96 protein-coding genes, 1 pseudogene and 2 CRISPR repeat arrays (1 of these 99 only partly in view) are annotated in these 108,301 nt (G+C 73.1%); of the genes and pseudogenes, 37 read left to right on the top strand and 60 right to left on the bottom strand.

The genetic code is table 11. The features are described 5' to 3' along the window. Positions 1 to 138: 138 nt before the first annotated feature. The 8 genes from rocD to ACH4OA_RS26580 form a co-directional block, all read right to left on the bottom strand. Entirely contained in the window at positions 139 to 1,356 is a 1,218-nt protein-coding gene (gene rocD / locus ACH4OA_RS26615; RefSeq protein WP_365875036.1) for an ornithine--oxo-acid transaminase, read from the bottom strand. Then, positions 1,356 to 2,165, bottom strand: coding sequence for a dimethylargininase (gene ddaH, locus ACH4OA_RS26610; protein ID WP_365875034.1), 810 nt, complete (start codon positions 2,163 to 2,165; stop codon positions 1,356 to 1,358). Before ddaH ends, rocD begins: the two co-directional genes overlap by 1 nt. Positions 2,166 to 2,317: 152 nt before the next feature. After that, a complete protein-coding gene (locus ACH4OA_RS26605) occupies positions 2,318 to 2,803 on the bottom strand; it encodes an Lrp/AsnC family transcriptional regulator (protein ID WP_397941476.1) in 486 nt (161 codons plus the stop codon). 26 nt (positions 2,804 to 2,829) lie between these two features. Beyond that, positions 2,830 to 3,009: a hypothetical protein gene (locus ACH4OA_RS26600; protein ID WP_365875030.1), complete on the bottom strand. Its 180-nt coding sequence runs from the start codon at positions 3,007 to 3,009 to the stop codon at positions 2,830 to 2,832. 112 nt (positions 3,010 to 3,121) lie between these two features. After that, complete coding sequence (locus ACH4OA_RS26595) at positions 3,122 to 4,072, bottom strand: cytochrome c oxidase assembly protein (RefSeq protein ID WP_397947150.1); 951 nt, start codon at positions 4,070 to 4,072, stop codon at positions 3,122 to 3,124. A 126-nt stretch (positions 4,073 to 4,198) separates the two neighbouring features. After that, a complete protein-coding gene (locus ACH4OA_RS26590) occupies positions 4,199 to 5,224 on the bottom strand; it encodes a 6-phosphofructokinase (RefSeq protein ID WP_397941479.1) in 1,026 nt (341 codons plus the stop codon). A gap of 249 nt (positions 5,225 to 5,473) precedes the next feature. Beyond that, the gene (locus ACH4OA_RS26585; protein ID WP_397941481.1) at positions 5,474 to 6,202 is read right to left on the bottom strand and encodes a type 1 glutamine amidotransferase; all 729 of its coding nucleotides are present in this window, start codon (positions 6,200 to 6,202) and stop codon (positions 5,474 to 5,476) included. A 21-nt stretch (positions 6,203 to 6,223) separates the two neighbouring features. Beyond that, positions 6,224 to 7,462 (bottom strand): MurT ligase domain-containing protein, encoded by a 1,239-nt coding sequence (locus tag ACH4OA_RS26580; RefSeq protein WP_365871589.1) that lies wholly within the window; start codon positions 7,460 to 7,462, stop codon positions 6,224 to 6,226. 154 nt (positions 7,463 to 7,616) lie between these two features. Between ACH4OA_RS26580 and def the strand changes: the two genes are divergently transcribed. Further along, the gene (gene def, locus ACH4OA_RS26575) at positions 7,617 to 8,156 is read left to right on the top strand and encodes a peptide deformylase (protein WP_397971427.1); all 540 of its coding nucleotides are present in this window, start codon (positions 7,617 to 7,619) and stop codon (positions 8,154 to 8,156) included. A gap of 52 nt (positions 8,157 to 8,208) precedes the next feature. Here the strand turns inward: def and ACH4OA_RS26570 are convergent, their stop codons facing one another. After that, positions 8,209 to 8,853, bottom strand: coding sequence for a TetR family transcriptional regulator (locus ACH4OA_RS26570; protein WP_397941485.1), 645 nt, complete (start codon positions 8,851 to 8,853; stop codon positions 8,209 to 8,211). A 170-nt stretch (positions 8,854 to 9,023) separates the two neighbouring features. On the opposite strand from ACH4OA_RS26570, the gene ACH4OA_RS26565 reads away from it, so the two are divergent. Next, positions 9,024 to 10,253 carry an acyl-CoA dehydrogenase family protein gene (locus ACH4OA_RS26565; protein WP_397971425.1) on the top strand — a complete coding sequence of 410 codons (1,230 nt, stop codon included), beginning with the start codon at positions 9,024 to 9,026 and terminating at the stop codon, positions 10,251 to 10,253. A gap of 78 nt (positions 10,254 to 10,331) precedes the next feature. Here ACH4OA_RS26565 and ACH4OA_RS26560 read toward each other — a convergent pair whose 3' ends face one another. The 7 genes from ACH4OA_RS26560 to ACH4OA_RS26530 form a co-directional block, all read right to left on the bottom strand. Next, positions 10,332 to 10,853, bottom strand: a complete 522-nt coding sequence (locus ACH4OA_RS26560; RefSeq protein WP_365871581.1) for a cupin domain-containing protein — start codon at positions 10,851 to 10,853, stop codon at positions 10,332 to 10,334. 8 nt (positions 10,854 to 10,861) lie between these two features. Continuing rightward, positions 10,862 to 12,082: a cytochrome P450 gene (locus tag ACH4OA_RS26555; protein ID WP_397971422.1), complete on the bottom strand. Its 1,221-nt coding sequence runs from the start codon at positions 12,080 to 12,082 to the stop codon at positions 10,862 to 10,864. Continuing rightward, a complete protein-coding gene (locus ACH4OA_RS26550) occupies positions 12,079 to 13,143 on the bottom strand; it encodes a type III polyketide synthase (protein ID WP_365871577.1) in 1,065 nt (354 codons plus the stop codon). The genes ACH4OA_RS26555 and ACH4OA_RS26550 overlap by 4 nt, the downstream gene beginning before the upstream one ends. A gap of 409 nt (positions 13,144 to 13,552) precedes the next feature. Further along, entirely contained in the window at positions 13,553 to 13,786 is a 234-nt protein-coding gene (locus ACH4OA_RS26545; protein ID WP_184962473.1) for a DUF6213 family protein, read from the bottom strand. 26 nt (positions 13,787 to 13,812) lie between these two features. Next, positions 13,813 to 15,198 carry an NADP-dependent succinic semialdehyde dehydrogenase gene (locus ACH4OA_RS26540; protein WP_397971419.1) on the bottom strand — a complete coding sequence of 462 codons (1,386 nt, stop codon included), beginning with the start codon at positions 15,196 to 15,198 and terminating at the stop codon, positions 13,813 to 13,815. A gap of 75 nt (positions 15,199 to 15,273) precedes the next feature. Beyond that, entirely contained in the window at positions 15,274 to 15,747 is a 474-nt protein-coding gene (locus tag ACH4OA_RS26535; protein ID WP_397971417.1) for an NUDIX domain-containing protein, read from the bottom strand. Next, complete coding sequence (locus ACH4OA_RS26530) at positions 15,744 to 17,282, bottom strand: ATP-dependent DNA ligase (RefSeq protein WP_397971415.1); 1,539 nt, start codon at positions 17,280 to 17,282, stop codon at positions 15,744 to 15,746. Before ACH4OA_RS26530 ends, ACH4OA_RS26535 begins: the two co-directional genes overlap by 4 nt. Positions 17,283 to 17,483: 201 nt before the next feature. Between ACH4OA_RS26530 and ACH4OA_RS26525 the strand changes: the two genes are divergently transcribed. The 5 genes from ACH4OA_RS26525 (at position 17,484) to ACH4OA_RS26505 (ending at position 21,876) form a co-directional block, all read left to right on the top strand. Beyond that, positions 17,484 to 18,074 (top strand): helix-turn-helix domain-containing protein, encoded by a 591-nt coding sequence (locus ACH4OA_RS26525; RefSeq protein WP_397971412.1) that lies wholly within the window; start codon positions 17,484 to 17,486, stop codon positions 18,072 to 18,074. A gap of 202 nt (positions 18,075 to 18,276) precedes the next feature. Then, on the top strand, positions 18,277 to 19,248 hold the full coding sequence (locus ACH4OA_RS26520; RefSeq protein ID WP_365871567.1) for an NADPH:quinone oxidoreductase family protein: 972 nt from the start codon (positions 18,277 to 18,279) through the stop codon (positions 19,246 to 19,248). Beyond that, complete coding sequence (locus tag ACH4OA_RS26515) at positions 19,245 to 20,426, top strand: acyl-CoA dehydrogenase family protein (protein WP_365871565.1); 1,182 nt, start codon at positions 19,245 to 19,247, stop codon at positions 20,424 to 20,426. Before ACH4OA_RS26520 ends, ACH4OA_RS26515 begins: the two co-directional genes overlap by 4 nt. Continuing rightward, positions 20,423 to 21,496 carry an acyl-CoA dehydrogenase family protein gene (locus ACH4OA_RS26510; RefSeq protein WP_397971410.1) on the top strand — a complete coding sequence of 358 codons (1,074 nt, stop codon included), beginning with the start codon at positions 20,423 to 20,425 and terminating at the stop codon, positions 21,494 to 21,496. Before ACH4OA_RS26515 ends, ACH4OA_RS26510 begins: the two co-directional genes overlap by 4 nt. 185 nt (positions 21,497 to 21,681) lie before the next feature. Beyond that, positions 21,682 to 21,876, top strand: coding sequence for a hypothetical protein (locus ACH4OA_RS26505; RefSeq protein ID WP_365871561.1), 195 nt, complete (start codon positions 21,682 to 21,684; stop codon positions 21,874 to 21,876). 11 nt (positions 21,877 to 21,887) lie between these two features. Here the strand turns inward: ACH4OA_RS26505 and ACH4OA_RS26500 are convergent, their stop codons facing one another. From ACH4OA_RS26500 to ACH4OA_RS26490, 3 genes are all read right to left on the bottom strand, one after another. Next, positions 21,888 to 23,060: a phosphodiester glycosidase family protein gene (locus ACH4OA_RS26500; RefSeq protein WP_397971440.1), complete on the bottom strand. Its 1,173-nt coding sequence runs from the start codon at positions 23,058 to 23,060 to the stop codon at positions 21,888 to 21,890. A gap of 135 nt (positions 23,061 to 23,195) precedes the next feature. Then, positions 23,196 to 23,564 (bottom strand): DUF779 domain-containing protein, encoded by a 369-nt coding sequence (locus ACH4OA_RS26495; protein ID WP_365941727.1) that lies wholly within the window; start codon positions 23,562 to 23,564, stop codon positions 23,196 to 23,198. 143 nt (positions 23,565 to 23,707) lie between these two features. After that, positions 23,708 to 25,159: a purine-cytosine permease family protein gene (locus ACH4OA_RS26490; RefSeq protein ID WP_397971407.1), complete on the bottom strand. Its 1,452-nt coding sequence runs from the start codon at positions 25,157 to 25,159 to the stop codon at positions 23,708 to 23,710. A gap of 91 nt (positions 25,160 to 25,250) precedes the next feature. Between ACH4OA_RS26490 and ACH4OA_RS26485 the strand changes: the two genes are divergently transcribed. Together ACH4OA_RS26485 and ACH4OA_RS26480 are read left to right on the top strand one after the other, a co-directional pair. After that, positions 25,251 to 25,886: a TetR family transcriptional regulator C-terminal domain-containing protein gene (locus ACH4OA_RS26485; protein ID WP_365882409.1), complete on the top strand. Its 636-nt coding sequence runs from the start codon at positions 25,251 to 25,253 to the stop codon at positions 25,884 to 25,886. Between the two features lie 221 nt (positions 25,887 to 26,107). Further along, on the top strand, positions 26,108 to 27,745 hold the full coding sequence (locus ACH4OA_RS26480; protein WP_397971404.1) for an amidohydrolase: 1,638 nt from the start codon (positions 26,108 to 26,110) through the stop codon (positions 27,743 to 27,745). Positions 27,746 to 27,818: 73 nt separating this feature from the next. On the opposite strand, the gene ACH4OA_RS26475 is transcribed toward ACH4OA_RS26480, so the two are convergent. After that, on the bottom strand, positions 27,819 to 28,502 hold the full coding sequence (locus ACH4OA_RS26475; protein ID WP_397971437.1) for a DedA family protein: 684 nt from the start codon (positions 28,500 to 28,502) through the stop codon (positions 27,819 to 27,821). A 161-nt stretch (positions 28,503 to 28,663) separates the two neighbouring features. Next, positions 28,664 to 29,608, bottom strand: coding sequence for a LysR family transcriptional regulator (locus ACH4OA_RS26470; RefSeq protein WP_397941523.1), 945 nt, complete (start codon positions 29,606 to 29,608; stop codon positions 28,664 to 28,666). 203 nt (positions 29,609 to 29,811) lie between these two features. On the opposite strand from ACH4OA_RS26470, the gene ACH4OA_RS26465 reads away from it, so the two are divergent. The 5 genes from ACH4OA_RS26465 to ACH4OA_RS26445 all read left to right on the top strand — a co-directional run bounded on the left by ACH4OA_RS26465 (position 29,812) and on the right by ACH4OA_RS26445 (position 37,880). Beyond that, positions 29,812 to 30,960 (top strand): MFS transporter, encoded by a 1,149-nt coding sequence (locus tag ACH4OA_RS26465; protein ID WP_397941503.1) that lies wholly within the window; start codon positions 29,812 to 29,814, stop codon positions 30,958 to 30,960. A 420-nt stretch (positions 30,961 to 31,380) separates the two neighbouring features. Then, entirely contained in the window at positions 31,381 to 33,087 is a 1,707-nt protein-coding gene (paaN, locus tag ACH4OA_RS26460) for a phenylacetic acid degradation protein PaaN (RefSeq protein ID WP_397971434.1), read from the top strand. 290 nt (positions 33,088 to 33,377) lie between these two features. Next, complete coding sequence (locus tag ACH4OA_RS26455) at positions 33,378 to 35,450, top strand: LuxR C-terminal-related transcriptional regulator (RefSeq protein ID WP_397971401.1); 2,073 nt, start codon at positions 33,378 to 33,380, stop codon at positions 35,448 to 35,450. Positions 35,451 to 35,478: 28 nt separating this feature from the next. Further along, positions 35,479 to 36,918, top strand: a complete 1,440-nt coding sequence (locus ACH4OA_RS26450) for an NAD(P)/FAD-dependent oxidoreductase (protein WP_397947140.1) — start codon at positions 35,479 to 35,481, stop codon at positions 36,916 to 36,918. Positions 36,919 to 37,040: 122 nt separating this feature from the next. Then, positions 37,041 to 37,880 (top strand): alpha/beta fold hydrolase, encoded by an 840-nt coding sequence (locus ACH4OA_RS26445; protein ID WP_397941507.1) that lies wholly within the window; start codon positions 37,041 to 37,043, stop codon positions 37,878 to 37,880. A gap of 164 nt (positions 37,881 to 38,044) precedes the next feature. On the opposite strand, the gene ACH4OA_RS26440 is transcribed toward ACH4OA_RS26445, so the two are convergent. The 12 genes from ACH4OA_RS26440 to ACH4OA_RS26385 form a co-directional block, all read right to left on the bottom strand. Continuing rightward, the gene (locus ACH4OA_RS26440) at positions 38,045 to 38,971 is read right to left on the bottom strand and encodes an SDR family NAD(P)-dependent oxidoreductase (RefSeq protein WP_397941509.1); all 927 of its coding nucleotides are present in this window, start codon (positions 38,969 to 38,971) and stop codon (positions 38,045 to 38,047) included. Continuing rightward, positions 38,968 to 40,167 carry an FAD-dependent monooxygenase gene (locus ACH4OA_RS26435; RefSeq protein ID WP_397947138.1) on the bottom strand — a complete coding sequence of 400 codons (1,200 nt, stop codon included), beginning with the start codon at positions 40,165 to 40,167 and terminating at the stop codon, positions 38,968 to 38,970. Before ACH4OA_RS26435 ends, ACH4OA_RS26440 begins: the two co-directional genes overlap by 4 nt. A gap of 28 nt (positions 40,168 to 40,195) precedes the next feature. Next, a complete protein-coding gene (locus ACH4OA_RS26430; RefSeq protein ID WP_397971431.1) occupies positions 40,196 to 47,422 on the bottom strand; it encodes an amino acid adenylation domain-containing protein in 7,227 nt (2,408 codons plus the stop codon). A 365-nt stretch (positions 47,423 to 47,787) separates the two neighbouring features. Continuing rightward, complete coding sequence (locus ACH4OA_RS26425) at positions 47,788 to 47,991, bottom strand: hypothetical protein (protein WP_397971398.1); 204 nt, start codon at positions 47,989 to 47,991, stop codon at positions 47,788 to 47,790. A 163-nt stretch (positions 47,992 to 48,154) separates the two neighbouring features. Further along, entirely contained in the window at positions 48,155 to 48,583 is a 429-nt protein-coding gene (locus ACH4OA_RS26420) for a VOC family protein (RefSeq protein ID WP_397939596.1), read from the bottom strand. Between the two features lie 115 nt (positions 48,584 to 48,698). Beyond that, entirely contained in the window at positions 48,699 to 49,733 is a 1,035-nt protein-coding gene (locus ACH4OA_RS26415; protein WP_397971395.1) for a hypothetical protein, read from the bottom strand. A gap of 36 nt (positions 49,734 to 49,769) precedes the next feature. Further along, positions 49,770 to 50,741 (bottom strand): ankyrin repeat domain-containing protein, encoded by a 972-nt coding sequence (locus ACH4OA_RS26410; RefSeq protein ID WP_397971392.1) that lies wholly within the window; start codon positions 50,739 to 50,741, stop codon positions 49,770 to 49,772. A gap of 188 nt (positions 50,742 to 50,929) precedes the next feature. Beyond that, entirely contained in the window at positions 50,930 to 52,108 is a 1,179-nt protein-coding gene (locus tag ACH4OA_RS26405) for a hemopexin repeat-containing protein (RefSeq protein WP_397971390.1), read from the bottom strand. A 96-nt stretch (positions 52,109 to 52,204) separates the two neighbouring features. Beyond that, complete coding sequence (locus ACH4OA_RS26400; protein ID WP_397947126.1) at positions 52,205 to 53,293, bottom strand: hypothetical protein; 1,089 nt, start codon at positions 53,291 to 53,293, stop codon at positions 52,205 to 52,207. Between the two features lie 84 nt (positions 53,294 to 53,377). Then, a complete protein-coding gene (locus ACH4OA_RS26395) occupies positions 53,378 to 54,565 on the bottom strand; it encodes a methyltransferase domain-containing protein (RefSeq protein WP_397971387.1) in 1,188 nt (395 codons plus the stop codon). Next, entirely contained in the window at positions 54,562 to 54,699 is a 138-nt protein-coding gene (locus ACH4OA_RS26390; protein WP_365876853.1) for a hypothetical protein, read from the bottom strand. The genes ACH4OA_RS26395 and ACH4OA_RS26390 overlap by 4 nt, the downstream gene beginning before the upstream one ends. Before the next feature lie 227 nt (positions 54,700 to 54,926). Beyond that, positions 54,927 to 55,784 carry an SDR family NAD(P)-dependent oxidoreductase gene (locus ACH4OA_RS26385; RefSeq protein WP_397971384.1) on the bottom strand — a complete coding sequence of 286 codons (858 nt, stop codon included), beginning with the start codon at positions 55,782 to 55,784 and terminating at the stop codon, positions 54,927 to 54,929. Between the two features lie 321 nt (positions 55,785 to 56,105). Here ACH4OA_RS26385 and ACH4OA_RS26380 point away from each other — a divergent pair. Then, positions 56,106 to 56,357, top strand: a pseudogene (locus ACH4OA_RS26380) (trypsin-like serine protease); the annotation flags it as partial. 139 nt (positions 56,358 to 56,496) lie between these two features. Here ACH4OA_RS26380 and ACH4OA_RS26375 read toward each other — a convergent pair. From ACH4OA_RS26375 to ACH4OA_RS26355, 5 genes are all read right to left on the bottom strand, one after another. Then, positions 56,497 to 56,688: a hypothetical protein gene (locus ACH4OA_RS26375; RefSeq protein WP_397939589.1), complete on the bottom strand. Its 192-nt coding sequence runs from the start codon at positions 56,686 to 56,688 to the stop codon at positions 56,497 to 56,499. 250 nt (positions 56,689 to 56,938) lie between these two features. Continuing rightward, positions 56,939 to 57,778 (bottom strand): inositol monophosphatase family protein, encoded by an 840-nt coding sequence (locus ACH4OA_RS26370; protein ID WP_397971381.1) that lies wholly within the window; start codon positions 57,776 to 57,778, stop codon positions 56,939 to 56,941. After that, positions 57,775 to 59,112 (bottom strand): hypothetical protein, encoded by a 1,338-nt coding sequence (locus ACH4OA_RS26365; RefSeq protein ID WP_397971378.1) that lies wholly within the window; start codon positions 59,110 to 59,112, stop codon positions 57,775 to 57,777. The genes ACH4OA_RS26370 and ACH4OA_RS26365 overlap by 4 nt, the downstream gene beginning before the upstream one ends. Further along, positions 59,109 to 59,858, bottom strand: a complete 750-nt coding sequence (locus ACH4OA_RS26360) for an HAD family hydrolase (RefSeq protein WP_397971375.1) — start codon at positions 59,856 to 59,858, stop codon at positions 59,109 to 59,111. Before ACH4OA_RS26360 ends, ACH4OA_RS26365 begins: the two co-directional genes overlap by 4 nt. After that, positions 59,815 to 61,320 carry a mannitol dehydrogenase family protein gene (locus ACH4OA_RS26355; RefSeq protein WP_397971372.1) on the bottom strand — a complete coding sequence of 502 codons (1,506 nt, stop codon included), beginning with the start codon at positions 61,318 to 61,320 and terminating at the stop codon, positions 59,815 to 59,817. Before ACH4OA_RS26355 ends, ACH4OA_RS26360 begins: the two co-directional genes overlap by 44 nt. Positions 61,321 to 61,676: 356 nt before the next feature. On the opposite strand from ACH4OA_RS26355, the gene ACH4OA_RS26350 reads away from it, so the two are divergent. The 6 genes from ACH4OA_RS26350 to ACH4OA_RS26325 all read left to right on the top strand — a co-directional run bounded on the left by ACH4OA_RS26350 (position 61,677) and on the right by ACH4OA_RS26325 (position 66,156). Then, positions 61,677 to 62,906, top strand: a complete 1,230-nt coding sequence (locus ACH4OA_RS26350) for a PP2C family protein-serine/threonine phosphatase (RefSeq protein ID WP_397939585.1) — start codon at positions 61,677 to 61,679, stop codon at positions 62,904 to 62,906. Positions 62,907 to 62,964: 58 nt separating this feature from the next. Further along, the gene (locus tag ACH4OA_RS26345) at positions 62,965 to 63,234 is read left to right on the top strand and encodes a hypothetical protein (protein WP_397939584.1); all 270 of its coding nucleotides are present in this window, start codon (positions 62,965 to 62,967) and stop codon (positions 63,232 to 63,234) included. A 76-nt stretch (positions 63,235 to 63,310) separates the two neighbouring features. Further along, positions 63,311 to 63,853 carry a hypothetical protein gene (locus ACH4OA_RS26340; protein ID WP_397971369.1) on the top strand — a complete coding sequence of 181 codons (543 nt, stop codon included), beginning with the start codon at positions 63,311 to 63,313 and terminating at the stop codon, positions 63,851 to 63,853. 122 nt (positions 63,854 to 63,975) lie between these two features. Continuing rightward, positions 63,976 to 64,887 carry a Rieske 2Fe-2S domain-containing protein gene (locus tag ACH4OA_RS26335; RefSeq protein ID WP_397939580.1) on the top strand — a complete coding sequence of 304 codons (912 nt, stop codon included), beginning with the start codon at positions 63,976 to 63,978 and terminating at the stop codon, positions 64,885 to 64,887. Positions 64,888 to 64,924: 37 nt separating this feature from the next. Continuing rightward, positions 64,925 to 65,467: a DUF1360 domain-containing protein gene (locus ACH4OA_RS26330; RefSeq protein ID WP_397947113.1), complete on the top strand. Its 543-nt coding sequence runs from the start codon at positions 64,925 to 64,927 to the stop codon at positions 65,465 to 65,467. 143 nt (positions 65,468 to 65,610) lie between these two features. Next, positions 65,611 to 66,156 (top strand): hypothetical protein, encoded by a 546-nt coding sequence (locus ACH4OA_RS26325; protein ID WP_397947111.1) that lies wholly within the window; start codon positions 65,611 to 65,613, stop codon positions 66,154 to 66,156. A gap of 57 nt (positions 66,157 to 66,213) precedes the next feature. Here the strand turns inward: ACH4OA_RS26325 and ACH4OA_RS26320 are convergent, their stop codons facing one another. Both ACH4OA_RS26320 and ACH4OA_RS26315 read right to left on the bottom strand, forming a co-directional pair. Further along, positions 66,214 to 67,308, bottom strand: a complete 1,095-nt coding sequence (locus tag ACH4OA_RS26320) for a glutamate--cysteine ligase (protein ID WP_397971366.1) — start codon at positions 67,306 to 67,308, stop codon at positions 66,214 to 66,216. A gap of 1,133 nt (positions 67,309 to 68,441) precedes the next feature. Beyond that, positions 68,442 to 69,005: a rhodanese-like domain-containing protein gene (locus ACH4OA_RS26315; RefSeq protein WP_397971363.1), complete on the bottom strand. Its 564-nt coding sequence runs from the start codon at positions 69,003 to 69,005 to the stop codon at positions 68,442 to 68,444. A gap of 76 nt (positions 69,006 to 69,081) precedes the next feature. Between ACH4OA_RS26315 and ACH4OA_RS26310 the strand changes: the two genes are divergently transcribed. Beyond that, complete coding sequence (locus tag ACH4OA_RS26310; protein ID WP_007492737.1) at positions 69,082 to 69,363, top strand: metal-sensitive transcriptional regulator; 282 nt, start codon at positions 69,082 to 69,084, stop codon at positions 69,361 to 69,363. Between the two features lie 32 nt (positions 69,364 to 69,395). On the opposite strand, the gene ACH4OA_RS26305 is transcribed toward ACH4OA_RS26310, so the two are convergent. From ACH4OA_RS26305 to ACH4OA_RS26280, 6 genes are all read right to left on the bottom strand, one after another. Continuing rightward, entirely contained in the window at positions 69,396 to 70,148 is a 753-nt protein-coding gene (locus ACH4OA_RS26305) for a sulfite exporter TauE/SafE family protein (protein WP_397939564.1), read from the bottom strand. Then, on the bottom strand, positions 70,145 to 70,507 hold the full coding sequence (locus ACH4OA_RS26300; RefSeq protein WP_397971360.1) for a rhodanese-like domain-containing protein: 363 nt from the start codon (positions 70,505 to 70,507) through the stop codon (positions 70,145 to 70,147). The genes ACH4OA_RS26305 and ACH4OA_RS26300 overlap by 4 nt, the downstream gene beginning before the upstream one ends. A gap of 39 nt (positions 70,508 to 70,546) precedes the next feature. Continuing rightward, entirely contained in the window at positions 70,547 to 71,923 is a 1,377-nt protein-coding gene (locus ACH4OA_RS26295; RefSeq protein ID WP_397971357.1) for a rhodanese-like domain-containing protein, read from the bottom strand. Between the two features lie 198 nt (positions 71,924 to 72,121). After that, entirely contained in the window at positions 72,122 to 72,889 is a 768-nt protein-coding gene (locus tag ACH4OA_RS26290) for an FAD:protein FMN transferase (RefSeq protein WP_397971354.1), read from the bottom strand. After that, complete coding sequence (locus tag ACH4OA_RS26285; protein WP_397971351.1) at positions 72,882 to 73,313, bottom strand: FMN-binding protein; 432 nt, start codon at positions 73,311 to 73,313, stop codon at positions 72,882 to 72,884. Before ACH4OA_RS26285 ends, ACH4OA_RS26290 begins: the two co-directional genes overlap by 8 nt. 11 nt (positions 73,314 to 73,324) lie before the next feature. Then, entirely contained in the window at positions 73,325 to 74,689 is a 1,365-nt protein-coding gene (locus tag ACH4OA_RS26280; RefSeq protein ID WP_397971348.1) for a ferric reductase-like transmembrane domain-containing protein, read from the bottom strand. A 172-nt stretch (positions 74,690 to 74,861) separates the two neighbouring features. Between ACH4OA_RS26280 and ACH4OA_RS26275 the strand changes: the two genes are divergently transcribed. Continuing rightward, complete coding sequence (locus ACH4OA_RS26275; RefSeq protein ID WP_397971345.1) at positions 74,862 to 75,596, top strand: response regulator transcription factor; 735 nt, start codon at positions 74,862 to 74,864, stop codon at positions 75,594 to 75,596. After that, positions 75,593 to 77,017 (top strand): ATP-binding protein, encoded by a 1,425-nt coding sequence (locus tag ACH4OA_RS26270; RefSeq protein WP_397971342.1) that lies wholly within the window; start codon positions 75,593 to 75,595, stop codon positions 77,015 to 77,017. The genes ACH4OA_RS26275 and ACH4OA_RS26270 overlap by 4 nt, the downstream gene beginning before the upstream one ends. Positions 77,018 to 77,086: 69 nt before the next feature. Here ACH4OA_RS26270 and ACH4OA_RS26265 read toward each other — a convergent pair whose 3' ends face one another. Then, the gene (locus ACH4OA_RS26265; protein ID WP_397971339.1) at positions 77,087 to 77,575 is read right to left on the bottom strand and encodes a hypothetical protein; all 489 of its coding nucleotides are present in this window, start codon (positions 77,573 to 77,575) and stop codon (positions 77,087 to 77,089) included. A 546-nt stretch (positions 77,576 to 78,121) separates the two neighbouring features. Further along, positions 78,122 to 78,322, bottom strand: a complete 201-nt coding sequence (locus ACH4OA_RS26260) for a hypothetical protein (protein WP_397971336.1) — start codon at positions 78,320 to 78,322, stop codon at positions 78,122 to 78,124. Positions 78,323 to 78,361: 39 nt separating this feature from the next. Between ACH4OA_RS26260 and ACH4OA_RS26255 the strand changes: the two genes are divergently transcribed. From ACH4OA_RS26255 to cas2e, 10 genes are all read left to right on the top strand, one after another. Then, entirely contained in the window at positions 78,362 to 78,757 is a 396-nt protein-coding gene (locus ACH4OA_RS26255) for a hypothetical protein (protein WP_397971334.1), read from the top strand. Between the two features lie 36 nt (positions 78,758 to 78,793). Beyond that, positions 78,794 to 79,861, top strand: coding sequence for a hypothetical protein (locus ACH4OA_RS26250; RefSeq protein WP_397971332.1), 1,068 nt, complete (start codon positions 78,794 to 78,796; stop codon positions 79,859 to 79,861). A 459-nt stretch (positions 79,862 to 80,320) separates the two neighbouring features. Then, positions 80,321 to 81,629: direct repeats of the CRISPR family, unit length 29 nt; unit sequence GGGACCATCCCCGCGGGTGCGGGGAGCAG. A gap of 220 nt (positions 81,630 to 81,849) precedes the next feature. Beyond that, positions 81,850 to 84,768 carry a CRISPR-associated helicase Cas3' gene (gene cas3 / locus ACH4OA_RS26245; RefSeq protein ID WP_397971330.1) on the top strand — a complete coding sequence of 973 codons (2,919 nt, stop codon included), beginning with the start codon at positions 81,850 to 81,852 and terminating at the stop codon, positions 84,766 to 84,768. Further along, a complete protein-coding gene (gene casA, locus ACH4OA_RS26240; protein WP_397971327.1) occupies positions 84,755 to 86,533 on the top strand; it encodes a type I-E CRISPR-associated protein Cse1/CasA in 1,779 nt (592 codons plus the stop codon). The genes cas3 and casA overlap by 14 nt, the downstream gene beginning before the upstream one ends. Next, positions 86,530 to 87,207, top strand: a complete 678-nt coding sequence (gene casB / locus ACH4OA_RS26235; RefSeq protein ID WP_397971324.1) for a type I-E CRISPR-associated protein Cse2/CasB — start codon at positions 86,530 to 86,532, stop codon at positions 87,205 to 87,207. The genes casA and casB overlap by 4 nt, the downstream gene beginning before the upstream one ends. 9 nt (positions 87,208 to 87,216) lie before the next feature. Further along, positions 87,217 to 88,413 (top strand): type I-E CRISPR-associated protein Cas7/Cse4/CasC, encoded by a 1,197-nt coding sequence (gene cas7e / locus ACH4OA_RS26230; protein WP_397971321.1) that lies wholly within the window; start codon positions 87,217 to 87,219, stop codon positions 88,411 to 88,413. After that, positions 88,410 to 89,150, top strand: coding sequence for a type I-E CRISPR-associated protein Cas5/CasD (cas5e, locus tag ACH4OA_RS26225; protein ID WP_397971318.1), 741 nt, complete (start codon positions 88,410 to 88,412; stop codon positions 89,148 to 89,150). The genes cas7e and cas5e overlap by 4 nt, the downstream gene beginning before the upstream one ends. Continuing rightward, positions 89,150 to 89,938, top strand: coding sequence for a type I-E CRISPR-associated protein Cas6/Cse3/CasE (cas6e, locus tag ACH4OA_RS26220; RefSeq protein ID WP_397971315.1), 789 nt, complete (start codon positions 89,150 to 89,152; stop codon positions 89,936 to 89,938). The genes cas5e and cas6e overlap by 1 nt, the downstream gene beginning before the upstream one ends. Further along, complete coding sequence (cas1e, locus tag ACH4OA_RS26215) at positions 89,935 to 90,900, top strand: type I-E CRISPR-associated endonuclease Cas1e (RefSeq protein WP_397971312.1); 966 nt, start codon at positions 89,935 to 89,937, stop codon at positions 90,898 to 90,900. The genes cas6e and cas1e overlap by 4 nt, the downstream gene beginning before the upstream one ends. Beyond that, positions 90,897 to 91,259 carry a type I-E CRISPR-associated endoribonuclease Cas2e gene (gene cas2e, locus ACH4OA_RS26210; RefSeq protein ID WP_397971309.1) on the top strand — a complete coding sequence of 121 codons (363 nt, stop codon included), beginning with the start codon at positions 90,897 to 90,899 and terminating at the stop codon, positions 91,257 to 91,259. The genes cas1e and cas2e overlap by 4 nt, the downstream gene beginning before the upstream one ends. A gap of 92 nt (positions 91,260 to 91,351) precedes the next feature. Next, a CRISPR array of direct repeats spans positions 91,352 to 92,478; the repeat unit is 29 nt; unit sequence CTGCTCCCCGCACCCGCGGGGATGGCCCC. Between the two features lie 84 nt (positions 92,479 to 92,562). On the opposite strand, the gene ACH4OA_RS26205 is transcribed toward cas2e, so the two are convergent. The 6 genes from ACH4OA_RS26205 to xylB all read right to left on the bottom strand — a co-directional run bounded on the left by ACH4OA_RS26205 (position 92,563) and on the right by xylB (position 100,089). Further along, complete coding sequence (locus ACH4OA_RS26205; protein WP_397971306.1) at positions 92,563 to 93,570, bottom strand: GAF domain-containing protein; 1,008 nt, start codon at positions 93,568 to 93,570, stop codon at positions 92,563 to 92,565. Between the two features lie 59 nt (positions 93,571 to 93,629). Further along, entirely contained in the window at positions 93,630 to 94,232 is a 603-nt protein-coding gene (locus ACH4OA_RS26200) for an N-acetylmuramoyl-L-alanine amidase (protein WP_365882299.1), read from the bottom strand. A gap of 160 nt (positions 94,233 to 94,392) precedes the next feature. Further along, positions 94,393 to 95,406, bottom strand: coding sequence for an acetamidase/formamidase family protein (locus ACH4OA_RS26195; RefSeq protein WP_397971304.1), 1,014 nt, complete (start codon positions 95,404 to 95,406; stop codon positions 94,393 to 94,395). Between the two features lie 166 nt (positions 95,407 to 95,572). Beyond that, on the bottom strand, positions 95,573 to 97,057 hold the full coding sequence (locus tag ACH4OA_RS26190) for an APC family permease (RefSeq protein WP_397947080.1): 1,485 nt from the start codon (positions 97,055 to 97,057) through the stop codon (positions 95,573 to 95,575). A 330-nt stretch (positions 97,058 to 97,387) separates the two neighbouring features. Beyond that, the gene (locus ACH4OA_RS26185) at positions 97,388 to 98,596 is read right to left on the bottom strand and encodes an ROK family protein (protein ID WP_397947079.1); all 1,209 of its coding nucleotides are present in this window, start codon (positions 98,594 to 98,596) and stop codon (positions 97,388 to 97,390) included. A gap of 47 nt (positions 98,597 to 98,643) precedes the next feature. After that, positions 98,644 to 100,089 carry a xylulokinase gene (xylB, locus tag ACH4OA_RS26180; RefSeq protein ID WP_397971301.1) on the bottom strand — a complete coding sequence of 482 codons (1,446 nt, stop codon included), beginning with the start codon at positions 100,087 to 100,089 and terminating at the stop codon, positions 98,644 to 98,646. Between the two features lie 155 nt (positions 100,090 to 100,244). Here xylB and xylA point away from each other — a divergent pair, with 155 nt between their 5' ends. Continuing rightward, on the top strand, positions 100,245 to 101,411 hold the full coding sequence (gene xylA / locus ACH4OA_RS26175) for a xylose isomerase (RefSeq protein WP_397971298.1): 1,167 nt from the start codon (positions 100,245 to 100,247) through the stop codon (positions 101,409 to 101,411). A gap of 177 nt (positions 101,412 to 101,588) precedes the next feature. Here xylA and ACH4OA_RS26170 read toward each other — a convergent pair whose 3' ends face one another. Next, positions 101,589 to 102,929 carry an esterase-like activity of phytase family protein gene (locus tag ACH4OA_RS26170; protein WP_397971295.1) on the bottom strand — a complete coding sequence of 447 codons (1,341 nt, stop codon included), beginning with the start codon at positions 102,927 to 102,929 and terminating at the stop codon, positions 101,589 to 101,591. Between the two features lie 352 nt (positions 102,930 to 103,281). Between ACH4OA_RS26170 and ACH4OA_RS26165 the strand changes: the two genes are divergently transcribed. Continuing rightward, complete coding sequence (locus ACH4OA_RS26165) at positions 103,282 to 104,376, top strand: DUF5954 family protein (RefSeq protein ID WP_397971292.1); 1,095 nt, start codon at positions 103,282 to 103,284, stop codon at positions 104,374 to 104,376. Positions 104,377 to 104,551: 175 nt separating this feature from the next. On the opposite strand, the gene ACH4OA_RS26160 is transcribed toward ACH4OA_RS26165, so the two are convergent. From ACH4OA_RS26160 to ACH4OA_RS26150, 3 genes are all read right to left on the bottom strand, one after another. Continuing rightward, positions 104,552 to 105,457: a hypothetical protein gene (locus ACH4OA_RS26160; protein WP_397947073.1), complete on the bottom strand. Its 906-nt coding sequence runs from the start codon at positions 105,455 to 105,457 to the stop codon at positions 104,552 to 104,554. A 143-nt stretch (positions 105,458 to 105,600) separates the two neighbouring features. Then, positions 105,601 to 105,888, bottom strand: a complete 288-nt coding sequence (locus ACH4OA_RS26155) for a hypothetical protein (RefSeq protein WP_397971429.1) — start codon at positions 105,886 to 105,888, stop codon at positions 105,601 to 105,603. A gap of 216 nt (positions 105,889 to 106,104) precedes the next feature. Beyond that, on the bottom strand, positions 106,105 to 106,638 hold the full coding sequence (locus ACH4OA_RS26150) for a PadR family transcriptional regulator (RefSeq protein WP_397939526.1): 534 nt from the start codon (positions 106,636 to 106,638) through the stop codon (positions 106,105 to 106,107). 99 nt (positions 106,639 to 106,737) lie between these two features. On the opposite strand from ACH4OA_RS26150, the gene ACH4OA_RS26145 reads away from it, so the two are divergent. Next, on the top strand, positions 106,738 to 107,493 hold the full coding sequence (locus ACH4OA_RS26145) for an alpha/beta fold hydrolase (protein ID WP_397939525.1): 756 nt from the start codon (positions 106,738 to 106,740) through the stop codon (positions 107,491 to 107,493). A gap of 13 nt (positions 107,494 to 107,506) precedes the next feature. Here the strand turns inward: ACH4OA_RS26145 and ACH4OA_RS26140 are convergent, their stop codons facing one another. After that, entirely contained in the window at positions 107,507 to 108,106 is a 600-nt protein-coding gene (locus tag ACH4OA_RS26140) for a class I SAM-dependent methyltransferase (protein ID WP_397939523.1), read from the bottom strand. A gap of 75 nt (positions 108,107 to 108,181) precedes the next feature. Next, positions 108,182 to 108,301, bottom strand: the 3' portion of a protein-coding gene (locus ACH4OA_RS26135; RefSeq protein WP_365881946.1) for a PPOX class F420-dependent oxidoreductase. 309 nt of this gene lie beyond the right edge of the window; the window shows 120 of its 429 coding nt (coding positions 310-429); its start codon lies beyond the right edge, outside the window — the gene reads right to left on this strand; it ends in the stop codon at positions 108,182 to 108,184.

Genomic DNA, 108,301 nt, shown 5'->3' with positions numbered 1-108,301 from the left:
CTCTTGTTTTTTGTTTTGTTGGGGGCCCCCTTGCGCCCGGGCCCCCCTCGGTTTTTTTTTGTTGTGGGGGGGGTGGGGGGGGGGGGCGCCCCCCGGGGGGGGGGGGGGGGGGCCCCCCCCGGGCCCCCCCCCGCCGCTTCAGCCCACCACCTTCTCCAGCGCCGCCAGCGCCGACCGCAGCTCCCCGGCCGTGATGGTCAGCGGCGGAGCCAGCCGGATCGTGGAGCCGTGGGTGTCCTTCACCAGGACGCCCTCGCCCATCAGCCGCTCGCTGATCGCGCGGCCCGTGCCGAGCGCCGGGTCGACGTCCACGCCGGCCCACAGCCCGCGCGCGCGGAAACCGGTCACGCCCTTGCCGACCAGCTCGGTCAGCCCGTCCCGCAGGACCGCGCCCAGCTCGGCCGCCCGGCGCTGGAACTCACCGGTCTCCAGCAGTTCGACCACGGCCGTGCCGACCGCCGCCGCCAGCGGATTGCCGCCGAACGTCGAACCGTGCTCGCCCGGCCGCAGCACGCCCAGTACCTCGCGCCGGCCCACCACCGCCGACACCGGCACGATGCCGCCGCCCAGCGCCTTGCCCAGCAGCACCAGGTCCGGGACGACGCCCTCGTGCTCGACGGCGAGGGTGCGGCCCGTGCGGCCGAGGCCCGACTGGATCTCGTCCGCGATGAACAGGCAGCCCGCGCGGCGGGTCAGGTCGCGCACCCCGGTGAGATAGCCGTCGTCCGGGACGATCACGCCGGCCTCGCCCTGGACGGGCTCGATCAGCACCGCCGCCGTGGTGTCGTCCACCGCGGCCTCCAGCGCGGCCAGATCGTTGTACGGCACGACACGGAAGCCGGGGGCGAAGGGGCCGAAGCCGGCGCGGGCCGTCTCGTCCGTGGAGAAGCCGACGATGGTCGTCGTACGGCCGTGGAAGTTCTCCGCCGCGACCACGATCGTCGCCCGGCCGTCCGGGACGCCCTTCACGTCGTACGCCCACTTGCGGGCCACCTTGATGCCGCTCTCCACCGCCTCCGCGCCGGTGTTCATCGGCAGCACCATGTCCATGCCGGTCAGCTCCGCGAGCCGTTCGGCGAAGAGGGCCAGCCGGTCGTTGTGGAAGGCGCGGGAGGTGAGGGTGAGCCGGTCGAGCTGGCGGTGCGCGGCCTCGACCAGCGCCGGGTGCCGGTGGCCGAAGTTGAGGGCCGAGTAGCCGGCGAGCAGGTCCAGGTAACGGTTGCCCTCGACGTCCTCCACCCAGGTGCCCTCGGCCCGGGCCACGACCACGGGCAGCGGGTGGTAGTTGTGCGCGAGGACCGGCTCCTCGGCGCGGATCAGCTCGGCGGACGTACGGGTGCGCGCGGGTGCGGTCATCAGCGGATCTCCTGGGTGCAGCACTTGATGCCGCCGCCGGCCTTGTGCAGCTCGGACAGGTCGACGGGGACGGGGACATAGCCGTGGCCGGCGAGGCGGGCGGCCAGCGCCTCGGCCCTGGGCGCGATGAAGACGTGCCGGCCGTCGCAGACGGAGTTCAGGCCGAACGCCAGCGCGTCCTCGCGGGTGGCGAGCACCGCGTCCGGGAACAGCCGCCGCAGCACCTCCCGGCTGCCCGGCGAGAACGCCTCGGGGTAGTAGCAGACGGTGTCGTCGCCGAGGACGAACAGCGCCGTGTCCAGGTGGTAGAAGCGCGGGTCCACCAGGGTCAGGCCGATCACCGGGTGGCCGAGGAACTCCTGTGCCTCCCGGTGCGCCTCGCGGGTGGTGCGGAACCCGGTGCCGGCGAGCACGTACCGGCCCGTCCACACCAGGTCGCCCTCGCCCTCGGTCACCGACCGGGGGCGGTACACGTCGTAGCCGGCCGTCTTGAACCAGGTCTCGTAGCGCTCCGCCTCCGGACGGCGCTGCGGGGCGTGGAAGCGGGAGCCGAAGACCCGGCCGCCGAGCACGAAGGCCGCGTTGGCGGCGAAGACCATGTCCGGCAGACCGGGGACCGGTTCGACGCTGTCGACGGTGTGACCGTGGGCGCGGTAGGCGCGGACCAGCGTGCGCCACTGTTCCCGGGCGAGGTCCACGTCGACGGGCCGGCCGGGGTGCATCCAGGGGTTGATCGCGTACTGGACGGCGAAGTGTCTGGGTTCGCAGACGAGGAATCGCCGGGGACGCGGCACACGACGCTCGGGCACAGAGGGTTACCTCCGCTCTCCTGTGTGTCACTGGGTGAGACCACGGTAGGAAAGGAGGCGTACGGACGACAAGCGCGAAAGGCTGCGCATCAGCGCAGTTTCGCTGCGTTGTCTCCCTGGTCGGCGCACGGGTGCTGCGTGTGCGCGGGCGTTCACTCGGGTGCCGCGTGGGCGGCGCCCGCCTCCGGGCTCTCCGGGAGCAGATGGGACAGCACCATCACACTGATCGTCTTGCGGATGAACGGCTCGGCGCGGATCCGCTCCAGCACCTCTTCGAAGTGCTCCACGTCCCGGGCCCGCACATGCAGCAGCGCGTCGGCGCCCCCGGTCACCGTCATGGCCGCGGCGATCTCCGGATGGTTGCGGACGACCTCCGCCAGCCGCCGGGGCGGGGCCGCACCCTCGCAGTACACCTCGACGTACGCCTCGGTGCGCCAGCCCAGCGCCGAGGGCCTGACCGTCGCCGTGAACCCGGTGATCACGCCGGTCTCCCGCAGCCGGTCCACGCGCCGCTTCACCGCCGTGGCGGACAGCCCGATCACCGCGCCGATCTCCGCGAAGCTGGTCCGGGCGTTCGCCATGAGCGCGGTGACGATCCGGCGGTCCAGCTCGTCGAACGGGGGTGTCCTGCTGTTCATGCGGGCACTGTAGCCAGCGCCGCCGCTCAGGAGCCGAGGACGACCAGGGCCAGGGTGAGCAGTCCCAGCACGACCCAGCCGAACCACAGCCAGCCGTTGCCGCCGAGCGCGACCGTGTAGGCGGTGACGAGGACCAGCCCGCCGACCGTCAGCGCCCCCATCGTCCTGGTGGATCCGTTCGTGGAACCGTTCGTGGAACCGGGCATCGCGCCACCCTCCTCATGGTCCGCCTCGGACCATGGTGCCCCGATTCCCGCCCGGACGGGATACGGCGGCGGGCCGGAACCCGACGGCTCCGGCCCGCGCGCTACCGGCCGCTCAGCCCTGGCGGGCGTCGAGCGAGGCCAGGTAGGCGTTGTACGCGGCCAGCTCCTTGTCACCGTCCCGGTCGGCCGCCCGGTCCGTGCGCCGGGCCTGCCGCTGCTCGGAGCGGTACCACTGGAACAGCAGCGCGATCAGCACCAGCACGGACGGGACCTCGCTGAACGCCCAGGCGATGCCGCCGGCCGCGTTCTGGTCGGTCAGCGCGTCGATGCCGAGCGAGGCCGGCGGATTGCGGAACGTGTCCACCATCGGCGTGGACCCCATCATCAGCGCGATGCCGAAGAACGCGTGGAACGGCATGCCCGCGAACAGCTCCAGCATCCGCATCAGGTACCCCGGCCGGTGCGGGCCCGGGTCGACACCGATGATCGGCCAGAAGAACACCACCCCGACCGCGAGGAAGTGCACCATCATCGCGATGTGTCCGGCCCGGGAGCCCATCAGGAAGTCGAAGAGCGGGGTGAAGTACAGCGCGTACAGGCTCGCGATGAACAGCGGGATCGTGAACACCGGGTGCGTGATGACCCGCATGTACCGGCTGTGCAGCAGCGACAGCAGCAGCTCGCGCGGGCCCGTGCGGCCCCTGCCCGCGGTGGGCAGCGCCCGCAGCGCCAGCGTGACCGGGGCGCCGAGCAGGACGAGGATCGGCGACAGCATGCTGATCACCATGTGCTGCACCATGTGCACGCTGAACATGACCATGCCGTAGTCGTTCAGTCTGGTGCACATCACCAGCGCCACGGTGAGCACGCCGACGACGTACGACACCGTACGGCTCACCGGCCAGGCGTCCCCGCGCCGCCGCAGCCGCAGCACGCCCCAGCCGTACAGGGCCAGGCCCGCCAGGCAGGCCACGAGGAAGAACGGATCCGCCGACCACTGGAGCCCCCGCCCCAGCGTGAACGGCGGCAGATCCGTCATCATGCCGTGCCCGCTGTGATCCATCCGCCGGCTCCTGTTTCGTGGGGGTTGTGCGGTTTCTGTCCGCACTCAGGGTACGGCCGGCACCGGACGCCCCCGTGACCGGGGTCGGCACACCATGAAACGGCGCCCCACCGGGCGGCGCGGCTCCTACAGCACGCACTCCGCCTCGTCGTACCGCTCCCCGGGCACCGTCTTCAGCGTCGACACCGCCTCCGCGAGCGACACCATCTCGATGTCGGTCCCGCGCAGCGCCGTCATCATGCCGAACTCGCCCCGGTGCACGGCCTCCACCGCGTGCCAGCCGAACCGCGTGGCCAGCACCCGGTCGTACGCCGTGGGCGTCCCGCCCCGCTGCACATGCCCGAGGATCACCGGCCGGGCCTCCTTGCCGAGCCGCTGCTCCAGCTCGATCGACAGCTGCCGGGCGATGCCCGCGAAGCGCTCGTGGCCGTAGACGTCCTTGCCGCCCTCGTCGAAGTCCATGCTGCCCGGGCGCGGCTTGGCGCCCTCGGCGGCGACCACGATGGCGAACCGCTTGCCCGCCTCGAACCGCGCGCCGACCTTCTTCGCCAGCTCCTCGATGTCGAAGGGCCGCTCGGGCACGACCACGGCGTGGGCGCCGGCCGCCATGCCGGAGTGCAGCGCGATCCAGCCGGTGTGCCGGCCCATGACCTCCACGATGAGCACCCGCTGATGGGACTCGGCGGTGGTCTTCAGCCGGTCCAGCGCCTCGGTCGCCACGGTCACCGCCGTGTCGAAACCGAAGGTGACGTCGGTGACGGCGATGTCGTTGTCGATGGTCTTGGGCACGCCCACGATGGGCAGCCCGCTGTCCGACAGCAGCCGGGCCGCCTTCAGCGTGCCCTCACCGCCGATCGGGATGATCGCGTCGAGCCCCAGCTCCGCGACATGGCCCCGGGCCCGCTCCACCCCGTCCCGCAGATGCTCCGGACGGACCCGGGAGGAGCCGAGGATGGTGCCGCCCCGGGCCAGGATGCCGGACACGGCGTCGAGGTCCAGCTTCAGATAGTCGCACTCCAGAAGGCCTTTCCAGCCGTCCCGGAAACCGATGACCTCGTCGCCGTGGTCGACGACGGCACGGTGCACGACGGACCGGATGACGGCGTTCAGGCCGGGGCAGTCGCCGCCGGACGTGAGGACACCAATGCGCATAGCCCGAATACCTTCTCGACGTGGGCCGGGTGACCGGACCACGTTGTCCGGCGGATTCCGGGTCACCCTACCGGCGGCAGGGGGTCGCGCCGTAGCGGGCGTCCGCCTGCTGGACGCGCCCGCACATGTGAGCGGGCAGGCCGTCAGGCGGGCCCGCCGGGAGCCGGCCGGACCACGCGCAGAACCGGCCGCGGGGACGCTCCCGCGCACTGCCGTGGGATGCGTCCCCGCAACGGGTCTGCCGGTCGGTCAGGCGGGCTGCTGCGCCGCCGTGATGCGCTCCTCGCGCAGCGCCTCGTACCACCGGTCGTCGATCGGCGGCAGCGCGTTGACGTCGAGCGCCAGCTTCAGCAGCAGGTCGGCGATCAGCGGGTTGCGGGCGAGGACCGGCCCGTGCATGTACGTACCGAAGACGGTCCCGTTGTACGCGCCCTCCGTGCCGTCCCCGGTGCCGTTGCCCCGGCCGATCTGGACCCGGGCCAGCGGGCGGGCGGTCGGGCCGAGGTGGGTGACGCCCTGGTGGTTCTCGAAGCCGGTCAGCTGGGGGAGGCCGAGCTGCGGGTCGATGTCCCCGAGGACGTCGCCGACGCACCGCTCGCCCTCGCCGCGTACCGACACCACGTCGAGCAGGCCGAGGCCGGGCTCGCGCTGGCCGAGGTCGTTGATGAACTCGTGGCCGAGGATCTGGTAGCCGGCGCACACCGAGAAGACGATCGCGCCGTTCTCCACGGCGCGGTGCAGATGCCCGTCGCGGCGCAGCCGCTCGGCCGCGAGCCGCTGCGGACGGTCCTCGCCGCCGCCGATCAGGTAGATGTCGCCGGAGGTCGGGATCGGCTGGTCGCTGCGCACGTCGAGCCGGGCCACGTCCAGGCCGCGCTGCCGGGCCCGCCGCTCCACGACGAGGGCGTTGCCCTGGTCGCCGTAGGTGCTCAGCAGGTCCGGGTAGATCCACACCAGCCGCAGTTGGTTGTCGCTCATGAGGTGATCGCCCTTCGAAGATCAGTTGCCGACGCGGCGGCGCAGGTCCTGGAACGCGGTGTAGTTCGCGATGACCTCGATCCGGCCCGGCGGGCACATCTGCACGGCCTGGTCGAGGTTCTCGCAGACCTGGAAGTGCTGGTTGGCGACCTCCAGGCGGACGGCGAGGTCCAGCTTCCGGTCGCCGACGACGAAGATCGGGTGGCCGGTCAGCCGGGTGTAGTCGACGTCCCACAGCCAGGAGGTGTCGGTGCCGTCGGCCCCGCGCGCGTTCACGGACAGGATCACCGGCGCGGGCGGCGGGTCGATCAGGGAGAACGTCTCCAGCCAGCCGGCCGGGTTCTTGGCCAGCAGCAGCCTGAGGTCGCGGTTCTGGAACTGGACCACGTCGTACCGGCCGGCCACCGCCTGCACCTGGTACATGCGCTCCAGGGCGACCTGCGGCGGCACCCCGAAGACGGCGGCGACGGCCGCGGAGGAGGCCGCGTTCGCCTTGTTGGCGCGGCCCGGGAGCTGGAGGTGGATCGGCCACGCGGACCCGTGCGGGTCGAGCACGTGGTCGCCGGAGAGCGCCCAGGTCGGCGTGGGCCGGCGGAAGCCGCACTCGCCGCAGAACCAGTCGTCGCCGGGGCGCTGCATCACACCGCCGCAGGACGGGCAGGACCAGGCGTCGTCCTTCCACATCTGCCCGGCCGCGACCCAGATCACGTTCGGGGAGGAGGACGCGGCCCACACCACCAGCGGGTCGTCGCAGTTGGCGACGACGACCGCCTTGGAACCGGCCAGGCCCTCGCGCCAGTTCTCGGCGAGCATCCGGGTCTCGGCGGCGCGGTCGAGCTGGTCGCGGGAGAGGTTCAGCAGGGCGATGCACTTGGGATCGGTGTCCCGGGCCACCCCGGCCAGGTACTTCTCGTCGACCTCGATGACGCCGAACTTCGCGTCCGAGCCGCCCGCGAGCGCGGAGGTGATGCCGGCCGGCATGTTCGCGCCGAGCGCGTTCGACACGACCGGACCCGCGGCGCGCAGCGCCTCGGCGATGAGCCGGGTGGTCGTGGTCTTGCCGTTGGTCGCGGAGACCAGGACGACGTCCAGGTTCTGGGCGAGCCGGGCGAGCAGGTCGGGGTCGAGTTTCAGCGCGACCCGGCCGCCGATCACCGACCCGCTGCCGCGTCCCGCGGCGCGCGATGCCGCAGCGACCGCCTTGCCCGCGGTCACGGCCAGCTTGGCCCGCGGCGTGAGCGGGTCCGAGTTGCCTGCCATCAGTTCTCGATCCTCCTTGCGTACGCGCCGCGCCTGGGGGCCATCCGGCAGCGTGGTGTGGACCTCAGCCTATCGAGATCCGTGCACACACCCGAATCCCGGCCCGGGACCGTGCGCGGCGGGCATGAGCTGAACGAACCGTACCCTTGCCGCCATGCGACACGGTTCCATTCCGGGCGCCCGCGGGCGCGTCCGGCCCCTCACCCTGTTCGGCGACGCGGCGCTGCGCGAGCCCTGCCGGGACGTCACCGGCTTCGGTCCCGATCTGGCCGCGCTCGTGGAGGACTTGTTCGCCACGATGTACGCGGCGGGCGGGGTCGGGCTGGCGGCCAATCAGATCGGGGTGCCTTTGCGGGTGTTCGTCTACGACTGTCCCGACGACGAGGACGTGCGGCACCTGGGCCATGTGGTGAACCCCCGGCTGGCCGAGGCCGACGGCGTGGTGGTCCGGGGTCCGGAGGGCTGCCTGTCCCTGCCGGGTCTGGAGGCCGGGATCGAGCGCTACGACCACGCGGTGGTCGAGGGCCGCACGGTGACCGGGGAGCCGGTGACGGTCCACGGCACGGGCTTCTTCGCCCGGTGCCTCCAGCACGAGTGCGACCACCTGGCGGGCCGGGTGTACGCCGACCGCCTCACGGGCTGGCGCGGGCGCAGGCTGGCCCGGCAGCTCGACCGGGCTCCCTGGCGCCGGTGAGGTGACCTGTCCGGGGCGGGGTGCGGAAGGGCCGCACGCCGGAGCCCGGCCGTCAGAACCCGGGACCTCCCGCTCGGTCCCCCGCGGCCGCGAGCCGGCCCCACAGCAGGTCCGCGAGGGACCGCACCAGCTCGCCGCGCGAGCAGGGCCGCTCGCCCAGCCACCAGTCGCCCGCCGCGTGCATCATCCCGACGATCCCGTGCCCCCAGACCCGGGCCAGCCGCTGGCTCTCCGGGCCGAGGTCCACCCGCTCCTCGATGACCTGGGCCAGCTCCTCGCCCATCCTGCGCAGCAGCGGCACGGAGTGCTTGCCGACGTCGAAGCCGTGGTCCCCGCCGGCGCTGCCCTCCGCCGGGTGCATGAGGAAGCGGTACACCTGGGGCCGGGCCTCGATCGCGGCGAGGTAGGTGTCCAGCGTGGACTCGACCCGCTCGCGCCGGCCGGCGGGAGCGTCCAGAGCCGCCCGCAGCGAGGCCAGCAGGGCGTCGGTGTGCCGTTTGGCCAAGGCCGCGTAAAGACCGCCCTTGTCGCCGAAGTGCCGGTACAGGATCGGTTTCGTGATGCCCGCTTCCGCCGCGATCGCGTTCATCGACGCCTGTGGGCCGTCGCGCAGCACCACCCGGTCGGCGGCCTCCAGCAGCTCACGCCGTCGGCGGTCGGCGGACCGCTGCTGATCGGTCCGCTGTGTGGTGTCCATGTGGTCTCCCCACCCGTGCTGATTCGGTGACGCCTGCGCAAACTAACACTGACGGCGCCCCCGGCATCGAACGGGATGCCGAGCCGTCATCAACGGTTGACTTTTCCTACCGGTCGGTAACAGACTCTCGTTACCGCTAGTAACATCGCACCACCGCCGCTGGAGGGGACATGGCCGAGTTCACCATGGAGCTGAACGACGAACAGAGGGAAGTCCGGGACTGGCTCCATGGCTTCGCCGCGGACGTGATCCGCCCGGCGGCGGCCGAGTGGGACGAGCGCGAGGAGACGCCCTGGCCGGTCATCCAGGAGGCCGCCAAGGTCGGCATCTACTCCCTCGACTTCTACGCCCAGCAGTACTTCGACCCCACCGGCCTCGGCATCCCCATGACCATGGAGGAGCTGTTCTGGGGCGACGCGGGCATCGCCCTGTCCATCGTGGGCACCGGCCTCGCCGCCGTGGGCGTCCTCGCCAACGGGACCGACGAGCAGATCGGCACCTGGATCCCGCAGATGTACGGCGACCCGAACGACGTCAAGGTCGCCGCCTTCTGCTCCTCCGAGCCCGACGCCGGCTCCGACGTGGCCTCCCTGCGCACCCGCGCCGTCTACGACGAGGCCAAGGACGAGTGGGTGCTCAACGGCACCAAGACCTGGGCGACCAACGGCGGCATCGCCAACGTCCACGTGGTCGTCGCCGTCGTCGACCCGGAGCTGGGCTCCAAGGGCCACGCCTCCTTCATCGTCCCGCCGGGCACGGCCGGCCTGTCCCAGGGGCAGAAGTTCAAGAAGCACGGCATCCGCGCCTCGCACACCGCCGAGGTCGTCCTGGACGGCGTCCGGGTGCCCGGCTCCTGCCTGCTCGGCGGCAAGGAGAAGCTGGACGAGCGGCTCGCGCGGGCCCGGGAGAAGGCGCGGGCCGCGGGCGGCGAGCGGGTGAAGAACGCGGCGATGGCCACCTTCGAGGCCTCCCGGCCGGCCGTCGGCGCCATGGCGGTGGGCACGGCCCGGGCCGCCTACGAAGTCGCCCTCGACTACGCCCGGACCCGGGAGCAGTTCGGGCGGCCGATCATCGACAACCAGGGGATCGCCTTCCAGCTCGCGGACATGCGCACCCAGATCGACGCCGCCCGGCTGCTGGTCTGGCGGGCCTCGTGGATGGCGGTCAACGGCAAGCCGTTCACCGCGGCCGAGGGGTCGATGTCCAAGCTGTTCGCCAGCGAGACCGCGAAGAAGGTGACCGCGCAGGCCATCCAGATCCTGGGCGGCAACGGCTACACCCGGGAGTACCCGGTGGAGCGGATGCACCGGGACGCGGCCATCTACACCATCTTCGAGGGGACGAGCGAGATCCAGCGGCTCGTCATCGCGCGGACGCTGTCCGGCATGCCCATCCGCTAGCGCCGTGGGGGCGCGGGCGGGCCGCGGGCTGCCGGCCCGCCCCGGCCGGCCACGGCGCCCCGCGCCCCGGCGCGCGGATCACTTGTGCCGCAGCGGCGTGAGCTGCTCGATGTCGTACTTCGCGCGCAGCGCCTCGATCGCCTCCTGGTCCGGCGGGCCGCCGTCGGCCAGGATCTCCAGCAGTTCCTCGAAGTACCGCTCGTGGTCCGGCGGAGGAGAGGCCTGGAAGAACATCCTCGCGGTCGTCTGCGTCGGATTGGCGAACGCGTGGGGACAGCCCGGGGGGACGACGATGACCGTGCCCGGTGTCGCGCGCACCACCCGGCTGCCCGAACGTGACTCCCACTTCCGCCAGTTGTCGGGCGTGCGGACGCGCGGCTCGAAGGCGAGGACGTCCAGTTCGCCTTCCAGGACGTAGAACAACTCCTCGCTGCGGGTGTGCACATGGGCGCCCACGTCGAACCCGGGCGGCACCTCCACCTCGAAGGTGGAGGCCATGCGCGAGTGGGTGCCGGTGACCTTGAAGGTCACCCGCTGGGCCGGGGTCGCGACGACCCGGCCGTGCCCCGGCGGCACGTACAGTCCCTCGGTCTCGGTCATGGGGCGGCTCACCACGTCACCGGAAGGGCCTCGGGACCACGGATCAGCGCGCCCTTCCGGAACGGCACCTGATCCGGCGGCACGGCGAGCCTCAGGCCCGGTACCCGGTCCAGCAGGACGTCCGTCAGCAGTTCCTCCTCCAGCCGGGCGAGTATGCCGCCGGGACAGTAGTGCGGGCCGAAGCCGAACGCCACGTGCGGGTTCGGGCTGCGCGCGAAGTCGATGCCCTCCGGGTCCGGGAAGACCTCCGGGTCCCGGTTGGCGGCCAGATAGGAGACGTACACCGCGTCGCCCGCGCGGATGCGGACCCCGCCGATCTCCACGTCCGCCAGGGCGACACGGGACAGACCGACCGCGTTGCGGTGCGGGATGTAGCGCAGCAGTTCGTCGATGGCCCGGGACCGCAGCCCCGGCTCCGCGCGCAGCCGCGCCAGCAGACCGGGCCGGGTCAGCAGCAGGTAGAACATCTGCCCGCTGTTGCCGGTGACCGCCTCGCCGCCGATCTGCAGCAGGACGGCGAGGCCCACGGCCTGCGCCGGCGTGATCTCGCCGCGGCCCACCGCGGCTCCCAGCAGCGAGGCGACGTCCTCGCCCGCACTGCCCTCCCGCAGCCTGATCAGTTCGCCGAAGTACGCCGCCATCCCCCGCTTGGCCCGCTCGCTGACGTCCTTGCCGTGCGCGGCCGACAGGATCAGGTCCGTCCAGGTGTGCAGGGCGTGCCGGTCGGCGGCCGGGACCCCCATCAGCTCGCAGATCACCGCGATCGGGAACGGTCCGAGCACCGCGCTGGTGAGGTCCGCGGGCGGGCCGCCGAGCAGCAGTTCGCCGACCAGCTCGTCCAGCACGGCCCGCGCCCGGTCCCGCACCCGCTCCACGCCCTTGGCGGTGAACGCGGCGGCCACCGAGCGGCGCAGCCGGGTGTGCTCCGGCGGATCGAGGAAGCCGACCGCGCCCGGCTCCGGGATGAAGTGCGGAGCCAGCCGGGTGACCTGCTGGTCCACGACGGCCTCACGGCTGAAGCGGGGATCGTTGGCCACCTTGCGCACGTCGTCGTACCGGGTGACCAGCCACGCCCAGCCCTCGCCGTGCGGGAGCTGGACCCGGGTCACCGGGCCCTCCGCCATCAGATCGGCCAGCACCGGGTCGAACTGCGTCCCGGGCAGGTCGAGCGCCGGCCAGTGCCGCACCGGGGGCAGGGTCCGGGCGAGCGCCGGCTGCGCCGTCGTCATCGCCCGGCCCCGTCCCCGTTCACCCAGCGGCCGACCGACATCTCCGCGGTGATGCCGGGACCGAACCCGGCGAGCAGTCCGCGGGCCCGGTCCTCGGTGCCGCCCTCCTCGAACAGCCGGCGCAGCGCGTCCAGGACGACGGCGCTGGCGATGTTGCCGTACTCGGTGAGCGTGGCCCGGCTGAACCGGAACGCGTGCGGCTCGACCTCCAGGAAGGTGCTGAGGTCGTCGAGGATGCGCGGGCCGCCCGCGTGGATGATGTAGAAGTCCAGGTCGGAGGCGTCCCAGCCGTGCGTACAGGCCAGGTCCTTCAGCGCCGGGGCGAGCGGCTCCATGGTCGCGGGCACCCGCTTGTCCAGCAGGAAGTGAAAGCCGGTGGCCCGGACGTCGTAGGCGATCCAGTCCTCGGTCTTCGGGATCAGGTAGGAGCCGTTGCGCTCCAGGCTCACGCCGGTGCCGCCGCGGCCGCGCACCACGGCGGCGGCTATGCCGTCGCCGAACAGCCCGTTGGACAGCAGCGAGCCGATGCCGAGGTCGGTGGGCTGGTAGCACAGCGAGCAGAACTCGCAGGCCACGATCAGGGCGTTGGCGTGCGGGTAGGCCGAGCAGAAGTCGTGCGCCCGGTTGATCGCCGCGCCGCCGGCCGCGCAGCCCAGCTGGGCGATCGGGAGCTGACGGGTGGTGCTGTCGAAGTCCATCTCGTTGATCAGCCACGCCGTGAGCGAGGGCATCATGAAGCCCGTGCACGACACGTAGATGATCACGTCGATGTCCCGGGTGAGCAGTTCCGCGTCGTCCAGCGCGCGCTGGATCACCGCGGGGACCCGGGCCTTGGCCTCGGCCTCGTAGAGCTTGTTGCGCTCCTCGAAGCCCGGGTGCTTCAGGGTCTCCTCGATGGGCTGGACGATGTGTCTGGTCTTGACGCCGGTGTTCTCGATCAGCCGGAGGGCCAGTGGCAGCTGTGGGTGGTCCGCGTGGTGGGAGCGCGCCAGCTCCAGCGTCTCCTCCATGGTGATCACATACTCCGGGACCGACACCGAGGGCTTGCACAAAGTCGCCATGAACCGTCCCTGCTTTCCGCGTTCCGCGTTCCGGAAGGCCGTCGCCCACCGGTCAGAAGGTGAGTCCGCTCCTGTGGGTGCTGCACCCACCGTCACCCGGGAGGGCGATGATCTCGCGTTGGATTACTCCGAACCGGGGACGCGGCGGTCCGGCCCGGAGGGCGATTCCTGCCCCCGGACGAGCGAAAACACCGGTCCGCCCGTTAGTCCCGAGCTGCCGGAGGGGACGACGGGCGTCCGGCGAGCCAGCTCCGATGGCTGGGTGCGGGTGCGGGTGCGGGTGCGGTGGCGGTGCGCCCCGGGCCTGGCTATGGCGGTGGTGCGGCCCCGGGCCCGGCTTCGGCGGTCCCGGGGCCCGGTGGCGGCGGGGACCCGGTGGCAGGCCGGTGGTGGTTTGCGGGCCGGAACGCTACGGCGCCCCGCTGCTGTGGGCGATACACGCCACGTCGATGCGGTCCGCCAGCTTGGCCAGCTCGATGGTCAGCGCGGCCACGGTGTCCTCGTCGAGCCCCTGCTCGCCCGCCTCGACCAGGTGCAGCCACCGCGCGCCCACGGTCCGCAACAACTTACTCACGTCGGCCGCGGCCACCTGCAAGGCACCGCGGTCGTCGACGATCAGAGGCAGGGTCACTTCGCGGTTCACAGAACGGGATGGTAGCCGCGCGGCCCTCACGCACCCTGCCAAACCGTGGTGATGTTGCAGAACTCCCGGATTCCGTGCCCGGACAGCTCACGCCCGTACCCCGAGCGCTTCACGCCGCCGAACGGGAACGCCGGATGGGAGGCGGTCATCCCGTTGACGTACACGGCACCGGCCTGGAGGTCCCGCGCGAACCGCTCCACCTCCGCCTCGTCGCGCGTCCACACGTTGGAACTCAGCCCGAACGGCGTGTCGTTGGCGATGAGCACGGCCTCGTCCAGGTCGGCCGCCCGGTACAGCGTGGCGACCGGTCCGAACGTCTCCTCGCGGTGGACGCGCATCTCGCGGGTGAGGCCGGCGAGCACGGTCGGCGGGTAGAACCAGCCGGGCCCGTCCGGCCGCTGCCCGCCGCACAGCACCTCGGCCCCGCCACGCCGGGCGTCCTCGACCAGCTCCTCCAGGTCGGTGCGCCCCCGTTCGCTGGCGAGCGGCCCGACCTCGGTGTCCTCCGCGAGCGGGTCGCCGACCTTCAGGGCCCGCATGCCCGCGACGAACCGCTCGGCGAAGGCGTCGTACACGTCGGTGTGCACGATGAACCGCTTCGCGGCGATGCAGGACTGCCCGTTGTTCTGCACGCGCGCGGTCACCGCGACCTCGGCCGCCCGGTCCAGGTCGGCGGAGGGCATGACGACGTAGGGATCGCTGCCGCCCAGCTCCAGCACCGTCTTCTTGATCATCTCGCCGGCGGTGGCGGCGACCGCCCGGCCCGCGGGCTCGCTGCCGGTCAGGGTGGCCGCCTTCACCCGCTCGTCGCGCAGGATGTCGTCCACCGCGGCGGAGCCGACCAGCAGCGTCTGGAAGCAGCCTTCCGGGAAGCCCGCGCGGTGGAACAGGTCCTCCAGGTACAGGGCGGTCTGGGGCACGTTGGAGGCGTGCTTGAGCAGGCCCACGTTCCCGGCCATCAGCGCGGGCGCGGCGAACCGGATGACCTGCCACAGCGGGAAGTTCCAGGGCATCACCGCGAGCACGGGACCGAGCGGCCGGTACCGCACCCGCACCCGGGAGGCACCGGAGTCGCGCACGTCCGCCTCGGCGGGTTCCTCGTCGGCGAGCAGGTCCGCGGCGTGCCCTGCGTACCAGCGCATGGCGTTGGCGCACTTGGCGGCCTCCGCGCGGGCCTGCGCGACCGGCTTGCCCATCTCCGTGGTCATGATCCGGCCGATCTCCTGCCGGTCCTCGTCCAGCAGGTCGGCGGCCCGGTTCAGCAGCCGGGCGCGGTCCGCGAACGAGGTCGTCCGGTAGGTGCGGAACGTGGCTTCGGCGAGCTGGAGCCGGCGCTCCAGCTCCTCCTCGCCCATGGGCTCGTACGTCTTGAGCGTCTCACCGGTCGCCGGGTTCACCGTCGCGATGGGCATGGCCGACCTCCCTGGGAGCGGGCTTGTCTCGACCTTCGCGCGCGCTCCGGTACGGCGCAACGCGACAGGCCCTGGTCAGCCCGAGTGCTCCGCCAGCCGGTCGAGAAACGCGGCCTGCGCCGGGATGATCAGCGCACGCGCCCGGTCCGGGGCGAGCCAGGCCACCCGGTCCAGCTCCGGGAACTCCTGGATCCGGCCGGAGCGCGGCGGCCACTCCAGGGTGAAGGTGCCGGGGCTGATCGCCTCCGGGTCGAGGTCGGCCTCCACCGCCCACGCCGTGACGATCTTGCCGTTGGACTGCACGACCTCGCCCAGTGGCACGGCCTCGCCGTCCGGCGGCGGCAGCCCCAGCTCCTCCTGGAACTCGCGCCGGGCCGCCTCCCAGGCCGGCTCCCCTGCGTCGTACTCGCCCTTCGGCACGGTCCAGGCTCCCGCGTCCTTCTTCGCGAAGAACGGGCCGCCCATATGGCCGAGCAATACCTCCGGGCCCCCACCGGTGTGCCGGAACAACAGCAGTCCCGCGCTGCGCTTCGTCGTCCGCACCGTCACGGCCTGACCTCCGGGTGGGCTGCCAGCAGGGTTTCCACGGTATCGGCCTCCTCGGGGCGCTTGTCCTCGCGGTAACGGACCACGCGGGCGAAGCGGAGGGTGACGCCGGCAGGGTAGCGGGAGGAGCGCTGGAGGCCGTCGTAGGCGATCTCCACGACGAGTTCGGGGCGCACCCGCACCACCCACCCGTCGTCCTCGACGGCCAGCTCCAGCAGCCGTTCGGTCTGCCAGGCGAGCATCGCGTCCGTCATGCCCTTGAAGGTCTTGCCGAGCATCTTGAAACCGCCGTCCGGATCGCGGGCGGCGAGATGGAGGTTGGACAGCTTGCCGGTGCGGCGGCCGTGGCCCCACTCGGCGGCCAGCACCACCAGGTCGAGGGTGTGCACCGGCTTGACCTTGAGCCAGGACGCGCCGCGCCGGCCCGCGCTGTAGGGCGCGTCGAGCGCCTTGACCACCACGCCCTCGTGGCCGCGGGCCAGGGTGGCGGCGAGGAACCGCTCCGCCTCCGGGACGTCCTCGGGCCTCGCGGCCACCGATCGCCGCACCCGCATCGGCCCGGGCACCAGCCGGGCCAGCTCCGCGTGCCGCTCGGCGAACGGCAGGTCGAGCAGATCACGGCCGTCGACCGAGAGCGCGTCGAAGAAGACGGGGGAGACCGGGGTCTCCTCGGCGGCCCGCGCCACATCCGTGCGGGAGCCGACCCGGCCCGCCGTCTCCTGGAACGAGCGGGGCCGGCCCGCGGCGTCGAAGGAGATCACCTCGCCGTCCAGGATGAACCGCTCGCCCCGCAACTCCAGCGCGGCGGCGGTCACTTCGGGCAGCCGGCCGGTGATGTCGTCCAGCGTGCGCGTGTACACCCGTACCGTGTCGCCGTCCCGGTGCACCTGCACCCGGATGCCGTCGAGTTTCTCCTCCACCGCGCAGGCGCCCAGCTTCTGCACCGCCTCGGCGACCGAGGACGCGCTGTGCGCCAGCATCGGCAGCACCGGACGGCCGACCGTGAGCCGGAACCGCTCCAGCGCCGCCGGTCCCTCGCCGAGCAGCGCCCGGGCCACCGTCTGGAGCGACCCGGCGAGCATCACGGCCCGCCGCACGTCGGCCGGGGCCGCGCCGGTCGCCTGGGCCAGTCCCTCCGCCGCGACCGCGTCCAGGGCGCCCTGGCGGACCTCGCCGGTGAGCAGGCCGCGCAGGAAGCGCTGCTCCTCCTCGGTGGCGGCGCCCATCAGCTCGCCGACGAGCCGGGCCCGCTCCGCCTGGGAACCGGGCCCGGACACCTTGCCCAGCTCCGTGAGACGGGCGTCGACGTCCCGCACGGTCAGGGAGGGCTCGGCGGCCGGCGGCACGGGGCGTCCCAGCACCTTCCAGCCGACGCCGATCCGGCCCTGCGGCAGCCGTCCGGCCAGATAGGGAATGACGATCGGCACGTCGTCCGCCTCCGCGTCCCGGAACAGCTCCGCGAGCAGCGCGGTCTTGCGGGACCGGGCCGCCGTCGCGGCGACCTCCTGGGACACCTGGGCCAGCCGGGTCAGCAGCATGCAGTCATGGTGCACCGCGACGGCCCGGTCCACACCCCCGCGGACGCGTCCAGACCGGCCGTCGGCCGTTCCGCGTGGGAGCGCGGCACCGGCCCGGCAGCCGCGGCCGGCCGCGTTCCTCCCTGCTTGGACCGCCTCCGCCCCGGCCGTCACCCGCCCTGCCGTATTGACAAACGTGTTTGCCGAACCTGCAATGCGGATATGAGTACCGACGACGTCCTCGCCGAGGTGGGGCCGCGGCTGCGGCGCCTGCGCAAGGACCGGCAGGTGACCCTGGCGGCGCTGTCCGAGGCCACCGGCATCTCCGTGAGCACCCTGTCCCGGCTGGAGTCCGGCCTGCGCAAGCCCAGCCTGGAGCTGCTGCTGCCCATCGCCCAGGCCCACCAGGTGCCGCTGGACGAGCTGGTCGGCGCCCCGCCGGTCGGCGACCCCAGGGTGCGGGCCAAACCGATCAAGCGGCACGGGCGGACGCTGTTCCCGCTGACCCGGCAGCCCGGCGGCCTCCAGGCGTACAAGGTGGTCGAGCCGCCGCGCACCGCCGAGCCCGACCCGCGCACCCACGAGGGCTACGAATGGCTGTACGTGCTGTCCGGGCGGCTCCGGCTCGTGCTCGGCCGGCACGACGTGGTGCTGTCACCGGGGGAGGCCGCCGAGTTCGACACGCGCGTGCCGCACTGGTTCGGGCCGGCGGGGGAGGGGCCGGTGGAGTTCCTGAGCCTGTTCGGGCCGCAGGGGGAGCGGATGCACGTGCGGGCCCGGCCGGCCCGCGAGGACACGGCCGACGGCACCTGAGCCGGCCGGCGCGGCGGCTGTTCCCGACCGGTGTGCCGCCGGTGTTCCCGGCCGGTGGGCGACCGCTGTTCCCAGCCGGTGTGCCCGGCCTGTGACCCACCGCTGTTCCCGATCGGCGGGCGGTCGCTGTTCCCTCACCGGCAAGCGACCGCTTAGTATGCCGTCGGACCCGGTCAGACGAAGCAGTCCCGTGGAGGCCCGCATGCAGGCATGGCAAGTGCAGGAGAACGGCGAGCCGAGCGAGGTGATGCGCCTGGTCGAGGTGGAGCGCCCCGCACCCGGTGACGGCCAGGTGCTGCTGCGGGTGCGCGCCGCCAACGTCAACTTCCCGGACGCGCTGCTGTGCCGGGGCCAGTACCAGGTGCGCCCGCCGCTGCCCTTCACGCCCGGCGTGGAGGTCTGCGGCGAGACCGAGGACGGCCGCCGGGTGATCGCCAACCCGGTGCTGCCGCACGGCGGGTTCGCCGAGTACGTCCTCGCCGACGCCCGCGCCCTGCTGCCCGCGCCCGCCTCGCTGGACGACGCGGAGGCCGCCGCCCTGCACATCGGCTACCAGACCGGCTGGTTCGGGCTGCACCGCCGCGCTCACCTCCAGGCGGGCGAGACCCTGCTCGTGCACGCCGCCGCCGGCGGCGTGGGCAGTGCCGCCGTCCAGCTCGGCAAGGCGGCCGGTGCCACCGTGATCGGTGTCGTCGGCGGCCCGGACAAGGCCGCCGTCGCCCGGGATCTCGGCTGTGACGTGGTGGTAGACCGGCACGCCGAGGACGTCGTCGCCGCCGTGAAGGAGGCCACCGGCGGCCGGGGCGCCGACGTGATCTACGACCCGGTCGGCGGCACGGCCTACGCCCAGTCCGCCAAACTGGTCGCCTTCGAGGGCCGGATCGTCGTCGTCGGCTTCGCCGGCGGCACCATTCCCAGCCCCGCCCTCAGCCACGCCCTGGTGAAGAACTACTCGATCCTCGGGCTGCACTGGGGCCTGTACAACACCAAGAACCCGAAGCTGGTCCGGCACTGCCACGAGCAGCTCACCGAGCTGGCCGCCCGGGGCGTCGTACGGCCGCTGGTGAGCGAGCGGGTGCCGTTCGCCGAGGCGCCCGGTGCGGTGCAGCGGGTCGCCGACGGGGTGACCACCGGCCGGATCGCCGTCGTCCTGGAGAACGGAGCCGCCGCATGACCGACGCCGCAGAACTGCGCCGCCGCACCCGGGAGTTGCTCGAGCTTCATCCTCCCGCCAGCACCGGCCGCCTCGACTTCCTGCGGGCCCGGTTCGACGCCGGCCTGGCCTGGGTGCACTACCCCGAGGGCCTCGGCGGACTGGGCGCCCCGCGCTCTCTCCAGGGCGTCGTGGACGCCGAGCTGGACGCGGCGGGCGCCCCCGGCAACGATCCCCGGCGCATCGGCATCGGCCTCGGCATGGCCGCGCCGACGATCCTCGCGTACGGCACACCGGAGCAGAAGCGGCGCTATCTGCGGCCCCTGTGGACCGGGGAGGAGGTCTGGTGCCAGCTGTTCAGCGAGCCCGGCGCCGGGTCCGACCTCGCCGCGCTCGGCACCCGGGCCGTCCGCGAGGGCGACACCTGGGTGGTCGACGGGCAGAAGGTGTGGACGTCCAGCGCCCACCTCGCCCGCTGGGCCATCCTCATCGCCCGCACCGACCCGGACGTGCCCAAGCACCAGGGCATCACCTACTTCGTCTGCGACATGACCGACCCGGGCGTCGAGGTCCGGCCGCTGCGCCAGATCACCGGCGAGGCCGAGTTCAACGAGGTCTTCCTCACCGGCGTCCGCATCCCCGACGACCGCCGCCTCGGCGCGGTCGGCGAGGGCTGGCGGGTCGCGCAGACCACGCTCAACAACGAACGCGTCGCCATCGGCGGCATGGCGCTGCCCCGCGAGGGAGGCATGATCGGCCCGGTCGCGCGGACCTGGCGCGAACGCCCCGAACTGCGCACCCACGAACTGCACCAGCGGCTGCTGAAGCTGTGGGTGGAGGCCGAGGTCGCCCGGTTCACCGGCGAGCGGCTGCGCCAGCAGCTCGTGGCCGGCCAGCCCGGACCCGAGGGCGCCGGCATGAAGCTGGCGTTCGCCCGCCTCAACCAGGAGATCAGCGGCCTGGAGGTCGAACTGCGCGGCGCCGAGGGCCTGTTGTACGACGACTGGACCATGCGCCGCCCGGAGCACGTCGACTTCACCGGCCGCGACGCCGGGTACCGCTATCTGCGCTCCAAGGGCAACAGCATCGAGGGCGGCACCAGCGAGGTGCTGCTGAACATCGTCGCCGAGCGCGTCCTCGGCCTGCCCGCCGAGCCGCGCACCGACAAGGACGTCGCCTGGAAGGACCTCGCCCGATGACGGACCTGCTGTACTCCGAGGAGGAGGAGGCGCTGCGCGCCGCCGTCCGCGACCTGCTCACGGACCACTGCACGGCGGCCGACGTCCTCGCCCGCGCCGAGACGGACACCCCGCACGACCGCGCCCTGTGGAAGTCGCTCGCCGAGGACATGGGCCTGGCCGGGCTGCTGGTGCCCGAGGAGCGGGGCGGCCAGGGCGCCACCCACCGCGAGGCGGCCGTCGTACTGGAGGAACTGGGCCGGGCCGTCGCCCCGGTGCCGTACCTCACCAGCGCGGTCGTGGCCACCGAGGCGCTGCTCGCCTGCGCCGACGACGACCTGCTGGCGCGGCTGGCCTCCGGGCGGACCGTCGGCGTCCTGGCGGTCGGCCTGCACACCGGCCCGGCCGCCGCGTTCCCGGCCGTACGGGTGGCGGACGGCACGCTGCACGGCGAGCTGACGGGCGTCGCGGACGCGGCCGTCGCCGACGTGCTGCTCGTCCCGGCCGACGACGGCGGCCTGTACGCCGTGGCCGCCGACGCCGTCACGGTCGTCCCGCAGACCCCCCTCGACCTGACCCGGCCGCCCGCGACCGTACGGCTGGCCGGTGCGCCCGGCCGTCGCGTCGGCGACGCGGAGCCCGCCGTACGCCGGGCCCTGCGCGCCGCCGCCGGACTGCTCGCCTCCGAGCAGCTCGGGGTCGCCGACTGGGCGCTGACCGAGACCGTCCGGTACCTGAAGGAGCGCAAGCAGTTCAACCGGCCGGTCGGCGGCTTCCAGGCGCTCAAGCACCGGCTCGCCGGGCTGTGGCTGGAGGTCGTCCACCTCCGGGCCGCCGCCCGCGCCGCCGCCGACGCGCTCGCCTCCGGTGCGGACACCGACATCACGGTGGCCGTCGCCCAGGCCTACGCCGGCCCCGTCGCCGTACACGCCACCGAGGAGGCGGTGCAGCTGCACGGCGGGACCGGCATGACCTGGGAACACCCGGCGCACCTGTATCTGAAGCGGGCCAAGGCCGACTCGATCGCCTACGGAACCGCGGGCGCCCACCGCGAGGCGCTGGCGGGACTGGTCGACCTCCAGGCACCCTGACCCGCCCCGGCTGAGGCCCGCTCCCGACCGGGGGCGGGCTCCGTCACGGCGGCACGGGCCGGGCGGTCCGCCCAAGACGCCCAAGACCACACGTTCGGCGGACACGTCAGCGACCCGGACGAACCCTCCGCTACGCCACACTTGCGGCCGAACGCCGCACACCGGGCGTGGCGGAGGAGGTTCCGATGGCCATTTCCATCTCTGTGGTGCTGCTGCTGCTGATCCTGGCCGTGATCTTCATGCGCTGCGGGGCGCTGAAGGTCTCCCACGCCCTGGTCTGCATGCTGCTCGGCTTCTGCCTGGCCGGCACCAGCATGGCGCCCACCATCCACGGCGGACTCACCGCCACCGCCGACCTGGTGAGCAGCCTGCGGCCCTGACCCGGCCTGCCTCAGCCGGCGGAGAACACGCCGATGCCGTTGGGCACTGGGCGTTCGGCCCCGCCGCTGGGATGGCTGCGCACGGTCACGGCGGCGGCGTCGTCCTCGCGGGTCACCAGCTCCGTGGAGCCGCCGCCGTCGAGGTTGAAGGCGTCGGAGGCGCCCAGCGACCGCATGACGTCCGCCTCCTCCGCGACGGTCAGTCCGCCGCGGTAGGCCGCGGCCCCGTCCAGCGCCAGGAGCAGCAGGTGCCGGCCGCCGCCCTTGATGCCCACGGCCGTGCGCACCGCCGAGGTCTCGCCGTCCAGGCCGGACAGCGGGGCGCCGCCCCGCAGGACCGGGAACCCGCCGATCGCGAACGCGTACGGCACCCCGGACGAGGCCGCCTCCCCGGTGTGCGTGACGTCCACCGGATCGCCCAGGGACAGTTCGCGCAGTCGCCGCGCGCCCTCCTCGCGGCCCACCAGGACGGTGGTGTCCGCGGGGATCGCCCCGCTGCCCGGGGCGCCGGCGGCGGAGACGACCCGGCCGCCGCGCACCGTCACCTCGTACGTGTCGTCGCTGCACGGCGCCGACCGCTGGCTGTCGGTGCCGCACACGGCGCGCATCCGGGAGGCGCTGCCCCAGCGCGCGGTGAACGCGCCGACGGAGTTCACCGGGAGCGCGTACTGGTTGAGGCCCTTCAGCGGCAGCTTCCCGTCCGGTGTGCCGACCGAGCCGACGAGGGAGAGGCGGTCCAGGCGGGCCCGCCCGTCGGTGCCCACACCGAACACGTCCCGGGTGTCGGTGCCCGGCGGCAGCGCGGGCCCGAACCGCTGGCCCTTCGGCACCGCCGCCTTGAGCAGCTGCCCGTCCGCCACGGCCGGTCCGACGGCCGCGCCGGTGGCCGGCACGCCCGGGTGCTGGGTCTCGGTGATGTGGAAGAAGTCGCCGTTCACCCCGGCGACCGCGCCGGCCGAGTCCGCCAGCCGGGAGACGGTCGCCCGGGCCGCCACCGTGCCCGGATACAGCAGGCCGACGCGGACGTGCGGGTCGGCCAGGTCCACCGTGAGCAGGTGGACGCGGGCCGTGCCCGCCGCCGCGTCGACGTCGAACTGCCGGTAGGTGACGCCCGGCGCGATCCGCCGGCCCGCCGGTGCGGCCCCGGCGGGCGCCGCGCCCGCCAGGGCCGCACCGGCCAGCACACCGACCGCCGTGACCACCGTGAGAACCGTCCTGCCCGCCGCCGAACGCCCGCGTCTGGACACCGTGCCTCCTGATGTCTCGTCAACTGTCCCCGAGTGCAAGGGCAGTGCAGCAGACTCGGGCGGCCGGCGGGACTACCCGGCGTCGACTACGCGAGAACGGGTGAGGAAACGCACTCCCTCGGGTGCCTCCAGCGAGAAGCCGCTGCCCCGTCCCGGGACGACGTCCACGATCAGCCGGGTGTGGCGCCACGCCTGGTACTGGTCGCGCGCCATCCAGAACGTGACGGGCTCCGGCACGCCCTCCACCGCCAGTTCCGCCAGCAGTACGTCCGAGCCGCCGGTGCGGAACTCGCCGTCGGGGTAGCACATCGGGGCGCTGCCGTCGCAGCAGCCGCCGGACTGGTGGAACATCAGCGGCCCGTGCTCGGCGCGCAGCCGGCGCACCAGTTCCGCGGCGCCCGGCGTGAGTGCGACGCGCGGGGTCTCCTCATCCGTTGCCATGTCACCGTCCCGGACAGCGGGTTGCCGACGATTCGCCCAGTCTGACCGACAGTCAGAAAGGCGTCCAGTGGGCGGCGTTGGGGAAAGGAGGCGGACAGGCGGTACGGCGCGGTCCTGCGGCCGGCGGACGGGTGCGGCCCGCCTCAGCCGGCGCGCACGGTGCGCCGCGCCAGCAGGGCGTAGGTCCCCGAGGCCACCACCAGGCCGGCCGGCAGGGCCAGGTCGATACCGCCCAGGGCGGCGGCCACGGGACCGGTGTAGACGCTGTCGACGCACAGCGCGGAGGCCGTCACGCCCGCCGCGAGGGCCAGCGCACCGGACCGGTTGACCCCGCCGGTGTACCAGAACGGCCCGCCCGGGGTCTCGTCGGCGAGGGCGGGCCCGTCGTAGCGGTTGCGGCGCAGCACGATGTCCGTGGCGTAGACGGCCGTACCGGGACCGAGCAGCAGCACGGTCAGCTGGAGCACGTCACCGACGGTGTCGAGGAAGTCGGAGACGAGCAGCGCGTACAGGGTGAGCGACACGGACACGGCGCCGTCCACCAGGACGCTGAGCGAGCGCCGGATCCGCAGCCCGACCGCCTGGAGGGCGAGGCCGGCGCTGTAGGCGGTCAGCGCGTTCAGCGCGATGGTGCCGAGGACCAGCGCGAGCAGGAAGACGGGACGGAACCAGCCGGGCAGCAGCCGCTGGAGGGAGGACTGCGGGTCGCCCATGCCGACGGCGGTCGCGGCACACGCGCCGAGCCCGCACACCAGCACGCCCGGCACGAAACCGCCGAGGGCCGTCCAGCCGGCCACCGCCCGCGGGGACGTGCCGCGCGGCAGGTAGCGGGAGAAGTCCGCGCTGGTGGTGTAGGAGAGCGGACCGGAGGCGATGAGGGCGACACCGGACAGCGCGGTCGCCCACGGGGCGGCGCCGGCCGGGTGCTGTCCGGGGACGTGGCCGAAGTCGGTGTGCCGCAGCACCGCCACGCCCAGCACCGCGAACACCGCCGTCAGCACGAGCGTGATCGGCGGATACAGCCGGACGATCGCGGCATGGCCGTAGACGCTGATGGCGAGCGTGACGGCGGCGATGCCCACCACGACGGTTGCCTTCACCCCGGTGTTCAGCGGCAGCCCGGTCCGGGCCGCCAGGGAGAAGGCCGCGGTCGCCGCCGCGGCCAGGTTCAGCGCGAAGTAGCACACGGAGATCAGCCAGCCGGTCACCGCGTTGTTCACCCGGTTCCCGCGCACCCCGTACAGCGCCCGGGTCACCACCTCACTCGGTGCGCCCGCCACCGGGCCCGGGACCGCCAGCAGACCGGTGAGCAGCCAGAACAGATTGCCGACGACGATCACCGCCAGCGCCTGCCACAGGTTCAGGCCCGTCAGCACCAGCGCGCCGCCCACCACCAGGCTCAGGTAGTTGACGTTGGCTGCGGCCCACACGGAGAACAGCTCGCGCGGCCGGCCCCGGCGCTCGGAGTCCGGGACGGGGTCGATGCCGTGTGTCTCGACACCGGCGGTGTGCCCCGGGGCCCCGGTCGCGGTGGTGCCGCCCTCCGCGGCCGTGGGCCGTGGGGCGGGGTGCGGGTCGGGGAGCGTGGACGCCATGGGGCCCTCCGGGAGCGGTGGGATCGGCCCGGCCGCTTGTCGGGCGCGTGACCAGTTGCTTATTGGTCGCACACTCAATAGCATCGTGGTCATGTCGTCAAGCGTTCAGCGCAAGCGGATCCGCAAGGACCCGGCCGCCCGCCGTGCGGAGATCGTCGACGCCGCCGCGGCCGTCGCCCTGGCCGAGGGCCTCGAGTGCGTCACCCTCCGCCGGATCGCCGAGGAACTCGCCGTCCGCCCCGGCCTGATCAGCCACTACTTCCCGTCCGCCGAGGAACTCGTCGCCGAGGCGTTCGGCAGCGCGGCGGCCGGGGAGCTCGACCGTCTCCTGCCGGCCGCGCGTCCCATCGGAACGCCCACCCGGCACCTGGCCCGCTTCCTCGCCCGCACCTCCGGAGAGGCGTACGACGCGATCAGCCGCCTGTGGATCAACGCCCGCCACCTCAGCCGCTACCGGCCCGTGCTGCGCGACCGGGTCGCACGGCAGGAGGCCGACTGGCGCGGCCGGCTGGAGGGCCTGGTCCGGGACGGCGTGGCCGCCGGCGAGTTCGCCACGGACGACCCGGCGGCCGTCACCGTCCAGCTCCTCGTCGTCCTCGACGGCCTGGGCGTCCACGCCAACACCGCGGTGCCCCGGCGCCCGCCCGCGGTGCTCCGCATGCCCGTCACCACCGCCGAACGGGAACTCGGCCTGCCGCCCGGCACGCTGGACGACACCGCCGGCTGACCCACGGCCCGCTGCCCGCCTCCGCGCGGCCCGCTGCCTGCCCCCGCGGTCCGCTGTGTGTCCCCTGCGGCGCCAGGGCGCGCCCGCCCTGCGCGGCCCCGGCCGCCGGCCGCCGCGCCCCCGACGGCCTCGGCGCCTGCCCGGCCCGGGTCCCCGTTGTACCTGCCGTGCCCGTCTATGCCCCGCTATGCCCTCTGTGCCCCGTGAGCGAAGGAGCCACCGTGCCCGCCGATCTCGTCCTGCTCTCCGCCCGGCTGCTCGACCCCGGCACGGGCGGTTTCCTCCCGCACACCGCGCTCGCCGCGGAACGGGGGCGGATCAGCTTCCTCGGTGACGACCGGGACGCCCGCGCCCTCGCCGGGCCCGGCACCACCGTGATCGACCTGCGCGGGGCCGTGGTCACCGCGGGGTTCACCGACGGGCATCTGCACCCGGTCTCCGGCGCCGAACGCACCCTCGGCGTCGACCTGTCCGCCTGCCACGACCTGGACGCCGTACGGGCCGCGCTGGCCACGGCGGTGCGCGAGCTGCGGCCCGGCGCCTGGCTGCGCGGCTGGGGACTGGACCCGAACGCCTTCGGCACGGCCCCCGTGTCCTACGCCGCCCTCGGTCCCGTGCTCGACGCGGTGCCCGCCCTCATCGACCTGTTCGACGCGCACTCGGCGCTGGCCAGCGAGCGGGCGCTGGAACTGGCCGGCGTCGACGGACCGCGCGCCTTCGCACAGGGCTCGGAGATCGTCTGCGACGCCGGCGGCCGGCCCACCGGACTGCTGCTGGAGGACGCCGCCTGCGAACTCGTCGAGGCGGTCGCCCCGCGGCCCGCCGAGGCCGAGATCCGTGCCCGCGCCGCCGAGGTGCTGGCCGCCATGGCCGCTTCCGGGCTCACCGGCGGGCACGCCATGGACGCCAACGGCGACAGCCTCGCCGTCTACGCCGCCCTGGAGGCCGACGGCGCCCTGCCCCTGCGGCTCAGGATCGCCCCCTGGTGCCGGCCGGAGACGGACGACGCCGCGGTCGCCGGGCTGATCGCGCTCCAGGGCACCGGCGGCGCCCTGTGGCGGGTGGACGGCGTGAAGCTGTTCATGGACGGCACCATCGACAACGGCACCGCCTGGCTGGAGACCCCCGACTGCCACGGCGCGTCCCGGCACGCCTACTGGCCCGATCCGCAGCGCTACAGCCGGGTGGTCGCCGCCCTCCACCGCGCCGGCGTGCCCACGGCCACCCACGCCATCGGCGACGCGGCGGTCCGCCATGTCCTCGACTCGGTGGAGCAGGCCCGGGCGGGCGGCGGTGACGGCGTCGGCGGTACGGGTGCCGTGCGCCACCGGGTCGAGCACATCGAGACCGTCCCGGACGACACCGTCCGCCGGTTCGCGCCGCTCGGCGTCGTCGCGTCGATGCAGCCCACTCACTGCTGTGAGTTCACGCGGGCCGACCACACCGACAACTGGTCGCGCCGGCTCGGCGAGGAGCGGGCCGGCCGCGCGTTCCGCTGCCGTGACCTGTGGGAGGCCGGGGCCCGGGTCGTCCTCGGCTCCGACTGGCCCGTCGCGCCGTACCCGCCGCTCCAGGTCATGGCCGGCGCCCGGCACCGGCGGCCCGCCGATCTCTCGCTGCCGCCGCACGGCCCCGAGCAGGCCCTCACCCCGCTCCAGGCGCTCCAGGGCATCACCGTGTCCGCCGCCTGGGCCGCGGGGGAGGAGGACCACGCCGGCCGGCTCGCCGTGGGCCACCGCGCCGACCTCACGGCGCTGGCCGACGACCCGCTGCGGGTGCCCGACACGGAGCTGGCCGGGGTGCCGGTGGTGCTGACGGCGGTGGCGGGCCGGGTCACCCACCGGGCGGCGGCGCTGTAACGGGGGCGGGCGGGTCCGGACCGTACCCGCGGGTGGGGTGCGGGCCGGGTCCACGGGCGCGGGTCGGGCCGGTTCAGCGCGCGGAGTCGCGGTCCTCCGGGCGTTCCCGCTGTTCCTGCCGTTCCTGCCGTTTTTGCCGCTCCCGGCGGGCGCGGCGGGCCTCCGGGACGAGCGGCAGCAGCGAGAGGACGACGACCAGGGTCACCAGCGGCAGCAGGTACTCGTCGATCCGCGGGACGGAGGCGCCCAGCGTGTATCCGGCCAGCACCAGGGTCTGCGTCCACAGCACCCCGCCCACCGCCTGCCACAGCGTGAAGGTCCGCGCCGGCACGCCCAGGGCCCCCGCCACCGGGTGCAGGACCGTCCGCAGCAGCGGTACGAAGCGGCCGATCACCAGTGCCTTGCCGTGGCCGTAGCGGGCCAGCAGCCGTTCGGCCCGCGCCACGGCGTCCCGCACCCGGCTGCCCGACGTACGCGCCAGCAGCGCCCGTCCGCCGTGGCGGCCGATGAGATACCCGGTCTGGCCGCCCGCCACCGCCCCGACCGCCGCGCACACCAGCACCTGCCACAGCGCCAGCCGCGGCGGCTGCTGGGCGCTGCCCGCGCACAGCACCCCGGCCGGGAACAGCAGGGTGTCACCGGGCAGGAAGAAGCCGACGACCAGCAGGCCCGACTCGGCGAAGACCACCGCCAGGACGCCCAGCGCGCCGAAGGCGGCCAGCACCGAGGCGCTGTCCATCGGGTTGACGGCTGTCACCGGCCGGCCCTCCTGGCCTTCCTCGGGGATGCTGCCCGCTCCCAGCATCACCCGCGGGGCGGCCCGCACGCCACGGCGGCCTCCCGGCGCTTCCCGCTACACCGGTGGCCCGAACCCCGCAGCACCACCCGTGAGGACCGGTGAAATCCAGGGCGCCCGGCTCAGAGGCCGAGCCGGGACAGGTCGCAGGCCATCGCGTCGGCGAAGGCGCGGACCCGGATGTTCTCGCGCTCACCGTGCCAGACCAGCCCGAGCGCGGACTCGGGCAGGCCGGTCACCGGGACGTACGCCACGTCCCGGCGGTGGTGGTACTCGGTGGTCGGGTGGCACAGCAGCATCACGCCCCGGTTCGCCGCCACCAGGGACAGCCCCTCCTGGAGCGTGCCGACCGCCGGTCCCCGCGGCACCGTCGCACCGGCCGGGGTGCGGGTGGGCGCCTGGACCTCGCGCCAGTAGTCCGGCGCCGGGGCGGCCACCCCGACGAGCGGTGAGTGGGCCAGTTCCTCGGCGTCCAGCGCGGCCCGTTCGGCGAAGGGGTGCCGCCGGGAGACGGCCAGGTACTGCTGCTGGCGGGAGAAGACCGGCCCGAGCACGAGCCCCGGCTCCCGGACCGGCAGCAGCACGACGGCGGTGTCCACCTCGTCCCGGTGCAACGGTCCGAAGGGGTCGGAGAGCGGTACCTCGGTGATCCGGATCTCGGAGCCGGGATAGCGGTCCTCGAACTCCCGCACCACGTCCATGAACCCGTACCCGGCCACGCCCTGGAAGCCGATGCGCAGCGGACCGCTGCCGCCGAGCGCCGCCGCCCGGGCGTTGTCGACGGTGGCGCGCAGGGCCGCGTAGGCGGGGCGCAGGGCGCCGAGGAACTCCTCGCCGAGCGGGGTCAGCCGCACCCGCCGGCTCGTCCGGTCCACCAGGCGCCCGCCGATGCGCTGCTCCAGGGCCCGGATCAGCTGGCTGACCCGGCCCTGCGAGACGTACAGCCGCTCGCCCGTCCGCCCGAAGTGCAGTTCTTCCGCCAGGATCAGGAAACACTCCAGCTCGCGGATCTCCACGGTGCCCGCCGCCTGCTTCGCACCGCCGGCTTCCGGCTCGATGGCAGTCATGGTCATGCCCTCCAGTGGTACGGTCCGCGCTGGTCGTAGGCACTGTCCGCGCGTCGTTCGATTAACCTGCCTCATAGAAGCATGAGAACTTCGCGCTTGTTCCGGCTTCCGCGCCAGAGTTGGCTGGGGCCATGGCAAAAGTTGACGATCCCTCCGTTCAGGCGCCCGCACCAGGGAGATCCGCACAAGGCGGGTGGCCCGCGGTGGCGGCCGTGGCGGCCGGAACGTTCACCGTGGTCACGTCGGAGATGCTGCCGGTCGGCCTGCTGACCCCGATGAGCGGCGCGCTCGGCGTGAGCGAGGGCACGGCCGGACTGACGCTCACCGTCACCGGCGTGGTCGGCGCGCTGTCCGCGCCCCTGGTCACCTCGGCGGTCGGCCGGATCGACCGGCGCGTGGTGCTCTGCTCCCTGATGCTGCTGCTGGCGGCGGCCAACGTACTGGCCGCCTGGTCACCGAACTTCGCGGTGATGATGGCGGCCCGGGTGCTGATCGGCATAGGCATGGGCGGCGTCTGGTCACTCGCCGGCGGCCTCGGGGTCCGGCTGGTTCCGGCCAAGTCCGTGGGACCGGCGACCTCCATGATCTTCAGCGGTATCGCCATCGCCTCGGTGGTGGGCGTGCCGGCCGGCGCGTACATCGGCGAACTGGCCGGCTGGCGCGAGGCGTTCCTCGCCGTCGCCGGACTGGCGCTGCTGGTGACGGTCGCCATGGCGGTGCTGCTGCCCCGGCTGCCGGCCGAGCAGGCGGTCGCGCTGGGCGGCGTGATGCGGCTGGCCGGCAATCCCCGGGTGGCCACCGGGCTGGCCGTGGTCGCCCTGCTGGTGACCGGCCACTTCGCCGCCTACACCTACGTCCGGCCGGTCCTGGAGAACGTCTCCGGCGTCCAGGACTCGCTGATCGGCGCGCTGCTGCTGGTGTACGGGATCGCCGGCATCGCGGGCAACTTCCTGGTCGGCGCCCGGGTCGGGCGGTCCGTGCGGGGCGTCCTGCTGGTGATCAGCGCGGTCCTGGCGGCCTCGGTGCTGCTCGTCCCGCTGCTCGGACTGTCCGTGGCCGGCGCCGCGATCCTGCTGGTGACGTGGGGTCTGGCCTACGGCGGTGTGTCGGTGAGCACCCAGACCTGGCTGGCGCTCGCCGCTCCCGAGGCCCGCGAGGGCGTGACCTCCCTGTTCGTGGGCGTGTTCAACGGCGCCATCGCGCTGGGCGCGTTCGTGGGCGGCCAGGTGGTCGACGGCCTCGGCACCCGGTCGGTGCTGTGGCTGGGCGGCGCGCTGGCCCTCGGCGCCCTCGCGGTGACCGCCCTCGGGCGGGTCCCGGCGCCGGCCGCGCCGGCGGCGGCCGGGGACTGAGAAGAGCTGCCGGACGGCCCACCCGGGGCGCGTCCGGCACGGTCCGGTGGTTGTTCATCCCCCGTCGGCCACCGGGCCGTACCTCCTCCTCGGGGAGTGCGCTCCCCACCTGCCGGAACCGGTCCGTTCCCGGCTCCGGTTCGTTAGATACATATGTCATATTATGGCTTGAACATTGCCATTGCATTACTACTTTTGGTGAAGTCTTGCCCAATGCTCCGCTTGTTGTGATGGGATGAGCCCCGTTCGTTTCATCGGGACGAGACACGACCACGGCGACGAGGGGCACCCCGCGCGTACGACCGCACCGGCCCGGCCGGCGGACGCGCGCCCGGCGCAGCTCCGCCCGTGTCTCGTACAGCGGGAGGAGCAAGAGTGGGAAGAGGCTTACCGGCCCCGGCCGGGGACCGGCAGCACCCGGTGGCCCTGCTGCGGACGCTGGCACACCGCCACGGGCCGACGCTCGACCGGGCCCGGCAGACCCTGCGCACCCGGGCCCACTGGTCGCCCTACCCGGAGGACACCGGCCACTACGGCCCGGACGCCGCGGCCGCCGCCCGGACCGCCCTCGCGGCCCTGCGCGGGCAGGTCTTCGACCTCGGCCAGCCGGGGCGGGACGGCCTGGTCGGACCGGCGCCCGCCGACGGCGGCGAACGCTCGCCGTACGGGCCCGAACTGGCCATCGCCTACCCGCACCACGACCCCGACGTCCTCCTCGACGCGATGCGGCGCGCCCTGCCGCGCTGGCGGGAGGCGGGCGTGACGGCACGTGCCGCCGTCTGCGCCGAGATCCTGGCCCGGCTCAACGCCGCCTCGCACGAACTGGCCCTGGCCGCCGAGCACACCAGCGGCCACAACCCTGTGATGGCCTTCCACGCCGGCGCCGTACACGCCCAGGACCGGGGACTGGAGGCCGTCGCCGAGGCCGTGGAGCAGCAGACCCGGCTGCCGGGCTCCTTCGCCTGGCGCAAACCGATGCCGGACGGCACGGAGTTCGTCCTCGACAAGACGTTCACCCTCCGGCCCCGCGGTGTCTCCCTGCTGATCGCCAACAGCGTCTTCCCGGCGTGGAACGGCTACCCCGGCCTCTTCGCCTCGCTCGCCACCGGCAACCCCGTGCTGGTCAAACCCCACCCGCGGGCCGTGCTGCCGCTCGCGCTGACCGTGCGGACCGCCCGCGAGGTGCTGAGCGAGACCGGTTTCGATCCCAACCTGGTGTGCCTGGCCCCCGAGCGGCCCGGCGAGGGGCTCGCCCGCCGCCTCGCCGTCCACCCCGACGTACGGATCGTGGACTACGCGGGCAGCACCGGCTTCGGCGACTGGCTGCGCCGCAACGCCACCCAGGCACGCGTCTTCACCAGCACCTCGGCCGTCAACAGCCTGCTCCTCGAATCCACCGACGACTACCGGGGCATGCTGGCCAACCTGGCCTTCGGACTCGCCCTCTACAGCGGCCAGCTCTGCACCAGCCCGCAGAACCTGCTGATCCCCCGCGAGGGCATCACCACCGACGAGGGTCACAAGTCCTTCGACCGGGTGGTGGCGGACCTCGGCGGAGCGCTGGCCGACCTGCTCGCGGATCCGGCCGCCGCCGTCTCCGTCCTCGGTGCCCTGATCTCGCCCGAGGTGCTGGCCCGGGTGGACAAGGCCGCGTCGGGCGCGCTCGGCGCGGTGGCCGTCGCCCCCCGCCCGGTCGTCCACCCCGACCACCCCGACGCGGTCGTCCGGACCCCGGCCGTCATCGCGCTGGACGCGGCCCGCCCCGGCGACCTGGCCACCGCGTCCGCCGAATGGCTGGGCCCCGTGTACTTCGCGGTCGCCGTCGACTCGGCCGCCGCCGGCATCGCGCTGCTGGCCCGTACCGCCCGGGAGCACGGCTCGCTCTCCGCCGGCGCCTGGACCGTCTCCCCGGAGGTCGAGGCGGCGCTCGAAGACGCCTGTGCCGAGGCCGGCGTCATGCTGTCGCTCAACCTGAAGGGCAACTGGTACATCACCCAGTCCGCCGTCTACTCCGACCTGCACGGCACGGGCCTGAACCCGGCGGCCGACGCGGTGTACTGTGACGCCGCCTTCGTCGCCGGCCGCTTCCACGCGGTGGGGGTCCGCCGCCACGGCCCCACGGGCTGAGCCCTCGTCACCGCCGCGCCGGCAGACGGCCCCCGGACACCGGCGCCCGCACCCGCACCGCACCGGGCACCCGGCCGACGCGCTTCCCGGACCGGACCCGCACCACGCAGGACACGGAGCAGGCGTCACCCGTACGGGACCGCCCGGTACCAGGCCGGTCCCGCACCCGCCCGCGCCCGGACCGGGCCGGAGCCGTACCGGACCGGCGGCACCGGCCCCCGGGCCGGGCGCGGGCCCGACCGTGTCCCGCTTCCCCCGTCATCGCACCGACCTTCCAGGGAGTACCCCGCATGCTCTCGGCACCCGCACCTCTCCTCGACCCCCCGCTGCGCGGCCGCGACCGCGAACTCGCCCGGATCGCCGCCGTGCTGGAAGCCACCCGCCGGGGCGGCACGGCCCTGATCCTCGTCGAGGCGCCGCCCGGCTACGGCAAGACCCGGTTACTGCGCGCCGCCATGGACCTGGCCGAACGGCTGGGCTACAGGGTGACGGGGCCGGGCGGTGCCCTCCAGCCGGTCCCGGGCGCCGCCGGCACCCGGACGGCGGACACCCTCCCCGGCCGCCACGACCCGGCCCCGCCCGTGCCCGGCGCGCCGGTGCTGGTCGTCGTGGACGAACTCCAGGACCTGGACGCGGCGGCCGGCCCCGCGGGGGCGGTCCTCACCGGGCCCGGCGTCCCGCAGGACCGGGTCGTCTGGCTGGCCGCGCTCCGTACCGGCACCGGCCACGACCGGCGCGGTGCCCTGCTCTCGGACCCGCGCCGCCACTACGAGCGCCTGGTCCTCGGCGCGCTCGACGACGCCGCCGCGCTGCGCCTGGCGGCGGACCTGCTGGGCGTGCCGCCCGGCCCGGCGGTGGCCCGGCTGGTGGAGCAGGCCGGCGGCCACCCCCGGCTGCTCACCGAACTGCTGACCGGCATGCGGGAGGAGGGCACCATCCGCGTCGACGCCGGCGAGGCCGAGCTGGCCGGAGTACGGCTGCCGGACCGGGTCCGGGTCCGGCTGCGCACCACCCTCGCCCAGTACTCCCGGGAGTGCCGGCAGTTCCTGAGCGTGGCGGCCGTCCTCGGCACGGAGGTGGAGTACACCGAACTGTCGGCCATGCTCGGCCGGCAGCTGTCGGCGCTGCTGCCGGTCATGGAGGAGGCGTGCGCCACCGGCATGGTGCGGCACGCGGCCGTCCGGCTCGCCTTCCAGAGCGGGCTGATGCGGCAGGCCGTCCAGGACGCGATGCCGGACGCGCTCAAGCGGGTGCTGTACCAGGAGGCGGCGCTGCTGCGGGCGGCCGGCGGCGCCCGGCCCGGCCCGGCCGCCGCGGCGGGCGTCCGTGAGCCCGACGGCGGGGCCGCCGCCCGGGTCGGCGCGGCACACGGACGCGGGTCCGGCCCCCACCGCGCCGGCGGCCGGCTCCCTTCCGGCACCGACCGGGCGGCGCGGCAGCCGAGTCCGGGGGAGTGGACCGGCCGGGAAGGCCCGGCGGGGCCGCCGGGCTCCCCGGGTCCTGGTCCGGCGGGCTGGGCGGGGCCCGTGGCTTCGGCTGCTTCCACGGGCCCGGTGGGCGCTGCGGGTTCGGTGAGTCCGGCCGGTTCCGGGGGCCCGGCGGGTGCGGGGTACGCGGCTCAGCAGCCGTACGCCGCTCAGGCCGCCGTGCAGAACCTGGGGCCGTGGCTCAGCAGGCGGCAGCGGGAGCTGGTGCAGCTGGTGTCGGAGGGCCTGACCAACCGGCAGGCCGCGACCCGGCTCGGGCTCTCGCCCCACACCGTCAACTACCACCTGCGGCGGCTGTTCAAGAGCTACGGCGTGAACTCCCGCATCGACCTGCTGCGGGCGGTCGCGGAACACCACCGCCCACCCGCCGGCCCCGCCACCGCGCCCGGCGCCGGTCCGGCCGACGCCCCGCTCGCGCCCATGCTGCTGGCGCCGCTCCCGACCCGGCCCGTGACGGAGCCGGCGCCGTACCTGCCCGTCCCGCGCACCGCCCGGCCGCCCCTCGCGGACGACCGCACCGGGTCGGCCGGACCGTACGCGTCGGCCCGTCCGTTCGGGTCCGCCGGTTCGTCCGCGTCCGCCGGTCCGTACGCGTCTGCCGGTTCGTCTGCTGCGGCCGGTCCGTTCGCCTCCGCCGGTTCGTCCGCCCGTACCGAGCGGATCGCCACCGATCCGGCCGCCGCTCCCCGTCAGTTCCACCCCACCGGTACGGCCACCGGCACCGATCGGGCCACCGTTACCGACCCGTTCACCGCCGCCGGTCCGGCCACCGCCACCGGCCCGTTCACCGGCACTGGTCCGGCCGTCGGTGCCGGTCCGGTCGAGGAGGCCGGCTCGTCCGGTCCCGAGGCTCCCGCCCGGTGGTCCCGCCCGTGATCCGTTCGTCCACCTCTGGAGACAGCTGATGAACTCCCTGACCCTCCCGGCCTCCTGGCCCGCCCACGCGCCGGCCCCGGCCCGGCGGACCGCCTGGCTGCGCGACGCCTTCGCCGCCGGACCCGACGACGGCAAGTCCCCGGCGCTGGCCGGTGACGTCCGCTGCGACGTGTGCGTGGTCGGCGGCGGCTACACCGGCCTGTGGACCGCCCTGGAGATCCTGCGCCGCGCTCCCGGCACCGACATCGTGCTCATCGACGCCGACGTCTGCGGCGGCGGTGCCAGCGGCGCGAACGCCGGTTACCTGATGCCCATGTGGGCCCGGTTCGACAGCCTGGTCGCCATCAGCGACCACGCCGAGGCCCGCCGGCTGGGCGAGGCGTCCGAGCGGGCCGTGGACGAGATCCTGGACTTCGTCGACGAGCACGGCATCGACGCCGAGTACCGGCGCGGCCCGTGGATGTGGGCGGCCTCGTCCGAGGCGCAGCGCGGCGCCTGGAACTCGACCCTGGAGAACCTGGCCAGGGCCGGGGTGGAACCGCTGCGCGAGCTGAGCCCCGACCAGGCCCGCCGGGCGGTCGGCACCCCGTCCCACTACGGCGCCGTGATCGACCCGCACTGCGCCACGCTCCAGCCGGCCAAACTGGTGCGCGGCATGCGGCGCGTGGCGCTCGACCAGGGCGTACGGATCCACGAGCACACCCCGCTGACCGGGCTCCGGCAGGAACACGGCAGCACGGTCGCGGTGACCCGGCACGCCGAGATCCGCGCGGACAAGGTGGTGCTGGCGATCAACGCCTGGGCCGGGCAGCTGAAGGAACTGGCCGGTCTGATGGTCACCGTGGCCAGTGACACGGTCCTGACCGTGCCCGTGCCGGACCGGCTCGACGCGATCGGCTGGCGGGACGCCACCTCGGTGTGCGACGCCCGCAAGCGTCTGAACTACTACCGCACCACCGCCGACGGCCGGCTGCTCATCGGCAAGGGCGGAGTGGGCCTGGCCCCCGGCAACTCGGGCGCGGACACCATGTGGGGCGGCCCCTTGCGTCCCGGCGAGGTACGGCGCCAGTTCCTCAGGCTCTTCCCGGACCTGCGGGACGTACCGGTGGACATGATGTGGACGGCGCCGGTCGAGTACTCGGTCACGTCCGTCCCGTTCGCCGGCCGGCTGCGCTCCCTGCCGGGCGTGTACTACGCCACCGGCTACTCGGGCGACGGGGTGGGCCCCTCCCGCCTGATGTCCAAGGTCCTGGCCTCGCTGGTGCTGGACACCGACGACGAGTGGTCCGGGTCGGCCCTGGCCCGCACCCCGCGCGGTGCGATACCCGGCGAGCCCGTCCGGTACGCCGGTTCCCGGCTGGCCCTCGCCGCCCAGCGGGCGCTGGAGGGACGCGAGGACCGGGGCGCGTCCGTCCCGGGTCCGGTCAAGCGGCTGCTGTCGGTCGACCCGTCCGCCTTCCGGCGCTGAGGAGGTCCCCGGCCCGTCCGGGCGGGCCGGGACTACCAGTTCGAGTGGTACGGCCGGAAAGAACCCGCCGAAGCGGGCAAACCGCCCGCCCGGCCCGCCGGTGCCCCCGCTACCGTGCGCGGATGACGACCTCTCAGTACTCCGCGCCCGCCCCCCTGGTCCTGGGCTCGGGACCGGCCGTGGTCCTGGCACACGGCGCCGGCAGCGACGTACGGGACAGCTACGGCCCCGTCCTCGACGCGCTCGCCCGGCGGCACACGGTCATCGGCCCGGACTATCCCGGCTCGGGCGACACCCCGCTCCCGGACGGCCCCCTGTCCCTCGACGCCCTCGCCGACCACGTGGTGGCGGCCGGGGTCCGGGCGGGCGCGGAGACGTTCGCCGTGGCGGGCTTCTCGATGGGCACGACCGTCGCCGTGCGGGCGGCGGTACGGCATCCCGGGCGGGTGACCGCGCTCGTCCTGTCCTCCGGGTTCGCCCGGCCCAACGCCCGGCTGCGCCTGGTCGTCGACGTCTGGCGGGCGCTCGGCCGGACGTCGGACAGCCGTACCCTCGCGGCCTATCTGTCCCTGGTGGTCGGCGGCGCGAGCTGGCTGGACGAGCGGACCCCGGAGGAACTGGAGGAGCAGCTCGCCGCGTTCGCGGCCGGCCTCCCGCCCGGCACGGACCGGCAGCTCGAACTGTTCGAGACCATCGACGTGTCGGCGGACCTGCCCGCGGTCCGGGTGCCCACGCTGGTCGTCTCGCCGGTGGAGGACGTCCTCACCACCCCGGCGCACTCCCGAGAGCTGGCCGACGGCATCCCCGGCGCCGAGCTGGCCACGCTGGAGTGCGGCCACGCCATCGCCGCGGAGCAGCCGGCCGAGTGGGCCGCGCTGATCACCGGCTTCCTGTCCCGCACCACCGCCCCGGACTCCCACACGGCGCCGGTCACCGGGACCCCCGGGCCCGGTCGCCCCTGACTCGTCCTCCGCCACCCGGCCGGCCGGACCCCGGTTTCGCGCACCGGCCGGTCCGCGACCGGCCGCCTGCCCGCGGGTCCGGAAAACACCGAGAGCGCCGGGATCACCGGCGCTCTCGGCACAGGGGGCGAGGGGAAGCTCCGCACAGGGGCGGAGGAGAACCCTCAGCCGGTCAGCGGACGCAGGTAGCGGTCCAGGAGCCGGTCCGGCAGCAGCCGGGCCAGCACCGCCAGCCTGCGGACGTCCGGGCCGACCCGGTAGCGGGTCCGGGGCCGGGGCGCGGCGAGCGCGCGGGCGACCGCGCGCGCCATGTCCTCCGGAGTGGTCCGGCTCTCCTCGGCGCCCCGCTCGTTGCCGAGGAGGAACCGCGTGAACCGGTCCTGGTACAGCGCGGCCACCTCAGGGCTGGTGTGGCGCAGCGCCTCCTGGGCCACCTCGCCCACCTTGCCCCAGATCGGCGTGCTGATCGCGCCGGGCTGTACGACGCTCACCGACACGCCGAAGCCGCTCAGCTCGCGGCGCAGCACGTCGCTCAGCGCCTCCTTGGCGTACTGGGCGGCGGCGTACGCCCCGAGGTACGGCAGCGCCACCGTGCCCAGACCCGAGGTGACGTTGACGATCCGGCCCCGGGAGCGGCGCAGCTGCGGCAGGAACTCCTGGGTGACGGCGAGCTGGCCCACCACGTTGGTCTCCAGCTGCCAGCGCAGCCGGTCCGCCGGTACGCACTCCAGCGGGGCCGAGACGCAGACGCCCGCGTTGTTGACCAGGCCCCACAGGTTCCCGCCGTCGCCCAGCCGCTCGGCGACGTGCCCCGCCGCCGAGCGGACCGACTCCGCGTCGGTGACGTCGATCCGCACCGCCTCGACCCGGCCGTGCCCGGACGCCCGCACCAGTTCGTCGCCGTCGGTGTCCCGGCGTACCCCCGCGAACACCCGGTAGCCCAGCCGCTCCAGATGCAGCGCGGTGGCCCGGCCGAGCCCGCTGGACGCCCCGGTGACCAGGACCGCGCGGCCGAGCGGCACCACCGGGGCGGGCCCGGGCCCGGGGTCCGTCCGCGGACCCCGGGCGACCGGTGTGCTCGCCGCGGTCATCGGCTGCCTTCGGGCACCGCGGCCGTGAGCGCGGGCTGCTCCAGCGTGAAGGTGAGCGCCTGTTCGAGGGTGGCGGTCAGTTTCCGGTCCGGCATGAACCGGAAGTAGGCGTCCCGGACCGGCCGGCGCACCGGGTTCTCCGACTGCTCGAAGTCGCTGACCGAGCGGGAGGCCGCCACCATGGCCCGGGTGCGCTCGCGGCGGTCGTCCTCGTACGCCCGCAGCGCCGCCGGTATGTCCGTGGCGTCCCGCAGCCGGTGGGAGAGGACCGCCGCGTCCTCGATCGCCATGCCCGAACCCTGGCCCAGACTGGTGAGCATGGGGTGCGCGGCGTCACCGAGCAGGGTGACCGGGCCCTGGCCCCAGCGCTCCAGGAACACCCGGTCGCGCGAGGGCACGGCCAGGATGTCGGCCTCGGGGGTGACGGCGATGGCCTGCTCGACCTCGTCCGCCCAGCCGGCGAACGCCCGCGCCACCTCCTCCTTGCCGCCGCGCCAGTTGTGCGAACGCGCGGTGGGCATGTTCTTCGTGCCCCACCAGTACAGGGTCCCGCCGCCCATGTCGACCAGGCCGAACCGCTGGCCGCTGCCCCAGTAGTGGGTGACCGAGCCAGGCGTGAAGCGCGGATGGCTGAACGGTGTCAGGGCCAGCCAGACGATGTAGCCGCTGTCCCGGGACTTCTCGGGTCCGACCAGTTGCCGCCGGATCGCGGACTGGAAGCCGTCGGCGCCGATCAGCACGTCACCGTGGGCCTCTCGGCCGTCGGTGAAGCGGACGGTGACCGCGCCGGAGACGGGATCGGTGACGAACTCCCGGGCGGTGACGCCCAGGTTGACGGACACGCCGTCGGTGGCCTCCAGCAGCGCCTGCTGGAGCGCGGAGCGGGTGATCAGCACACTCGGCACGCCCAGCCGGCGGATGATCGACGGGAACGGGAACTCCCTGATCAGCCGGCCGCGCGGGGTGCGCACATGGTAGGACTCCAGGACCTGGCCGCGCTTTTCCAGATTGAGGTCGAGCCCGATGGAGCGCAGCGCTCCGATGGCGTTGCTCATCACCGACAGCCCGGACCCGGCCGCCCGCAGCTCCGCGGCCCGCTCGTAGACCTCGACTTCCCAGCCGGCGTTCCGCAGTGCGGCGGCGGCGGTCAGGCCGCCGATCCCCGCTCCGATGACGAGGGCCTTGCGCCTGCTCATTGCGCTTCCTCCGGTTTCCGCTGTCATCTCACTCCCCGATCAGTTCGTCGACCACTCGGGCGACGTGCGCGATGTGCGGCTCTTCCATGATGGTCAGGTGGTCGCCGGGCACGTCGATCACCGTCAGCTCGCCGCTGGTCCGTTCGCGCCAGCCGTTGGTGGGGTCACGGTGCATGGACTGGATCGCGGTGTGCATGGTGTCCAGCACCTCGGGCAGCGGCTCGCTGGCGTGGATGAGGACCATGTCCTGGTCCACCACGTCGGGCCGGTAGGCGAACGCCGCCCGCCAGTTCGCCTCGTACACCTGGAACAGCCGGTGGACGACCGCTCCGGTGGCCCCGGGCGGCAGCACGCCCTCGTCCACGGCGAGCTGGGCGATGAAGTCGAACTTCTCCTCCAGCGTGGTCAGTTCCGCGGGGATCACCTCCTCCGGCGAGTCACCGCCGCGCCGCAGCCACAGCAGTTCCCAGAAGAACCAGCTCAGCAGCGCGTCGTCGCTGGTGCGCAGCCGGCGGCCCGGGTTCAGGGCGGTGGTGTCCAGCAGCACCAGACGGCCCACCTCCTGCCCCTGGGCGCGCAGTTGCCGGGCCATCTCGAAGGCCACGAAGCCGCCGAAGGACCAGCCGCCGATCAGGTACGGCCCCTCGGGCTGGACCTCGCGGATACGCGCCACATAGCTCGCGGCGATCTCCGGGACGCCGTGCAGCGGTTCGGTGCCCGCGTCGACGCCCGCCGCCTGGAGGGCGTAGAACGGCCGGCCGGCCGGCAGATGGGAGGCGAACCGGATGTAGCACAGCACGTTGCCGCCCATCGGGTGGACGAAGAACAGCGGGCGTTCGTCCCCCTCCTTCCGGATCGGCACCAGCGGGTCGAACCCGGCCACGGTGCCGCCGGCCCGCAGCCGGGCCGCCAGCTCGGCGACCGTGGGCGCGGCGACGAACTCCGACAGCGGCACGGCCGTGCCGTAGCGCTGCTCGATCAGCACCACCAGCCGCATCGCGGTCAGGGAGGTGGCGCCGAGCGCGAAGATGTCGTCGTGCACGCCGAGCCGGTCCACGCCCAGCAGTTCGCGCAGGATCTCGACCAGGACCGTCTCGTACGCGTCGCGGGGCGCGGTGACGTCCCGGGAACCGCCCGTGGCGGTCAGGGGTATCTCGCGCAGGGTCTTGTCGTCGCGCTTGCCGCTCGGGGTGAGCGGCAGCGCGTCCAGCCACTGGAAGTGCGAGGGCACCAGATAGTCCGGGAGCGCCGAGCGCAACTGCTTGACCAGGCCCGGCAGGTCGGTCCCGTCCGGGTCGCCGACCAGGAAGGCGGCGAGGAACGAGTCGTTGCCGTCCCGGCGCCGGGCGACCACCGCCGCCTCCGTCAGCCCCGGGTGGTCACCGGCGAACCGGGTGATGGCCAGCTCCACCTCGGCCGGCTCCACCCGGTAACCGCGCACCTTCACCTGGGAGTCGGACCGTCCGGTGCACACCACCGAGCCGTCCGGCAGCAGGTAGCCGAGGTCGCCGGTGCGGTACAGCCGCTCGCCCGGAGCGCCGGGCCGGGGCACGAACCGCTCGTCGGTCAGGTCCGGGCGGCCCGCGTAGCCGAGGGCCAGGCAGACGCCGCCGAGATGGATCTCGCCGGTGACACCGGGCGGCACCGGACGCATCCGCGCGTCCAGCACCAGCACCTCGGCCCCGTCGACCGGCGTGCCGATCGGCGGCAGCGGCGGGAAGGCCGCCGGGTCCCCGGTCATCGTGTGCCGCGTCACCACATGGGACTCGGTGGGCCCGTACTGGTTCTCCAGAATCACCCCGGGCAGCGCGGCGCACAGCGCGCGGATCTCCTCGGTGACCCTCAGCTGCTCACCGGAGGAGAGGATCGCCTTGAGCGAGCCGGGCACGGTGCCCAGGGCGTGCGCCGCCTCGGCGAGCTGCTGGAGGGCGACGTAGGGCAGGTAGAGCCGTTCCACCCGCTCCTGGTCGAGCAGCCGCAGCAGGGCGGGCAGATCACGGCGCTGCTCCTCGGACAGCAGCAGCAGGGTGCCCCCGCCGCACAGCGTGGAGAAGACCTCCTGGAACGAGACGTCGAAGCTCAGCGGCGCGTACTGCGCCGTCACCCCGCCCGCGACACCGCTGGGTTCGGCGTTCTGCCAGGCGACCAGGTTGGCCAGCGCCCGGTGCGGCATCTCCACGCCCTTGGGCGTGCCGGTGGAGCCGGAGGTGAACAGCAGGTACGCCACGGACGCCGGGTCCAGGGCGGCCGGCGGCCGGCCCTCGGCGGCCGCGCCGTCCGCCGCGTCCAGCAGCGCGGTGGCCCGGACGACCGGCTTGCCCCGGCCGCTGCCGAGCCGCTGGGTGAGGTGGGCGGCGTCGGTCTCGGTGGTGGCGTGGGTGACCACGGCCACCGGGTCGGCCTGCTCCAGCATGGCCGCGATCCGCTCGCGCGGATAGGCGGTGTCCAGCGGCACGGTGGCGGCGCCCGCCTTCAGCACACCGAGCAGGACGGCGACCGTCTCCGGTGAGCGCTCCATGGCGACGGCCACCCGGGCGCCGGGCCGCGCGCCCAGCGCGGTCAGCCGCCGGGCGGCCCGGTCGGCCGCGTCCGCCAGCTCGGCGTAGGTCCAGCGCCGGTCGCCGTGGACCAGCGCGATCGCGTCGGGGGAGCCGGCGGCCCGCTCCTCGAAGGCGCGCACCACGTCGGGCACGGGCCGGGCCGCCGGGACCGGTCCCAGGGGCTCGGCGAGGAAACCGAAGTCCACCGGCTCCTCGCCGTGCCCGACGACCCGCTCCAGGATGCCGGTGAAGGCCCGCCCGTGCAGCTCGGCCTGGCTCTCGGTGAACAGCCGGCCCTGGTAGTCCATGCGCAGCCAGATCCCGCCGCCGCCGGGTTCGGTGACGGCGTTGACCAGCAGCGCGAAGTTGGTCTCCTCCCAGGTCCGGAAGTCCAGCGAGCGGATGCCGGGCAGCGCGAACACCTCGGCGAGCTGGTGGAAGTGGATGTAGTTGAACGCCGTGTCCAGGACGCCGTGTCCCAGGTCCTCCTGGATCGCGCTGAGCGGATAGCGGCGGTACGGGTGACCGGTCTGCTCCTGCCGGAACGCCTCCCGTACGGCGTCGAGCCAGCTGTCCGGGGTGCCGGTCACCCGGACCGGCACGGTGTTCAGGAAGAGCCCGGTGGCCCGCTCGGCGTCCGCCAGCTCCGGCCGGCCGTGCGAGACCAGACCGGTGACCAGGTCGTCCTGGCCGGAGAACAGCCGCAGCGTCAGCAGGTGCACGGCCAGCAGCACGGACTTCACCGGCACGGTGTGGGTGCGGGAGAACTCCCGCACGGCCTCGGTGAGCGAGGCGGGCAGGTCCAGCCGGCGGGTGATCTGCTCCCCGCTGCCGGGCGCCTCGTGCGGCCGGAACCCGGCCAGCTGGAGCTGCGGCGCCCCGGCGAGGTAACCGGCCCAGTGCTCCCGGGCCTCGGCCGAGCCCAACGCCCGCCGCTCGGCCAGCAGATGATGGGCGGCCATCGCCTCCGGGGCGTCCGGGACGGCCTTGATCGGCTCGCCCAGCAGGTGGGCGTAGTCCTGGAGGAGTTCCCGCATCAGCGTGGCGACGCTGCCGCCGTCCAGGATGGCGTGGTGGAAGCTGAGCACCAGCTCCGCACTGGCCGGCAGCACATGGACGCGCAGGTGGTGCAGCGGGGCGCGCTCGACGTCGTAGGGATGGCGGCGGCGCTCCTCGATGTGCGCCTCGATGACCTTCTCCGCCTCCTCGGCCGGAACGTCCCGCAGGTCCGCGATCTCCAGCGCGCCCTCCACCGTGGCGTCCACGATCTGCAGCGGCTCGGCGCGACCGCCGAGGTCGAAGGAGGAGCGCAACGCCGGGTGCCGGGCCAGCAGCAGCCGGTGGGCGGTGGCGAACGCCTCCGGGTCCCAGGCGGCGAACGCGAAGCTGTAGCGGAAGACGTCCCGGTACATCCCCGAGTCCGGCTCGACCCGGCTGTGGAAGAGCATGCCGAGCTGGAGCCGGTTGGCCGGCCAGGCGTCCTCGTGCTCCTCGAGCCCGGCCCGGTCCACCCCGGAGACCAGCGCGAACGGCTCCAGGACCGGCTGCTCGGCCGGGCCGCCGGCCGTGGTCAGCGGCGCCAGCGCGGCCACGGTGGGGTTGCGGACGAGGTCGCTGAGGTCGAAGGGGTAGCCGCGGCGCTCGGCCAGGGCCCGCACCCGCAGCATCAGGATCGAGTCGCCGCCGAGCGCGAAGTAGTCGTCGTACACGCCGACCCGCTCCGCCCCGAGGACCTCGGCCCACACCTCGGCCAAGGCGGTCTCGGCGGCGTTGCGGGGCTCGGTGTGGGCGGGCCGGTCGTGCGTCGCGGAGGGGGCGGGCAGGGCCCGCCGGTCCGCCTTGCCGTTGGGCGTCAGCGGTACGGCGGCGATCCGCACGAACACCGCCGGGATCATGAACTCCGGCAGGCTGTGCGCGAGTTCGTGCCGCAGCGCCACCGGGTCGCGCTCCTCGTCCGCGACGTAGTAGCCGACCAGCCGGGTGCCGAGCGCGGGACTGTGGTGGTCCACCACCACGGCGTCGCGGATGCCGGGCAGCGACGCCAGGGCGTTCTGCACCTCGCCCAGCTCCACCCGGTTGCCCCGGACCTTCACCTGGCCGTCGATCCGGCCCAGGTACTCGATCTCGCCGTTCGCCAGCAGCCGGGCGAGGTCACCCGTGCGGTACAGCCGGCCGCCCGGCGCGAACGGGTCCTCGGTGAACTTCTCGGCGGTCAGCTCCGGCCGCTCCAGGTAGCCACGGGCCACCTGGACACCGCCGATGCACAGTTCACCGGGCACTCCGACGGGCTGCGGCGCGCCGTACGGATCGAGCACCCGCAGCGCGGTGTTGGCGACCGGACGGCCGATCGGCACCCGCCGCACCGGCTGTCCGGGGACGGTGGGGCAGTCGTGGTACGAGACGTCCACGGTGGCCTCGGTGGGCCCGTACAGGTTGGTCAGCGCCGGGCCGCCGGGCCGGGCGCCCAGCACCCGGGCGAACTGCTCGACCCGGGCGGCGGGCAGCGCCTCGCCGCTGCAGAACACCTGCCGCAGGCTCGCCGCCTGCGCGACCAGCGCGGGTTCCGCCTCCAGCAGGTCGAGGAAGGGGCCCAGCATGGACGGCACGAAGTGCAGCACGCTGACCCCGCGGTCCGCGATGGTGCGCAGCAGCACCCGGGGGTCGCGTTCGCCGCCCACCGGCAGCAGCGCCAGCCCCGCGCCCTCCACCGCCCACCAGAACAGCTCCCACACCGACACGTCGAAGGAGACCGGCGTCTTCTGCAGCAGGATGTCACCGGCGCCGACCGGGTACCGGGCCTGCATCCACGCCAGCCGGTTGACCACCGAGTGGTGCTCGACCATGACGCCCTTGGGCCGGCCGGTGGAGCCGGAGGTGTAGATGACGTACGCCAGGTCCCGCGGCCCGGCCACCGGTTCCGGCCGGCCGGTCGGCCCCTCGCCGACCGCCCGGCGCGCATCGAGCACGGGCACCCCGGCCGGGACGTCCGGCTCGGGCGCTCCGGGGCCGGTGAGCACGGCCCGGGCCCGGCTGTCCTGGAGCAGGAAGGCGATCCGCTCGGCCGGGTAGGCGGGATCGACGGGCACATAGGCGGCCCCCGACTTCAGCACGCCGAGCAGCGCCGGCACGGTGAGCGGCCCGCGCTCCAGCAGTACGGCGACCCGGTCGCCGGCGGTGACGCCCTCGGCCCGCAGCGCGTGCGCGACGCGGTTGGCGCGGGCCTCCAGCTCGGCGAAGGTCAGCTCGCCGCCGTCGGCCGCGGTCACGGCCACCCGGTCCGGGGTGCGCGCGGCCTGCTCCTCGAACAGCCCGTGCACCGTGGCGTCGGAGCGGTACGCGACCTCGGGGCCCTGCTGCAACCCGGCCAGCCGGTCCCGTTCGGCCGCGGTGAGCACCGGCAGCGCCGCCGCCGGCAGCCCGGGTTCGTCGAGCCCGGCTTCGGCCAGGGTCGTCAGGTGGCCGGCGACCGCCTCGATCGGGAAGTCGGCGTCGAACACGTCCGTCGCGTAGTCCAGTTCGATCCGCAGGTCGGCGTCGTCGTCGAACGCCTGGATCAGCACGGAGAGCGCGTCCTGCTCATGGACCGGAGCCGTGATCACCGCGTCCCGCGCCACGTCCGCCGGCGTCTCGGGGCGCGGTCCGCGCAGGTAGGACACCACCACGTCGAACAGCTGCCGGGAACCCGCCGCGTCCGCCGGCAGGTCGCGCAGTACGTCGCCGAGGGCCAGCCGCTCGTGCTCCCGCACCGCGTTCGCCCGCTCCCGCACCAGGCCGGCCAGCTCCCGCAGCGTGACCTTGTCGCTCACCGGCACGCGCAGCGGCAGGTTGTTGGCGAACTGCCCGGCGGTGACGCGCTCGTCGTCGGTGAGCCGGTTGAGGAACGGCACCCCGAGGACGATCTCCTCCGAGCGGTGCACCCGGGACAGGTAGGCCGCGAACACGGCGGTGAGGTACGCGAACGGGGACGAGCCGCCCGCCCTGATGCGGGCGACCAGATCACCGCCGAGCGTGAACGTGTGGTGCCCGCGCCGCGCGGCGTCGGCCGGGCGGTCGGGGACACGCTGGAAGAGCACCGGGGCCACTGCGTCGAGCGCGGTCCGGTGGAACGCCCGTGCCGCCTCCCGCTCCGGTGACTGCCGGTAGGCCGCGTCGACGGCGACGAAGTCCCGGTACGAGGGCGCGTCCCCGGGACCGGCGCCGTCCGCCGTGTCCGAGGTCAGCCGGGTGTACTCGGCCCAGGTCTCGCGGCTGACCTGGTTGAGCGTCCAGGCGTCGACGACCAGGTGGTGTGCGCCGAGGTGCAGGTGCAGCACCTCGGCGCTCTCCCGTACCACCGTCGCGCGGAACAGTGGGGCGTCCCGCAGTGGGAACGGCCGGACGAAGGCACGCTCCCGCCAGGACTCCCAGGCACGCTCCGGCTCCGCCTCCCCGGACAGGTCCACCCAGTCCACGAGCGCCTCGGGGGCGTCGGAGGGGCTCGGGCTGTCCGCCGGCCACTGGTAGGGGACACCGTCGCGCTCGCCGAACCGCAGCCGGAAGGCGTCGTGCCGGGCCAGCGTCCGGGCGAGCGCCGTACGCAGCGCCGCCGCGTCCGCCGGCCCGGTGATCCTCTCCTCGATCACGACATTGAACTGAGGACTGTTCGGTGTCTGGGATTCGGCCGCCCAGATATCATGCTGGTACGACGTGAGCGGAAAATCGCGGCATGCAGCCACAACGATTCCTTTCTCTTTCCTGAGTCTCTTTCCCGAGCGAATGAGAAGATCCACGGGAAATGAATTCCGGACACCGGTAGCCCAAAACGTAATGACGTGATCACGATAGGTGTGGATACCGCCGCGCGACTACTGCGTGCGTGGGTAGCCGCCCCTACTCACTTGAGTCGGCAACGAGTGGTGAGCCGTCCTGGCCAGCACTTTCCCGACCTCACGTCCCGGCCACACGCAAACGACCCGCCTCCACGAAATGGGAAGACGGGTCGCTTTGTACCGACGGAGGGCCGATTACCGTGAGGCTCGCCACCCCACGGAGCCGGCCGCGGAAAGAATTCTGTGCGAACCGCTGTATGTGCGCGGCCCGCTTAGACCGGGGCGACGACCAGGCTGGCGGTTCCGTTGGTGCTCTGAAGACCGGTCGTGGCGCAGGCGGTCAGGCTCAGCTGGGGCTCCACGACGAATTTGGTGACGGCGCTGCCCTGGCCGAAACCGGAGGTGACCGACCCCAGGGCGGTGACCACGGCCGAGCCGCCGGCCGCCCGCGCCGCCGTGGTGCCGCCATAGGTCACGGTGCTGGCCCGCTCCGGCGCACCGGCGTGCCAGGGTCCACACCCCGTGCGCGGCCCCTGCCCCGCCGCCTGCCCGTTCCTCCGGCTGGTCACGCCCGCGGGCCGTCCCGTGACGGCCGATCCCGAGGGCGTGACCCCGCTGCCCGGGCAGCGGTTCACACGCTCAGTCGAGGCAGAACTCGTTGCCCTCGATGTCCAGCATCGGGATGCACGCGTCGTTGCCGTCGTACAGCGTCTGCACGTGTACCGCGCCGAGCGGGATCAGCCGTGCGCATTCGGCCTCGAGTGCGGCGAGGCGCTCTTCGCCCACGAGTCCGGTGCCGACCCGGACGTCGAGGTGCACCCGGTTCTTGACAACCTTGCCTTCGGGGACGCGCTGGAAGTACAGCCGCGGGCCCACTCCCGAGGGGTCGACGCAGGCGAACCATGCGTCCCGCTGCTCGGGAGGCTGCGCACGCCGGTAGTCATCCCACGTGGCGAAGCCCTCCGGCGGCGGCGGTACGACGTACCCGAGCACCTCGCACCAGAAGCGGGCGAGGCGCTCGGGTTCCGCGCAGTCGAAGGTGACCTGGAACTTTTTGATCGCTGACATCGGTGCACCGTACCGCCCACCGCCAGGACCCTGCCGCTCCTTTTCCGGAGCACACCCGCCCGCCGTCCCGCCCGCCCCCGGCCGCCTCGTCCTCACGCCGGACCGCCACCGGCCGTCAGGATCCGGCGGGCGTCCGCCGGGCCCGGGCCCGGTCGTGTCCCCACATGACCGCCCCCACCAGCACGGCCGCCCCCAGCCCGTACACCGGCAGCCACAGGGTCGTCGTGGCCGCCAGGCACTCGGCGACGGCCCTGCGGGCCTGGACCTCCTGTGTGAACGCCAGGGCGGCACCGTCGCCGCCGGCCAGGTTCCCCAGCGCGGCCTGGAGGATGAGGGGAACCTCGAATTCGCCCTGCGGCAGTCCGAGCCGCTCCTCGGCGGGATCAGTGATGAGGTAGAGACCGGCAAGGCCCGCATAGACGTTGAGGCTGGTCATTCCCATGCCGTGATCGTGGTACCAGAGCAGGGACGCGCGTTCGTGGTTGGTGTAGGCGGCGATCGCCTCGTTGCGTGCGACCCGGCCCGGGTCCAGGGTGGTGTAGGCCTCGGCGTGGAAGCCGTCCGGGCTGAACGACTGCAGCGGCGGCCCGTCGGACTGGGGCGCTGTGTAACCGCCGTGCTGGTGGACGACGTTCCACACGCTGATGTGCGCGGGGAAGGGCGCTTTGCTCTTGTAGGGCGGGGGAGCCGTCGGGGTGAGCTGCGGGTCCCCCTTGCGGATCCGGTCGATCACGGACTGGAACATATGGGTGGTCGGCAGTTGGTTGCGGTACTTGACGACCGTCGGGTGGTCCTTGGGCACGCTGATGGTCGGCCCGAGGTAACCCATGCCGATCGGCTTGTGCCGGTCGTGCGGGTTCGCGGCCCAGTACCCCCATACGGTGGCCGGCCCGAGATCCCGGTGGAAGCGCCACGAACCCTGCCGCATCGTGATCTCGTAGTAGTCGGCCCCCGGATAGACGGAACGATCGGGGATGGCCGTCACCGGCCGGGGCAGCGGATCGACGTACTTCTCCAGCGCGGGGGTGCGCGGCACCGAGCTGTCCGCGGCACCCATCTCGTGGCCCGTCCCGTGCCCCGCGGACGCCGTGCCCGTGTCCTCCGAGCATCCCGCGGACAGCACGGCCGCACTCCCCATGACACCGGTCACGACGAACTCCCTTCGCCCGACCATGGTCTGTTCGGGTCACTCACTCCAGTAGTCGCGTCGGGGCAGTTCCACCCAGACATCCGGAGGCCCGGCCACGGCACGTCCGTCGGTCGGACGCAGTCCTGCGAAGGCACAGGAGTAGGCCACGGCGTTGTGCTGGTAGAGGTACGAAGCCAGCACTTCCTCGGAGGTGTCGTTCTCGTACGGTCCCCCGCCCGGGTGCAGATCCCAGCCCTCGATGTGCCCCTCGCGGGCGATGCTGCCTTGGTTGCCGCTCTTGGGATTGGCGTACAAGCCGTAGCAGAAGGTGTCGGCGGACAGCCGGGTCAGCACGCCCGGCATCTGCGGCGCGTATCCCCAGGGCTGCGTCACGACGCAGCCGCCCGGCACGGAGGTCACGCCGATGATCCGCAAGCTCTCGTCCATGTCGTACTCGTACGGATCTTCCAGCAGTTCCTCGATGACTTCGCCCTTCACCGGCGCCGCCTCCAGCCGGCGCACCGCCTCGGCCGCGTCGATGCCGGCCACGCAGGCCAGCCCCGTACCGTCATAGTGGAAGGTGCCCAATGCCGTGGTGAGCCGATCGGCCTCTTGCGCTGCCGCACGCTCCCTGACGGTCAGCCGCACCCCTTCCGGCACCGGGAACAGGTCGGGCGTCGGCCCGGCCAGACTCAGCCGCCCGGGCGACCACCCGCCGAGCGACAGCCGCCAAGGGTCGGCCCCGGCAGCGACGAGGGCCCGTGCGTTCTCCGGCTTCCTGGACACGACGGCCTCCCAGAGCGCCGTCACGCCGTTCTCCACCGCGTCCACCTCCACGACTCGGCCGGCCAACTCGGCGACGACCTCGCGGGACCCGAACGCGGCTGCGCGGTGCAGAGGCCGGCCCCCGCTCCCCTTCTCTGGATCGGCACCTTCGCCGAGGCGCCGTCGCACGTCGTCGGCATCCGTCCAGTCCCAGCCCATACCGGCCCAGCCGTCACTCGCTGCTGACACTTTCCCCTCCGCCATGTCGCACGCTTTCGCTCCAAGTTGGCATACGGCACTGACACCGGGGACCGGCCCACGCGCGGCTCTTGAGGTCCTTCTCCTTGGGTTGCACTTGGGTGTCCCGCGGTGTGTGGTGGCCGTCCTTCACGGCGGTGGCCGCCTTTCGCCGGCCCGCCGTCGCCGTTTCGGCGCCATGCCCCGGCGTCGGTTCAGCCGAGGATCGTGGAGATGTCGATCGCGCCGGGGTCCCAGTGGGACTCTCCCGGCACGTGCTGATGGCCGCACCAGCCCGAGAACCGCTTCCACTCGTCGACCGACATCCTGTTACCGGGAGTGGCGTTCACGCCGCCGGCGTCCAAGAAGGTACGTCCCGACGTGCGCGGGATCGGCACGAGTGTGTCGATCTGCTGGACGACGTCCCGGATGAAGGCCAGCTGTTCGGGTGCCCAGGTCGGGGTCTGGGCTGCGAAGCCGACGATCTCGACTTGGACACAGCGGGCCGCGTTCTCCGCGGTGGCGCTGTCCGAGAGTGCTCGTGCGCCCGTGTTGAGGGGCAGGTGCTGGATCACGCGGAGAGTGTTCGGCTCGATCGTCACCGTCGGCCAGAAGTTGGTGGCCCGGAATTCCTGCAGTGCCCCGTCGACACCTGCCCCTTCGGTGGTGTGCAGGACACCGCGCCAGGGGAGGGCGAGGTAGCGGGGGCCGTTCTTGGCCGCCGGGAGACGTTCGGCGTCCGGCAGCCACACCTGGCGGCCGTCGAAGAGGTCGGTGCCGGCCCGGATGCCCGAACCGAACCCCGCCTCCGCGAGGCCGGGCCACTGGCCGGCGATCGGCAGCGGATAGCCGTCGTCGACCCGGTCGCCGGCGATGTCGTACCGGACGTAGTTGCCGTCCTTGAAGAAGAACACTTTGCCGTTCCCCCAGTTCACCGCCGCGTCCAGCCCTGTACCGAAGCCCGCGGCCGCCATGCCGGTCCAGGTGTCGGCGATCCGCTTCGGGTAGTCGGGATCGGCTGTTCCGGCCGTGATGTCGTACCGGACGTAGCTGTCACCCCGGAAGAAGTAGGCCTTGCCGTTCCCCCAGTTGACCGCGGCGTCGATGCCGGGGCCGAGGCTGCCGAGGCCGGGCCACTGGTCGGCGATGGAGAGCGGGTAGCCGTCGTCGACCTGGTCGGCCGTGATGTCGTACCGGATGTACGTGTCCGCCTTGAAGATGTACAGCTTGCCGTCCTCCAGGTTGAGGGCGGCGTCGGGCTGGTCGAACCCGCTCTCGGCCAGCTTCTTCCAGTTCCCCGCTACGGGAAGGGGATAGCCGTCGTCGGTGGCGTCGACCGCGCGGTCGTAGCGTGCGTACTGGCCGTTCTTGAAGAAGTAGACCTTGGTGCCCATGATGTGGCCGTCCTCTCGGGTGCGCCCGTGTGCACGTGAGGTGTGTGCGGCGGGCGGGTGTCGCGGGCGGCGCAGTCGATCCCGGACGTTCCTCGGTCAGGGGATGCCGAGGAAATTCATGAGGGTCCGGCGCACCATGAACGACATCGCGTTGTGCCGGTCGTTCAGATTGGGCAGGTTCTGCCACACGACGATGAATTGCCGACCGGTGTCGTCGTGAGAGAGGAGGGTCGCCTCGGAGGCGACGACGCCACCCGCCAGGAGACCGCCCAGCCCGATCTTGCTATGAGTGATCGTGAAGCCCGAGCCGATTCCGCTGATGCCTGGCCGTGCTCCCGTCGTCATGAAAGAGCGGTCGCCGACGGACTGGGCGTCGAAGAGCAGGTCACGCATGTCCGACGCGATGCCGTCGACGCTGCGCGAGTCCAGCGTCGAGCCCTCGACGAGCAGGGCGAGAAACCGTGCCATGTCGATGGTCGTGGTCGCCTGCGCGGAGGGCCCGTCATTGACGGACGGCACCCGTACGGGAGGAAAGGCGCCGGTGAACGTCCCGGCCAGCCAGATGCCCTGATCCGTATTCTGGTCGAAGAGTCCCGCCTTGGACAGCAGTCCGTTGATCCAGCTGTATCCGAGTGCTTGGATCGAGGTGGAGGCTTGGTCGTTGTTGCTGGGTACGATCATGCCCCGAACGGCGGCCGCGTAGGCAGTGCTGAACGACATCGAGCAGCCGCCGCTCGCGAGACCTTGCGGTGGCCCGAAGATCTTGGGGTACTTGGGGACCCGCATGGAATCGGTGATACCTGCTTCGGTCAGGAACCGTGGGGCGGCATTCCGTATATTTTGATCGAATGCGGCCTGCAAGTCGGCGAATACCACGGCGGAAGCGCAGGAGCCTTCGGTGAGTGCGAAATCGTTGGCACTCTGCCGCAGTTCGAAAGCGGCAAGCATGGCCGCGACCTTCAACATGCTGCCTGAAAAATGCATCTCCGTGTCACGGAAACCCGCGTAGGAGAAGGAAGGGGAAGCAGTTGTCGGGTCGTTCACCGCCGCCACCGAAAGGGGGGAATCCAGGTTCACCCCCGACGCCGGGAAGGTAACGGCCGTCTGTGCCTGCGCTGCTGTCAACGCCGCAGCCATTCCTAAGTCCGGCGTCAGCAGGTCCGGGAAGGGATCGGGGAAGAGCATATAAGCCTCCTTGCCCGTGCGCATCACCAGCCTAGTGGCGGCTCGGCCGGTCGGCAAAACGAGCTGTCAACCGGCCTGTTCAGCCTATTCCGGAATGGGCCAGGACTCGTTCGCGGGATCGTCCAGCCAGGCGCGCTGGCCGGACGCGTCGATGGTGAGGCCGAACCGCGTGACTCCCGGGCATCCGCGCTCCTTCCACCAGTCGTAGGCGGCACGGACTTCGTCCCACAGGTGCCGGGACCCGGACTGCCACACGGAGGCGCGGTGCCGGCCGTCGCGGAACATCACGCAGGCCCAGGAGGTGTCGTGGAGGCTGTAGAACCAGACGGGCCGGGCGCCGTCCCGCTTGTCCGCCGCTGCCTGGCGGCACCGAGGCACCCGGAGACCGAGGACGAACGGCAGGTCCGTGAACTGGCCGGTCAGGAACTCCTCCTCGGTGAGGGTCACCGTGGTCTGGTCGGCGTGCTCAAGAGGACCCGCGGTCAGGTAGTCGGCGGGGCGGAGCGCGGGGCTGCGTTGCGCGCGCAGCTTCATGAACTCCACCAGCCTGGTGAAGGGCCCCGTGGCCGTGTCGCCCTCCACCCGCAGGCGGGCCATGGCGTCGGCGTTGCCGTAGGCCGTGCCCCAGGGGGCGAGGATCACGCCGCCGGAGCGGGTCTGCCGGATCCATTCCCCGGGCAGTCGGCGGATGCCGGCGGTGGCCAGGATCCGGTCGTAGGGGGCCGCGTCGGGGTGGCCGCCGAACCCGTCGCCCACGACCGTCCCGGGGTGACACCCCAGCCTGAGCAGACGGTCGCGCGCCAGTGCGGCCACCGCTGCGTCCACTTCGATGGTCGTCACGTTCGACGCCCCGAGCCGATGACTCAGCAGGGCCGCCGTCTCACCCGTGCCCGTGCCCACGTCCAGCACCCGCATGCCGGCTTCCACGTCCAGGTCCCGCAGCAGGGAGAAGACGGTCGAGGGCATGGACGAGGAACTGGTGGCCAGCTTCCCCGGCCCGGGACCCGGGTGCGCGCCGTCGTCCCACTGGGTGACGATGGGAACGTCGCTGTCGGCCGCCGCGTACCAGGCGTCCGGGTCGGTCCGCTTGTCGACGCGGACACTCGCGCGACGCGACAGGTCGTAGGGCCACATCAGCTCCGGGAGGAACGCGGCGCGGTCGACGGCCGAGAACGACGGCGCCCAGTCCGACGACAGCGCACCCGACGCCATGAGGGCCCGCCCCAGCTCGGTGCGGCCGGGGCGGTCCGCACGCGGAGCGGCGGCTGTCACTTGCGATGCTTTCCGTCACCCTCCGGGCTGGAGCCGTCGGGGCTCGGAGGCTCCTCCGGCGGCGTCCACGGGGTGCCGGGGTTGCCGTCTCCCTCGTCGCCCGCCTGGGTGCGCGGGGAAATGCGTAGCCTCATCGCTTTTCCTCCCATGGTGCCGGTAAGTCGTAACTTCCGGATTGTGGAAGCTGTCGACGGGTGGGAGCCAGCCGCTTTCCAGCCAACGTCACGCTGTGTGTTCCCGCGGGCGCGCGGCGCGCATCACCGCGCCTGCCGGTCCCTGCCGTCCGACCGCATCCGCCGTCACCTGGGCACACCACCGCCCCACGCCTCCATCGCAGTGCTCCCCGGCGCGTGCGCCCCGCTCACCGCGGGCGCTCCCGGCCGGCGAGTCCGTGGTCTCCCGCGCGGTAGCGGGAGGCCAGACCGGTACCGGATCCGTCACGCAGGGCGAGTTCCGCGTCGGCCAGCCGGGCCACCGCCGTGGGATCGGGCAGGCCGGGGACGCACACCACCTCACCGGACTCCAGGGCGGCGAGGGACGCGGTGACGACGTCGGCCGCGGGCATCCCGCCCTCGTCGTGCACCCGCGCCTCCCCGGGTACGGGGGCCTCGCCCGTGCCGAGGTGGAACTCGGTCGCGGTGAGTCCGGGGCAGACGACCTGGACGCGCACCGGCGTGCCGGCCAGTTCCGCGGCGAGTGTCCTGGTGAACGTCACCAGATACCCCTTGGTGCCCCCGTACACGGCCCGGTGGGGGAGAGGGCCGGGCGGCAGGGCGCCGGCGAACGCGAGCAGCGAGGCGACGTTGACGACCGCGCCACGGCCGCGTGCCAGCATGCCGGGGAGGACGGCACGGGTCAGCACCGTCGGCGCCGTGACATTTACGTCGATCACCTTGGTGAGCAGGGCGGGATCGGCCTCGGTGAAGGGCCCGTAACCGTTGATCCCGGCGTTGTTCACCAGCAGGGACACGTCCTCGGCGGCGATCCGCTCCGCGACCCGCCTCAGGTCGGCGGAATCGGCCAGGTCGGCCACCATCGGCTCCACCTCGGCCCCGGTCTCCTCCCACAGCCGTTCCGCCAGGACGCCGAGTCGCTCGGCACGCCGGGCGACCAGAACCAGGTCCCAGTGCCGACCGGCCAGCCGGGCGGCGTACTCGGCACCGATCCCCGACGACGCCCCGGTCACCACGGCTCGGCCGGCCCTCTCGTCGTACGCCATGACGGCCCCTTCGCTCGGTTGTTGCGCCGCCCGGGAACGGCCGGGTGTCCCAGCGTCGTCCCGGCGAAACTCCGGCGACGGCCTTACGCACCTGGCGGCGGACTTCCGTACCTGGCGGCGGCCTCCGGCACTCGGCGGCGGTCCGGCCCGGTGACGTCCGGCTGCCCGGAATGGCAAGGGCGCCCCCGGCCGTGAACCCGGGGGTATCCCCACGTGCCGGGGCCTGCTGCCTGGCCTGCGCTTTCGCCTGCTGTCCCGATGGTCCGGCGGTCGCCCGGACCCTGAGGCTGGACACGTCCGCGATGCCCAGCCAAGGAGCCCGCCGAGTGTGCCCCGGGCTACGCCGACCCGAGCCGGCTGTGCACCATCAGCCGCGTGCCCCACGCCATGGCATGTTTCGGTGACTCCGGCGGGCCGCAGCCGCGCAAGGGCAGGCGTGGACGAGGGGAGCTGGTCGGGGCCACCTCGGGACCCGGCGCGCCGGGCGTCGCCTGCTCGGACGGGCCGGGGCTCTACAGCAGCGTTCCCGCCTACTCGGACTGGATTCGAAAGACTGTCAGGCACGACGCCTGATCGCTGACGGAACCGGCCCGACAGGACACCTCGTAGGAGCAACCACCGCCTGGTCGGCCGCTTCCACGCGAGCGCCGCCGGCCCCGGACACACCGGACGGCCCCTCGCGGGGGCCGTCCGACCGGGTGTCGTAGGAGGCTCAGGGGTGATCGGGCTGCTGTGCCGGAGGCACGCCTCCGCCCTCTCCTCCGCCCTTGTCGCCCTTGTCCGTACCGTGCGGGTGACCGCTGACGCCGCCGCCCCCCTGATCCGCCTTCAACTGGCGGCTGTCCTCGGGGGTGGCCGCGCCCTTGTCGTTGCGCCGTATCTCGGGTTGCTGCGGGTTGGGCATGCGTCCGACCTCCTCCTGATGTGCTTGCCCGGGCGATCCGATGGTGCTTGCTCCGGGCGATTGCCGGGTTCCCAGCCAGGCGTGGGTAACGCACACGCGCCGCACGAGTCGCGGGCTTCACGCCTGGGCGCGCGTCACTCCTTCGGCCGTACTGCGGCTGCTGGCGCCACCGCCCGTCGATGCAACGGCCGTCGAGTAGCCCGTTGTGCGGATTCGCAAACTCCTGTACGAGGGGTCGCGGTGCGCGGCGTCATCGTGGTCCGGCCGACGGTTCCGGGATGGCCCCGGCCGCCGAGTAGACCGGGGCCAGAAGGGCTTGGAGGGAGTTCCACAGGGTCGGCGGAGCGGCCAGTACGTCGCCGGTGCGGGGCAGGGTGCCGGGGGTGGGGCCGGTCAGGTCGCCGACCGTTCCGCCGGCCTGCTGGACCAGGAGGACTCCCGCGGCGCAGTCCCACGGTTGCAGCCCGGGTGCCCACAGGCCGTCCGCGCGGCCGGTGGCGACCTGGGCGAGGGCCGCCGCCGCGCTGCCCCCGCGGCGCAGGTCGCGTACCCGGGGCAACAGGGCGCTGACCGCGGGGCCGGCCAGGGAACGTTGTCCGGGGCGGCCGAAGTTGAGTTCCACCAGGGCGCGGGAGAGGTCGTGCTGGCGCAGCGGAGTGACCGGCGTACCGTCGGCGCTCGTGCGGGTGCCGGTCCGGGCTTCGGTCAGCAGGCCGAGGGCGGGCTCGACGACCACGCCGACGAGCGGCCGGCCGCTGTCCGCCTCGGCCGCGGCCACGCTGACCGCCCAGTCGGGCCGTCCGTAGAGATAGTTGGTGGTTCCGTCGATCGGGTCGATGATCCACCGCACTCCGCTGCGGCCCTCGGTGGTCCCGCCTTCCTCGCCCAGGACCGTGTCGTACGGCCGGTGCTCGGCCAGCACGGCGCGTATCGCGTGCTCGGTGTCCCGGTCGGCCTGGCTGACCAGGTCGTCGGGGCCCGCCTTCTCCTCGACGAGCAGCCGGTGGGCGCGGCCGCGCCAGGAGGCGGCGGTACGGGCACCGGCCCGAGCGGCGTCACGAGCGAGACTCAGCAGGTCGTCGAGGTTCACCGGTGTTCCTTCCGGAGGGCGTCCCAGGTGGCCTGCCCGCACACCGCCCGGGCGAGCGGGGCGAAGGGAACCGCCGCCAGGGACCGCAGACGGGCGGACGGCGCCCCGATCGTGTGCAGGGAGCGGCTGCCGAAGACGAGGTGGGCGGCCATGACGGCGAGCCAGGGCAGCAGGGCCGCCGCCGGACGCGGCTGCCCGGTGAGGACCAGCGTCAGGAGTTGCAGGACGGCACCCGCGGCCACCACCGGAAGACGCCGCCCCGGCAGGAGGACCACCGCCGCGGTCGTGACCGCGCCCAGGGCGGCGGCGACGAGGGCGTGTCCCGGCGAGGCGGGCGTGACGAGCAGGGATCCCGTCACGGCGGACGCCGTGCCCGCGACCAGCAGCGCCAGGTTCCACGGGGCGGCCCACGAGGTGCGCCGGCACAGCGGCGTCCAGTCGGCCGGGGCGGCGTCGGGTTGCGATGGCAGCCAGCGCACCAGCGCCAGCAGGTGCTCACGGGCCTGGTCGGCCCGCGCCGTCCACGTCAGCCTGCCGTGGTCGACGGCGCCGAACGCCAGGCTCTCCAGGACCCACCTGCTGGTGACGAAGGCGATCCCGAACGCCCACAGGGCCACGGCCGCGGACACCGCGAGCGCCGGGCGGCGGCCCAGGTCGACCGCGAGGGCCAGCCCGGTCATCCCGCGCACCACGTAACCCGCGCCCACCACGATCCACAAGGCGACGACGGCCGGGCGGGCGGGGGGCGGGACCGTGGCGGTCCGGCCGGTGCCCCTGGCGCGCAGGGCCTCGTAGACGACGGCCACGCCGAACACCGCCGCGGTCACCGCCGCGAGCATCCCGGACAGGCGCAGACCCGGCAGCGCCAGGGCCAGGCCCGCGACGGCCGCCAGACGCGCCACCGTGACCGCGCTGCTGGCGGTGACACGGTCCCGGACGCGCTCGACCGGTCCCGGCAGCCGCCCGCGGTCCCGTTCGGCGGGGTGGCGCTGGTCGGCGACGAACCCGCGGATGTCGTTCCACTGGTAGCGGGCGGGATAGACGAGCAGTTCCAGGGCTCCCCAGACGACCAGGGCGCGTACCACCGTCCGTCCCGTCGCGTCCGCGCCCGCGGCCACGGCCAGGACGAAGGTGAACGGCATGAGCAGCCCTTTGACGGCGTCCTTGGGCCGCGGCATCACCAGGTATCCGGGCAGCGAGCGGGGCCGGGACGCGCCCGGCCGCCCGGAGCCGGGGCCGCCTCCGGGCGCGTGTGCGGGCAAGGCCCGTCCGGGCGGTGCCCGGAAGGGGGAGGCGGGCACCGTGAAGCCGTCCGTGCGCTCCACGCCGGTCATGAGGCCACCGGTACCGCGTCGCCGGTGAGGTCCGCGGTCAGTTCGCCCCAGCCGGACCGCACCCAGCCGGCCCCGGCGCCGTACAACTCCTCGGTCCGGCCGGGTCGTTCGTCCGCCGGTACGAACTGCACCAGGCCGGCGGTGGTGACGCCCGCCGCGACCGCGGACGCCACCCCGGTGGCGGAGTCCTCCAGGGCGAGCGCCTGGGCGGGGGCGACACCGAGCCGGGTCAGGGCGAAGCGGTAGACGGCCGGGTCGGGCTTGCTGGTGGGCACCGGCAGGCTGTCCTCCGCGCTGAACCGGCGGTCCCGCGGCAGCAGACCGTCCAGGCCGCTCGCGGTGAAGCAGGCGGCGAGCCGCGTCAGCGCGCTGGAACTCACCACGGCGAGCCGGTAACGGCGGTCCAGCGCCGCTACGGCCGCCACCACATCCGGCCGGGGTCTGAGGACCCGCCTCAGGTAGGCCGTCACCTCGGTCTTCTCGCGCTTCACCCACTCCTCCAGCTCGGCGGCCGTCAGGCGGACGCCTTGCTGTCCGGCGAGGTCCTGGGCCGTGGTGCGGAAGTTCCTGCCCGTGGTGGTGCGCCGCAGGTGCCCGGGGGAGAAGTCCCCCGTCAGGCCGAAGCGGCGCGCGAAGTCCTGCGTCACCGTGGCGGAGGCGACGAACGCGGGCTCCTCGGAGGGGAACAGGGTGCCGTCGGCGTCAAGCAGCAGTGTCGTGACGCCGGCGAGATCGGGGATGCTCATGGGACTCCTGCGGTCGGGGGGTGGCGGAACGCACCGCCGGCCGGACCTGCCGGGCCGGCGAGGAGAGTGCAGCGCGCAGATTCCTGCCGTCGGTGAACGCGCCGGCCAGGGCCGCGCGGATGACGGCGAGGCCGTCGGTATCGCCGACGAGGCCGCCGAAGACGTCCGTGACGGCCAGCAGGGGCGCCGGGTCGTCGCCGCCCTGGAGGGCCGCCGCCCGCAGTTCGCCGGCGCGGGCGTCCTGTACGTCGATCGGGGCACCGTCGAGGTCCGTCCCGCGCAGGTAGCGCATCCACGCGGCGACGGCGAAGGCGAGCCGGGCGCGGGGCCGGCCCTGGGCGTGCGCGGCGTGCAGGGAGGGCAGCAGGTAGTCGGGCATCTTGGTCGAGCCGCGGCGGCACAGCCGGGCCAGCTGGTCCCCGATGCCGGGGTTGCGCAGGCGTTCCAGCACGGTGTCGCAGTAGGCGTACGGATCCATGCCCGGGACGCCGGCGGGCAGCAGCGGCGCGATCTCCTCGCGCATCAGGCGCCGGACGAAGCCGGCCACGGCCGGGTCGGCCAGGGCCTGGTCGGTCCTGCGGTGACCGGCCAGGTATCCGACGTAGCCCAGTGCGCAGTGGGTGCCGTTGAGGATCCGGCTCTTGATCAGTTTGTACGGTGCCACGTCGTCCACGAAGAGCGCTCCGACGCGGTCCAGCGGGGGCCGGTCGTTGCAGAAGTCGTCCTGGATCACCCACTGGGTGAACGGTTCGGTGATCACCGGCCAGCGGTCGCCCACCCGGAAGTCCTCCTCGACCCCGTCCCGGTCTCCCGGACTCGTCACGGGGGTGATGCGGTCGACCATGCTGTCGGGGAAGGAGACCCGTTCCGCTATCCACCGGGCCAGTGCGGGATCCTTCCGTCCGACCAGGGTCATGACCGCTTCGCGCGTGACGGCGGCGCTGTCGGGCAGGTTGTCGCACGACAGCACCGTGAAGGGGGCGTGGCGGGCGCGGCGGCGCCGGTCCAGGGCGTCGACGATCAGACCGAACACCGAGTCGCGGGCCCGCCCGGGGTCGGCGGGGAGCGCGTAGCCGTCGGCGGTGATCGTCAGCGTCACCAGCCGCGTGCGCGGGTCGGCCAGCCGCGCCTCGACCCCGGCCCGGTCCTCGGTCAGCAGCAGGTACTCGACCATGCTCCCGATGACCTTCGCCGTGCTGTCGTCACCGTCCCGCTGGACCACGGTGAAGAGATTGTCCTGCGCGTCGAGGACCTGCCGCATCTCCGGCCGTCCCATTCCGACGCCGACGACTCCCCAGCGGGTGAAACCCAGTTCCGCCAACTCGTCGTAATAAACCTCCTGATGGGCCCGGTGAAAGCCGCCGACCCCGAAATGCACGATGGCGGGTTCGATCCGCCGCCGGTCGTAACCCGGCGTTTCCAACTGGCTGCTCGGTGACGCACCGAGTGTTCGGTTGTTCAAAGCGGGAGCAGTCCGGGGGGATTCTGGCATCGCATACCTCGGTGAAGTGGTGCGTGCTTCTCCGTCGTCGCTCCGGCCTCACCTGCTGATGCGCGGAAGGATGCCATGCGGCTGGCTGCGGGGTGCGACCGCCAGAACTCCGGCGGACTGACGCGACGGTGGTGCGAAAGGCCCGAGTGAAGGAACTGGTCATGCCGTCGGGATGACGGCGGCGGTCGTTGTGGTCGGAGTACCGCCGCTTGTACATCCGAAACGAGAAATTTGTCCGATTATGGGGAGAGGTGTTCCGCCCGGTCCGCCGGGGAGGGGTGACAAGGTGAGGCAGGGCGCGGGGCGGCCGGTAAGAGGTGAACGGGATGAGCGAGCGGCCAGGCATGCCGAGCGTGCTCACCGGGATGCTGAACGGCGGGCATCTGGTCGCGTTCGACCAGTTGCCGGGGCTGCTGGCCGAGCACGCGGCCCGTGGCGGCCTGGCCGGTGCCCGGATCTTCCTGGCCGACCTGCGGCAGGAGATCCTGCGGGAGGTCACCGGCCAGGGGATCGACGCCGGGGAGGGCGGCGAGGTCTACTCGGTCGACGGCACGCTGCCCGGCCACGCCTTCTCCACCACCCGGTCGCTGCCGGGCCCCGACGGGATCCCGCGCCGGTGGTGGGTGCCGATCCTGAACGGCACCGAGCGCCTCGGAGTCCTGCGCGTCGACCTGGCCGCGGGCGCCGATGTCGAGGAGCTGCAGACGTTGGCGTCCCTGGTGGGTCTGATGGTGGTCAGCAAACGACCGCACAGCGACGCGCACGCCCGTCTGGTGCGCACCCAGGCGATGAATCTCGCCGCCGAGCTGCAGTGGAACCTGATGCCGCCGCGCGCGTTCGCCAACCAGGACGTGGTGGTCGCCGCGGCGATCGAGCCGGCCTACGCCGTCGGCGGCGACGCCTTCGACTACGCGGTCGCCGGTGAGCAGGTGCACCTGGCCGTCTTCGACGCGATGGGACACAACAGCCGCGCCGGGCTGACGGCGAACCTGGCGGTCACCGCCTGCCGCAACCAACGCCGCCAAGGCGCCGACCTGATCACCACCGGGGAGCGGGTCGAGGCCAGTCTCATCGAGCACTTCGGCCACGACGCCTACGTCACCGCCGTCCTGGCCGACGTCGACATGCGCACCGGCCTCCTCAGCTGGGTCAGCCGCGGACACCACGCGCCGGTCCTCATCCGCGGCGGCCGCTGGACGACGACCCTGCGGTGCCCGCCGACCCATCCGCTCGGCACCGAACTGGGCCTGCGCGCCACCCTGTGCCGCGAGCAGCTGGAGCCCGCGGACCGCGTCCTCCTCTACACCGACGGCATCACCGAGGCCCGCGACCGGCACGGCCGTGAATTCGGCCTCGACCAGTTCACCGACTTCATCATCCGCCACCACGCCGACGGCCTGTCCGTTCCGGAAACCCTGCGGCGGCTGATGCGCGCCGTCCTGGACCACCACGACGGGCAGCTCGCCGACGACGCCACCGTCGTCTGTCTGGAGTGGCACGGCCCCAGCCGCAACACCGAACTCCGCCCACCGCGCCGGCACGGCGGACACGGCTGACATCGCGGGAAGCCGGCGCGGTACCCGTCACATCGGAGACCCACCCGAGGAGGGAAACGTGCCGCGGACCGACGACGAACTGCTCGCCTTCGAGACCGGTGACCTGGAGGACTGGGACGAGGACCGCGCGCGAGCCACCCTCGGCGGACGGCACGGCACCTTGTACCGCAACCACCTGCTCATCGCTCTGCACCTCGACTCCTGGGCGGAGGCCGAGGGGCGCCGGACCGATGTCGACGCCCGCTACAGAGCCGGATACCGGCAGGCCCTCCAGGACCTGGCCGCGTATCTGAGAGAGACCTACTACCTGCCCCGCGACCCGGACTGAAGCCCGGTCGCGCCCGGCTCCGCGCTGATCCACCGCCCGCCTGCCGGCGGGTCCCGGCAACCGAAGGAGGCCACAGATGAACACCGCTCCCCATCCCGGCGTCGCCCGGCGCAGCCCGACAGGACGAAGCGCCGGCACGAGGCTGCTCGGCATCTACCTCAACGACCACCTCGCCGGCGCCACCGCCGGCACCGAACGCGCCGCCCGCCTGGTGCGCACCGCCCGCGCCTCCGCGCTGGGCCGCGCCCTCGCGCCCGTGGCGGCCGGGATCGCCCAGGACCGGGAAGCGCTGCTGGACATCATGCGGGACCTCGGCGTTCCCGTGCGCCGCTACAAGGTGTGCGCGGGCTGGGCGGGCGAGAAGCTGGGACGGCTGAAGCCCAACGGACACCTGGTACGCCCCTCACCGCTCGGCACCGTACTGGATCTCGAAGCCCTGCGGCTGGGAGTCGAGGGGAAGGCGGCCGGCTGGCAGACCCTGCGCCGGCTCGGCGCGAGCGACGAGCGCCTGGACCGTTCCCGGCTCGACACCCTGCTCGAACGAGCCCGGCAGCAGCAGGAGACGATCGAGGAGTGGCGCGTCCGCCAGGCCGAGGAAGCACTGTCCGGGACGGGCTGAGCGCCCCCGCAGGGAGCCGTCGTACGTGCGACACCGTCCGCCGGGGCGCGCGCTCACCCGGTGGACCGTCCCGGATGCCCCTGATCCGTTTGCCGTCCGCGCAGGTGGGGACCCAGCCGACCATGAGGATGACGCCACGCCGCCCACAGCTGCGGCAGAACCGTGTCCTGCGGCTGCTCGACCGCCTGGAGCGCGAGCCCAGGGCCGACGCGGTGATCGACGCGGTCCGCAAACGCGTGCAGGCCCTGCCGCTCGGCGACGCCCGGGACCTCCTGCACGGCAGGTGGCTGGGCCACCCGCTGCATCCGCTGATGGTGCAGGTGCCGATCGGCAGCTGGCTGTCGGCGGCGGTACTGGACCTGTACCCCCGGCGTTCCCGGGAAGCAGGCCTGCTGATCGGCGTCGGGCTGGTTTCCGCGGTGCCCGCGGCCCTGGCGGGCTGGGTCGACTGGGCGGAACTGCACCGCCGGCAGCAGCGGATCGGACTGGTGCACGCCCTGGCCAACTCGGCGGCCGTCGGCCTGTACGCCGCCTCGCTGACCCGCCGCGTCAAGGGACGGCACGCGGCAGGCCGGGTCTACGGCTTCCTCGGGCTGACGACGGTCGCGCTCGGCGGCATGCTGGGCGGCCACCTGGCCTACCGCCAGGCGTCCGGCGCCAACCACGCCGAAGAGGTCCCGTACCTCGTCACCGAGGGCTGGCACCGGATCGGAGCCGTGGCGGACTTCCCCGTCGACCGGCCCGCGCGGCGCAGCGTGGACGACGTCCCGGTCCTGGTCGTCCGGGAAGCCGGCGGGACGGTCCACGCCCTGGCCGAGCGGTGCAGCCACCTCGCCGGACCGCTCTCCGAGGGCACGGTCAGCGACGGCTGCGTGAAGTGCCCCTGGCACGGCAGCGTCTTCCGGCTCTCGGACGGCTGGAACGTCCGCGGTCCCGCCACCGCGCCCCAGCCGGCCTTCGAGACCCGGATCACCGACGGCCACGTCGAGATCCGGCTGCGACCACAGGACAGTGACGGGCAGGCGCCGGACTAGGCCGGCCAAGCACCGCGACTCAGGAAAACGGGAGCTCATGGGAACCGCAGCTGACAGCCGCCTCGCACGACGTCTGCACGGGCTGCTGCAACGGACCCGACGGGAGTACGCGGCCGCGCACGACAGGCCGCTGGGCGGCTACCTCGCCGCCATGACGGGCTTCGCCGCGTACACGACGGCCTGGGCCACCGCCGTACGCCTGCGCGGCCGGCCGCTGCCCGACCGGCCGGAGCCGTGGGACGTGGTCCTGACCTCGGTCGCCACGTTCCGGCTCAGCCGACTGCTGACCAAGGCATCGGTCACCAGCCCGCTGCGCGCCCCCTTCACCCGGTACGTCGGCCCGCAGGGCCCGGCCGAGCTGCACGAGGAGGCACAGCCCGAGGACGGCAAGCACACCGTCGGAGAACTGGCCACCTGCCCCTTCTGCATGAGCGTCTGGGTGGCCTCCACCCTGACCGCCGGCCAGCTTCTGTGGCCGCGCGCGACACGCACCGCGATGGGCGCGCTCGCCGCTCTGGCCGGGGCGGACACGCTCCAGCTGGTGTACAGCTCGCTGGTCGAGAAGACCACCGGGGACTGACCCGCCGGCGGAACGCGGCGCGGGCAGCCAGGGTGCTCGCCTCTCCGGAGAGTGCCGGGCGGACGGCCACGCGAGAAGGCACGCCTGGCCGGGAGGCATCGGACGTGCGGGTGAAGGCGGTGCCGGTGGGTACCCGCCGGGGCATGCTCAAGCGCGCACTGTGGCAGGGACTGCTCGCCGGCACCGTCGGCGGCATCGTGATGACGTGCGGCGAGAAGATCGAGCAGGCCGTCACCGGCCGGCCCGACTCCCATGTGCCGGCACGGGTCCTCCAGCGGCTGACCGGCCTGCCCGAACGTCCCGGCAGGCAGCCGTTGCCGGTCAACTGGGCCATGCACTACGGCCAGGCCGCCGTCCTCGGAGTGCTGCGGTCGGTCATGGCCCAGGCCGGACTGCGCGGACCGCTCGCCTCCGCCAAGTTCACCGTCGTCCGCCTCGTCAACGACCAGATCCTGGAGAACGCGACGGGCGTCGGCGCCCCGCCCGGCACCTGGCCTCGCCGGGAACTCGCCGTGGACCTCCTGCACAAGGCCGTCTACGCCTTCACCGCCGGCGCCGTAGCCGATGCCCTCGCCGACCGCGGCGGGCCCGGCCCCGGACAGCGTCACGCCGCCGCCCGACCCGGCCGCCACGCCGACTCCGGCCCCCTGGCCCGCGAGCACGCGTACGGGCCGGGGGGCGGCGGCTGAGTACGCTCCGGGCGATGGGCCAAGGCCACTACCCGCGGGTTCGTGAGGGCGGGCGGGTCAGGGCATGGTGCTCCTGTCGAGGATCAGGTCCGTGACGGCGGACAGGCCGCCCTGGGCCAGGGCGGCGCGCTGCCGGTCGGCGCCGGTGCCGTTCTGCAGAAGCCGGTGGACGAGGGCCGTCACCTGCCGACTGTCACCGGAGGCGTCGAGTGCGGGGGCGACGTGGCGCAGCAGCTCGTACAGCATCTCGCCGGCCCGGCGCTGCCGGCCGCCGGGATCGACCAGGGTGCCGCTCAGTCCGTGCCGGGCAGCGTGCCACATACTGGCCTGCAACAGCTCGGGGTCGCAGTCGAGCGCGGGAGCACGAGCGGCGATCTCGGCCAGCGCCGTCTCCACGAGGGCCCGGACGAGGCCGGCGAGCATCACCGCGTCGTCCGGGCGCAACTGCACGTCCAGGCACCGGATCTCGATGGTGGGGTACCGCGCCGACAGCCGGACCTGCCAGTACAGCTGACCGGTGTCCGAGATCAGACCGCTGTCCAGCAGTTGCCGCACGCGCCGGTCGTAGTCGGCGATGTCGGCGAAGTGCGGGGGGATGCCGCTGACCGGCCAGCGGCTGAAGATCACGGTGCGCCAGCTGGCGAAGCCGGTGTCGTGGCCGTCCCACAGCGGGGAGTTCGCGGACAGGGCGGTGAGGGTGGGCAGCCACACCCGGATCCGGTTCAGGACCTGCACGCCGGTCTCCCGGCTGGGGACGCCGACGTGGACGTGCATGCCGTTGACCAACTGCTCCGCCACGAGCTGGGGCGCCTGGGTGAGCATGGCCCGGTACCGGGCCTGGTCGGTGACGGCCACGGGGTGGCCGTGGCGCAGCGGGGGAGTCGCGCAGGCCGCGATCCGGCAGCCGTGGGCCTCGGCGGCCGCTCCCAGGGCGTGCCGCAGCCGGAGCAGGTGCCCGCCGACCTCCTCCAGCGTGCCGCACACCGGGGTGGCCACCTCCACCTGCGCCTGCAGCAGCTCGCAGTGCACCTCCTGGTCGGCCACGAGACTCCCCAGGCCGGCCGCGGCACGCACCTTGTCCACCAGCGGTACCGGCAGGCCCGTGACCGGGTCGAGCAGCAGGTACTCCTCTTCCACACCGATCGTCGTCATCGATCACCTTCTGTTCCGCCCGGCCGCGCTGCCGGACCGGCTCCCGATGCGCCTCGGCGAGGACTCGTCGGGGAGGGTCACTCGCGGTGCCCGAGTGCCGCACCCGCATCGCGGTAAACCGGCCACCGGCCGCGGTCGCGGCCATCCTCGCGGTCACCGACGCCGACGAGCGGATCTCCCGCCCGGACGCCCCCTGCGCCGACCCCTCGATGACGGCCCGAGGACCCACGTCCTGCGCCGGACCCCGCAGCCATATCCCCTGACGCGGCCGCTGCCGCGTGCACGCCCACCCCAGGTCCATGCTCCGCAAGCGCCGCTCCCGCAACGGCCCACCGGCAGCCGGCTCCAGCTGCGCGGCGGCACACTCCCCGACGGCCACGAGGACGCACGCCTCGTACGCCGGCACCAGGCAGGCGTACGGCAGGGACGTCCGCGACCTCGTCTACCTGAGCCTGGGCGGGACATGGAACGGCATCGCCCCCGCACTGGCGGCCACGCTGGCCCACCCTGCCCGCCCACGCACGGCTGCCCGCCGGCAGGTGGAGGGTCCGGGTGACGTAGGCCCGCAGGACCTCCCGCGGGGCCGGCAGTCCGTACGGGTCAGGGACCGACGACGGCAGGTACGACGTGGCCGTCGGCCAGAGCGGCGCGCGGGCCGCCATGGCGGACTCCGGCCGCCCGCTGCTCGGCGACGGCCGGGCACCGGACGCGGCACCCACGGCGCTCGTCCCCGCACCGGGCCGGGACTACGGAGGCTTACTCGCCCCGCTCGGCTACCGACCGCTTCCGTACGGCCTGCGTCCCGCCCGGGGCCGGCAGCCCGACGCCGCGGAGACGGCGTCGGGCTGGACCGCGCGGGACGCGGTTCCCTGCTCGTCCTCAATCCGCAGCACGACCCCACCGGCACCGACTGGGCGGCCGGCACGGTCAAGAGCATCGCCGGGGCGACCGTCACACACCGTGCGGCGGTCCTGCTCGACGACGCGTACTACGCGGTCCACGCTCCCGGCGAGCCGCCCACCAACGCCCTGCGCATCCTCCTGGACGAGACGCGGCGGCCGCACGCGGCTGCCGGGCAGCCATCACCAAGGCTTCGCCTGATACCCCGGTACGGTCGCCGTGCGGTCGGGGGGTCAGCCGGTCAGGGCGGCGAGGGTGGCGTCCAGGTCGGCGGTCTCGGCCTGGTTGTGGGGCAAGGCGGCGAGGATCCTGGCCATGCCGCAGGTATCGGTGAGGGCGGAGAACACCAGACCGCCGGCGACACCCGCGGAGAGCCAGCGGGCCGCGTTCCAGCGTCGTCCGACGAGGAGGCCGGTCAGGACGAGGGAGCCGGCGGCGAGGCGGACCTGACGGTCCATGGCCCAGCCGGTGCGGGTGCCGGCGGGGCGGTGGATGTCGTGGCCCTGCTGCGTCCAGGCGGTGGTGCCGCCGGTGAGGGTGGCGGCGGTGACGCCCTGCTCGGCCAGGCGCCGGCAGGCGGTCGCGGAGCGGGCACCGGAGGCGCACACCATGAGGAGGTCGCCGCGGTCCGCGGCGGCTTGCAGGGCGGGCAGGGCCGTGTCGAAGTGGTCGAGGGGGACGTTGTGGGCGCCGGGCAGGTGGCCGGAGGCGAATTCGCCGGGGGAGCGCACGTCGATGACGGTCAGCTCCTGGAGACGGGCGTTGACCTGGTCGACGGTGAGGGCGGTGGGTGCCACGGGGACTTTCCTTCGCATGGTGGGAGTCAGCCCTTCGGTACGATACCCGCCGGGGTATCTCGAAGGAGTGTGGGCTGTGGAACTGGCGATGGCGGCTGAGGAACTGAAGACGGTGGTCAACCGGCTGCGCCGGGCGCAGGGCCAGATCGCCGGTGTGATCAAGATGATCGAGGAGGGGCGGGATTGTGAGGACGTGGTCACGCAGCTCGCGGCGGCCTCCCGGGCTCTGGACAAGGCGGGTTTCGCGATCATCGCGACCGGTCTGCAGCACTGCCTGACCGATGCGGACATGGCCGCTTCCGGTGACCGGGAGGAGATGCGCACCCGGCTGGAGAAGCTGTTCCTTTCGCTGGCCTGACCCTGGTCCGTGCCACCCGGTCGCCCGGCCTGTCAGGTGAGAGCGTCGACGAGCATGAAGGCCGCCACGGCCAGCAGCACGACGGCGAAGGCCCGCTGCAACAGGGCGCCGGTGGCCTTGGCGGCCAGGCGTTTGCCGTCCCACGCGCCGAGGATCGCCGCCCCGGTGAAGGGGCCGACCACCGCCCAGTCGATGCCCGAGGTGGTGGCGCCGCGTGTGGCCAGGGCGGCCAGCGAGTTCACCGAGATGACCAGCAGGCTGGTGCCGACGGCGGCCCGCATCTCGAATGCCAGCACGGTGACCAGGGACGGCACGGCGAGGAAGCCTCCCCCGACGCCGAGCAGACCGGTCAGCGCGCCCAGTCCCGCGCCGGTGCCGACCGCCCTGACGGGCCTTGTCCCGCCGGCCGCCGCACCGGTGGCGGCGCGGCCGGGGCGGAGCATCCTCACGGCGCTGAGCGCGGCGACGGCCGCGAACGCCGCGGTCAGCACGGGCTGGGGCAGACGGGACGCGGCGGCTCCGGCTGCGGCGGCGGGCAGGAGTCCGGCCGCGGCGAACAGGCCGCCGGCTCTCCAGCGGACGTCGCCGGTGCGGGCGTGGGCGAACAGGGCGGTGAGCGAGGTGGCGGTGACGATGATCAGGCTGGCGGTGGTGGCGGCCGCCGCGGTGAAGCCGAGCAGGTAGATCAGCGCCGGGACGGCCAGGACGCTGCCGCCCCCGCCGAGCGCGCCGAGCGCGAGTCCGACCACGGCCCCCGCGATCAGGGCCAGGATCAGCGCGCTCACGCTATGACACCGCCGTTGCCGCCCCGGGCGGTGACCGGCAGGCCCGCACGTGCCCGGGCGGCCGTGCCGCCGGTGACGACCGCGGCCTGGACGCCGCGTCCGGCCGGCAGCCCGGCTGCCCGCCGGGAGCGGTGACCGGAGCGGCAGACCGCGACCACCGACGCGCCCTGCGCGGCTGCCGGGAGCGATGCCCCTGCTGCCAGGCGGGAAAGGGGCAGGCGCAACGCGCCGGGCGCGGGCCCGGCGGCCCGCTCCGGTGTTCCGCGGACGTACGGCAGGACGGATGTGCCCTGGCCAGTCTGCTGACGTACCTGCTCGGGGGTGAGGCGGCCGGGGCCGCGGCGGAGAAGCGAGAACATCGATCGATCACTTTCGTGCGGGTGGCGCGGAGGAGCGTGTCAGCGGGTGCCGACGGATCGGGTGAGGGGCAGCCCCGCCTCGCTGGCGGCGTCGAAGCCGTCGTCGACGGCGACCACGTCGCGGCCGGCGGCGTCCAGCAGGGAGGCGGCGACCGCCGCGCGCATCCCGCCGGCGCAGTGCACCCACACCACCCCGTCCGGCACCTCGCCGATGCGGCCGTGCAGCTCGTGGACCGGGATGTGGACCGAGCCGTCGACGTAACCGCCCGCACGCTCCACGTCCCGGCGCACGTCCAGGACGACCATGTCGTCGCCGCGCTCACGGGCATCGGCGAGGTCGGCGAAGCGGGCACGGGGGAAGGAGACGAGCTGCTCGCTCTCACGGACCCAGGCGGCCGGGTCACCGGTGGCGGCGGCGGCCGGGCGGTCGATGCCCACCCGCGCCAGTTCCCGTTGCGCGGCGCCGATCTGTTCCGGGGTCTCGGCCAGCAGGGTGACGGGCTTGCCCCACGGGATCAGCCAGGCCAGGTAGGTGGCCAGTTTGCCCGCGCCCTCGAAGTTGAACGATCCGGCCACGTGTCCCTCGGCGAAAGCCATGCGACTGCGCAGGTCCACCACCCACTCGCCCGCGGCCAGCCGGGAGGCGATCTCCTCGGCGTCCGTACGGTGCGGCGGGGTGAGGTCGACCGGCGCGGGACCTGCCGCGTTGGCCGGGCCCATGTGCGCGTAGTACGCGGGTACGTCGTCCAGCCCCGCGAGCATCCGGGCGACGAAGGTGTCCACGTCCAGGGTCAGCGCGTCGTTGGTCCCGCGCTCCCTGCCGATCGTGCTCGCGTCGCCCCCGGCCTCGGATGAGGAGCAGAAGCTGCCGAACCCGTGGGTGGGCAGCACCGGCACGTCGTCGTCCAGCTCGTCGGCGAGCCGGTGGGCGGAGGCGTGCTGGGCGCGGGCCAGCTGTCCGGTGAGCCGCGGCTCGACCAGGTCCGGGCGGCCCACGGTGCCGATCAGCAGCGAGCCGCCGGTGAACGCCGCCACGGCGCGCCCGTCCTCGGTCAGGGCGTAGGAGGTGTGGTGCGGGGTGTGCCCCGGGGTGGCGATCGCGCGCAGCACCAGGCCCTCGTCCACCGTCACCGTGTCCCCGTCGGCGACGGGGGTGCGGGCGAACGCCACGTGTGCCGCGGCCGGCACCAGGTACCGGGCGCCGGTGACGCGGGCCAGCTCCAGGCCGCCGGTGACGTAGTCGTTGTGCACATGGGTCTCGGCCACGAACGCGATGCGCACGCCGCGGCGGGCCGCCGCGGCGATGACCTGGTCGATGTCGCGCGGCGGGTCCACGACCACCGCGGCGTTGGATCCGCCGGCCAGATAGCAGCGGTTGCCCAGACCCTCGAATTCCAGGGTGTCGACGAAGAACACGACTCACGACTCCTTTCGGATGGTGTACCCCCGGGGGTATCTGGCACCCACCCTAACAGCAATACCCCGGGGGGTATCTCGCGGCCGGAGACCACCCGCGCAAGGCACCGCCCGGCACCTCACAGGCACGCGGCGGGCACGGCTCACAGGCACGCGGCGGGCACGGAGCGCCGGGCGCGGATGACGCCGTGACGCACGTCATGAGCCGTAGCGGCTGAAACTCGGAGACCGCCATTCCCGGCCGTCGGGCAGGATCGCGAGTGCTTCGTAGCCGTCCAGTGTTCTCAGCCACTCCGGTGCCTCGTGGCCTCGGGCGAACGCGGCGGTGGCGTAGGCGTCGGTCATCGTCAGGCGGGGCCCGACGAGGGTGAGAGAGGCGAACGTATCGGCAGGTCCGCCGTGGTGCGGGTCGACGATGTGGGCGCCGCGTTCGGCGGTGCCGGAGGTGGCGACGGCCAGGTCGTGCCCCACGGTGATGACGGTGGCCAGCCGGCCGGGGCGCAGCGGGTGGGCGATGCCGATGCGCCACGGCGTACCCGGGCCCGCCGGGCCGCGGAGCTGCAGGTCGCCTCCGCCGTTCACGCAGGTGTGGCGCGCCCCCGCGTCGTAGAGGAGCTGGGACGCTTTTTCGGTGGCCCAGCCCTTGACCAGCCCAGAGGGGTCGAGGGTTCCCGCGGCGACCACGCTGAACCAGCCGTCGCTGGTGGACGTGGCCTGAGCGCACAGGGACAGGACTTCGCGGACTTCGGGCGGGCAGTCCTCCAGCCGGGTCTCGCCGCGGCCGAGACGGCTGATGTGGCTGTCGGGCCGGTAGGTGGAGAACACGGCATCGACCCGGTGGAGGTGGTCCACGGCCTCGGCAAGGGCACGGCGGATGGCCGAGGTCGGCCGGTCCCGGATGTCGAAGGAGAAGACCGTGCCCATGACGTGCTCGACGTGGCGCAGCCTGGTCGCGGCCTCAGGCATGGGCCTGGTCCAGGGCGCTCTGGAGGGACTGCATGTAGCCCTGGCTGGTGTAGCTGGCTCCGGAGACGGCGTCGATGTCCGCGCTCTGGGCGCCGATCGCTTCCTGGGTGAGGCGGGGCAGGGCGTAGGACGTGATCTCCTGGTCACGGCCGTTCTCGTCCGGGGCGTGCAGGACCCGGACGGCGGTGATCCTTCCCTTGGCGAGGGTGGCGGCGACCTGCACGGTGCCGTACCGGGTGTCGACGGGATCTCCGGTGAACATGCCCGTCCCGGTGGCGGGGCCCGGCGAGGTGCCTGCGGGAGGGGACGAGGCCGCGGAACGGGGAGCCGTCCCGGCGAGGGCGGGGAGCTGGTGGGGCTTGAGAGCGAGCAGGGCGACGATCAGCGTGCTGATCCCGGTGGTGGCGAGGACGGCTCGGCGCATGGCGGTTCTCCTCAGAACGCGAAGGACTCGTGGTGGATGCGCCGGACTGGGACCCCGGCATCGCGCAGGGCCCCGATCGCGGCCCGCGTCATGCCGGGCGGGCCGCAGAGATAGACGTCGTGCGCGGCCAGATCCGGGACCAGGGCGCCGAGAGCCTGGGCGGTGAGCGGGCGGGAGTGCCCGGCCGGTTCGTCGGCGATGTAGTGCACGGCGGCCCCGCGGCGGGCGGCGATCTCGTCGAGCTCACCCCGGAGGGCGAACTCGGCGGCACGGCGGGCCCGGTAGACGAGGGTCACCTGGCCCGGCAGCGTCTCGAAGAGCACGCGCAGGGGGGTGATGCCGACCCCGCCGGCCAGGAGCAGGACCTTCGGAGCGGTACGGCGGCGCGCGGTGAGGGCGCCGTAGGGTCCCTCGGCCCACACCCGGGTGCCGGGCCGCAGCCGGGCGAGGGCGGCGCTGTGCCCGCCCGCGGTCTTCACCGTGATCCGCAGGTGGCCGGGGTGGGCGGGGGCGGAGAGGGAGTAGGGGTTCGCGGCCCACCACGCTCCGCGGGTCAGGAAACGCCAGCGCAGGAACTGCCCCGGCTCGCCCCCGAGCTCGTCGAGGTGCCGGCCGGTGAGATGGACGGAGACCACGCCCGGTGCTTCGGGGCGGACCGCGGCCACGCTCAGGCGGTGGCGCAGCCCTCGGCGGACGGGGACGGCGAAGCGGTACCACGCGACCAGGACCGCGACGCCGAGGAAGAGCGTGTACCAGGCCGCCTGCGCGAGCCGGTTGCCGACGAAGTCCGCCCCGTTGGAGAGCTGGTGGCCGAAGGTGAGGAAGACCGCCAGATAGGTCGCGAAGTGCAGGTAGTGCCACGCTTCGTAACTGATCCTGCGGCGGGCGGCGCGGGCGGACAGGATCCCCGTGGCCGCGAACAGCAGGAAGCCGGCCGTGCCCTTGAGCAGGTCGGGGTAGTGGAGGACGAGTGCGGAGGTCTGGCTGACCACGTCCGTGCGGGAGGCCAGCGAGTAACCCCAGATGATCAGCAGCGTGTGGGCGAGGGAGAGGGAGACGGTGCAGCGGCCGCCCCAGGCGTGCCAGCGGGCGAGCCGGTCGGTGCCGACAGCGTGGTCCAGGAGCGGTATCCGGGCCATGAGGAGCAGCAGGACCGCGCAGGCGTACCCGGCCAGCAGGCCGGTGATGCGTCCCGCGCCGGTGAGCCAGCCCACCGGGCCGACCACCGAGGCCGTGTCACTCCACCACAGGGCCAGCACCCCCGCGACGCCGGCCCAGATCGCCGGCGGGAGCAGGAACGGGACGAGGCCGCGGCGCGGGCGCCGGTGGCGCATCCCGCGACTCTCGTACGTCGTGACGGTGAACGGCGTGGTCATGAGGCTCCTCCGGGATCGCGCACGCTCCGGCGATGGGCGGCCAGCCTCACAGCCCAACCTCTGTGTACCTTCTGAAACAGCCCCGCCGATCGCTCCGAGAGCCCGATTCAGAGGAAACTCAGAGACACCCCCGCCCCTGCCGTGACCCGCGCCGGGGGATGCTGAAGGAACCATGGAAGAGCCGCGTACACCACCGCTTCTGCACCGCCCGGACGGAGATGCCGTGCGCATCCTCGTCGTCGACGACGAACCCGATGTCACCGATGTGCTGGCCGGGGCCGTCACCGGTGAGGGCTGGCAGGTGCGCACCGCGGGCGACGGCGCCACCGCGCTGGCGACGGCCCGCGCTTTCCGGCCCGACGCGGTCGTCCTGGACTGGATGCTGCCCGACCTGGACGGGCTCCAGGTCCTGCGGGCCCTCCGACGCGAGATGCCCGAGGTGTGTGTCCTGTTCCTGACCGCCCGCGACGCGGTCGAAGACCGCATCGCCGGGATCACCGCGGGCGGTGACGACTACGTCACCAAGCCCTACAGCCTGGAGGAAGTCCTGGCCCGGCTGCGCGGGCTGCTCCGGCGGGCCGGCATGACCACGGGGCCGGGCACGAACCGGCTCACCGTCGGGGACCTCGCCATGGACGAGGAAGCCCGGGAGGTCCGGCGCGGCGGGGCTGTCGTCGAGCTGTCCCGCACCGAGTTCGAACTCCTTAGGTTCCTCATGCGCAACCCGCGCCGGGTCCTGTCCAAGGACCAGATCCTCGACCGTGTCTGGGCCTACGACTTCGGCGGCCGCGCCCATATCGTCGAGCTCTACATCAGCTATCTGCGCAAGAAGATCGACGCCGGCCGTACCCCGATGATCCACACCGTGCGCGGCGTCGGTTACGTCCTCAAGCCGGACGTCGCGTGAGGCGCCCGCCGCCGCGCACGCTGCGCGGTCAGCTCACCGTCGGTCTGGTCGCCCTGCTCGCCCTCGCCTGCCTCGCCGTCGGCATCACCACCGCCCTCGCCCTGCGGGGTTTCCTCATGGGGCGCCTGGACGAACAGCTCACCGCCTCCGGCGGCCGGTTCGCCGCCAGCCTGGAACACGAGGCCCGGCCCGACACCGACAACCGGCCCGACACCCGGGGCCAGGCCGAGGGGACCTTCGGCGCACGCCTGCTGGACGGCACCGTCACCCAGGCCGCCGTCGTCGACGAGGCCGCCGACCGCTCCCTCCGGCTCACCACCGAGGACCGCCACACCCTGGCGGGAATCCCGGTGGACGGCAGCGGGCACAGCATCCGCCTGTCCGGTCCGGGCAGGTACCGCGTCACGGCCGTCCGGGGCGACGACCGGGACACCCTGCTCACGGGCCTGCCCCTGCACCCGGTGGAAGAGACGGTCCACCGCCTCGAAGCGGTCGAAGCGCTGCTGTTCGGTGCCGCGCTGCTGGCGACCGGCATCGCGGGGGCCGTGTGGGTGCGGATCTCCCTGCGGCCCCTCCAGAAGGTCACCGCCCATGCGGCGGAGGTCGCCGGGCTGCCCCTCGCCAGCGGCGACATCGCCATGCCCGGCCCTCTTCCCGACACCGACCCGCGCACCGAGGTCGGCCGGGTCGGCACCGCCCTCAACCACATGCTCGGCCACATCGAAGACGCCCTCACCCGCCGGCAGGCCGGCGAGGAGCGCCTGCGGCACTTCGCCGCCGACGCCAGTCACGAACTGCGCACCCCGGTCGCCAACATCCGCGGCCACGCCGAACTCGCCCTACGCCACCACGGGCGCGTCCCCACCGAGGTCCGCCACGCCCTGGAACGCATCGGCAGCGAATCACAGCGCATGACCCGGCTCGTCGACGACTTGCTGCTCCTCGCCCGGCTGGACGCCGGACGGCCCCTCGAACAGGAACCGGTCGACCTGACCCTGCTGATCCTGAACGCGACGGACGACGCCCGCGCCGCCGGCCCCGGCCACCACTGGCTCCTCGACCTCCCCGAGGAACCGGTCACCGTCACCGGTGACGCCCACCGCCTCCAGCAGGCCATCGGCAACCTCCTCGCCAACGCCCGCACCCACACCCCGCCGGGCACCGACGTGACCGTCTCCCTCACCGCGGAGCGGACCGGCGTCCGGGTGGACGTGCGTGACAACGGCCCCGGCATACCCGACGCACTCCAACCCGAAGTCTTCGGCCGTTTCGTCCGCGGCGACCACGCCCGCTCCCGCAGGACGGGAAGCACCGGGCTGGGCCTTGCCATCGTCCAAGCCGTCATCACCGCCCACGGCGGAACCGCGACCGTCAGCAGCCGCCCCGGACACACCACTTTCCGCCTCGCGCTCCCCGGCTGAACCGTACGGTCCAGCCAACACGCCGACAGAACGGCGCGCGAAGGGACCTGGCTTCGCCCCCACCGCCCTTCACTCCGCGGCCGGACCTGCTTTCCGGAAAGTCCTCCAGTACTGGCGTCTCTTCTCGTCCCGCACCACGACGCCGAGACGGGCCAGCTCCTCACGGAGTTCCCGAACGTCCTCGTGGGAGGGTTCCTTCTTCTCCAGCGACTCTTGGCGGACCTTGAGCAGGGCGTTCGCGCCCTCCGGGAGGCCGGGCGCACCCGGGACCCAGCGGCGGAACTCACCCTGGTGCGGATCGACGTCCGCCCACGGATAGCCGTGCTCGGTGAAGGCGTCCGCGACGCGGCCGGTGTTCAGATCGCACTCCTGACGGGTGAGTTCGCCGCCATCGTGGCCGAGCAGGACGAGTTGCTTGCCGTCCCGGAACACCGCGGCGATGACATCGCGCGGGAATTCCCGTTCCCGTCCCCTGCTGGTGAGCACCACGCGCTCACCCGACAGGCGAACCACCACCTGCTCGTACTGGGCGACAAGCCCGAGGACCAACCCTGCCACCGCGCCAGCGGCGGGCAGCGTCGGGGCGGGGGCGGAGCCGCAATCCACCGAGCAGACGGACCCGCACGGCGGGGACACTCCCCGACCGGTGCCGCATCGGCGCGTCTCGCGGACTCACGTGCCACCTCCCCGGTCGACTACGCGAGGGGCGGAGAAGTATCCGATCGTCATAGTGGCCTCCTGTGCGACCGGACCCGGGTGTCCGCGCGCTGGATCCGCCAATCGGCCATGCGCACCGCATTCGCGGCGGACGCCGTTCAACTGGCCGCCGGATGCACATCCGAGACGCCGGGGCCTGACGCGAACGGCGGCCGACCGGTGACGACCCGGATGCACGCGGAAACCTCCGGTGACGAGGGTCCGCGTCCACGCCAAGCTGCTACGGGCCCGTATCCTCGCCATCGCCTCCCCGGCTCGGCCGGGCGCCGGGTGATCAGTGACGCGATCGAGCCGGCCGCCCGGCCTCGGCGCAGCGGCCGGGACGGTAGCGGGAACCAGAGAGCCAGCCCCAGCTTGGCCCGGAAACCAGGCGCCCTTTTCCTGTGCCTAGAAGAAGCCGAGCTCCTTCGGCGAATACGACACCAGGAGGTTTTTGGTCTGCTGGCGGTACACGCTCACCGTCGCCTCTGACCTGCGGTAATAGGGTGGAATCGTCTGCTGCTGAGCCGAGTTGGTCCGCACCTGGTCCGGATCTTGCTGCGTGATCTGTGGTGTTGGCGTGCGAGTCTTGCGGTACGACATGGTCACTGGTGGAGGTGGAGTCGCGCACTCTGGCAGGCTCCCCTCATGGCGCTTACCCCTCCTCCTGAGGCTGCGGACTTCACCTTCACGCTGGCCGATGCTCTCGACATACCTGTCCGCGTGCGCTCCGACGGAGACCTGGCGAAGTGGGATCGCCGCCAGGCGTCGAAGGCCGCGCAGCCATGGCCGGCGACCGACGCGCTCCCGGCAGACGGCGAATTCCTGGCCACCACCACTTGGCGGCAGCTCGTGACGGCGGCAACCAGCGTGGGCCGCGACCTGGCACCCTGGCTGCGGAAGACGCCAGCATTCGCCGTCAACGAACTCATCGCCCGTGTTGCCCCACTGCAGGCGTACCTGACACTCAAGGACTTCAAGGCGCCCTCCGGAGCGGCGGGGCGGCGCCTGTTCGTGAACGCCGTCTACCGCCACGGCACGTAACGCAGCGCTCATGCCGCCTTCGGATACCACCTGGGCATGACGATGGCCCAGTGGCTGACAGCCGGTATGGCCGGGTTGCCGGCCACCATGCATCTGGAGGCTTGCGGCATACCCGAACTGGTGGATCCGACGAAGAGGCTCCCGGATCTCTACGGCAATCACGCGGTCGAGGCGTTGCCGTGGCTGATCGAAGCCAAGGCGCGCAAGTCACTGGGAGTCGGCGACATGCGCGACGGACAGTGGCAGCTGGACCAGGCGACGGCGGAAATTGCCGTCCCACACCGGCAGGTGCTCTGCGGAACGGTACTGCCGGAGCCCGGCCGCTGGGAGGACGACCACCTCGTCATGATGGTGCACACCGCTCTCGTGGGTCCGTCCCCAGCCGGCGGCGTCCACTTCCTACCAGACCCCCCGAGTGACGGGGGAGAACCTTCACTGGACGAGACCCCGGACGCTCTGCTCAGCGTCGCGCGGGACCAACTTCTCGTCTTCCGAGCCTTGGCGTTCGGGGCAGTCCAGGACCTGCGGGTCGTCCCGCTTGCGGGGACGGGGGCGGGAACTGGCGGACCATCCAGGCGGCAGAACGCCATGAGGCCGCTCGAACGAGATGCCGGTACCCGCGATCTACGCGGGCGTGTGCTGGCCGAAGGGGTGCCTTACGAGCGGATTCGGCAGGAACAGGACTCGGCAGTGCAGGAGTTCGTGGTTGGGCGTATCCCTGGTATTGGCCTTCACCTTGGCCTGTCGCGTGGCTTGTACGCGGCCTGCGCCCGTCTGCACCAGATGCAGCAGGAGATCCCAGCGGAGGAGCCCCTCTTCCCTGCGGCCCCGTTGCTCGTGCAGCGCGGGGCGGACGAGGAGCGTGAGGAGATGAGCCGCGAAGCGCGGCGCGCCTTCTACGAGCGCGAGGACGAGCGACTAGTGACGATCAGGCGGGAGATGGCTGACGCGTACAGGACCCAGGAGGTGCCGGCCGGGCTCCTGCGCGGTGCTCCCCTCGTGGTGGAAGGGCCCGAAGCCAGAGGCGGGGTGCTGGAGGCAAGGACGGCCGAGACATACATGGCCGTCGAGCGCACGGATCCGATCATGTCGGGTCACCGCTGACTCTCCTCCCGGACTCGGTCAGCAGAGGCAGCGTCTGTGCGGGAGATGACTCCTCGGCGAGGTCTGAGCGGCCGCTCCGAACCCCGACCGGCGATCTACCTGTGGTACTCCTCTCACAGACAGGCCGACGCCCGGCGGTTTCCCAGGTCACCTCGCGCAACCTACTTCCGTCACCCGATCAGTGACGATGCTGGACCGCTCCGTCGGCTCGGCGTAGGCAAGCCGTCATGCGAAGGGGTTCTCCGTTCCTCGGTCAGTGGTCGATTCGAGGAGTTCGGGAAGGTGGGCAGCATAGCGATGGTCGAGCCACCAGCCGGCCTGGCTGACTGTCCTGGCCACGTCCTCCGAGTCCGCACCAGCGTGGGCTTCAACTGGAGAAGCTACTGGAGCGGCTCTTTCAGAAGGCGCACTTCCTCGTCCAGCGCAACGCCGTCGCAGCCGAACCGCGGCAGACCGACCTCGTCGTTCCCCGCGAGGGCGGGGAGCAGGCGTAGCCCTTGAGCCCCATCGCTCGGCGGATGGGACCATCCCCGCGGGTGCGGGGAGCAGACGAGTAAGGCCCTGAGGACCCGGATCGGATCGGGACCATCCCCGCGGGTGCGGGGAGCAGAAGATCGGACGGTCCACGTACCGGTTCCGTCTGGGACCATTCCCGCGGGTGCGGGGAGCAGCCGGCTGCGACATGACCCACACACCGGGATTCGGGACCATCCCCGCGGGTGCGGGAGCAGACCGCGTCGAGGCGCTGTTCGCGGGCACCGCCGGGACCATCCCCGCGGGTGCGGGGAGCAGACTGGAATCGAACTTCCATACCAGCCCGGTGTGGGACCATCCCCGCGGGTACGGGGAGCAGAGGGGGACGCCGATGCCGTGGCGGAGCCAGGGGGGACCATCCCCGCGGCTGCGGGGAGCAGCTCAGCTACGCCAGCCAGACGGTGCGGGACCAGGGACCATCCCCGCGGGTGCGGGGAGCAGCCCTTTCCGTCGACCAAGACGAGATCCCAGCCGGGACCATACCCGCGGGTGCGGGGAGCAGGCCGCCGTGTCGCTGGCGCGCGCGCCGGCGCTGGGACCATCCCCGCGGGTGCGGGGAGCAGACGACCACGCCATCACCGCCGCGGCTCTCGACGGGACCATCCCCGCGGGTGCGGGGAGCAGTTGACGGAGAGCTCGGTTCGGACGCGGCTGACGAGACCATCCCCGCGGGTGCGGGGAGCAGCGGCGCGAGATCGGTGGGGACGCGGGCGACCAGGGACCATCCCCGCGGGTGCGGGGAGCAGGGCGCCGAGCCGACCGGTCCGGGGGCGGACAAGGGACCATCCCCGCGGGTGCGGGGAGCAGAGCTCCCACGCCGGGCGAGCCAGTTCGGCCGTGGGACCATCCCCGCGGGTGCGGGGAGCAGCCTGGCCGGGGACCAGACCGCACGGATCTTCGGGGACCATCCCCGCGGGTGCGGGGAGCAGATCCCCTTACGCGTGCCCCTGGACGAGTCCGGGGGACCATCCCCGCGGGTGCGGGGAGCAGATCGCGGCCATGGCGGGCGGGATCGCGCCGTGGGGACCATCCCCGCGGGTACGGGGAGCAGAGGCCAGCGACACGGCGGAGATTCGTCTCGTCGGGACCATCCCCGCGGGTGCGGGGAGCAGTCGACAGGCAATCTGACCGAGGAACAGAAGAAGGGACCATCCCCGCGGGTGCGGGGAGCAGCATTTCAGACCAGGCGCGCAGGGCCTCCGCGTGGGACCATCCCCGCGGGTGCGGGGAGCAGACTTTCTGACCTGCGAGTTTATGGCTGCAGGAACACGTTTCCAGCAACTATCGCGAATTCTGACCAATAGGACATTGGATACATTCAGTCTTGTAGGTGCTTCTCGCTGGATCAGTAGTGAGTCGATCATCGTACGTGATGGGGGCGGTTGTCTGCCTGTAAATACTCCTGTTTGCTCGTTCCGGTGTGCGGTGGTGGGCTCTGCCTGTATCAATCGCTCATGAGCGATGAGGGGAGTGCCCGTTCCGGCCTGTTGCGCCGGCTGGGCGGGCCGGCGCGATCGGTGTGGGCGAAGCATGACCGGGACACCGATGGTTGGGTGCCGTTGTGGCGGCATATGGAGGACAGCGCTGCGGTGGTGGGCCTGTTGTGGGACCGGTGGCTGCCGGCAGGGGTGCGCGGGCTGGTGGCCGAGGCGTTGCCGCAGGGTGATGCGGACGCCCGTGCCCTCGCCGTGTGGCTTGCCGGTGTGCACGACATCGGCAAGGCCACCCCGGCGTTCGCCTGCCAGGTGGAGCAGCTCGCCGACGCGATGCGTGGGCACGGGCTGGAGATGCGCTCGGCGAAGGCGTTGGGGCCGGACCGTCGGATCGCGCCGCACGGTCTGGCCGGGCAGGTACTGCTGGGGGAGTGGCTGGAGGAACGGTACGGATGGACGCCGGCCCGGACCGGGCAGTTCACGGTTGCTGTGGGCGGACATCACGGGGTGCCGCCCGAACCCGCGCAGATCACAGCTTTGTACGGGCATGAAGAGCTGCTGCGCTCTCCAGGTGCGAGCGGCCGCGTGTGGCGGCAGGTGCAGACCGAGCTGCTGGACGCCTGCGCCGAGCGTTTCGGTGTGGCGCAACGGCTGGCGGCATGGCGGACGGTGAAGCTGCCGCAGTCGGTGCAGGTGCTGCTCACCGCGCTGGTCATCGTTTCCGACTGGATCGCCAGCAACCCGGACCTCTTCCCGTACTTCCCCGATGGCGCGTCCCGTGATGACCAGGAGCGTCTCGCCGCGGCCTGGCAGGGACTGGACCTGCCGGAACCCTGGCAGGCCGTGGAAACCGAGCAGAGTGCGCAGGAGCTGTTCGCCTCCCGGTTCGACCTGCCGGCGGGGGCGCGGATACGCCCGGTCCAGGAAGCGGCCGTGGAACTCGCCCGGGAGATGCAGGCGCCCGGACTGATGATCGTCGAGGCGCCGATGGGGGAGGGGAAGACGGAGGCGGCGCTCGCCGTGGCGGAGATCTTCGCGGCGCGCTCGGGAGCGGGAGGGGTGTTCTTCGCCCTGCCGACCATGGCCACAGGCAACGCCATGTGGTCTCGCCTGCTGAACTGGCTGGAGCGGTTGCCGGGGGTGGCCGGCTCGCCCCGTTCGGTGTATCTGGCGCATTCCAAGGCCGCTCTCAACGAGAACTTCGCCGGCCTGATGGCCCGTGCAGGGCGGGTCGTGGCCGTCGGCGTGGACGACGCTGTGCCCGCGCCCCGGCAGCGGCGGGACGCACAGCACCGTGCGGCTGCTGAACTCGTGGCACATGCCTGGTTGCGTGGCCACAAGAAGGCCATGCTGGCCTCGTTCGTCGCGGGCACCATCGACCAGTTGCTGTTCGCCGGGTTGAAGAGCAGGCACCTGGCGCTGCGGCACCTCGCCGTGGCGGGGAAGGTCGTCGTCATCGACGAGGCGCACGCCTATGACACGTACATGAGCGTGTACCTGGACCGGGTGCTGTCCTGGCTGGGTGCCTACCGGGTCCCGGTGGTGGTGCTGTCCGCGACCCTGCCGGCCTCGCGCAGACGCGAACTCGTCGCGGCCTACTCCGGCCGGGCCGATGCCGAGCCGGAGACGGTCGTACCGGACGCGTATCCACTGCTGACTGCCGTCGCTCCGGGCGGTACTGCACTGTGCCGCCGCCCGCAGGCGTCGGCCCGGTCGACGGCGGTCTGCTTGGAGCGCCTCGACGACGACTTGCATGTCCTTGGTGACCGGCTGGAGAGGGAGCTGGCTGACGGCGGCTGCGCCCTGGTGATCCGGAACACGGTCAGGCGGGTGCTGGAGACAGCTGGTGCGCTGCGTGACAGGTTCGGGGCCGGGAACGTGACCGTGGCCCATTCGTGCTTCGTCGACCTCGACCGGGCCGACAAGGACAGCACGCTGCTGCGCCTGTTCGGGCCTCCGGAGAAGACGGATGACAGGCCCACGGGCCGGCACATCGTGGTGGCCAGCCAGGTCGCCGAGCAGTCCTTGGACGTCGATTTCGACCTGCTGGTCAGCGACCTGTGCCCCGTCGACCTGCTGCTGCAGCGCATGGGGCGCCTGCACCGCCACCAGCGCGGACCGGAGCAAGGAGAGCGGTCCGAACGGCTGCGGACGGCGCGCTGCCTGGTGACGGGAGCCGACTGGGCGGGGGACGTGCCTGCTCCGGCGCGGGGGTCGGTCGCCGTGTACGGGCAGTACACCCTGCTGCGATCGGCCGCGGTGCTCCTTCCGTATCTCGACGGCGGGTCCGGGCGGCCGGTGCGGCTCCCGGCGGACATCAGCCCTCTTGTGCAGAGCGCCTACGGTCAGGAACCGGTGGGGCCGGACCGCTGGCAGGACGCGATGAAGAGGGCACGCGAACAGTTCGAGCGGCACCGCGACGACCAGGCCGCGCGTGCCACCGTGTTCCGTCTCGGGGACGTCGGCAAACCGGGACGTCCGCTGTTCGGCTGGGTCGCCGCCGGCGTGGGGGACACGGACGACACCTCCACCGGGCGCGCTCAGGTCCGTGACAGCCGCGACAGCCTGGAGGTCGTCGTCGTCCAGCGCCGCGGCGACGGAAGTCTCGTCACCCTGCCGTGGCTCAAGCCGGACAGCAAGAAGCGGCAACGAGCCGGCCTCACGCTGCCGCAGGACGCCACGCCGACGCGGTTCGCGGCCCGTACGGCCGCGAGCTGCGCGCTGCGGCTCCCCATGCAGTTTTCCGGCGAGACCATGGACCGGGCCATCCAGGAGCTGGAGCAGCTGTACGTGCCCAAGTGGCAGGGCAAGGACAGCCCTTGGCTCTCCGACCAGCTGATTCTCGCTCTCGACGAGGACTGTCAGACCCGGCTGGCAGGATTCTCGCTCCAGTACAGCCCTGACGACGGTCTGAAGGTGACCCAGGATGCAGACGACTGAATTACCCGGTGCCGGTGCCGGTGCCGGTGCGGGTGCGGGTGAGGCGCTGTCCTTCGACCTGACCCATCGGCCGTGGATCCCGGTGCTGCACAGCGACGGTTCTCCACGCGAGTTATCGCTGTGTCAGGTCTTCGCCCAGGCCGAGGATCTGCGGCGCGTGGTGGGCGACCTGGCCACGCAGGAATTCGCACTCGTCCGCCTCCTGTTGGCCGTCGCGCACGACGCTCTGGACGGTCCGGGCAGCGTTGAGGAGTGGGCGGAGCTGTGGGAGGACCCCGACTGCTTCGCTCCCGTCCAGGCGTACTTGGAGGAGCACCGCGAGCGGTTCGACCTGTTGCACCCACTCATGCCGTTCCTGCAGAGCGCCGGGCTGCGTACCGGGAAGGACGAGGTGTTCTCCTTGAACCGGATCGTGGCCGACGTGCCCGCCGGGGAGCCGTTCTTCACCGCGCGGATGCCGGATGTGGAGCGGCTGTCCTTCGCCGAGGCCGCGCGCTGGGTTGTTCACGTACACGCCTATGACACCTCCGGCATCAAGACCGGCATGGTGGGCGACGACCGGGTCAAGGGCGGCAAGGTGTATCCGCTCGGTACCGGCTGGGCGGGCGGGCTTGGCGGGGTCTTCGTGGAGGGCGCGACGCTGCGCGAGACGCTGCTGCTCAACCTGGTGGCGGCGGACACCGAAGCACTCGAATTTTCTCCCGGTGACCGGCCGGCCTGGCGTCGGGAGCCGTGCGGGCCGACCTCCGACGGACGCGGTGCGAGCGGGCTTCGCGACCTGTACACCTGGCAGTCGCGCCGGGTGCGGCTGCATCATGACGCGGACGGTGTCCACGGTGTCGTCCTGGGCTATGGCGACCCGCTCGCCTGGCGGAACATGCACCGTCGTGAGCCGATGACCGCGTGGCGGCGCAGCCCCGTGCAGGAGAAGAAGCTGGGGCAGTCACCCGTGTACCTGCCCCTGGAGCATGATCCGGCCCGCTCGGCCTGGCGGGGGATCAGCGCGCTCCTGGCCGACCGGCTCGAGGATGCCGGCGGTGCCGGGGGGCCGTCGCGTCTGCGGCCGCGGATCCTGGACTGGGTCGCCCGTCTGGTGACCGAAGGCCACCTCCCTCGCCGTTTCCTTGTCCGTGCCCGGGTGGCGGGGGTCAGGTACGGGACTCAGCAGTCCGTGATCGACGAGGTCGTCGACGACCGCTTGGTCATGCCGGTCGTCCTGCTCCACGGGCAGGACCCCACCTACGCCCGGCAGGCCATCGCCGCGGCCGAGGACGCCGACCGGGCGGTGCGGGCCCTGGGGGACCTCGCGGCCGACCTGGCCCGAGCGGTGGGGGCCGAGCAGGACGGGCCGAAGGCCGCGGCCCGTGCCGAGGGGTTCGACGCGCTGGACCATCCCTACCGCGGCTGGCTGTCCGAACTCGCGGAAGTTGGGGACCCGTTCGAGCACCGCGAGACCTGGCAGCGCCTGGTACGGCAGACGGTGGGCCGTCTCGGGGACCGTCTCATCGCCGGCGCGGGTGAGGCGGCCTGGCAGGGACGACTCCACACCGGTGACAAGGGCGGCACCCACTGGCTGAACGCGGGCCTGGCCGACGTGTGGTTCCGGGGGCGACTGGCCAGAGCGCTCGGGGACCCCGGCTCTCCCAGCTCCGCGGCACCCGGCGAAAGCACTGCCGTCCCGGACGACGATGGTCCGCCCCGGCCGGGGCCCGCCCGTCTGCCGGAAACCGATCACGCTGCGACCGACCCGGAGGTGCCCGTATGACGCCCGCAACGCACGTATCCGCAGCGGCTGCGCCCGTCGTGACCCCGGTGCACCGGCGGGTCGCAGACCTCGCCGCCACGCACATCGGCCCCTGGCAGCAGGGGTACCTCCAGGACAGGTCCCAGGCCGTGGCCGCCCTGGCCCGCCTGCGGCGCGGCGCGGGCCGTGAGGCGGGCCAGACGCCCGACCTGTGGAGCCTGATCGACACCGATCCGCTGCACACCCAGGCCGACAACACCCGGCCGCTGAGTGAGCTGGAACTGGTGCGCGCCGAGAACGCGCTGCACGCCGCCTGCACCCTGTGGGCGTTCCACCAGCAGTCCCGCGGCACGCCCATGCACCGCCGGCACACCCGGGAGCGGCCCGGCGGCCTGGGCGCGGCGGTTAGGCGCCTGATGCCGGCCGACGGCACCGACGAGCCCGTCCGCAAGCGTCTGGTCCGCGCGGGCACCGCCCCCGACCTCGTCACGCTCGCCCAGCGGCTGCGCGACATCGTCGCCCTGCTGCGCCGCGACGACATCCCGCTCGACTACGCCCTCCTGGCCGGGCAGCTCTATGTCTGGCAGTGGCCCGACGGGCCCGCCACCGTCCGCCGCGCGTGGGGCCGCTCCTTCCACGAGCAGCGACAGACCCGGCCGGCCTCGGACGAGAACACCACCCCGGACAGTGAATAAGGACGCCTCGTGAACCGCATCTTCCTGGACGTACACGCCCTGCAGACCGTCCCGCCCAGCAACCTCAACCGGGACGACACGGGCGCGCCCAAGACGGCTGTCTACGGCGGCGTCCCCCGTGCCCGTGTCTCCAGCCAGGCGTGGAAGCGGGCCATCCGCACCTACTTCAAGGATGAGAACCTCCTGGACCCCGCCGAGCTGGGCGTGCGGACCAAGAAGGTCGTGGAGCTCCTGGCCGACCGGATCACCGCTCTCGACCCGTCCGCCGGACAGGAGACGGCGCTCACGCTCGCCGACGAGATCATCAAGGCCGCGGGCATCAAGACGGAGGTCCCCAAGCGGAAAGCCGATCAGGCGAAGAAGGACGCAGGCCCCGCCCCCGCTCCTGAGAGCAAGTACCTGGTCTTCCTCAGCTCCCGGCAGCTCGACGGCCTGGCCCGCCACGCTCTGGAGGGCGCCGCCGACATCACGGCCTTTTTGAAGACCAAGGAGAACAAGGCGCGCGCCAAGGAACTCGCGGACACCCTTCACTCGGTGGACATCGCCCTGTTCGGCCGCATGGTCGCCGACGTCGCCGACATCAACGTCGACGCCGCCGTGCAGGTCGCGCACGCCCTCAGTGTCCACCGGGTGGACAACGAGTCCGACTACTACACCGCCGTCGATGACGAGAACAAGGACGAGGAGACCGGCGCCGGAATGATCGGCACCGTCGACTTCAACTCCGCGACCCTCTACCGCTACGCCGCCCTCGGAGTGCATCAGCTCGCCGCCAACCTCGGCCAGGGCCTGCGCGACGACGAACCGCGCAGCGAGCCGGTACGCCGCGCCGTCGAGGCGTTCGTGCACGCCTTCGTCTCCTCCCTGCCCACCGGGAAGATCAACACCTTCGGGCACCACACCCAGCCCGACGCCGTCGTCGTCAGGCTCCGCACCACCCGGCCGATCAGCTACGTCGCCGCCTTCGAGGACCCGGTCCGCAGCGACGGCGGCGGCCACCTGCGCGAGGCAGCCGACCGGCTCGCTGCCTACGCCGCCGAGGTCGAGCGCGTCTACGGCGACCCCGACACCACCCTCACCTGGGTCCTGCGCGTCGGCCCCTCCACGCTCAAGCTGGCCGAACTCGGCACCGAGGCCGGCACCCAGCGCGAACTCGCCGCCGCCGTCGGCCGGGCCGTCGCCGAGCGCCTGGAGAAGCCCGCATGAGCCGCACGGGCGTCCTCGTCCTCCGCCTGGCAGGCCCCCTGCAGTCCTGGGGCGTCTCCTCCCGCTTCACCCGCCGCACCACCGAATCGGCCCCGACCAAGAGCGGCGTCGTCGGCCTCCTCGCCGCGGCCGCCGGCATCGAACGCGGCGACGACGCACGCCTCGCCCCCCTGGCGGCGCTCCGCTTCGGCGTCCGCGTCGACCAGCCCGGCACCCGCGTCCGGGACTTCCACACCGCCCACCACGGCGTCACCGGCGCGTCCATGCCGCTGTCCGAACGGTTCTACCTCGCCGACGCAGTCTTCGTCGCCGCACTCGAAGGCGACCACGCCCTGCTCACCAGCCTGTACAACGCCCTGCGAACCCCGGCGTACCCGCCCTACCTCGGACGGCGATCCTGCCCGCCCACCGAACCGGTCGGCCTCGGACTGTACGAGGACACCCGCCTGGAGGACGTACTGACCCGTGTGCCCTGGCAGGCATCCGCCTGGTACCGCCGGCGCCACCCGGCCCCGCGCACCCTGACCGTGCTGCGCGAGACAGCCCCCGGCGAGCCCGTCACAGCGGCAGACGTCCTGCGCGACCAGCCGGTCAGCTTCAACGCCGCACACCGGCGGCACACGCTGCGCACCGTCGTCCCCACCTCCGTGCCCACGCCGATTCCGGCAAGCGGCGGCCCGCAGGAGGCGCACGATCCGTTCGCCGCCCTCGATGTCCTGGAGGAGGACAGCGCCTGATGTTCATCACCCGCTTCCGCGTCAACACCGCGCGGCCCGGCGCCCGCCGCCTCCTTGCCTCACCCCAGGCCATGCACGCGGCCGTCATGTCGTCCTTCCCGCACATCCTGCCCACCGACACCCCGCAGCCCGGTGCACCGCGCGTGCTGTGGCGCCTGGACCAGCAAGCCCGCGCCGAGGTACTGCTGTACATCGTCAGCCCCGACCGTCCCGACCTGACCCACCTGGTCGAGCAGGCCGGATGGCCCGCCGTCGCCGACCCCGACGACCCCGGCTGGCAGACCCGGCCCTACGCACCGCTCCTTGACCGGCTGACCGCCGGTGACCGCTGGGCCTTCCGACTGACCGCGAACCCCGTACACACCATCCGCCGCAAAGAAGGCGAACCCCGCAAGATCACCGCCCATCTCACACCCATCCACCAGATGGGCTGGCTGCTCGACGAGAAACGCCAAGAACGCCTCGGCTTCCGCATCTGCGAGAAACCGGCCGACCGCCGGCACCTGCCCGAGGGCACCACCCACCAGAAGCGCCCCCACCCCGGTGACCGGTACGAGCTGGCCATACGGGACACACGGTCCCTCGCCTTCGACAAGTCCCGCAGCGCCGGCGGCCGGCGGGACAAGCCGGTCACCGTCGTCACCGTCACCTTCGAAGGACGGATGGAGATCACCGACCCCGACGCCCTGCGCCGCACCCTCACCCAGGGCGTCGGCCGGGCCCGCGCCTACGGCTGCGGCCTCCTCACCCTTGCCCCCCTCACCCAGCTCACCCCGAAAACGCCATGAGCACACCCTCCCGGCGCCCGGCACTCACTCCCCGCCAGCTCACCCGCACCGGCGAACGACTCTCCTTCCTCTACCTGGAACGCTGCACGGTCCACCGCGACGCCAACGCCATCACCGCCCAGGACGCCGAAGGCACCACCCACATCCCCTCGGCGACCATCGGCACCCTCCTCCTCGGCCCCGGAACACGCGTCACCCACCAGGCCATGAGCGTGCTGGGCGAGACCGGAGCAGCAGTCTGCTGGGTCGGCGAACACAGCGTGCGCTACTACGCCTCCGGCCGCGCCCTCAGCCGCTCCTCCGCCCTCATGGAGGCCCAGGCCCGGCAGTGGGCCAACCCGCGCAGCCGCCTCGCCGTGGCACGCAAGATGTACCAGTTGCGTTTCCCCGACGAGGACCCGGCCGGCCTCACCCGGCACGAACTGCTCGGCCGCGAGGGACGACGACTCAAGGACTGCTACCGGGCCCAGGCCACCCGCACCGGCATCCCCTGGCGAGGCCGCCGCTACACCCCCGGCGACTTCACCAGCGGCGACGCCGTCAACCAGGCCATCACCGCCGCCGCCCAGTGCATGTACGGCATCGCCCATGCCGTCGTCACCTCCCTGGGATGCAGCCCGGCCCTCGGATTCATCCACTCCGGGCATGAACTGTCCTTCGTCCTGGACATCGCCGACCTCTACAAGACGGAAATCGGCATCCCGCTCGCCTTCGACGTGGCCGCACAAGGCGAGGAGGACGTCGGCTCCCGCACCCGCCGCGCACTGCGGGACCGCATCACTGAAACATCCTTGCTGAACCGGTGCGTCGACGACATCAAACACCTCCTGCTGCCCGAAACGACCACAGCCTTGGACCCCGGCGACGACCGGGACGTCGTCACCCTCCAGAGCGACCACAACCACCACGTCGCCTCAGGCGTCAACTACGACGGACCCGACTACGGGGACGAACTCTGGTGACCGTCATCGTCCTCACCAACTGCCCCGCCGGCCTGCGCGGCTTCCTCACGCGCTGGTTGCTGGAGATCTCCGCCGGCGTGTTCGTGGGCAACCCCTCAGCCCGGATTCGCGACGCCCTCTGGGCAGAAGTCCAGCAGTACGCGGGGCAAGGCCGCGCCCTGCTGGCCCACACCACCAACAACGAGCAGGGCTTCACCTTCCGCACCCACGATCACGCCTGGCATCCGGCCGACCACGAGGGCATCACCCTGATCCGCCGTTCTGACCCGAACGCACCCGCCGCCGGTCCGGCTCCCCGGACGGGACCACCACCCGGCTGGAGCAGGGCCGCCAAACGCCGACGCTTCGGGAGGGGCTGATGCACACCGGGAAACCCATGCCCTATTTGCCGGAATCGGAGAAAGTGCTCGGCAATCGTCCCCAGCACCAGTAAAACCGCAGGTCATTCAGTCTGCTCCCCGCACCCGCGGGGATGGCCCCGAGGCGGTGTGGCGGGCGATCACCGCGCTGCACTGCTCCCCGCACCCGCGGGGATGGCCCCGCCCGGCCGACCTGGACAGACCCCTGAGTGAGCTGCTCCCCGCACCCGCGGGGATGGCCCCACGGTCGCGGTCACCGCGGCCGTCACGCTGGGCTGCTCCCCGCACCCGCGGGGATGGCCCCTTGTGGCTGATTCCAGTAGTGACCGCCTGGTACTGCTCCCCGCACCCGCGGGGATGGCCCCGGCCGCCGCGCCGGACGGCCGGGCACCCACACCTGCTCCCCGCACCCGCGGGGATGGCCCATCTCCTCCCGTCCACAGAGCGGAAGCCCGGCTCTGCTCCCCGCACCCGCGGGGATGGCCCCGCCCGGCCGACCTGGACAGACCCCCTGATGTGCTGCTCCCCGCACCCGCGGGGATGGCCCCCACGGAAGGCGCCCCGGGAAACCGGGACGAAGCTGCTCCCCGCGCCCGCGGGGATGGCCCCGGCAGCGGCAGCAGCATGAAGCTGATCGACACCTGCTCCCCGCACCCGCGGGGATGGCCCCGTGAAGCCTGCCATCACGGGCCTGGGTGTCGCCTGCTCCCCGCACCCGCGGGGATGGCCCCGGCGGGACCGGCGTTCTGCAAATCACGCCCGACTGCTCCCCGCACCCGCGGGGATGGCCCCAAGGTCGGCGGGGTCGACGCGATACTGCAGCGCTGCTCCCCGCACCCGCGGGGATGGCCCCCGGCGAGACGCTGACGAGCTGGCCCGACGAGACTGCTCCCCGCACCCGCGGGGATGGCCCCAGGGGCGCAGGCATGACGACGGCGGACAACGTCTGCTCCCCGCACCCGCGGGGATGGCCCCCGCCCGTGGATGGAGGCTACGGGCCGGGCCCGCTGCTCCCCGCACCCGCGGGGATGGCCCCATCCGGCCTGTAGCCGGCGGCCCGGAACGCCGCTGCTCCCCGCACCCGCGGGGATGGCCCCCAGGCCGTATCCGACGTGGTCTCCGCCATCAGCTGCTCCCCGCACCCGCGGGGATGGCCCCAGGTGCGGCGCGGCGGACAAGCGACGCACGCACTGCTCCCCGCACCCGCGGGGATGGCCCCGAGTCATCCTGGTCTGCCTCCCGGTGCGCCGCTGCCCGCCGTCGGACAGCTCTTGAAGCGAGGCTAGGCAAGCGGACGTTGCGACTACGTTGCGCCGCGGATCCGCGCTGGCACCCGGCCGGGCGGCACCGCCAGTTCCGCGTCCAGCGCGGCGAGCCGGGCGCGCACCGGCGCCGTGGGACGCACCGCGGCCAGCGCCCGCCACACCGCCACCAACCGCGTGAGTTCCGCGCGCAGGGTCACCGGCGTGACCGACTCGTCCGCGTACAGCGCGCACAGCAGTTCGTCGCCGCTCAGACCCTCGGGGTGCCGGGACAGCAGCACCAGGATCTCGCTGTGCCGGCGGCTGAGCCTGATCCTTCGCCCGCACAGCGTCAGTCCGGCCTCGTCCCGGCCGAGCGCGCTCAGCATCGGCACCTCCTCGGCGCGGACCGGGGCCAGCAGGGCGAGCTGTGCCTCGGCGGCACGCGCCACCGCCCGGACGAAGCCGAGACTGTGCGGATGGGCGAGCCCGTTCCCGCCCGTGATGTCCACGGCCCCCAGGATCCGTCCGGTACGCGGGTCGTGCACGGGCGCGGCGGCGCACGTCCACGGCTGCACCCGCCGTACGAAGTGCTCGGCGGCGAACACCTGCACGGGCCGGTCCACGGCGACCGCGGTGCCCGGTGCGTTGGTACCGACCGCGCCTTCCGACCAGCGGGCTCCGGGCACGAAGTTCATCCCGTCCGCCCGGCGCCGGGTCGCCGCGTGTCCCTCCACCCACAGCAGCCTGCCCTGCGCGTCGCACACCGCCAGCAGATGTTCGCCATCGGCCGCGAACGTGCCCATCAGCTCCCGGAACAGCGGCATCACCCGGGCCAGCGGATGTTCCGCGCGATAGGCACCGAGGTCGCCGTCGGCCAGCTCCACGCGCGCGGTGCCGTCCGGACCCACCCCGGCCCGCGCGCTGCGCCGCCACGACTCCGCCACCACCGGCCGCACCGGGCGCGGCACCGTGCCCGCCGCGGTGAACGTCTCGTGCGCCCGGCGCAGCACCCGGACACGCTCGGCGGGATCGGCCCCCGGCTCCAGAGCCACCCACGGATCGGTCAAAGCGGCCTCCCGGACGGTGCGACGGCGGTGGTGGGATGCGCTGCGGCGTAGCCTGCCCGTCAGAAGAAGTTGACCATTCTGATGTAACGCACCCAGTCCCAGTACGGTCCCGGGTCGGTGTGGTCGGTGCCGGGCACCTGAGCGTGGCCGATGATGTGTTCCCTGTCCCGGGGGATGCCGTACTTGGCGCAGACCGCCGCCGTCAGCCTCGCCGACTGCGTGTAGAGGACGTCGGTGAAGTAGGCGGGCTGGTCCACCCAGCCCTCGTGCTCGATGCCGATGCTGCGCGTGTTGTAACCCCAGTTGCCCGCGTGCCAGGCGATGTCGGCCTCGCGTACGCACTGGGCGACGTGTCCGTCCGCCGAGCGGACCAGGTAGTGCGCGGAGACCTTCTTCTGCGGGTTGGCGAAGATGGCCAGCGCGTCGGCGTACGTCTCCTGTGTGACGTGGATGATCACACGGTCGATGGCGTAGTCGGCGGGGCGGCCGGACACCGTGTAGTTGGCGGTGCTCGCCGGCTGCCACTCGGCGGGCGGGTAGTCGACGGTCGCGGTCTGCGCGCCGGCATGCGCGTCGGGGAGCAGCGCGTAGGGGACGGCGGCGGCGAGTGCCGCGCCCTTCAGCAGCCGTCGCCGGCTGAGCCGCGGTTCGACTCGGTCCATGTCCATGGCGGGAAGCCTTTCGGAGGGGAGCGCTGTCGGAGATGCCCTCGGGACGCCTTCGGGAGGAAGCGGGGCGGCGGAGGACGTTCGGAGTGGGTCGTCGGGAGGCGGAGACCGTCAGCAGGAGGCGCTGCCGGAAGTGCGGCGTACGGCTCAGGCGTCAGCCGCGCAGGGACCGCGCGGTCTCCCGCAGCCGCGCGTGCACACCGCGGTACGTCTCGCGCGTGGGCAGCCACTCCTTGCGGAGTTTGGCCACGCACGTGTAGTTCGTGTCGCACACGTTGGCCAGCGGTGATTCGACCGTCTGGGTCGCGAACTGGTACGCGTCCGGTTCGCTGAACCCGTAGTCGCTCACCAGCCACCGCACCAGGTCGAGCTGCGATATGCGGAACGCGTCCTCCAGCGGGCGGGCCGAACCGGTCGAGATGAGGTGCGTGTCCGACTCCAGCCGGGGCCACGGTGTCGCGACGCCCTTGAGGAGTTCCACGATCACCACCGTGTTCATCGCGCACTCCACGGCCACACCGCAGGTCTCGCCTTCTCCCTGCCGGGCGTGTCCGTCGCCCAGACTGAGCAGGGCGCCCTCGACATTGACGCCCAGGTAGCAGGTGACGCCGGCGCGCATCTCGGGGGTGTCCATGTTCCCGCCGTGGGCGTCGGGCACCAGGGCCGAGCGGACCTCCAGGTTGGCGGGCGCCACCCCTACCGTGCCGTGCATCGGGTCCAGGGGCAGCTCCACCCGGAAGTCGCTGTCCCGCGCCTGGAACAGCGCGGTCCGCCGGGCCCGGTCCAATTGCCAGATCCAGACCCGCTCCGGCAGCGGCGGTTGCAGCGTGGCCGTGGTGTGGGTAGAAGTGAGCGCGCCGAAGAGCGGGACCGTCGTGGACGCCGCCCAGTCGCGGGCCGGTTCGATCGACACGAAGTGCACGGCCACGGTGTCCCCGGGCTCGGCGCCCTCGATGTGGAACGGGCCGGTCTGCGGATTGAGGTAGGGGAACTCGCACACCTCGGAGACGAGATCCTTCTCCGAGCGGACCCGCCCGGCGAAACAGTCCTCCGTGTACAGGTCGAGGACCGTACCGGGGCTGATCCGCGCGAGGGGCGCCGCCCCGCCGAACGTCCAGGCGTACTGGTCCGGTTCCGGTCGAACGGTGAGCATCCTGAGGTCGGTCATCGTGATGTGACTCCCTTCCGGGGGGCGATCGTCACGTCGGGGTTGGGGTCGGCGGCCGGGGACGCTCTTCCCGGATGGCGGCGGGCCGGCGGCCCACGGTCCCGGCCCGCCAGCGGGCCAACGGGCCGGCGGACCAACGGAGCTGACCGGCCCGGCCTGCCGCCGGTCAGCCGAGCTTCGTCCCGTCCTGCCGGTCGGTGCCCGCCTCGGGCGCGTCGAGGTGGACCCGGGCGGTCTCGGCTATGCGCTCGGGGTGCCGTCGTATCAGCACGAGCAGCACCACCACGCCCACCGCCAGCCACGCGCCGACGGCCGGACCGGCGTAGGACACCGGAGCCGTCAGCTCCGTCACGAAGTCGAACACCGGCAGGCCGGCGGCCGTCAGCAGGGCCGGTATGAACGCGACGCTGCCCAGCACCGGGAACAGCAGGTGGCGTACCGGCTTGAGGGACGCCCGGCCCGAGCGCAGGAAATAACCGGCACAGGAGAGGTTCACGACGATGTAGACGCCGACTACGACCGTCACGATCACCGTCGCGAGCAGCAGATACGCGGTCACCGGGTCGTAGGCGAATCCCAGGCCCAGCACCGCCGCGACCGCCACGGCGGTCTGCACGGCGATGCCGGCGACGGGGGAGCGGCGCCGCGGATGCAGCGTGGCGAGCACACCGGGCAGGACACGGATGCGGGCCAGGGCGAAGGCGGTGCGCGTGGAGACGTTCGCGCAGGCGTTGGCGTTCGCGATCGCCGAGTTGACCACCGCGAAGAACACCAGCACCCAGAAGAGACCGAACGAGGAGCGGGCGACACCTTCCCAGGACGCCTCTCCCGAGGCGCCGAAGCCCGAGAAGCGGTCGGGACCGAAGTAGACGGTCATCGCATACGTGGTGAGCACATAGAACAGGCCGATGCCCAGAGCCGCGCCGAGGACCGCGCGGTGCATGGTCCGCCGCGGATCGCGCGTCTCCTCGGCGAGCGGCGCGGCGGCCTCGAAACCGGCGAACGCCAGCACCGTGTACACGGACCCGGCGAACACCCCGGTGGTGCCCGCGTACCCGTCGGCGGTGTGCGAAGTGCCGAACACCGAGAAGGTGTTGGCTTCGCCGGCCGCGCCGATGAGCAGGACCGCGAACACCAGGAAGACGAGGATCTCGAAGACGCCGAGGACGGTGCCGAAGCGGGCCGAAGCGCGCACCCCCAGATAGCCGGCGCACGCGATCACCACGGCTCCCGCCATCGCCCACGGCCACCACAGGTCCGCCGGATACCCGGGCCACTCCGCGTGCAGCGTGCCCGCCGCCGTGAAGCCCAGTTGCAGGAGCAGCAGCGGTGGCCCCAGCATCTCCATGAAGACGTAGGCCCAGCCGACGAGGAAGCCGACGGCCGGGTGCAGGCCGCGCGCCGCGTACGTCGCCACCGAGCCCGCCGCGGGCAGCTCCCGGGCCAGCTCGGCCACACACGAGGCGGTGAGCAGACAGGCCACGAGGGCGATGAGCACGGACAGCGGCAGGCTGCCGCCCGCGAAGGCGGCGCCGGCCGGGATCGACGCGGCCACCGCGGCGGCCGGCGCCATCGCCGTGACACTCTGGAACAGCACGTCGCGCAGACCGATGGCGTCACGCCGCAGCGTCCCGGCCGTCTTCCCGTGCATGTGTCCCCCTGCTGCTTGTCAGTCCGCTGCCATCCGTCGCCTGAGCCTGTTCCGGTGTGTGCGGGCGACCGCACGGACACGACGGTCCGTCGGCTGCGCCTCGCGTGAATCACGGTACGGCGCCCGGTGGTTGGGCAGAAGGGTCCGCCACGGTTCTGTGGGCGACGCATGGCCTGTGGATAACTCGGCCACTCGAACGGGTGATACGGGACGGCGAGCGAGGCGGGGCTCGGGCCGGTGCCCCGGCTGTCTTTGCTGCCTACGTTGTCTCTGACGTACACACCGGTCCCGGCCTCGTACGACGCCGGGTCCCAACCTCGTACGGCAGGGTCAGGAACGCTCCGCCACGACCGCCGGATCGTCCAGCACCGCGCGCACGATCGAGTGCGCGGCGCCCAGCAGCGGGCCCTGCGGACCCAGCGGGGACACCGTCACCGGGCACGCCGGCCCCGCCGAACGGCCCGTCAGCTCGGTCTCCAGCGCCGGCAGCAGCCAGGGCGAGAGGCCGGCCAGGGCACCGCCCAGGACCACCGTCTCCGGGTCGAGCAGGTTCACCGCGCCGGTCAGGGCGATGCCCAGCGCCGTACCGGCGTCCCGGAGCGCGGCCCGCACAGCCTCGTCGCCCGCCTCGGCGCGCTCCGCGAGCAGGCCCACCAGATCCTCGCGTGGCTCCAGTCCGGCCGCCCGCCGCACCGCTTCCTCACCCGCGTACTGCTCCAGACAGCCCCGGCCGCCGCACCCGCACGCGGGGCCGTCGGGCCGTACCGGCACATGGCCCAGCTCGCCCGCGAACCCCCGGTTCCCGCGCAGCAGCCGGCCGTCCACCACGACCGCGGCACCGATGCCAATCTCGGCCGACACATGCAGGAAGTCACCGGGAGGCCCGGCGCCGAGCCACAGCTCGGCCAGTGCGCCGAAGTTGGCCTCGTTGTCCACGGAGAGTGGCCAGCCGCCGGGCAGCAGGGCGCCGAGGTCGGTGTCCTGCCAGTCGAGGTTCGGGGCCCGTACGACCGTCCGTCCGTCCCTGCCCACCAGGCCGGGCACGGCGACCGCGAGCCCGGCGGGCCACAGTTCCGCCCGCTCGGCCTCCGCGACCACCTGGCGGATCAGCGCGGTCAGGTCCTCGGTCACCGGTCCCGGCGCCCGGCCCCGGTTGGCGCAGCGCCGGACCGCTCGCGCGCGGACCTCGCCGCGCAGGTCGACCGCGCACACGGCGAGGTGATCGACGCCGATCTCCGCGCCGATCCCGGCCGGGCCCCTGCCGCTCACCGCGAGCGCCGATCCGGGCCGGCCGACGCGGCCCGGCCGCTCGGGGCCCAGTTCCTCCAGCAGACCCCAGCGGATCAGCTCGTCCACCAGGGTCGAGACCGCCGCACGCGTCAGACCGATCCGGGTGGCCACGGCCGCGCGCGACAGCGAACCCGCCGCGCTGACGGCGTGCATCACCCGGGCGAGGTTGCGCCGGCGCATGCCCTGCTGGGTGTCCGGCAGGGCACGCCCCGTGCCCGGCGGGCGCCCCTCGTGCAGCGGTGCGGTCATGCCTGCGTCAATCCTCGGTGTCCGCCGTCCGGGTGTGGGCGGCCTGGTCAGTGGGTCTCGGCCTCCCGCTCCAGCAGCGGGGCCGCGTCGGAGAGTACCCCGGTGATCCGGTCCAGCGTCGAGCGGTCCCGCTCCACGGCCTCCAGCACCGGGCCCGCGGCCGTGTTCCAGCGGCGGGCCACGGCCGCGGGATCCTCCCCGGTCAGCACGCCGGCCGCCTGCGCCGCCGCGCCGAGTGCGACCAGCTCCTTGGCCTGCGGGATCCGGACGGGCCGCCCGGAGAGCCGGCGCACGGTCTGCTGCCAGGCCGTGCCCCGGGCCCCGCCGCCGATCAGGAGCAGCGGGGTGCCGCGGTCGGCGTCCGCGTCGAGGACCAGGTCGAGGGCCCCGAGGAGCGCGTGCACCGCGCCGTCGTAGGCGGCCTGCAGCAGCTGGCCGGCGGTGGTGTCGTGGCGCAGCCCGTGCAGCACTCCGGAGGCGTGCGGCAGGTTCGGGGTGCGCTCGCCGTCCAGGTACGGCAGCAGGGTCACCGAGCCGCCGGATTCCACCGCCTCCCGGTCCAGGCCCAGCAGGGCCGCGACGCGGTCCACCGCGAGCGTGCAGTTCAGGGTGCAGGCCAGGGGCAGCCAGTCGCCGCGCGCGTCCGCGAAGCCCGCCACCGTGCCGGTCGGATCGGTGGGGCGGTGCTCGGAGACGGTGTAGACGGTGCCGGAGGTGCCGAGACTCAGCACCGGTGTGCCGGGCCGCAGCCCCAGACCGAGTGCCGCCGCCGCGTTGTCGCCGGTGCCGGGGGCCACCAGCGTGCCCTTGGCGAACGGCAGGCCGTGGCTGTCGCGGACGGTGCCGACCACCTCGCCGGGGCGCGCGACCCGGGGCAGCAGCGCCGGGTCCAGGCCGATGTGCGCGAGGGTCTCCTCGTCGTACGCCTCGGTGCCGGACGCCCACCAGCCGGTGCCCGAGGCGTCGCCGCGGTCCGTCGTGCCCAGCCCGGTCAGACGCTCGGTGAGGTAGTCGTGGGGAAGCCGTACCGCCCTGGTCGCGCGGACCGCCTCCGGCTCCTGCTCGGCGAGCCACGCCCACTTGGCGGCCGTGAAGGACGCGCCGGGCACGCTGCCGGTGCGCTGTGCCCAGGCCTTCGGTCCGCCCAGTTCCTCCACGAGGCGCCGGGCCTGCGGTGCGGAGCGGACATCGTTCCACAGCAGTGCCGGACGCACCGGCTCACCGTGCTCGTCCAGGGTGACCAGGCCGTGCTGCTGGCCGCCGATCGACACGGCCGCCGCCTCGTGCGCCGGTTCGCCGCACTGGTCCAGCGCCGCGCACAGCGCGTCCCACCACTGGCGCGGATCACTCTCGCGGCCCGCCCCGGTGGTCACGGTGTGCGACGCCTGGCCACTGGCCACGACCCGCCCGGTCGACACGTCGACCACGATTGCCTTCGTGGACTGGGTGGACGTGTCCACCCCGACGACGAGCGGACCCTCGGCTGCTGACATCGGGCTCTCCCTCTTCCGCGGCTCCGCGGCGTATGCGGTGGCTGTCGAAGACACCTTGCTGGGAAAACACACGTCGTCTCTTCCCACCGGTGCGTCCGCATACTAATTTGTAAACGGCCATGACGAAATACTCGCACGCAACAAGGAGCCGTGGCATGAGCTACCAGCCCACCCCCGAGGACAAGTTCACCTTCGGCTTGTGGACCGTCGGCTGGCAGGGAAGGGACCCGTTCGGCGACGCCACCCGCCGCGCCCTCGACCCGGTCGAGACGGTGCAGCGCCTGGCGGAACTCGGTGCCCACGGAGTGACCTTCCACGACGACGACCTGATCCCCTTCGGCTCCTCGGACGCCGAGCGTGAGTCGCACATCAAGCGGTTCCGGCAGGCCCTGGACGCCACCGGCATGACCGTCCCGATGGCCACCACGAACCTGTTCACGCACCCCGTCTTCAAGGACGGCGCGTTCACCGCCAACGACCGTGACGTGCGCCGTTACGCCCTGCGCAAGACCATCCGCAACATCGACCTGGCGGCCGAACTGGGCGCGAAGACGTACGTCGCCTGGGGCGGTCGCGAGGGCGCCGAGTCCGGGGCCGCCAAGGACGTACGCGCCGCTCTGGACCGTATGAAGGAGGCTTTCGACCTGCTCGCGGAGTACGTCACCTCCCAGGGCTACGACCTCCGCTTCGCGATCGAGCCCAAGCCGAACGAGCCCCGCGGCGACATCCTGTTGCCCACCGTCGGCCACGCGCTGGCGTTCATCGAGCGCCTGGAGCGGCCCGAGCTGTTCGGCGTCAACCCGGAGGTCGGACACGAGCAGATGGCCGGTCTGAACTTCCCGCACGGCATCGCGCAGGCCCTGTGGGCGGGCAAGCTCTTCCACATCGACCTCAACGGCCAGTCCGGCATCAAGTACGACCAGGACCTGCGCTTCGGTGCCGGTGACCTGCGGGCCGCCTTCTGGCTCGTCGACCTCCTGGAGAGCGCCGGTTACGAAGGGCCCCGCCACTTCGACTTCAAGCCGCCGCGGACCGAGGACCTGGACGGCGTGTGGGCGTCGGCCGCGGGCTGCATGCGCAACTACCTCATCCTCAAGGAGCGCTCCGCCGCCTTCCGTGCCGACCCGGAGGTGCAGGAGGCGCTGCGCGCGTCGCGGCTGGACCAGCTGGCCCAGCCGACCGCGGCCGACGGCGTCCAGGGTCTGCTCGCCGACCGGGCGGCCTTCGAGGACTTCGACGTGGACGCGATCGCCGCGCGCGGCATGGGCTTCGAACGCCTCGACCAGCTCGCGATGGACCACCTGCTGGGGGCGCGCGGCTGACCGGCACGCGCGCGTACGGCCCATCCGACGCACGCGGCGGATGGACCGGGCCGCTCCGGGTTTCCCGGAGGGCCCGGTCCGGGAGGGCCCGGTGCCGGGCTCCGGCGGCACACGGTGTGCCATCGGTGCCCGGCCCTCCGGTGTCCGACGGGCCGGCGGCTCAGCCCGTCGGGCGCCTCACAGCTGCTCGGGCAGACGTACGTACACCACCTTCGTCCGCACCCCGCTGTCGACCAGCCTGCCCTGGGCGTCGAACGCGCCCGCCCCGTCGGTCATCCCGAAGTCGTTGTCGTTGACGAGCGCGAGCGTGTCGTGATCCACGCGCGCGATGCCCTCGATCTTCCCGGGCACTTCCGCCACCTTGCCCAGGTCCACCACGAGCCGCTTGGACAGCACCGGCACCCCCGAGGCCGCCGGATCGTCGAGCTGCTCCAGCGACGGAGACGTGGCGTCGTCGTCCCACCGGCCGCCGAGGATGTCCGCTCCGCGCCCCAGCCTGACCAGGTGCAGCCGGGCCGCCTTGTCCGTGCGCTCCTCGACGAGCAGCCGGTCGCGGCCGACCGCCACCACCGACGAGATCTTCAGCTCGGAGGTGTCGTCCTCGCCCGGATCGACCACGTCGACCGGGTCGAAACGGTAGGCGTACTCGGCCGTGACGGCCTTCTGCCGCGGGGAGAAACGCAGCAGGCGGGTGGTGCGGGAAGCGTCGCCGGCGTCCGCGTCGGGGAGCGGGAGCGGGCTCTGCAGGGCCATCACGAGATCACCGCCGGGAAGCTGCGCCAGCCCCTCGAAACCGCGGTTGATCTTTCGGTGCAGCAGGATGGACGGCAGCGCCTCCACCACCGGGTAGTCCGCCCCCGTCAGCCCGAGCCCCTTGGGCACATAGCGCGCGAGGACCCTCCCGCGCGCGGAGACGTGCACCAGGGACGGCCCGTACTCGTCCACGAGCCAGAAACTGCCGTCCCCGGCCCGGACGAGCCCCTCGGTGTCCAGCCCGTTCGGGTCGTAGGGAAGCGGCGTCCCGGCGTCGTAGGTGTACGGCGCCTCGTCCCGGCTCTTCTGGTTCGGCAGCCCGGTGACGGCCTTCCCGGAGGAGGTGGTGACCGGTATCGCGTCGAGGACCCGCACCGTCCTGCCGGATATCCGGATCTTCACGATCGCGGGATCGAAGCCCGGCACCGGGAAGGTACGGCGCTTCTTGCCGTCCACCTTGATCTGGCCGTTGGGGCCGCGGTCGGTCACCGTCCAGTACTCGTCCTCGCGGCCCGCCGGATAGATGTCGCTGCCGATGCCGCCGAGCTTCACCCCGCGGTCGTCGGCCACGCTGCCGGGCAGCAGCGCGTTGCTGAACGCGCCGAGCGGGATCTCGCCCAGCGTCGCCGTGCGGACGACACGGACCTGCCCGGACGGCGCCGCCGTAGCCGCCCCCGTGGCCGCGAGGACGGCGGCCAGAGTCAGCGGCAGGGCCGTGGCAAGGGAACGGTGGACACGGCGCCGGCCTGTGGCACGCGGGGACATCGGGCCTCCTGGGAGACGAAAGCGTTGACTGCGGCCACGATTGGTCTCCCGGAGGAACACCGCACTACCAGGGCGTGAACGACCGTCGTCCACCACTCGTCGGAACGCAGCTCTACGGCATGACGGATTCCGGCCATCCAGGGCCGCTGCGGCTCGACGACGGGCTGGCCGAAAGTGGTGGCACGGTGGCGCGTTCGTGACGTAAGTGAAAAGCGCACACCTGTTCCTCTGTTCACCGGAACGGAGATGCGTGCGCCCCGAGGGCGCAGATCCGGCGGCTGACCGGCGGCCAGGCCGCCGGGAGATCGGGAAACCGGCGATGAGCCGCAGCCGCAGTCGGCACGATGAGCACATGGGTCATGGAGAAGTGAGTCCGGACCGGATGCGGCCGATCGTGATCAGGTTTCCGGAGGATCCGGTGGAGGCGGTCATGGAGGCCGACGCGCTCGACGCCACGCTGGACGCGAAGACGCTGCTGGTGCGGGGCCCGCTGTTCGGCGTGGCCGCACAGGAACCGGGGGAGGAGCCGCGGTGGCGGGTGGTGGTCCCGGTGGACGCCGACTGTCCGCAGCAGGCCCGCGACAGCCTCCACTCCTTGTTCTGGTTCCGGGCGCGGGACGACGCCCAGAACAGGGCCGAACGGCGTGATCTGCTGACGGCGGTCACCCGCCTGGAGACCGAACGCGTCGACGAACTGATCGTGCTCGGGACCCGCTACCGGGTGGTGCGTGCCGAGGAGTACACCGGGCTGGGACAGAACGGCATCGAGCAGCCCCGGCCGACCGACCCCGAGCCCGCCGTCCCGAACTGGGACCACCGCTACAGCGATCCGCAGATCGACGTGGACCTGGTGCTGGACCCCGACGCCCCGATCACGCCCGTCCAGGCCGCGGAACGGCTGGCACTGCGCGGCCTGGGCTACGCCGGACCGCGGTTCCCCGAGGACGTCGTCGACGACTCCCGGCGGGCGCTGACGACCCACCCCGACGTGCTGCTGCTCCCCGCGGTGTTCAGGGTCGTGGGGAAGGACGGCCCCGGGTGGAAGGTGGAGAGCGGTCTGCGCGCCACCGCGCATGACGCCCGCAAGTCGCTGGACCTCGCCCTGACCTGGTCCCAGCCGCGCCGACGGCGTCTGATCGCCTGGGACGCCGGCGGTGACGTCAACGCCCGCACGGTGGTCGCGCGAGGCACCGACAGCGCGACGGCCGAGGAACTGAGCGAGTACGTCCGGGCCGCCGACCGGCTCCGGGCCGAACGCGCCAACCAGGTCGAGGCCCGGGGCACGGTCTACCACATCTGCCGTGCCCGCCGGTTGCTGCGCTGGGGTCCTGACGGGCCCGAGGGGCCCCGTCCGTCCGACACCGAGAGCCACCCTCCCGAGCGGGTGCGCCCCCGCATCGACGAGGACGGCAACGTCCGCTACGACGAAGAGGACGACGACATCTGAGCGCGCTGCCGGCTCGCGCGCCGCGAGCAGCCGGATCCGAACCGCTTAGTGGGCTTCCGGCCGCTGCCCCGGGAGGCGGCTTTCCGCCGCCCGCCCCGTGAGGCGCGGCGGTCGTGGAAGTTTCGTCGGTCGGGGAGTTCGCGGGAGGCCAGGACGCGTGGTCCAGGCGCGGCGCTCACGAGGGTCGTACGGCCATCTTCTCGAGTGCCTCCAGCAGGCCCGGCAGTTCCGGCCCCCGGCCCACCGGCAGGACCTCGCCCGGTTCGTCGTCGAGCAGGACGAACGCGATGTCGTCGGTACGCGCCACGAGCGACCAGCCCGGACCGTCGGCGCGCAGCGTGCGGGCCTCGCCCGGGGCGAACGACGAGCGCACCCGGCCGAGCGGCGGCGGAGAGGTGACATAGGCGCGCGCCTCCGCGAGCACCCGGCGCACCCCGGCGTGACCGCCGGTCGCGAGGCGACCCTCGCCCTCTTGAGTGGTCGGCGCTGGTTCCTGAGCGGACTGCGCTGCCTCCTGGGCGGTGTGCGCCACCTCCTGGGTGGTCAGCGCCGCCGTCGTCTGGTCGCCGGGCACCAGGAATTCCGCGTCGTTGATCTGCTCCCGCCAGGCCGTCCACTGCAACGCGATCTCGTCGGCGCCCAGACGACGCTGCGCCGCTCCCCAGGAGCCGGTGTCCGGCGGGCTCAGCGCCGGCCGGTCCGCCGTCTCGGCAGGCGGATCGTGCGGGGCGGGCACACCGGGTGCGGCGACGGCGACGGCCAGCGGCCACCCCGGCAGGGCCGTCACGACCGCGCGTTCGTCGGGCGACAGTTCGTACTCCATGCCGCAGTCCCAGGACGCGATCGCCACGGCGACCAGCGAGACGTCGTCGATGACGACCGTCCAGCGGGCGCCCTCGCCGTCCTGGCCCAGCACCAGGCCGTACCCGTCGGCGAGCGGCGGCAGGTCCAGCGCCGCGCAGGCCTCCGGATAGTCGTCGCCCAGCACGCTCGGGAACTGCGCCGGTGTCAGCAGCACCGCGGTCAGCACATACAGCGCATCGTCCGTGGCGGCGACGGCCACATCATCTGTCCCGGCCATCCCTGCCTCCCCAGTGGTTCGTCCATCGGCGCGCACCCTAGTGGGAGCGGAAGCCGGTTGTCACGACTCCGCACCCCGCACGGAGCTGCGGGATTCCTCCTGGAAGGGGAGGAAACGGACTCCTACGGAGAAGGAAGTTCCGCTCAGGCCGCGGGCAGCCCGAGCAGGTCGCGGGCCACCACGCCGGGTGACTGGCCGCGCTCCCGGGCCAGCACGATGACCGCCCGGCAGGCCAGTTCGCTCACCCCGAAGGACAGTGCCTCCGGCGACACCCAGGCAGCCGCCTCCTCGATCCGGTCCTGGTCGTCCTCCGCCTGGGCGGCCACATACGCGGCCGCCGCCTCGAACAGGTTGTGCGCACGCTTTTCCGGTGCGTCCGCCGTCCTGCGGTGCGCGGAAGAGCGAAGCCTGCCGGCGTACCGGCGGATCATGTCGAGCACGTGGATCATCCCTTCCTGGACGAGATCAGTGATGATCACTCATCTGCTGCCTCCAACGTAGAGTCCGGCTTCCGGCGGCAGAAGAGGCGGCGACGCGGTGAAGCGCGCCCACTGGCCCCGTGTCGGGTACGGCGGCACTCGTCCCGCTCGATGAGCCGTTGGTGCGTGCGTTCCGTGACCCGAAGCCCAGGGCGGCACCGGAACGTCTCAGCGGCCGGCTCCGTCGAGTGACGCCAGCGTGTCGCGCAGCCAGGCCAGTTCCGCCCGGCTCGTGGCACGCGCGATGGTGAGGACGCCCCTACGGAACGGGTCGTCCAGTTCCTCGGCGCTCAGCGGCCTGTCGCCGTCGTAGAAGAAGCTCGCCGGCTCCTCCAGGAAGGCCAGCCGGCGCCGCAGCACGGCCGCCTGCGCGGCGGGGTCCGCCAGGTGCCGCAGGAACGCGAGCAGCGTGAACCAGTGGTTCTCGTCGGTGATCTCGCGCTGGGCCGGCTCGGCGAGCCGGCGCCTCAGTTCGCGCCGGCCCTCCTCGGTCAGCCTCAGCACATGGCGCGGCGCGGCCACGGTGCCGGGCTCCGGTGTCCGCACCAGCAGGCCGGCCTTCTCCAGCCGCTTGATCGCCGGGTACAGCGTGCTCTCGGCGACGGGGCGCACATGGCCGGTGAGTGCCGCGATGTGACGACGCAGGACGTAACCGTGCAGCGGCGCGTCGTACAGGAATCCCAGGAGGGCGAGTTCGAGCATGGCCGCATTCTCCCGCAGTACACCGCTTTTCCGGTACATCTTTCACGTCATACATCGTGTACGAGGTACGGTGAGGTAGATCGATACGAGGAGGGGAACATGCGGCAGACCGCGTTCGACGGCGGGGGCAGCCACATCCGGTGGACCGAGGTGCCCGGCGCGGAACCCGCCCGGGTGTACCTGCACGGGCTCGGAGCGGTGTCCGCCGTGTATCACGCGCATATCGCCGCCCGTCCCGAACTCGCCGGGCGCCGCAGTCTCTTCGTGGACCTTCCCGGACACGGCACGAGCGACCGGCCGCAGGACTTCGGGTACACACTGGACGACCACGCCCAAGCGGTCGCCGTCGCGCTGGACGCTGCCGGAGTCACGGGCGCCGAACTGCTCGGGCACAGCATGGGCGGTGCCGTGGCCATCGTCCTCGCCCACCGGCGGCCCGACCTCGTGTCCCGGCTGGTCCTGACGGAGGCCAACCTGGACGCCTTTCCCCCGCCTGCGGCCGGCAGCAGCAAAATCGCCGCCTACGGAGAGGACGATTTCGTGGAGAGGGGGCACGCGCGCGTGCTGGACACCGTCGGCCCGCTGTGGGCGGCCACCATGCGGCTGGCCGACCCGCGCGCCCTGCATCGCAGCGCTGTCGGCCTGCGGCAGGGGTCCAGCCCCGTGATGCGTACGCTCCTGGAGGGGCTGCCCGTCGACCGCGTCTACCTCCAGGGCGAGCACAGCGGCGAACTCGCGGACCGGGAGGGCCTGGAAGCCGCCGGGGTGCGCGTGGTGACGGTGCCCGGCGCCGGACACAACGTCATGTTCGACAACCCCGACGCCTTCGTGGCGGCCGTCACCGGCACGGACTGATTCCGCCTGACGCTCAGTCCTCGCGCACCGCGACCGCGAGGAAACGGGCGTCCTCGTCCACGTACGACGTCATGCGCCAGCCCGAACGGGCCAGCATCGGCCGGAGATTGTCCTCGGCCCGCAGGTCATCGGGCGTGATCCGGCGACCCTGACGCGCGGCCAGGGCCGCCCGGCCGATCGGATGGAACAACGCCAGCGTGCCGCCCCGCCGTACACCACGGGCCAGCTCCCGCAGGTTGTCCACCGGACGCGGCAGATGCGCGATCAGCCCGGCCGCGAACACGGCGTCCAGACATCCCGGACGCAACGGCAGCGCGGAGACGTCCGCGAGCAGCAGCCGCCCCTCACGGTGCCGGCCGGCCCGTATGGCGGCCTGGAGCATCGCCGGGGTCAGATCGGCGCCCAGGACCACGCCGGAAGGACCCACGGCGGCCCGCAGCGGCGGCAGGGCCCGACCCGTGCCGCAGCCCGCGTCGAGCACCCGATCCCCCTCGCGCAGTCCGAGGCCGGCCACGGCGGCGGCATAGGCAGGGCCGTCGTCCGGGAACCGGCTGTCCCAGTCGGCGGCCCTGGCGGTGAAGAACTCCTGGACATGTGTGTGGTCGTCACTCATGCCCGCATGATTCCTCACCGTCACCGCACACGTGTGTGCCCCCACTCGCCCTGCACCGTCGGCGCTGACACGGGATCAGGCCGCGAGGTCTCGCACCGCCACCACGTTCTCGACGCTGACGCGGACCAGGAGTTCACCCGGTACGCCGTTGCGGGCGCCGTACTCCTCGGCGCGCTCCTCGCCCATGTACCGGGC

Origin of the sequence: Streptomyces sp. NPDC017095 (genome assembly GCF_044332325.1) — a bacterium.
Classification (GTDB): Bacteria; Actinomycetota; Actinomycetes; order Streptomycetales; family Streptomycetaceae; genus Streptomyces.
Note: the sequence above shows the minus strand (reverse complement) of the source record. Positions and strands in the feature narration are given on the sequence as shown.

Bases quoted from the DNA above. Each gene is read 5' to 3' on its own strand.
- cas5e (WP_397971318.1), top strand. From the start codon at position 88,410: ATGAGCCGCACGGGCGTCCTCGTCCTCCGCCTGGCAGGCCCCCTGCAG.
- ACH4OA_RS26490 (WP_397971407.1), bottom strand. From the start codon at position 25,159: ATGGCGTCCACGCTCCCCGACCCGCACCCCGCCCCACGGCCCACGGCC.
- ACH4OA_RS26300 (WP_397971360.1), bottom strand. From the start codon at position 70,507: ATGTTCTCGCTTCTCCGCCGCGGCCCCGGCCGCCTCACCCCCGAGCAG.
- ACH4OA_RS26185 (WP_397947079.1), bottom strand. From the start codon at position 98,596: ATGACCGCACCGCTGCACGAGGGGCGCCCGCCGGGCACGGGGCGTGCC.
- ACH4OA_RS26285 (WP_397971351.1), bottom strand. From the start codon at position 73,313: ATGCGCCGAGCCGTCCTCGCCACCACCGGGATCAGCACGCTGATCGTC.
- ACH4OA_RS26375 (WP_397939589.1), bottom strand. From the start codon at position 56,688: ATGCCCAACCCGCAGCAACCCGAGATACGGCGCAACGACAAGGGCGCG.
- rocD (WP_365875036.1), bottom strand. From the start codon at position 1,356: ATGACCGCACCCGCGCGCACCCGTACGTCCGCCGAGCTGATCCGCGCC.
- xylA (WP_397971298.1), top strand. From the start codon at position 100,245: ATGAGCTACCAGCCCACCCCCGAGGACAAGTTCACCTTCGGCTTGTGG.
- ACH4OA_RS26325 (WP_397947111.1), top strand. From the start codon at position 65,611: ATGCTCAAGCGCGCACTGTGGCAGGGACTGCTCGCCGGCACCGTCGGC.
- ACH4OA_RS26585 (WP_397941481.1), bottom strand. From the start codon at position 6,202: ATGAGCGACAACCAACTGCGGCTGGTGTGGATCTACCCGGACCTGCTG.
- ACH4OA_RS26390 (WP_365876853.1), bottom strand. From the start codon at position 54,699: ATGAGGCTACGCATTTCCCCGCGCACCCAGGCGGGCGACGAGGGAGAC.
- ACH4OA_RS26565 (WP_397971425.1), top strand. From the start codon at position 9,024: ATGGCCGAGTTCACCATGGAGCTGAACGACGAACAGAGGGAAGTCCGG.
- cas3 (WP_397971330.1), top strand. From the start codon at position 81,850: ATGAGCGATGAGGGGAGTGCCCGTTCCGGCCTGTTGCGCCGGCTGGGC.
- ACH4OA_RS26255 (WP_397971334.1), top strand. From the start codon at position 78,362: ATGGCGCTTACCCCTCCTCCTGAGGCTGCGGACTTCACCTTCACGCTG.
- ACH4OA_RS26450 (WP_397947140.1), top strand. From the start codon at position 35,479: ATGAACTCCCTGACCCTCCCGGCCTCCTGGCCCGCCCACGCGCCGGCC.
- ACH4OA_RS26455 (WP_397971401.1), top strand. From the start codon at position 33,378: ATGCTCTCGGCACCCGCACCTCTCCTCGACCCCCCGCTGCGCGGCCGC.
- ACH4OA_RS26515 (WP_365871565.1), top strand. From the start codon at position 19,245: ATGACCGACGCCGCAGAACTGCGCCGCCGCACCCGGGAGTTGCTCGAG.
- ACH4OA_RS26360 (WP_397971375.1), bottom strand. From the start codon at position 59,858: ATGAGCATCCCCGATCTCGCCGGCGTCACGACACTGCTGCTTGACGCC.
- ACH4OA_RS26560 (WP_365871581.1), bottom strand. From the start codon at position 10,853: ATGACCGAGACCGAGGGACTGTACGTGCCGCCGGGGCACGGCCGGGTC.
- ACH4OA_RS26420 (WP_397939596.1), bottom strand. From the start codon at position 48,583: ATGTCAGCGATCAAAAAGTTCCAGGTCACCTTCGACTGCGCGGAACCC.
- ACH4OA_RS26275 (WP_397971345.1), top strand. From the start codon at position 74,862: ATGGAAGAGCCGCGTACACCACCGCTTCTGCACCGCCCGGACGGAGAT.
- ACH4OA_RS26400 (WP_397947126.1), bottom strand. From the start codon at position 53,293: ATGCTCTTCCCCGATCCCTTCCCGGACCTGCTGACGCCGGACTTAGGA.
- cas1e (WP_397971312.1), top strand. From the start codon at position 89,935: ATGAGCACACCCTCCCGGCGCCCGGCACTCACTCCCCGCCAGCTCACC.
- ACH4OA_RS26595 (WP_397947150.1), bottom strand. From the start codon at position 4,072: ATGGATCACAGCGGGCACGGCATGATGACGGATCTGCCGCCGTTCACG.
- ACH4OA_RS26405 (WP_397971390.1), bottom strand. From the start codon at position 52,108: ATGGGCACCAAGGTCTACTTCTTCAAGAACGGCCAGTACGCACGCTAC.
- ACH4OA_RS26330 (WP_397947113.1), top strand. From the start codon at position 64,925: ATGGGAACCGCAGCTGACAGCCGCCTCGCACGACGTCTGCACGGGCTG.
- ACH4OA_RS26165 (WP_397971292.1), top strand. From the start codon at position 103,282: ATGGGTCATGGAGAAGTGAGTCCGGACCGGATGCGGCCGATCGTGATC.
- ACH4OA_RS26190 (WP_397947080.1), bottom strand. From the start codon at position 97,057: ATGCACGGGAAGACGGCCGGGACGCTGCGGCGTGACGCCATCGGTCTG.
- ACH4OA_RS26505 (WP_365871561.1), top strand. From the start codon at position 21,682: ATGGCCATTTCCATCTCTGTGGTGCTGCTGCTGCTGATCCTGGCCGTG.
- ACH4OA_RS26540 (WP_397971419.1), bottom strand. From the start codon at position 15,198: ATGCCCATCGCGACGGTGAACCCGGCGACCGGTGAGACGCTCAAGACG.
- ACH4OA_RS26145 (WP_397939525.1), top strand. From the start codon at position 106,738: ATGCGGCAGACCGCGTTCGACGGCGGGGGCAGCCACATCCGGTGGACC.
- ACH4OA_RS26320 (WP_397971366.1), bottom strand. From the start codon at position 67,308: ATGACGACGATCGGTGTGGAAGAGGAGTACCTGCTGCTCGACCCGGTC.
- ACH4OA_RS26570 (WP_397941485.1), bottom strand. From the start codon at position 8,853: ATGGACACCACACAGCGGACCGATCAGCAGCGGTCCGCCGACCGCCGA.
- ACH4OA_RS26195 (WP_397971304.1), bottom strand. From the start codon at position 95,406: ATGACCGACCTCAGGATGCTCACCGTTCGACCGGAACCGGACCAGTAC.
- ACH4OA_RS26590 (WP_397941479.1), bottom strand. From the start codon at position 5,224: ATGCGCATTGGTGTCCTCACGTCCGGCGGCGACTGCCCCGGCCTGAAC.
- ACH4OA_RS26520 (WP_365871567.1), top strand. From the start codon at position 18,277: ATGCAGGCATGGCAAGTGCAGGAGAACGGCGAGCCGAGCGAGGTGATG.
- ACH4OA_RS26250 (WP_397971332.1), top strand. From the start codon at position 78,794: ATGACGATGGCCCAGTGGCTGACAGCCGGTATGGCCGGGTTGCCGGCC.
- ACH4OA_RS26365 (WP_397971378.1), bottom strand. From the start codon at position 59,112: ATGACCGGCGTGGAGCGCACGGACGGCTTCACGGTGCCCGCCTCCCCC.
- ACH4OA_RS26525 (WP_397971412.1), top strand. From the start codon at position 17,484: ATGAGTACCGACGACGTCCTCGCCGAGGTGGGGCCGCGGCTGCGGCGC.
- ACH4OA_RS26435 (WP_397947138.1), bottom strand. From the start codon at position 40,167: ATGAGCAGGCGCAAGGCCCTCGTCATCGGAGCGGGGATCGGCGGCCTG.
- def (WP_397971427.1), top strand. From the start codon at position 7,617: ATGCGACACGGTTCCATTCCGGGCGCCCGCGGGCGCGTCCGGCCCCTC.
- ACH4OA_RS26280 (WP_397971348.1), bottom strand. From the start codon at position 74,689: ATGACCACGCCGTTCACCGTCACGACGTACGAGAGTCGCGGGATGCGC.
- ACH4OA_RS26470 (WP_397941523.1), bottom strand. From the start codon at position 29,608: ATGACTGCCATCGAGCCGGAAGCCGGCGGTGCGAAGCAGGCGGCGGGC.
- ACH4OA_RS26340 (WP_397971369.1), top strand. From the start codon at position 63,311: ATGAACACCGCTCCCCATCCCGGCGTCGCCCGGCGCAGCCCGACAGGA.
- ACH4OA_RS26335 (WP_397939580.1), top strand. From the start codon at position 63,976: ATGAGGATGACGCCACGCCGCCCACAGCTGCGGCAGAACCGTGTCCTG.
- ACH4OA_RS26350 (WP_397939585.1), top strand. From the start codon at position 61,677: ATGAGCGAGCGGCCAGGCATGCCGAGCGTGCTCACCGGGATGCTGAAC.
- ACH4OA_RS26445 (WP_397941507.1), top strand. From the start codon at position 37,041: ATGACGACCTCTCAGTACTCCGCGCCCGCCCCCCTGGTCCTGGGCTCG.
- ACH4OA_RS26530 (WP_397971415.1), bottom strand. From the start codon at position 17,282: ATGCTGCTGACCCGGCTGGCCCAGGTGTCCCAGGAGGTCGCCGCGACG.
- ACH4OA_RS26155 (WP_397971429.1), bottom strand. From the start codon at position 105,888: ATGATCCGCCGGTACGCCGGCAGGCTTCGCTCTTCCGCGCACCGCAGG.
- ACH4OA_RS26550 (WP_365871577.1), bottom strand. From the start codon at position 13,143: ATGGCGACTTTGTGCAAGCCCTCGGTGTCGGTCCCGGAGTATGTGATC.
- ACH4OA_RS26410 (WP_397971392.1), bottom strand. From the start codon at position 50,741: ATGGCGGAGGGGAAAGTGTCAGCAGCGAGTGACGGCTGGGCCGGTATG.
- xylB (WP_397971301.1), bottom strand. From the start codon at position 100,089: ATGTCAGCAGCCGAGGGTCCGCTCGTCGTCGGGGTGGACACGTCCACC.
- cas6e (WP_397971315.1), top strand. From the start codon at position 89,150: ATGTTCATCACCCGCTTCCGCGTCAACACCGCGCGGCCCGGCGCCCGC.
- ACH4OA_RS26580 (WP_365871589.1), bottom strand. From the start codon at position 7,462: ATGGCAGGCAACTCGGACCCGCTCACGCCGCGGGCCAAGCTGGCCGTG.
- casB (WP_397971324.1), top strand. From the start codon at position 86,530: ATGACGCCCGCAACGCACGTATCCGCAGCGGCTGCGCCCGTCGTGACC.
- ACH4OA_RS26485 (WP_365882409.1), top strand. From the start codon at position 25,251: ATGTCGTCAAGCGTTCAGCGCAAGCGGATCCGCAAGGACCCGGCCGCC.
- ACH4OA_RS26200 (WP_365882299.1), bottom strand. From the start codon at position 94,232: ATGGACCGAGTCGAACCGCGGCTCAGCCGGCGACGGCTGCTGAAGGGC.
- casA (WP_397971327.1), top strand. From the start codon at position 84,755: ATGCAGACGACTGAATTACCCGGTGCCGGTGCCGGTGCCGGTGCGGGT.
- ACH4OA_RS26555 (WP_397971422.1), bottom strand. From the start codon at position 12,082: ATGACGACGGCGCAGCCGGCGCTCGCCCGGACCCTGCCCCCGGTGCGG.
- ACH4OA_RS26600 (WP_365875030.1), bottom strand. From the start codon at position 3,009: ATGCCCGGTTCCACGAACGGTTCCACGAACGGATCCACCAGGACGATG.
- ACH4OA_RS26510 (WP_397971410.1), top strand. From the start codon at position 20,423: ATGACGGACCTGCTGTACTCCGAGGAGGAGGAGGCGCTGCGCGCCGCC.
- ACH4OA_RS26440 (WP_397941509.1), bottom strand. From the start codon at position 38,971: ATGACCGCGGCGAGCACACCGGTCGCCCGGGGTCCGCGGACGGACCCC.
- ACH4OA_RS26290 (WP_397971354.1), bottom strand. From the start codon at position 72,889: ATGCCTGAGGCCGCGACCAGGCTGCGCCACGTCGAGCACGTCATGGGC.
- ACH4OA_RS26605 (WP_397941476.1), bottom strand. From the start codon at position 2,803: ATGAACAGCAGGACACCCCCGTTCGACGAGCTGGACCGCCGGATCGTC.
- ACH4OA_RS26170 (WP_397971295.1), bottom strand. From the start codon at position 102,929: ATGTCCCCGCGTGCCACAGGCCGGCGCCGTGTCCACCGTTCCCTTGCC.
- ACH4OA_RS26385 (WP_397971384.1), bottom strand. From the start codon at position 55,784: ATGGCGTACGACGAGAGGGCCGGCCGAGCCGTGGTGACCGGGGCGTCG.
- ACH4OA_RS26140 (WP_397939523.1), bottom strand. From the start codon at position 108,106: ATGAGTGACGACCACACACATGTCCAGGAGTTCTTCACCGCCAGGGCC.
- ACH4OA_RS26160 (WP_397947073.1), bottom strand. From the start codon at position 105,457: ATGGCCGGGACAGATGATGTGGCCGTCGCCGCCACGGACGATGCGCTG.
- ACH4OA_RS26495 (WP_365941727.1), bottom strand. From the start codon at position 23,564: ATGGCAACGGATGAGGAGACCCCGCGCGTCGCACTCACGCCGGGCGCC.
- ACH4OA_RS26150 (WP_397939526.1), bottom strand. From the start codon at position 106,638: ATGCTCGAACTCGCCCTCCTGGGATTCCTGTACGACGCGCCGCTGCAC.